Origin of the sequence: Acinetobacter sp. WCHAc060025 (assembly GCF_004209355.1) — a bacterium.
In the GTDB taxonomy this organism is placed as follows: Bacteria; Pseudomonadota; Gammaproteobacteria; order Pseudomonadales; family Moraxellaceae; genus Acinetobacter; species Acinetobacter wuhouensis.
In genome coordinates this window covers 1-91389 of the sequence record NZ_SGSX01000016.1, presented here as the reverse complement: position 1 = coordinate 91389, position 91389 = coordinate 1, and the positions used below count along the sequence as shown (strand labels likewise).

The window sequence follows — 91389 nt, the reverse complement described above, 5'->3', positions numbered from 1 at the left end:
TTTCCAGAACATAAAAAACCTCCATATTGGTATATGGAGGTTTTTCTTTACCAACGATGATTAGTTGTTGAGATCAAACCAAATGAATTGGCTATTTTCTTTAGCAACAATGGTAGCATCCTCATCAAATAGATAAGCATCACCTGGTTTTACGATTTGACCTGCGATATCAATTTCACCTTCAATCACATGTACATAGTTGAACTTTTGAGTTGCTTTGACTTCAAGTGAATGACCATTTTCCAAATACGCTGCTTTGATTTCAGCATTTTGGCGTATATGCATAGGTGCATTATCATTCGGTCCTGCAATCAATTGCCATTCATTCGGTGATTTTTTAGGATCACGTTCAATTTGTTGATAATCCGGTTCAGCATCACGTACATTTGGAATCACCCAGATTTGAAGCATATGTACAGCTTCATCTCCCTGATTCATTTCACTATGTTGTACACCTGTACCTGCGCTCATCAACTGCCATTCACCCGCATTGATATGGCGCTCATTACCCATGGTGTCTTTATGAGAAATTGTACCTTTGAGTACACAGGTCAAGATTTCCATATTGTCATGTGGATGAGTACCAAAGCCATTATGTGCAGCGATAGTGTCATCATTAATCACGCGTAATGAACCAACACCCATGTATTTAGGATCGTACCAACTCCCAAATGAAAAGCTATGTTTGCTGTCTAACCAACCAATTTGGGCATGACCACGATTTTCACTGTGATGTAAAAATGTATTCATTTCAAATCTCCAATTCTTTATTTTTTAACTTGAGCTCAGTTTATGCTTTATATAATTGGGATAAAACCTTAAAAATACAACGTATCGTTCTGATTCTGAAATGATCAAAGATTGAGTTGAATCATTTTTTTTAGTTAAGGGTTTTGATAGATTTTATTTTGACTTATTTTAATAAAAATTATGAACTTGCGATCAATTCGGGCATCTCAATAAAAAACCAGTGCCTTAACACTGGTTTTTGATATGTACTGTAAATCAAAAATTATTCTAAGAATTTAACAGTAACACCAGACTTAACTTTTCGACCTAAATCATTGGCGTCCCAGTTGGTTAAACGAATACAACCATGAGAAGCAGTTTTTGAAATTGCTGAAGGGTTCGGTGTACCGTGAATACCAAATGACTTTTTGCTTAAACCAATCCAGATATTACCGACAGGACCATTTGGACCAGGTGGTAATGACAATGGTTTACGGTTATTGCCTTGTAAGAAGTTACTTGGTGAATATCCATACCATGGATTTGGAGCTACACCTGTAACTTTATATGTACCTGTCGGAGAAGGTGTGTCTGAGCTACCAATTGTTGCTGGGAATGATCCAACCATCTGATTTTGTGCATTAAACAAATAAAGTTGTTTAGCACCTTTATGGGCAACAATTAAATGAATATTTTCAGGTAAGTCATTACGGATATTGGTGACAATGATTTTTTCACCCGCTTTTTTGAAAGTTGCTTTAGGATTTAATTTCTTTAAGAAATCCTCATCCATATGGAACTTTTCACCCAACATTTCTGTGACACGAGTGTAATACAACCCTTTCATTTTGGCTTGTAATGCGTAATCACGTGGGATTGAAGCTGCATATGGACCTTTTAGGTCAGCATCTGTCAATGTGTATTCAACAAAAGCAGGTTTATTACCTTGTTTAGCGATTAAAGCATCCCAAGTTTCTTTGGTGAGTTCACCAGTCGGTTTAATTCCGTTCATTTGTTGGAATGAAGCAATTGCCTTTAAAGTATTCATACCGCTAGAGCCATCAATTGCACCTGGCGAAGCATGTGAGTTATTTAACATTACATGCGCGCGCGCATAGACAGGGAACTGTCCTTTACCGATATTTTCATACCATGACGCGTTATTCATACCATCTAAAGTCCAAGAGGCTTTAGGTGCATTTGGATTGCTAGCAACTTTTGTCGGTGCAGTTGTTGTCGTAGTAGTAGCCGTTGGTGCTTGAGCTGTTTCTGAGTTTTTAGACTCTGTTTGTTCTAAATTTTGCAGTGTATCTGCTGCTTTATTTAAATCTTGTTGCTCTTGCGGGCTAATCTCGGTTTCTACATTTGATGCAGAGCTTTCAACAGCCAGTGGGTCAATAGGGTCTTCTACAGGAGCAGCAACTTTTTTAGGTGTGAGAGGTTGCTCTGCTGTAGATGCAGCAAGAGCTGTACCTGTTAATAAACAGCTTAAACTCAAAGCAAGAATTGAGCGAACGAACATGTAAATCAACCTTAAGAATTATTCATAATGTATAACAAAAAATCCAAGCAAGTATTACAGAAAATATAAGGTGTTGCAGTATTTGTTTTGTGTTGATTATATTTTTCGATAGAAAATTTTTGAGAAAAGTGATTTTGTTTTAATTTGAATATGAATCCACAATTTAAATCAATAAAAAACGCTGAAATTGAATGAATAAAAAAGTGAGAGAAATGATTAAATCACAAGCCTTTTTGCTATGATGGGGAGAATTTAATTTTTAGATTGGGAAAGTAAATGACGACCTTAAAAAATGATCGCTTTCTACGTGCCTTATTGCGTGAGCCCGTAGATACAACACCAGTATGGATGATGCGACAAGCGGGACGTTATTTACCAGAATATCGTGCAACACGTGCGACAGCAGGTGACTTTCTTTCCCTTTGTAAAAATAATGATTTTGCCTGTGAAGTGACTTTGCAACCTTTGCGCCGTTATGATCTCGATGCTGCAATTCTATTTTCTGACATTTTAACAGTTCCAGATGCATTGGGTTTAGGGCTTTATTTTGAAACAGGTGAAGGTCCTAAATTTCACAAAACAGTGCGTACTGAGCAAGATGTGGCGAATTTACCGAAATTCAATGCCAAGTCTGATCTTGATTATGTGATGAATGCGGTAACGACGATTCGTTCAGCGTTGGGTGGTCAAGTTCCTTTGATTGGTTTTTCAGGCAGTCCTTGGACATTGGCGACTTATATGATTGAGGGCGGTTCAAGTAAAGATTTCCGCTTTACCAAACAAATGATGTATGCCCAGCCAGAAGTTCTCCATGCCTTGTTAGATCGTTTAGCAGATGCTGTCATTGAATATTTAAATGCTCAAATTGATGCAGGTGCACAAGCAGTACAAATTTTTGATAGTTGGGGTGGTGCATTAGCACATCGTGAATATTTAGAATTTTCTTTGAAATACATGCAGAAAATCGTTGCAGGCTTAAAACGTGAAAATGAAGGGCGTAAAGTGCCTGTGATTTTATTCACCAAAGGTGGTGGTCAATGGTTAGAACCAATGGTTGCAACAGGTGCAGATGCTTTTGGTCTGGATTGGACGACACCATTGAATGTTGCGCGTCAAATAGTCAATGGTCGTGCGGCGCTACAAGGGAACTTAGACCCAGCAACATTATATGGATCGGCTGCAACAATTGAAAAAGCCACCAAAGCGATGCTAGACGATGCGTATGCCAATGGTGAAAAAACAGGTTATGTGGCGAACTTAGGTCATGGGATTACGCAATGGGTTGACCCTGAACGTCCGAAAGCATTTATTAATACTGTACATGAGTACAGTGCGAAGTATTTAGGTTAATTCTTTAGATTAGCAATTCACCTAAAGTTTGCATGTTGATATTTTCATGATCTATTTCAAATCATTATTTGAATTCCTTTATAAGGCAGCATCGGCTGCCTTATTTGGTATTTTATTGCTCATTGCCTTTGTGTTGACAGCGCATATGGGAAGCCACGAGTTTTATGGTTTTTTTCGCTATGACTATTTACTATTTTATGCCCTGATCATTCAAGTGTGTTTGCTTTATTTAAAACTTGAATCATGGTCAGAAGCCAAAGTGATTGCTTTATTTCATATCATGGCAATGGGGATGGAGATCTTTCTTACGCACCCACAAATTGCATCTTGGCAATATCCTCAACCTGCAGTTTTCAAATTATTAACAGTCCCTTTATTTGCTGGATTTATGTATTCAGCCGTGGGTAGTTTTTTTGCACGATCCTTACGACTTTATCAAGTTTCATTTTCAAAACTACCTAGTTTTGCCAATATGCTCAGTTTGGCAGTGTTGTCCTATATCAATTTTATGAGCAAGTTTTTTATTCCAGATTTTCGAAATTTACTTTTTTTATGGAGCATTGTAATTTTTTGGAAAACCAAAATTCGCTTTGAATTACAACAACATCAATTTCAATTACCGATGCTTCCCGTTCTATTGGTTTTGGCATTTTTGATTTGGATTGCAGAGAATATTAGTACCTTTTATAAAATTTGGTTATACCCAAGTCAAGTCGATGCTTGGCACATGGTCGGGTGGGGAAAACTAGGTTCTTGGTACTTATTGCTACTGTTAAGTCTTGTTTTAGTGCTCAAGATTCTTGGTATACGTACGAAAGGTGGTGATTGGTCACTAAATAAGTACAATAAATAGTCTTTGAATTGTCATATTTTGATTTGCTTATCTAAATTTATGTGATAAATCTAAACAGGTGTAATAGTGTTTACACAAAATTGAAAATAACAATTTACATATGTTGAGTTTAAAAATAATACATATGAAAATTCTGGAGAATTATATGTTAAAAAAAATCGCTTTAGCTGCTGTATTGGCTGCTGGTTCTAGTGTTGCAATGGCTGATCCAGATGTGGGTTGTGGTGTGGGTTCACAAGTGTGGGCAGGTCAATCTGGTAAAATTCCTAAAATTTTAGCTGCGACGACCAATGGTATTTTTACTAACCAATTATTAGGTATTACATTTGGTACTTTGGGTTGTAATGGCAATGGTAAAGTGACTGCACAAGCTGTAACGTTTACCAATGAAAACTCTGAAGCACTTGCTCGTGATATGGCTGTAGGTCAGGGTGAAAGCTTGAATGTTCTTGCTTCTTTATTAAACATCAAAGATGCAGATAAAGCGCATTTCAATGCTGTTGCTAAATCAAACTTCTCTAGTATTTATTCAGCTCAAAATCAAAATTCTCAACAAGTTCTTGCAGCACTTCAACAAGTAATGGCTCAAGATCAAGTATTAAAAGCTTACGTTTAATATAGAATCAACCCTGCCTTGTTGCAGGGTTTTTCTTGCCCAAATTTTATGAAACAAACGGTATTGGATACTAAATCTTTCAATATAAACATGAGAATTATATTTAAAATGGATTTATATTCATCCAATATCAACATGATATAACAACGAAAAATTGACGATTGAATGAAATATTTAGCATTGAGTTTAGCTGTAATCAGTACGTTTTCTACCATTCATGCTTATGCGGAATCTGTGGCTGTAGCTCCACAGACCATTGAGAATTATTTAAATATTGCTAAAGAAAAAAAATTAGATCAGCAAATTACATGGAAGCGTTTACTTTATGCAGAAGATTCATCACAGAGTGAAGTGAGTTATTCAGGCTATTTTTTCGCACAAGATGGGCGACAAAATATTCAACATGAGCTGAATGCTGACATCGCGGCTTTATTTCAAAATGCAGAACCGAACCAATCGATTCGTTGTCGATTACCCGCACGTAGCCAGTGGCTGATGCAACAACTCAATATTTCCGAGTCGCAATTACCTAAAGTTGAATGCCCTGAATTTGATCAATGGTATGGTCAAATCAAACCCCATAAAGCCTCATTGATTTATGCCACGGATTTTATGGGTAATCCAAGCTCTATGTTTGGTCATACATTATTACGTATAGATCCCAAAGACCAAAAAGAACTGAATTTGGTTTCTTATGCGGTCAATTATGCTGCAACAGTGAATAGCGAAGACAATTGGTCTTACGCATGGAAAGGGTTGATTGGTAAATATCCTGGAGAATATTCGTTGATGCCATATTATCGTAAAGTCAAAGAATATGGTGATTTTGAAAGTCGTGATCTCTGGGAATATGAACTCAATTTAAATCCTGAAGAAACAGCATTTTTGGTTAAACATATGTGGGAAATGCAAAAGGTCAGTTTTCCATACTATTTTGTCAGTGATAATTGTGCCTATCGTTTATTGGGTTTAATTGATTTGGTTCGTCCAAGCTCAAATATACGTAAACAATTTACTTATGCCGCAATCCCAATCCAAACCATTAAAGCCATTGATCAAGAGGGGTTGATTAAAGAAACGGTATATCGTCCTGCTTTAGAAACGCAACTCAATTCTCAAGCAAAGCAACATGGTCATGCCTTAGCAAAAAAAGCCCATCAAGTTGCGATGTTAGAACCGAGTGCAATGCAATCTGCAATTGCCAGTTATACGGAAGCAGATCGTGCCAAAATTTTAGAAATGGCGTATGACGATTTGTACTTACAATTTGTTGCTCGTCAAGTGGATAGCACATTTACGCAGCCGCGTTTTAGGCAGTTATTGGGTTTGCGTAGCCAAATTCAAATTGAAAAACAACGCCAAGAACCTCAGCGTCCTCAAGTTGATCCAGTGGATAGTCATGATTCACGTAAGTGGTCAGTTGAAGTGGGGGAGGTGCAGGGTGAAAAGTATATCGAGATTGGTCATCGCCAGGCGTATCACGAACTCAAAGACCCTCAAGGTGGCTTACGTACAGGGACACAGTTGTTATTTTTAGATGGCACTGCACAGTGGCGTGATGATCAATTCAAACTTGAAGAATTGAATTTACTTACGGTTAATTCATACAATCCAATTACGCCGTTTAAAACTCCGATTACGTGGGGCTTTACATTAGGTTGGCAACAAGAAGCGCTTCAAAATGGTCAATTTAGTGAACATCAGCAACATGGTGTCGTGAACAGCAAAGTGCAATCAGGTTATACCATTGCAGATGATGATCGAAAACACTTGTGCTATGCAGAATTGCAGACACAGTTGCAAGCAGGAAGCTCTCTAGATAAAGGATGGAGAGTAGGCGTGGGTCCGACAGTGGGTTGTCAAAATCTTTGGACAGATCGTTTGAATAGTATTGTGCAAGTTGAACTGCCCTATTGGCAGGATTCAAGTCAATGGAATTTAAGACTCAATAGCACTTTGCAATATTCATTAAATAAGCAAAATTCTTTAAATATCAATTGGGAATATCAGCAACAAAACCATTTGGATTGGCAAAAAATTGGTTTAGGTTTTGTGCATTATTTTTAAAGAATCTAAGAGTTAAATATGTATCACATCGATTTTCAGCAGACTTTAGAACAATTACATCAACAGCTTAAACAAATCGAAATTGCAGACCCTAGCACGTGGAATATTTCCACAAATGGTTCTATGCAACATTGGCAAGATATTATTAGCCAGATCGAAGATACATTAGAATCAGAACTATTTTGGTTCGATACAGAATGTGATTTTGGTGAATATGATATTTATAGTTTTATTGAGCAGGCAATGCTACTTAAAGACTTTTGCCTTGAAATGACTTATCTATTACGTCTGAGTTATGATTTAGGTGTAGATCGTGAGTTTAGAGCTGAACTCTACCATACGATTTTAGATCTTTGGTTTGCCTATGCAGATTTATTGCGATTTATCCAGTCCGAAGATGAAACCTATAGCACGATAGCATTAAATTTAGACGTTGATTATAGCTTTGCATTATTACTGCTCAATTGCGCTATTGTGTTAGATCAAGGCGAGAGTGTTGTAAAAATCGTTGATGGATTATTGCATTATCAAAATGATCGTTTATTGGATATTCTGAGTTATCCATATTTTGAAAATCCTTCAATCAGTGAGGATTATCAGATCACTTATCCTTATCAACAGTTAGATTCAATTTTAAATACCACTGTTGATGAAAAGACAATTTCGACCTATTTAACCAAAATTGCTCAAGATCAAGAAAGTGGTCGATATTTTGAAAAGAAACGATTTCATCAATTAAGCGTACTGGGTCAATGGAGTTTTGAAGTGCTTGGCTTATGTGCTGTCTACCAAATTGCCCCTACTTTATTTAAAGACTTTAAGTCGATGCCTTATACATTTTGAAATTTGCAATCATGTCTATTGAGTCTGCATGATTTTTACATATTGAAATAATTGATGATGTTTTGCCTATTGTTGATCAGGTTTAGCCAATGATTGGCATAATGCACCAGCGATAAAAATAAGATCAATGCTTCTGACAATTGACCAAAAAGCTTACAAAATTTAAAACATAAGTTAGCTACAGCACAATGTATGATCAAAAAAGTTGTGGTGTGTGAATAAAAATAAAACCAATTCAAAGGAAATGTAATGTCCGCTTTAAATATTCCACAACTTGTCGCACCAATGATTCCTCGCACTTTATTCAGTGCTGAACATGAACAATTCCGTCAAACTGCACGGCGTTTCTTTGAAACTGAAATTGCACCACACAATGAAAAATGGGCAGTGCAGCAGCATTTAGACCGTAATTTATGGAATCGGGCAGGTGAATTAGGCTTGCTATGTTGCACGATGCCTGAAGAATATGGTGGCTCAGGTGTAGATCGTTTGTATTCAATGATTTTGATGGAAGAACAGGCACGCGTCGGAGATTCTGCATCAGGCTTTTCGTTACATTCGGATATTGTGGCAAATTACATTAACAACTTTGGAAATGAGCAACAAAAGCAAGATTGGTTGCCGAAAATGGCAACAGGTGAGGTGGTTGGTGCGATTGCGATGACTGAGCCGGGGACCGGTTCTGATTTACAGGCTTTGCGTACGACAGCCGTTGAAGATGGTGATGATTATATTATCAATGGTTCTAAGATTTTCATTACCAATGGTTATCTGTGCGATATGGCTGTGGTTGCGGTCAAAACAGGTAAGGGCGAGAGCGAAGCACAGAATGTATCTTTGGTGGTGATTGAAGCTTCTCGTGCAGGATTTACCAAAGGGAAACCATTGAAGAAAGTGGGTTTGCATGGTCAGGATACGTGCGAATTGTTCTTTGATAATGTGCGTATTCCAAAAAGTAATTTATTGGGTATGGAAGGCATGGGTTTTATCATGTTGATGAAAGAGTTGGCATGGGAACGGATGATGATTGGTATCATTTGTGCAGCAGGTGCAGAGTTTGCTTTGGCAAGTACAGTGGAGTATGTCAAACAGCGTAAAGCGTTTGGAAAGCCTGTTTCTGCATTCCAAAATACTCGTTTTAAATTGGCGGAAATGCGTTCTGAAGTTCAAATTGCACGAACGTTTGTTGATCAGTGTATGCAGCTTGTTTTAAAAAATGAATTGTCAATTGAAGCCGCATGTACAGCGAAATATTGGGTATCAGATCTTGCCTGTAAAGTGGTTGATGAGTGTCTGCAATTGCATGGTGGTTATGGTTATATGATGGAATATCCAATTGCCCGTGCGTATTTGGATATGCGTCCAAATCGTATTTATGGTGGTACCAATGAAATCATGAAAGAGTTGATTTCACGGACGATTTAAATAGTGATAGGCATTAATGAATACCCAAAATCTCCCCCTCTTACGAAGCAAGCTTCTCATCTTTAAAAAGAGGGGAACTTCCATTGATTAAAATTTATTTTTGGTTATGGATAGATGTAAGTTAAACAATAAAATAATCAAATCAGGGATATAAAAATGTCAGAATTACGTTTTGATGGACGTGTAGCCATTGTCACAGGTGCAGGTGGTGGCTTAGGACGACAACATGCACTGACCCTTGCAGCACGAGGCTGTAAAGTGGTGGTGAATGACTTGGGCGGTGGCGCACATGGATCAGGTCAGTCTTCTTCAGCTGCCGACAAAGTTGTGGAAGAAATTCGTGCAGCAGGCGGTGAAGCAATTGCCAATTATGACTCGGTGGAAAATGGTGAAGCTATTGTCCAAACAGCTTTAGATCATTTTGGTACTGTAGATATTGTCATTAATAATGCAGGGATTTTACGGGATGTCAGTTTTGCCAAAATGACTGAGCAGGATTGGGATCTGATCATGCGTGTGCATTTGAATGGCTCGAAAAGTGTCTCACATGCAGCGTGGCCAATCATGCGTGAAAAAGGCTATGGTCGAATTATCATGACCACATCAGCCGCAGGGATTTACGGAAACTTCGGTCAAGCCAATTATTGTGCGGCAAAATTGGGTATTCTTGGTTTAGCCAACTGTTTAGCGGAAGAAGGTCGCAGTAAAAACATTTTCGTCAATACCATTGCACCATTAGCAGCGTCCCGTTTGACTGAAACTGTGATGCCACCTGACTTATTGGCTTTGCTGAAACCTGAAGCGGTGAGTCCTTTGGTGGCTTGGCTTGCACATGAAGATTGTAAGGAAAATAAAGGTTTATTTGAAGTCGGGGCAGGCTTCGTTGCTAAACTGCGTTGGGAGCGTACAGAGGGTTATATTTTCCCAAACAAACGCCCATTCAATGTTGATGATGTGGCACGGCATTGGGACAAAATTATCGATTTCACAGAATCAACTCATCCTACATCAACCACAGAATCATTCACGCCGATTCTTGAAGGTATCAACCATCCAAACTTAGGCGGTAATGAATTCATCGACTTGGATGTTGCATCCAAAGCCAAACTTGAGATCGAATCGTCTTATGATGAACGTGATTTATCACTTTATGCATTGGGCATTGGTGCAGCGCAAAATCCATTGGACAGTTCAGAACTTGCCTATGTCTATGAGTTGGGTAGTGAATTCCAAGCCTTTCCAACTTATGGCGTGATGCCACAAATGAATGCCATGTTGCAAATGGCAAAGCAAGGCGTTTCACTTCCAGGTATGAATTATGGCTTTGATCGTGTGCTACATGGTGAGCAATATACTGAAATTAAACGACCTTTACCGCCACATGCCAAGTTACAGCATACATTTACCCTAAAAAGTGCCTATGACAAAGATCCGAATGCAGTGGTGACTTTTGCAATTTCGTCTAAAGATGAGAATGGTGAAGAACTCATTTACAACGAAATGACAGCATTTGTTCGCGGTGCAGGCGGTTGGGGCGGTGATCGTGGTGATTCAACAGAAATTAATGTCGCACCTGAGCGCGAACCTGATGCCGTGATTGAAGAAAAAACCGATGTGAATCAAACGCTGTTGTATCGTTTATCAGGCGATTGGAATCCTTTGCATGCCGATCCTGCATTTGCCAAAGCTTTTGGTTTTGATCGTCCAATTTTACATGGCTTATGTACTTTTGGTTTTAGTGGTCGCCTTGTGATTAAAGCATTTAGCAATAATGATGGACGTTATTTCAAAAGTATCAAAGTACGTTTTGCCAAGAGTGTCTATCCGGGCGATACCCTTGTCACCAAAATGTGGAAAGAATCGGATACCAAAATCATTTTTGAAACGTGGGTGAAAGAACGTAATGAAGTGGTAATCAAGAATGCTGCCATTGAATTATATACGGAAATTCCTAAGGCAAAAGCCAAAGCAAAAACTGAGCAAGCATCTGTTCAGGCAGTACAGACTTCTAATGAACCTGATCGTTTAATTGCCAAAGATGTGTTTAAAGTCATTGCAGAGTATGTCGCACAACATCCTGAATTGGTGGATAAAACCAAGACGTCATTCTTATTCAAACTCAAAAATCCTGATTCAATGTGGACGCTTGATCTGAAAAATGGTGCGGGTTCGTGTACGCAAGGTGAAATTGCCAATGCCGATGTGACACTTGAAATGGATGAAGAACATCTTGAAACCGTAGTGACAAGTTCATTGGCAGATGTGCAAAAGTTGTTCTTTGGTGGTCAGTTGAAAATTGGTGGCAATGTTATGGCATCCAATAAGCTGATTGTGTTGCAAGAAATTGATTCTAAATTATTTGCTGAGGCGAAAAATCAACGTATTACCAATGCAAGCAGCGCAGGATCATCAGAAAGTGCAACAAACTCAGCTTCTACAGTAAATACTGAAATCACGCTTGCCGATGTCTTTACTGCGGTAAATCAATATATTGCAAATACAGCAGGGATTGTTGATAAAACCAAAACCTCATTCCAATTTAAACTGAAAAATCCTGAGTCTTTGTGGTTTATTGACCTGAAAAATGGTGCAGGTAGTGCAGGCGCAGGCGAGGTTGCCAATCCTGATGTGACCCTTGAAATGGATGAGGAGCATGTGCCAACCGTGTTTAATGGTTCATTAGCCGATGTACAAAAGTTGTTCTTTGGTGGTCAGCTAAAAATTGGCGGTAATGTGATGGCATCCAATAAATTGATCGTTCTGCAAGATATGGACAAAAAGTTGATTGATCAGGCTCGTGATGCACGTGTGGCTTCGGGTGATACAACACAGGTTGCGGCAGCACCGACAAGTACAGCCAAAGTGGCAAAAGCACCTGAGATTTTCACGGCTCTGCAAAATCGTTTGCAAGGTGAAAGTAATGCAAGCCACACTTATCAATTCAATATTACCGAGCCGAATGAGTCATGGACAGTGAATTTAGCCAATGGCAGTGTGCAACAGGGCAATGATACCAATGCTGATGTGACATTGACATTATCCGATCATCATTTGGCAGAGTTGGTTTCAAGTCAGCGTGAGATTCGTGACTTGTATCAGCATGGTGATGTAGTGGTGGATGGTGATATTCGTTTGGTGCATCAGATGCAGTTTTTGCAGAATTTGGCTTGATGATGATTGAGTTGAAAATACTGCCACGATGAAGTATCGGACTTAGTGTGAGTTAATGATATTAAATCCACCCTTGCGGAGCATGCTCCTCACCTTTATTAAAGGAGGGGGCTTTCATTACTAAAATTATTTTTAGTTACAGGTAGTTCTCTTCATTTTCAAAGATGAGTAGTAAGGCTGTACAAAGCGAGGGAGATTTTCAAATATTTAACTTACAAGTTTGCTTAATTGAAAGTGTTACTTATCGAATGGACATTCCATTATCAAAGTTAAATAAATATTAATTGATAATGGAATAAAAAATAAATCAAATCAGGATATTAAAATGAAAAGACGTGTCAATGTAATTGGTGTCGGCATGACCAAATTCGCCAAACCGGGTGCAAGTGCTGAATATTATGAAATGGCAAAGGAAGCAGGACAGAAAGCCTTACAGGATGCCAATATCCAATACAATGAAATCGAACAAGTTTTTGCAGGCTATGTTTATGGTGACTCGACTTGCGGGCAACGAGCAGCTTATGAACTTGGTTTAACAGGTGTGCCGATTGTCAATGTCAATAATAACTGCTCTACAGGTTCAAGTGCTCTATTCCTTGCCCGTCAAGCCATTGAAGGTGGATTGGCTGAATGCGTGCTCGCACTCGGTTTTGAGAAGATGGAAAAGGGTGCATTGGGTGCAAAATTCAATGACCGTGAACCACCGATGGGGCAACATGCGCAAGTCATGTTAAATGTACAAGGTTTCAATTCTGCACCACCTGCGGCACAAATGTTTGGTGGCGCAGGGCGTGAGTACCGTTGGAAATACGGTACGAAAAAAGAAACCTTTGGGCAGATTGCGGCCAAAGCCCGTAAACATGCGAGCAACAATCCTTATGCCTTATTTGGTCAGGTCTTATCTTTAGATGAAATCATGGCATCGGACAATGTCTTCGATCCATTGACCCGTTTTCAATGTTGTCCGCCAACTTGTGGCGCAGGTGCAGTCATTTTATGTTCTGACGAATTTGCCAAAAAGCATGGTATTTCCAATCCTGTTTATATCGCAGCGCAGTCAATGACAACCGATTATGCCTCAAGTTTTGAAGAACAAAGCATGATAAAAATGGTTGGCTATGACATGACCAAACAAGCCGCAAATCAAGTCTATGAAGCCGCAGGCATCGGTGCGGAAGATGTGGATGTGATTGAATTACATGACTGTTTTACGGCTAATGAATTGCTCACCTACGAGGCTTTGGGGCTTTGTCCTGAGGGTGAAGCTGAAAAATTCATTTGGGATGCGGACAATACCTATGGTGGTAAATACGTCACCAATCCATCAGGGGGCTTATTGTCTAAAGGGCATCCTTTGGGTGCAACAGGCTTGGCGCAATGTACTGAATTGGTGTGGCAATTACGTGGTACAGCAGATCAGCGTCAAGTTCAAAATGCCCGAATCGCTTTACAACATAACCTCGGTTTGGGTGGAGCGTGTGTCATTACCATGTATCGCCGTGATTAAAACTGCATCAAATTCAGGAAAATGGATTTTGATGACATGGAAATGAGTTGAAATGACATAGCGAATTGTATCCATCGGGGTACAATTTTGTTAAGGACATCACGTCAATTCAAATAAATATAGACAGGATTCAGCTATGGGTATTCTACAGAAATTTATTAAATCAGCTGTTTATCACGAGCCATTACCGATTCGCCGTGATATTCGTTTTGATTTACCTGCAGATCGTATTGCAGATTGGCATACGGAAGCGGGCCCGATTTTCACCGCATTATTGAATACATTCTCCATAGTTTTACCGATTGGTGAGCGATTCTTTATTGATGCAGTTCGTGCCCATCGTGACTTAGTTGAAGACCCTGAGCTCAAAAAAGCCGTGACTGCATTTATTGGTCAGGAAGCCATGCACGGTCGTGAGCATGAAGACTATAACAGTGCTTTGTTTGCACGAAATCCGATTGCACCGAAGTTTGAAAGCTTTGTACTTGATGTTTTTGGTTTGATGAAGAAGTATTTACCTGCATCATATTCGCTTAGTGCAACCATTGCACTTGAACATTTCACAGCGTTGCTTGCAGATTCTGTGTTGCAAATTCCTGAATTATTTGATGGTGCAGAAGAACATTATGCCAACATTTGGCGTTGGCATGCTTTTGAGAAAACTGAACATAAAGCTGTAGCTTATGATGTTTGGAATACAGCAATGGGGCAGGGGATCTATGCTTATTTATTGCGTAGCTTTGGTTTAGTCGCTGCAACTATCGTGTTTTGGGGTTTTGTACTGCCTGTATTTACCAAAATCGTAATCGATGAGAAAAAATTGACTGATCTTCCTAGTTGGAAAAAAGCGTATAAATATACCTTTGGTGAAGTGGGTGCATTGCGTAGGCAATTGGGCAATTATATTGATTATTTCCGCCCGAGTTATCATCCTTGGGATCACGATAACCGTGAAAAAATGATGGCTTTACAAGATTTGATTTATCAATTGGCTGATGCAACAGCGGCTAAACAGAAAAAAGTATCTTAATCTCCAATGATTGAAAAATGATTGAAAAATGATTGAAAAATGATTGAAAAATGATTGAAAAACACAGGTCTAAATAGCCTGTGTTTTTTTGGAAAATGTTGAGTTATTTAAATAATGTCCCTGCTTGTGATAACACCGTTTTGCCGTTTTTACTGACTTCTAATGTGACATCGGGTGTTTCATTTGTCCCCAAAATATTTCTATAGACGATGTATTGATAAGCACCACTTTTAAACATAAAGTTGTGATTACCACCCGAGCCATCCATAACAATTTGTCCATTATTTAAAATCAAGTCAGGCTTTTGAATTTGAGCTTGGTTACGTCCCCATGACGCATAACGATATTTTCCATTGTTCATTTGATCAATTCGAACTTGGAATTTTGAAGTTTTAAATTGTAATTCAGGTGCTTTAAATGTTTTGAGTGATGGATGTAAATTATTTTTTTGTTTGGCAATAATTTGATTTTTATAACGTTGTTCAGCATCGCTACTATAATTTACTGCAGTGATTTGTTTGTCACTGATCCAAACAGTACCGCTATCTAGCATGATGCCACGCCAACCGACACTTTGCCATTGTGAGAGTTTTGAATTAGCAATATTTTTCATCAACTTCTGATCAAAGACTTGGTTAAAGCGTTGTTTCATTTGTGCTTTATTATCAATACTTGGAATCGGTTCTTCACGAATTAAGGGATAACGAATACTGTTTGCAATTGCATTTTGATCATTTTTCTTAAACAGATTGATAATACCTTGAATTTCTTTTTGCTCAGTCGCGTTAAGATTATCTGCAAAAGTAGCATGACTACTGAGAAGGAGAAGGCTTAAAATGATTTTTTTCATAGAAAAATATACTGTCTGATAGGCTAAGTTAATTATATGATTTACGAAAAAGAGTGCATGAAAAAATGAATGATAAATGTATCAATATTGAAATAAAATAAAGGTAATGAAAGCTTAGGATTGGCAATTCTTATTGTAAATAGACTTCTTACGAAAGTTATTTTTGGCGAGATTTTAATCATTATTGAATATTCCCTTTCCTTTTAGGATGAGAAATATCATTTCGCAAGAGGGAGAGGTTTTTTATTTACCCCCCCTCATCCTCTTGCGGAGTTACCTCCTCATCCCTGAGCCATATATGGCGTAAGAGAAGGAGCTCCCTATATGCTTTTGAATATGTTTTGAGTCTAAAATAAAAAAAATTCTGACTTATGCAAGAGATCTTAGGCTTAGACTTCTACTACAACAAAATATTTTTTCACCGCTTCAACTACTTCAAAAGTGCCTTTAAATGAGGGTGGTATTACGCCTGCTTCACCTGCTTTGACCTCAATAAACGTATTATTTTCTGCATCGTGAATACGGACAATACCTTCAATAATATTAAAAAATTCCTGCTTATTGTCTGCAAATACAATATTCCAAGCACCAACTTCACATTGCCAAATTCCACAATTCATATTGGGGTGTTCATATAAACTTTGGGTTAAGCGTTTTGGATTGCCATTTACCAAACGATCAGGGCGTGGGTAATCTACAGTCGTTTCACTGTGTGCTAAACCTTGACCTGCTAAATATAAATTTGTCATTACATGATCCTGATTGCTATATTTTTTTATTGCACTGATAAAACAAAGCCCCAATAAAATTGAGGCTTCGAACAGTATTGCTAAATCTTAGTGTGCTTCAGGTACAGCCGATAAAAATTCACGACGTGCTTCTTTATCCGTTTTAAAATCACCAACAAAAGACACAGTACGGGTTGTGGATTCTTGTTTACTTACACCGCGCATCATCATACACATGTGTGCAGAATCAATCACTACGGCAACACCGCGAGCATTAGTCACTTCTGCAACTGCATCGGCAATTTGCTTGGTGAGTTGTTCTTGAATTTGCAAACGACGAGCAAACATTTCAGTGATACGGGCAAATTTAGACAGACCTAAAACATTACCTGATGGTAAATAGGCAATATGCACACGACCATGAAATGGCAATAAATGGTGCTCACATAACGAATAAAATTCGATATTTTTTACCAAGACCATTTCGTCATTGTCAGAAGGGAAGACCGCATTATTGGTCACTTCTTCAAGTGTTTTGCTATAGCCAGACGTCAAGTACGAAAAAGCTTTAGCCGCACGCATAGGCGTATCTTTTAGACCTGGACGATCGAGGTCTTCACCAACGGCAGTTAAAATATTTGCGTAGGATTGCTGCATAGACATAAAACGTGTTCACTTATAACGGTTCGAACAAGGACGGCATTGTAGCAGAAAAAACCATATTTTTTGCTATCTATAAGATAAACCGTCACTTAGGAGAGTGATTAGCTTTGAAAATAAATGGTTAAGGTGTTGAATTAAATTTTGGATTTTTTTCAGCACGTTTTAGAAGCACTAAAACCGCACCTGTACCACCTTGTTTTTCAGGCGCACTGACAAATGCCAATACATCACGATGCTGACGTAACCAACCATTGACATAGGTTTTGAGAATCGCATCAGGTCCTTTGCCATGTACGATTTTAATTACGTTTTGGTTCTCTTCTTTCGCGATCTGAATGATTTGTAAGACCGCAGAACGTGCTTCTTCAACCGTACAACCATGCAAGTCCACCGCTTCGAACCAACGGAGATTACCCGCTTTTAGATCTTCAAAAACTTTGTGTTGTAGAGTCGCAATGTGATAGCTCAATGTTGCCTGACTTGCGACAGGGTTTAAAACTGCTTGAGTATCAGAAAGTTCTGCATCGTCAGTTTCAAAAGCACCTTCAGCCGCAGCACGTTTAGCTAGGGTTTTTGCATCAGGTTTTTTACGAATATTTGTGCGTTCAATTTTGGCAATATTACTATTGTCGATTTTTTTCACGCCACCGAGTGCTGTTTTAAATAAATCAGCATCACTGATTTCTTCAGGTGCAACTTCCTGTACTTTCTTCGGTTCAGGCTGTGATGCCACTTTGGAAGAATGTGGATGAGTGATTTGTTTTTTGAATTGTTTTAATAAATCGAGCTGTGATTTTGAGAAAGGTGAATCTGAATTACTCATATTTGCAAAAACAGTAAATGACCAAATTTACTGTGAATTATAGTCTGATTTCAGTGAAATTTGAATGGTGATCTATTCATTCAGTCATTTGAGTATTACTAATTGTGGTAGAGAACCATAATTAAAATAAAAAAGCCCAACACTTTACAGTTGGGCTAATTTATCGACTAACTAAATCACTAAAACTGAAATTAAACCTTCTCAGGCACACCAAACAGCTCAGTAAATGCATGATCAGGGCGAGGTTGTTTCATAAAACTTTCCCCAACCAAGAATGCATGAATATCATGTTCCTGCATTTTGCGTACATCATCAGGTGTGGCAATACCACTTTCCGTGATCAATAAACGAGATGGATCAAGTAATTTTTTCAAACGGAATGAATTGTTTAAATCCACATCAAAGGTTTTTAAATTACGATTATTCACACCCAATAAACAACGATCAGACAATTTCAATGCACGTTCAAGTTCATCTTCATCATGTACTTCCACAAGTACATCTAGATTTTGCTCAAAAGCAGTTTTAGACATTTCTTCAAGTTGTTGATCAGACAAACTCGCAACAATCAATAAAACACAATCTGCATGCAAAGCACGTGCTTCGATTACCCCATAAGGGTTAATCAAAAAGTCTTTACGTAGGGCAGGTAGTGAACAATGACTGCGTGCAATTTGAATATTTTCATCTGCGCCTTGGAAGAAATCGACATCCGTCAATACAGACAAGCAAGCAGCTCCTGCATTTTCATATTGCTGCGCAATTTCCGCAGGATTAAAGTTTTCACGAATAATCCCTTTAGATGGCGATGCTTTCTTAATTTCAGCAATCACCGCAGGGCGTTTACTGTACAAAGACTGCGCAAAACCACGTACAGGTGTTGCCGCCTGAGCAAGTTCTTCAATATCTTTCAAACTACGTTGCTTTAAACGTGAAGCAAACTCTTCATATTTACGATCAACGATTTTACCAAGCATGGTATTGGCAATATCCACCATAATAATTTCCTTAATTCAGCTTCGAAGTGCTTAAGCTTCGTATTCTTTTAATGTTTTGGTAAATTCAGACAACACGCCCATTTTCTCTAAAGCTTGACCGCCATAGATAATGTCATGTGCCAAAGCTACACCTTGTTTGTAGGTATTGGTTAAACCTGAAACATAGATGCCTGCGCCCGCATTGAGTGCGATCATACTTGCTGCTTTTTCGCCTTTCGGTGATTTTTTCTTACCCAAAGCATCTTTAATTAATGCCAAGCTTTCAGCAGCGCTATCTACGGCTAAACCTGTTAATGTTTGCGATTCAATATCGACATCTTCAGGCTGAATCATCCATTCAGTGACTTCGCCATCTTTCAGTTCAGCCACATAAGTCGCAGATGCAAGACTAATTTCATCCAAACCATCACGTGAATGAACCACCATCACATGTTCAGCACCGAGTTGTTTTAACACTTCAGCCATAGGACGGCAAAGTTCAGTTGAAAACACACCAATCACAAAACGTTTTACCCCAGCCGGATTCGTAAGCGGGCCAAGTAAATTGAAAATACTGCGGAAACCCAATTCCTTACGTGGGCCCGCAGCATATTTCATGGCTTTATGATGATTGGGTGCAAATAGGAAACCCACGCCCATTTCACGGATACAACGTTCGGTTTGTTGCATATTTAGATCAAGATTAATACCCGCTTGTTCTAATAGATCAGAAGAGCCTGATTTAGAAGACACACCACGATTACCATGTTTGGCAATGGTTGCACCTGCGGCAGCAATCACGAAAGAAGATGCAGTAGAAACGTTAAACAGGTTTTGACCATCACCACCTGTACCGACAATATCAATTAAATAAGGAATATCACTGACATCAATTTTGATGGCAAACTCACGCATCACACGTGCGGCAGCTGTAATCTCATCAATACTTTCACCTTTTAAACGCAGACCCATCATCAATGCACCGATTTGGGCATCTGTTGCTTCGCCACTCATGATGGTACGCATCACTTCTTCCATCTGCGGTTGAGTGAGTTCAATATTTTTAGTGACGTTATTTAAAGCTTGTTGAATATTCATTTTTTAACTACGCATAAATTTCTAAAAAGTTTTTAAAGATTTGGTGACCGTGTTGGCTCAAGATTGATTCAGGATGAAACTGCACGCCCTCGATTGGCAATGTCTTATGTTTAACACCCATGATTTCTTCCATTGAGCCATCGGCTTGATTGGTCCAGCAAGTCACCTCCAAACATTCAGGTACAGTCGCTTGATCAATCACCAATGAATGATAGCGTGTTGCTGAAAATGGAGAAGGTAAGTTACTGAAAATGCCTGTGTTACTATGATACATATCAGACAAACGCCCATGCATCACAGTTTTGGCACGAATAATATCGCCACCAAAAGCTTGTCCAATTGCCTGATGTCCTAAACAGACACCTAGCGTTGGAATCTTTCCAGCAAAATGCTGAATTGCAGGAATCGAAATACCCGCTTCAGACGGTGAGCAAGGACCAGGACCAATCACTAAATACTTTGGTTGCCATCGCTCAATATCCTCTAAAGTCACGGCATCATTGCGAACAACTTTCACTTCTTGATTTAACTCGCCAAAATATTGGACGATGTTATAAGTAAAGCTATCGTAATTGTCGATCATCAGAAGCATGAGCTCATTAACCTATAGAAATGTACGCACTAAATTGTGCTTAATTGTCAGATAATAATTGACTATTCCACGCGGGTTTTCTCAGATTTTACGATCATGAGCCGGATGAAATAGTAAATACCGCATTATCATAGCAAAACTAAGTCCTGCTGTGTGCGTATTTCAATACGGTTAAGGGGAAACTTTGGTTCAAAAACTATACGCAAGTGAAGTTAGATAGATGAGGTTGGAATAGCAAAAATTCAAAGACTAAGATTTTACACAGCATCTGATTCAGATTAGTGTTTTTATCGCAAAGCAGGGAATAGTGACACAGATTTAATTTTGATTACTTTTTAATTAATTTTGTTTAATAAGTTAAATGTGTTTATTTAATTTAAATAATAAGTGTGTTTATAAAGAATAAGTAAATTTATTATAGTTTTATTTTTAATTTCGATTTAATAATTAAAATTAATGATTTGTTTAATGCAGGATATTATTTTTTAATTTAATATATTTTATTGAAGTTATTAATCTATTTTTTTAATATATATTATTATATTATCGTATTTTATAGAGTTAAAAGTGTTTTTTAGCTTGTATATTTTTTTTGATTTTATTTGTAGTGATGTATATTATATTTCTTATATAAAAGTGATACCATAGTCACAATATTTGCAAGGCGTGGGACTAAATGAGAGAAGAAATAAAAATTGCCATATTTGGTTTGAGTTTAAATGTACTCGATACAATTAAGCAAAAAGTTCGTTTAATGTATGATGACTCATTGGATGTGAGTTGGGCAAATATAGCTGACCCTCATTTAGATATTTTACTTGTTAATGATATGTTTTTTAGTTCTCCAACCATACAGAATTTAGTTGGTGCTAAAAAAGTACCCTATTTACGACTGGTGAATAAAAATGAAAAATCAGGGCAAATTGAAGGGGATAAACTGTATTTACCTTTTATTGCCACAGATGAGATCCGTAACTGGTTTAAAGACCGTTATCTTGATGTGCCTGTCAGCGTTAAAGCTGTAAATATTGTTAACCAGATTTCAAAAAATGTGGATATTACGAAAGTGATTCCAGAGCTGTTTAATGAAAGAAATGGCAATGTACAGATTTTTGATGGTAAAGGTAATATTGCTTTGGCAAGTATTCGTACTCAGCAAGTGTGGCCAGATGTATCAAGAAAAATACAAGGTACAGATGCTTCTTTAAATTATACCTATGCAACGATGCAAATGGCACAGGCTGTAAGTGTTCAGCAGGGTGTAGATTTAACGTCGTGGCTTTGGGATCTATTGTGGTATTCAGATGTAGTCAATGAGAAACACAATTCATCAAATTGTTATAAATTGCTAGATTGGCCGCAACCTATTCATCAGAATGAAAGACAAATGATTTTTAAGATCGCAGCATGCTTTGAACGTGGTGCGAGTATTCAGCAAGTTGCTCAAAAAACTGATTATAGTGAAGCGGAAATTAATAGATTTGTTTCAGTTGGTTTATTGAGCCAAGTATTGAAAAAAATTTCAGCAGATGAAACAAAATTGGTTGAAAAAGTAGAGCAATCATCAGGTGTCTTGCGTGGTTTCTTTGGTAAATTACGGAAAAAATTGGGACTTTAGCTTTTTAGATAGATAGGTACAAGTGCTAATTAATCATATGAGTACTTGATCTAAAAGTTAAAGAAAAACTGATGAAATTTAATAGATTTAAATGTAAAAATTGAAGGATGAATACGTGATCTTACATAAATATAAAATTGTTTTTGGCGGTAAAATGGGGGCGGGGAAAACCCAAGCGATAAAATCATTATCAGAAATTTCAGTATTATCTACAGAAGCACAAAATACCGATGAAGATGCACATAGCAAAGCATTAACAACCGTTGGAATCGATTATGGTGAAATTCGATTGGATGATGGTGTAGTTATTGGCTTATACGGTACGCCAGGACAGGATCGTTTTGATTTCGTATGGTCGGTGATTTGTAAAGGCGCGATCGGAGCTGTAGTCTTGATTGATCATTCTCAAAAAGATGCACTTGAAGATCTAAAATTTTATTTTCAGACATTTAAAGAATATTTAAACAACATTGTTGTTGGTGTAACACATGTGGATGAAGATCCACAAAATCTTTTGAAGCAATACAAAGATTGGATGCATTTAAATGAATACACCATGCCAATTTTTGCTGTTGATGCACGAAAAAAAGATGATGTATTGTTAATGGTTGAATCTTTGATTGCTCGAGCGGAAGTTGAATTTAGTTGATCACACAATAAAAGTGATTATTATCGACGATTTAAAATTTTTTCATCATGAATAATAGTAATACTTTTTAAGCGTAAATTTTATATTTACGCTTTTTTTATCTTAGGAACGCAGATTGGCTTTTTGTGAGGTCAGTCTTTTTAGCAAAAAATAAGCACCAATTTAATCCAGTTTAGAATAATTGCACAAAAATAGTGCATCAAAGTTGTGCTTTATAATTTAAAAATGAGAAGTGTGTGTGAATATGGTGCAATTCTAAATTCTCTAAGTATAATAGATGAAATTTAATAGTTGCTAAGCTTATTTTCTAATATGAAATTCAACATATTAGCAATTATTTTAAAAGTTGGTACGCAAATTGCTATATAAATACCAACTACTAACACGCACTTCACAAGTGCAACAAAAATTCATTGGAGCAAATGAGCATGGCGAACAAGGTCCTTCAACTCATACAAGAAAGTGGCGCAAAATGGGTCGATTTTCGCTTTACTGATACTAAGGGTAAAGAGCAACACGTAAGTTACCCATCTGATACGATCGACGAAGATACTTTCGAAGATGGTAAAATGTTTGATGGTTCTTCAATCGCGGGTTGGAAAGGCATTGAAGCATCTGACATGATCTTACGTCCAGATCCAGAAACGGCTTTCCTTGATCCGTTCTTTGCTGAAGCGACTGTCGTGATCACTTGTGACGTTATTGAACCTTCAACTGGTCAAGGTTATGACCGTGATCCACGTTCGATTGCTCGCCGTGCAGAAGAATACCTAAAATCTACAGGTATTGGTGATACTGCATTTTTTGGTCCTGAACCAGAATTCTTTGTATTTGACGAAGTGAAATGGGACATTGACATGTCTGGCGCGCGTCATACATTGATCGCTGAAGAAGCTGCTTGGTCTACAGGTAATTCTTATGAATCAGGTAACTCTGGTCACCGTCCTCGTGTAAAAGGCGGTTATTTCCCAGTTCCTCCTGTAGATTCTTCACAAGACATGCGTGCTGAAATGTGTGCTCGTATTGAAGATATCATGGGCCCAGGTCGTGTAGAAGTTCATCACCATGAAGTTGCATCTTGCCAATTAGAAATTGGTGTAAGTTTCAACACGATGGTTCGTAAAGCTGATGAAGTTCAACAGTTTAAATATGCAGTTTGGAACGTTGCTCACCAATATGCTAAAACTGCGACTTTCATGCCTAAACCAATGGTTGGTGATAATGGTTCTGGTATGCACGTTCATATGTCTATCTCTAAAGATGGCAAGAACTTGTTTGCTGGTGATGAATACGCTGGTCTTTCTGAAATGGCGTTGTATTTCATTGGTGGTATCATCAAGCATGCTCGTGCGTTGAATGCAATCACAAACCCTTCAACAAACTCATATAAGCGTCTTGTTCCGCATTATGAAGCACCAATCATGTTGGCTTATTCTGCGCGTAACCGTTCTGCTTCTATCCGTATTCCTTACGTTTCAAGCCCTAAAGGTAAACGTATCGAAGCGCGTTTCCCTGATCCAATGATGAACCCGTACTTAGGTTTTGCTGCATTGTTAATGGCTGGTCTTGACGGTATTCAAAACAAGATTCACCCAGGTGAAGCAGCTGATAAAAACTTATATGATCTTCCTCCAGAAGAAGAAGCTAAAATCCCTACAGTTGCACATAGCTTAGATATGGCAATTGAGGCGTTGAAAGCTGATCATGACTTCTTGTTAAAAGGTGGCGTGTTCACTAAAGATATGCTTGATGCTTATATTGAGCTTAAAACTGAAGATGTACGTCGTCTTAACACGACTACTCACCCAGTTGAATTTGATATGTACTACAGCTTGTAATTCGTTCACGAATTTAAGCAATAAAAAAACCTGCACTCGATGCAGGTTTTTTATTGAATGCGTTAAAATATAAAAATATCAATGAATGATTTAAATTGTTATGGCAAAACCACGAAAAAAACACACTGGATTTTTTCCTTGGATTGATCCACAAGATCATGAAAAAGGATTTAAATTAAATTTTTCTGAAGTGACATATCTTGAAATTGGACGAACAATTGAAGGATATAAGCAAGCTGAATTTGTTGAGTTGAGAAATCCAGAATTGGCTTTGGCTTTTGATTACCCAAAGAGTTTTTACATTAGTAGTGAAGGACTTGTGTTGATTAAAACACCTCAAGGCAAGTTTGAAGTGATAGCTAAGACGGATAATGCCTAACATAGCAATGTGATGATGGACTAAATCTGTGATTGATAAGAATTGCAGGGCAAGTGATTGAATCAAAAAAAGCCAGTGAGGACATTCACTGGCTGTAATTTCTAAAAAAATTTAATGAGTGGCAACTGTGTTTAATTGATATTTTTGCATATATTCTTCGCGAATATCATTGCGTTGTTCAGCTGTTGTTGCTTTTTGCATTTTTTGACGCATTTCATTGCGTTCACTACTGCTCATTTGTTGCCAGACTTCACGCATTTTTTGCTTTTCTTGTTCAGGCAGCTGGGTGAACCAGTCCATGCGCTGTTGTAAAGCTACGCTTTGATTGGTTGGGATCTCTTTTAGATTTTGATAGCGCTTAATTAGTGCTTTCTGTTCTTCTTCAGAAAGCCCATCCCATGTTTCGTTGACTTGAGTATTTGCATCTTTAGAAAAAATCCAAAAACGCTCAAATCCAGCAAAACTTGTTTGTAGAAAACCAATAGCACAAAATGCCAAAACTAATTTTCTAGCTGCCATGGGAATTTTTATCCTCGCCAAATACAGAAAGCATGTCTAAATCTTCCATCATTTGAGGTGAGAGTTTAGGGCTAACCACCACTTGTTGCGGTGTTTGAGCATCTTTTGATAAGTCAAAAGCATTTGGAATAACCACAAAACCAGTGATTGCAGCTGCAAGTGCAAATCCTGTCATTTTCCAATGTGCAAAACGTGATGTTTGCTTATGCTCAATATGGTCAAGTACGTTATTGATCACAACTGCCTTATTACGGTGATTGCGAGCAATTCCATCCAATTTGGTGGTAACTTGTTTGGTAAAATCATCATTATTCATGTGATGAACCTCCATACGGATTTAGATGTGATAGCGTGGCTCTCAATCCTTGAATCGCCCTGTGATAATGGGTTTTCACGCTACCTTCAGTACAGTTCATAATTGAAGCTGTTGTTTGTGTATCAAAACCTTCCCAAGCACGTAACATAAATGCTTGTTGTTGACGTACAGGAAGTCGACTGATGGCTTCTTGAATCTCTTCTACAGTGACATCTTGATCTAAGAATTGAAGTGGGTTTGGTGTAGATTCATCTACAATTTCCATCACTTCTTCTTCGTCAGAATCTAGATCAATTTTACGAAATAAAGAGAATGGGGAAGCACGTCGCGCTTCTTTGCGACGCCAGTCTTGTAACTTATTATTTAAAATTGTGTAGAACAGGGGATACCATTCTTCTGTGGACTTGTCAGCATAGGATTTATACAGGGAAATAAACGCTTCCTGTACCAAATCCATTGCAATCCCATTATGACCTTGGGTCGCATTTTCCATCATCACTAAGGCACGACCTGTCACATCCTGCATAAAAAAACGCAGACGCTGTTCAGCTGTACTCGCTTGAGTACTGGCTAATTCAGACTGTGACTTCTTCGGTGCTAAGTCCATAGAGATGGAAAATCCCGTCATTGGGTACCCACCATACATATTTTAAATTCGTATCCATATAACGTTTAAAATCAGTGATGGGTTGACATGAAATCAATTATTTTTTTAGTTTAAATGATTTTTGACAATAACGGGCATAATTTAAAATAAATTAACGATTATAGGCGCTGTCTGACCATTTCAAAGAAGCAAATTGACCCAGCAACAGCAACGTTGAGAGACTCTTGACCACCTGGTTGTGGAATGCTTACGGCTTCTGCATGTTGTAATGCAAAGTCTGATACGCCTTGACCCTCATTACCTAAGATCCAGACACACTGTTTTCGCAATTGTTTTGAATAAAGGCTTTCTGCGTTATGTGAGCTAGTGACATAAACTGGAATTTTAAATTGTTTGAGTATGTCTTCGAGTACAACATTTTCATAAGTTTGTAGTGAAAAATGTGCGCCCATACCTGCGCGAAGGACTCGTGGTGACCAAAGTGATGCAGAGCCTTTGGTACAGACGATTTGTTCAATTCCTGCAGCTGCTGCTGAACGTAGTAGTGTACCTACATTTCCAGGATCTTGAATATTTTCAAGAATTAAGGTGTCTTCTGTAAAATTCAAAGCTTCACGTGATGAGGGTAGGTCTACAATTGCTAGGCAGGCGATAGATGTGCCTAAAGTGCTGAGATCTTTATATAACGCTTCACTTAAGACAAAAACGATACCTGTGTATTGAGAAAAAATTTCATCAAAATCAGGGTGTTCAAGTGCATGTTCGGTGGTAAAGATCGACTTGATTTGGCGGTTTTTTTCAAGCCAAGCGAGTGTTAGATGTGTTCCTTCAAGAACGGTTTGTCCTTGTTTTTTACGATAGGTATTTTGTTCAATTAAACCACGTAAGTGTTTAATTTTGGGGTTATCACGTGATTCTAAAAATATGGTAGGCATGGGAGTGCATCCAAAAAATGTAAATCGGGGTTGTGCATCTGCAATAACCCCTGAATGGACTTACTCCCTGAAGCAGAGAGTAAAAAATTTTAAAAACTTAGTTGTGGTAGCTTGTTACAAGCTCAACTTCATTTTTAGAACCAATCACCACAGGAACACGTTGGTGTAATTCTGTCGGTTGAATATCTAAAATGCGGACACGACCAGTGGTTGATGCACCACCTGCTTGTTCCATGAGCATACTCATTGGGTTTGCTTCATACATTAAACGTAAGCGACCTGCTTTTTTCGGATCTTTGGTATCGTATGGGTAAAGGAAAATACCACTACGGCATAGGATACGGTGAATGTCACCTACCATACATGCCACCCAACGCATGTTGAAGTCTTTGTCACGTACTGAAGTTTTACCCGCTTGTAACTCATCAATATAACGTTTTACAGGTGCTTCCCAATGGCGTCGGTTTGATGCATTAATTGCATATTCTTTGGTATCTGCAGCCACTTGAATGCTTTCAGAAGTCAGTAAAAATTCTTTAGATTTAGGATCAAAAGTGAAGAATACTGTGCCAGCGCCGACAGTCAACGCCATCATAGTTGATGGACCATAAAGTACATAACCCGCAGCAGCTTGGTCTTTACCCGCTTGCATAAAGTCTTCAGCTTGAGTGACTGCATTTTTTGCATTTAAAATAGAGAAAATTGTACCAACACACATATTAATGTCGATGTTACTTGAACCATCAAGTGGATCAAATAAAACCAAGTATTTACCATTTTCTTGTGCAGGGGTGAATTCATCTAATTCTTCAGATGCTAAACCACCGACATTTTTATTGATTTTTAATGCATCAATTAAGTAGTCATTTGAAATAACGTCGAGTTTCTTTTGTTCTTCACCTTGTACGTTTTCATGTTGCGCACTACCCAAAACACCTGCCAAAGCACCTTTTTGAAGAAGTTGATCAATTGCTTTACACGTCGTGGCAATTGTTTCAATAACATTTGCGAGTTCAGGTGTCAGGTTCCCTTGTTGTTGTTCTAAATATTGGGATAGGGTGCGATATGACATATCAGGGGTGCTCCAAAAGCAAAATAGTCGATCAAATTAAACAATCTGCCTATTTTAGATGAGTTCAGACAAAAATAGAAATGATCCTGTGTTATTTGTCGTGAAATTGCCCTTGCAAGTATTTTATAAAGTGTTATGTTGAACTTATAACGATATGGAAAGAGGGAGCACTGAGATGACAACAGCCAAGTTTGAAGCGACTCCAACACAAGGTGAAGGTATTGATTTAAAAGAAATCAGTACTGAAAGTGTGAAAGATGCATGGAAGGATTATGAAGCGAAACCTGAGTTTAAAAAATTCAATAAACATGACATGATTGAATCCATGCAAAGCCCCAAGCCAGAGCAATCCAAGGCTTAATTTATAAAAGAGCGTTCATTTTTAAATGGACGCTTTTTATTGGACTGGATAATAACTAGGTAAAGTGAGAAATAGAAAAATGCCCAATTTATTGAGCATTCTCTATAACGATTTAAGAACTTAAAATCTATTCATGATTTAGAAATTATTTCAAAAGCGGTGGAACAGCTTCGTAGTTAATTTCTACGCGGCGGTTTTCTTTCCACGAAGTTTCATCATGTCCTGTTTTGATCGGCATTTCTTTACCATAACTGACTGCTTCAAGCTGATTTGCTTTGACACCATTGGTAATTAAATAGCTTTCAACTGCTTTTGCACGGCGTTCACCCAAAGCCATGTTGTATTCACGTGTACCACGTTCATCTGTATGACCAGTTAAAGCCACTTTAGAGTTTGCATTGGCAATCAAGAATTGTGCATGTGCTTGAAGTGTTTGATAATCTTCATTCGACAAATCGCTGCTGTCATAATCAAAATGTACAACACGTTTTGCTAAGAATGCTTTATTCGCTTCAGTTACACCTTTAGACGATGCACCAATTAAGTTTTGAGCATTTAAAGCAGCATCTTCACTTAGACCTTCGGTATTTACAGTCGTTGAGCCACTTGGATTTGTGCCTGATTCAATTGTTGCAGCAGGTTTACGGCTTGCACAACCTGTCATCACGAGGCTAACTGCTAATAAGGGTAAAGCTAGATATTGAATTGATTTCATCTTGATCTCCAGTACTTCAATTTTGAACTGATTGAATATTAAATTAACGAAACATTTACAAATTTTAAAACAAACGATTATTTGGGTGCCCAAGCAGGTTCACGGACTTCACCTTGCTCACTTGGTAAATTCATACGGAAGCGACCATCGGTTGACATGATTGCCAATAAGCCACGATTACCTTCACGTGTTGCATAAACCACCATTTGTCCATTTGGAGAGAAACTTGGTGATTCATCTAAACTGGTTGGGGTGAGAATATTGGTGATTCCTGTCGAAATTTCTTGAATCGCAACTTTATAGTTACTACCCGATGGACGATGTACCAATGCAACATATTTACCATCCGCACTTAAAGTACCACGTGCGTTGAATGCACCACGGAAAGTTAAACGTTTAGTCGTACCATCAGCAAAGTTATAACGATAAATCTGTGCAGAGCCACCACGGTCAGAAGTGAAAATAAATGATTTTCCATCTGGTGAATAACGTGCTTCTGTATCGATTGCGCTATCGTTGGTAATGCGTTTGACTTGGCGTGAGTCTAAATCCATTTGATAAACTTCAGGGTTACCATGCATTGAAGCGGTAAATAGCATTGATTTACCGTCTGGTGAGAAGCTTGGCGCGCCATTTAAACCACGGAATCCTGCAAGCTTTTCACGTGTACCTGTTGCCAAGTCTTGAACATAAATTGCTGGGCGTTTTGTTTCAAAAGAAACGTATGCAATTTTTTTCGCATCAGGTGTCCAAGCAGGGGAAAGGATTGGGTCGCGTGAGCTTAAAATGGTTTTCGGTTGTTCGCCATCTGTATCTGCAATTTGCAAGGTGTAGCGCTGTTCAGGTGTTGCTGGGTTACGTAATACATAAGCAATACGTCCAGTGAAGTCACCTTGAATACCTGTAAGTGCTTGGTAAATTGCATCACTGATCATGTGTGCAGCTGAACGCACTCGTGATTTTGGGACAGTGAGTAATTCATTCAATAAGAATTTTTGTTTTTCAACGTCATACAGTTGGTAATGAATCGCCAATGAGCCATCTGCATTGGTTTTTGATTCACCTAATACTACATAAGGGACACCAGCTGCTTTCCATGCTTCAGCATTGACATTATTTAAACTTGCTGTTGCAGGTAGGTTTTTCGAAGCACTGGTAAAGCGACCAGAGCGATTTAAATCTTGCTCCACAATCGGATAGATCGCTTGGTCATTGCTAAAAGGGATGATTGCAATTTTCGGTGCAGATTCAGGTGCTTTGGCAATTTCGAGTTGGAGCTGTGCATAGCTTGTCGTAATCAGTGCAGGACTAAATGCAGCAAAAATTGCTAATCCTAAGAGATGTTTAGGGATGATTTTCATGGGGCGTCATTAACTCAAATATTGGTTTTTTTAACTGTGTTAGCTTTGTAGCATAAAGACATGATTTTAATCTATATAAAGCATGTAATTATGAACAAAAGATTACTTAAGGGGAAAGTTATATTCTTACTATAAATAGTTGTGTTTAAAATTTTGCATTGATGTGATGATTATTGAGTTAGTTGTATCCACTTATATCGTTTTAGTTGAGTGATTCTGTTGAGTTATTCTGAAGTAAGAATACATAGACTATTCAACCTTAAAAGAAGCACTAAAGCTTCGAGCTTGGCGTCGTGCATCAGGATCGGATGGCATTGGATAAGGTGCAGCATCTCGAACAGCGCGTTCTACACTTGCTTTTACTTCAGGATCAGAAGCATTTACACTGACAAAAGCTACTGAACCGTCTTCATTCAAACTAACTCGTGCTGTTGCTTGTTGTCCTGATGAGTTTACTGGCACGCGCCAATAATTTTTAACTTTCTTTTGGAAGTCTCGTTTAGTCGATGATGCAATTTTTAATGCTTCAGTATTTTTATTCAGTGGAGCATCAGCTCGCCTTTTGGCTTCTACAGTTGTAATAGTCTTTTCAACAGAAGGAATGTTGATTGTATTTGGGTTGAGTTCGGTATTTGCAAATACACTTGAACAAAATAATGATAAAACGAGACATGGTAATAGCTTCATAAGTAAACCATATTGATAATTGATCATGTAAAAATTCACCCTACCGAAGTAGGGTGAATCAACATTTTATTTAACTGTGAAATTAGCACTAAAACTACGCGCCTCACGACGTGCATCTGGATCAGATGGCATCGGATAAGGTGCAGCAGCGCGTACAGCTTGTTCTACACTGGCTTTTACATCAGGATCGCTTGAATTAACGATCACAGAAGCGACTGAGCCACTGTCTGTCAAAGTTACCCGTGCAGTTGCTTTCTGCCCAGAAGAACCTGCAGGCATACGCCAAGCATTTCGAACTTTATTTTCAAAATCACGCTTCGCAGAAGAGGCAACTTTACGTGCTTCAGCCTTTTTATTAGCAGCCGCGTTTTTGGCTTGCTCTGCAGCAGACTCTTTTTCATTGTCTAATTCACGTGCAAGATCAGCTTTACGTTTGGCATCTGCTTTGGCTTTTGCATCGGCATCTGCTTTACGTTTAGCTTCTGCATCAGCTTTTATCTTAGCATCAGCCTTAGCTTTGGCATCCGCATCGGCTTTTGCCTTCGCATTAGCCTTCGCTCTGGCGTCCGCATCCGCCTTGGCTTTAGCATCAGCTTTTGCTTGTTGCGCTTTCTCCGCAGCATCTTTACGTGCTTTTTCAGCAGCTTCCGCTTTGGCTTTTGCTACTGCATCTGCTTTTGCTTGTTGGGCTTTATTTGCTGCTTCTTTACGTGCTTTTTCAGCAGCTTCTGCTTTAGCTTTTGCTGCAGCATCAGCTTTCGCTTGCTGTGCTTTATCAGCGGCATCTTTTCTAACTTTCTCAGCCGCTTCCGCTTTACGTTTAGCATCTGCGGCTAATTTGGCTTGACGAGCTCTTTCATTCGCTTCAGCTCTTGCAAGTTGCTTCGCTTTTTCTGCTGCCTCAGCTTTGGCTTGAGCTTCTGCGACAGCTTTAGCCTTGTCGGCAGCATTCTTGGCTTGCTTCACTTTTTCAGCCGCTTCTTGTTTCGCCTTTTCAGCTGCATCTGCTTTAGCCTGAGCCAGTTTCGCTGCTTTATCTTGCGCTATTTTTGCAGCTGCAAGCGCGGCTTGTTGTTCTAAAGCGGCAGCTTTGGCTTCATCAGCAGCCTTTTGCTGATCGATGGCTGTAGTATCAGGTTTTTGCTCAGTCGGAATATTGGGTGCATCTTGAACAGGTTCAGCAGTTTGTTGAACCTTTTCTGCAACTTGAGTATCCGCAGTTTCTACTGAATCAGAATCCACTACAGGTTTTGGCTCTGGAGGAGGTAAGTCTTCAGGTTTGATTAATACTGTTTTAATCTGTTTAGGTGGTTCAGGTGGTTTACTTAAGCCGAGAAAAAGTAAGCCAGTCAGTGCCACCACATGGATTCCAATCGTAAATCCAAGTGCAATCGCTGTTTCTTTAGATTGTGGCTTTTGATTATTTTTCATAACTTACTTTTTAACAGACTCGGTCAATAAACCTACTTGGTTTAAACCTGCATCTTGAAGAGCAGACATGAGTTGCATGACTTCACCATAAGGACGCGATTGGCTACCATTGATCAAAACAGACAATTGTTTTTGATTCGCATGTGCTTGTTTTTGATTTTCTGTCAGTATGGTTTTTAATTCATCGAGTGTTAATACATCATTATTATGTGTTTTATCTTCGAGTTTGATTGAACCATCCGCTTCAAGCGTGACAATCGCAGGACGATCTTCCGATTGAATTGGCGGATTATTATTCGCCTGTGGTAGGTCTACTTTTACCCCAGTGGTGATCATCGGTGCAGTGACCATAAAAATCACCAATAAAACCAACATGACGTCGATATACGGTACGACATTCATATCACTTTTTAACGGTTTTTTGATACGGTCAAAACTGCCAGAGCGTCGGATTGCCATTATTCAACTTCCTGTGTAGTACCCACAGATTGACGTTGTAATAGCGCCACCATTTCTTCCGAGAATAAAGCTCGATCAGAATAAATTTCTTCGCCTTTCGCCGTGTAATGGTTAAATGCCAATACCGCAGGGATCGCAGCAAATAAACCAATTGCTGTTGCAATAAGCGCTTCTGCAATACCCGGTGCAACAGTGGCTAAAGTCACTTGTTCAACTTGAGCTAAACCAATGAAAGCACTCATGATGCCCCAAACTGTACCAAATAAACCAATATAAGGTGCAACAGAACCGATACTTGCAAGTGAGCTTAGACCTTGTTCTAAACGACCTTGGTCACGACTTAAACCGACGCGTAAAATACGCTCAGTGCCTTCGATCATCGGTGCAGTATCTGCATGACGCTTTTTAAGCTTTAGAAATTCACTTAAACCTTGATAGAAAATATCTTCTAAACCATCGCGTTTAGAGTTGAGTTGAGCATTGTTATATAAGGTATTGAGCTCAGCACCAGACCAAAAGATTTTTTGAAAGTGTTCATCGCCTTGGCGGGCTTTTTTATAGCCCATATGTAACTTGGCAATCAGAAACCAACTAAAAATTGAAGCTAATACAAGGATTAGCATGACCAATTGAACCACGGGGCTCGCTTGTAAAATTAAATCAGAGATATGTAGAGAAGATTCTAGTTGTGTTGCCATAGTTACATGTGCCAAAAATATTTTTATTCGTGCGCTAATTCTCGAAGAATTAAGTCACGGATTTCATCAGGAATTCGACGAGGTTTCATGTCTGTACTTAAACATGCCAATTCAACCTCGCCTGAAGCTAGCATGATTTCACCACGATATATATTCTGTTGCAACACAAATGACGAAGCTTTACATGAAACTACACGTGCAGTAACAGTAATAAGATCGTCCATAAGTATAGGACGAGAATATTTCAAAGCAATTTTATGTACAACAAAATTATAATCTTTTTGATGCCAATAATGATCTATGCCAGATGCGCGAAGCCATTCTGTACGTGCTCGCTCCATAAAGCGAATATGATTGGCATGATAAACGATACCACCTGCATCGGTATCTTCAATATATACACGGATTTGAAACTCGAATTTATTCGCCATAATCATTTACCAGTTTGCACATTTACAAGGTGTTATATTTTTTGAGCATGGAAGGGAGTTGTGAGCTGTAAAATTGCTCAAATCTATGCTCTTTAACGGTTTGCAGTTTAGCATTCTGATTTAATTGTCCAATGGCACAAGGTTTCAAATCTTATCATTGATATAATTTATGACTCATGGAGTCTGGAGATTTAATCATTGATAATCAAATCTCAAATGTCTAACTTTAAGATGTTGACTGCTGTTTGTTCGAGATGTAAGCCTAAATATTCAGCAATTAAATACTGATGCTCTTTTTCTCTTAATTTTTTTCGTTTTGGTAATAGAGATTTGAAAGTTTCATAAATATATGCGATTGCAAGGAATCCGACTGAAAATACAATAAATTCAAAAATTTTCCCATATTGATCATTGATATTAAAGATGAGGTAAATGCTGAAGATCATTGTTATCACGGCAATACATATATACAACGTATTAATTTTTGCAGGGGATGCTTTGTCTTTAGCTAAATGTTCTATATCTTCTTGATAATACACTCCGATAAATATAATGGCTGAGGCAAGGTTAAATTTAATATTTTCAATGATATAGTTTGAGGCAGATCGCGTTATTTTCTCAAAATCCTGTATTTCAATTTCAAATATTTCTTTTGTATTGATATTTTTCACAAAAATATCAAGGTGGACGTTATTTTCAATATTGAGCAATTCTTCTAGATAATTCATTTGCGCATGATTGAGTTGATTTAAAGGAATATGACGCGGGATCGTGAGATTAATAAGATCAGCAGAAAATTGTGCCAAATAATCTAATTCAATTTTTTTAATGATTTGTGCTTCATTCATCTTATTATCTTTGAGTTTTTTAAATCGTGAATTTGAATGTCGAGATAGATCAGGGAGAATAATCTCCCTTTGATACTAATTTTTCGGTTCAGGTGGTGTCATTCCAAATTGTAAATAAGCCTGATTGGTGGCAATACGACCACGTGCGGTACGCATGGCGTAACCTTGCTGAATCAAATACGGTTCAATCACATCTTCCAAAGTGCCTGAATCTTCCGCCATTGCCGCAGCGAGAGCTTCTACGCCCGCAGGACCGCCATCGAAGCGTTCCAACAGCATGGATAAATAACGACGATCCAGCGTGTCCAGACCATCTTTATCAACATTCAACATATCTAAAGCACGTTGTGCCATTTCTTGGGTGACTTCACCAGTCCCTTTGACTTGAGCATAGTCACGGACACGTCGTAACAGGCGGTTGGCAATACGCGGTGTACCACGTGAGCGTCGTGCAACTTCAACTGAACCTTCATGGGTAATTGGTACATCCATAAGATTGGCTGAACGAGTCACAATATGGGTTAAATCTTCTACAGAATAAAATTCAAGACGTTGCACGATCCCAAAACGATCACGCAAAGGTGAGGTGAGTAGACCCGCACGTGTGGTTGCGGCAACCAGTGTAAATGGCGGTAAATCCAACTTGATCGAACGAGCAGCAGGGCCTTCACCAATCATAATATCGAGTTGATAATCTTCCATTGCAGGGTAGAGAATCTCTTCAATCACAGGAGAAAGACGATGAATTTCATCAATAAAGAGTACATCACCTTCTTCAAGATTGGTCAGCATTGCCGCCAAATCACCTGCACGTTCCAGTACAGGACCAGACGTGGATTTGAGATTGCCACCCATTTCACGTGCGATGATATTCGCAAGCGTCGTTTTACCTAAGCCTGGTGGACCAAAGATTAAAGTGTGGTCGAGTGCTTCACCACGTCCTCGTGCCGCACCAATAAAGATTTCCATTTGCTCACGTACCACAGGCTGACCAATGTAGTCATCCAGTGAAGTTGGGCGAATGGCACGATCAAAATGATCTTCGGGTTTTTCAGAACCACTGATTAAACGGTCTTGCATGTTTGATCTATCTTATTTATTCATCGATTTAAGTGCTGCACGGATAATATCACTTGCTTCAGTGAAATCACCTTTGGCTGCATTGACCAATTTCTGTGCTTCTTGTGGTTTATAACCTAATGATTGCAATGCGGCTTCTGCTTCTGCAATCGCAGAATTTCCAGTAAATTGAATTTGTGTTGTGGTTGATGTTGAAGATGTTCCACCCACTGTGAAGGCTTTAAAACGATCACGTAATTCAATCATCAAGCGTTCAGCAGTTTTTGTACCAACACCAGGAACTTTAACCAGTGTTTTTACATCACCATTTTCAACAGTATGTACCAACATTTCCACACTTAAGGTTGAAAGAATGCCTAAAGCCATTTTAGGACCAACACCATTCACTTTAAGCAAAGTGCGGAAAATGATTTTTTCTTGTTGATTTAAAAAACCATAAAGAAGTTGAGCATCTTCACGAACGGCTAAATGCGTCCAAAGTGTAACTTTTTGACCTTTTTGCAGTTGGCAAAAGGTAGAAAGCGGGGTGTCAATTTCATAGCCCACGCCATTTACATTTAAAAGTACAGTCGGTGCTTCTAAAGCTAAGACTTCACCAATTAGACATCCGATCATTGCATTTATTCACTTTTAGCTAGTTAAATCAACATGCTTTACATTTAAGTGGCATGATGTTGATATTTTAAATTGTTCCGAGAGTATAACGAAGCTTGAAAAATTACCAATCTTTCATTCTTCAAATGCTTTAAAAGAAACCAACCTTATTACCCTGTAATTCTTGGGCTAAGTTATATGCCTGATGATCTGAAAATTTACTGACAATATCCAAAACTTGCATAATATTGTCATAATGATCATCACTAAAACGTGCGCCAAAACGTTCTAGAATCGACATTAATCGGCCATCTTTAAAACTCAAGGTTTTATTCGGTGTGGTGAGTGGAATAAAGGCATCTAAAATATGTTGTAAACTTTGATGGGCGATAATTTCCAAACCTGACTTTTGCGGATGCTCAAAGATTTTTTCACGTGCTAGGTTTTTCGCACGATCGATACCAATCTCAATATCTTCTGAGCAATATTGCAGTAACGAACCTTTGAGTTGACCTGATAAAATTTGAAAATGCTGTTTGGCAAATGCGGTGGTGACCTCATCTACAAGGCGTTTCATTACACGCCCACGCAAAGCCGCAATTTTTTGTTGCCACGTGGTATAAGGCATATTCAGTTCAGCAGGAATACCAAAATCACCTAGTAAATCTAGGAAAATCGGTTCAACTTCTTCATAAGTCAGCATATTTAAAATAATGCCATCTTCAAGATCGATTAGCGCATAACAAATATCATCTGCTGCTTCGAGTAAATAAGTCAAAGGGTGACGACACCAATGATCTTCGCCTAACTGAATTAACCCTAATTGAGTGGCAATTTGTCGAAGAATATCTTTTTCCGCTTGATAGCAACCAAACTTGGCACGTTTACTTGCTGGCGTATCACCTTGGGATTCGATGGTTTTTGATAACCATGGGTACTTTAAGTAAGCCCCTAACGTTGCGTAAGTAAGGCGCATTCCGCCATCATTGGGATGATAATCAATTTTGGTGAGTAGTCTTAGACCTTGCGCATTGCCTTCAAATTGGCGGACATCGGCTTGTTGTTCTGAACTGAGATCTTTTAAAAAGTCTGTATGTGAGGCATCGTCAAACCATTCTCGAATCGCATATTCACCTGCATGTCCAAAGGGTGGATTGCCAATATCATGCGCCAAACAAGCGGCTTGAATAATTGCCCCAACATCGGCAGGGGAAATCCACATCGGGAGTTCATCTTTGATTTTTTCGGCTGCAAGCATCCCGAGCGAACGCCCAATACAAGATACTTCGAGTGAATGGGTTAAACGGGTGTGAATACCATCATGTTGTGTGAGCGGATGAACTTGCGTTTTGCGATTCAGTTGACGAAAACTTTGTGAAAATATAATACGGTCATAATCTTTATGAAATGGGCTACGTGCCTGTTCTGTACTTTGCTTTTTACTACCTAAGCGAACTGTGGAGAGTAGTTCTAACCAACGCATTTGTATCATTTATCGTTATTCACCTATTACTTATTTGCATCATGCCAAATTAATTGAGAATGTACTAGAGTAGGGCGACATAAGTTGACGAATTAAATCATGTGTTTGGAATGATGGTTCAATTTTGAAAATGAAGATTTGAAAATAAATAATAAGCAAAATTTAAATCAATCGGTGTTTAAATCTTGCTTATTGACAATAAAACAGTCGCTTATGATTCATTTATTGATGTTTGGACTGTTTTAGATTCGAGCATACATTTCAAAGTACAATAGCTTTGGTCTGAATATGTGGCTAAAGGTCCATCATAATTTGGGTCAAGTTCGTTTGCATTTACAAGTTCTTTGCAAGTCGTACAACGCTCAAGCGTTAATGTTGAAGTTTCGTCCAAAGTGGATGATGTATGGTCTGACATAAACAAAGCTCTAAAGGTTAATTAAAACACATAAATATTTTAAGGGTTTATTGTATGTCGAAATGTTAGGAAAAAGTCATCATAATGATTGTATTTGAAAATTTATGATTATTAATTAATCAATTAGTTTTAATATGCAGTTTAAAAATAAGGTTAAACGATGATTTAAAAAGTCTAAAGACGTAGGCGTTAACAAAATCAAAAGTAAATTAAAGCCATGTAAAAGTAAACTTGGAGAAAAATTTGCAGGAAAATAACAATCAAGATCAAGAAGAAAAATTTGATTACAAGTTAGAAATAAAAGCACATTTCTTCGCTTATGGAATTTGGATTGTTGTCGGTTTATTTCTCTATGGTTTTATTCAGTTTTTATCACTGTTTGAACCTAAAACTCGTTTGAAATATGCAGATGTGACTGTGGAGGAACGACTTCGCAATTCACCGAAAATTTTTAGTTATTTCAATGATCAAGCACGACTCATTTTTGCTGAAAAGTTAGCACCGTTTAAATATGATGATATCTCATGGGTACCTCAGAAAATGCCTTATAAACTGTTTCAATTTGAAATATCTGACATTGAGTTAAAACAGCAACAATTTGAAGAAATTTATATTTCAAAGTTAAAGGAAAATGGTTGGGAACGAATCCCAGATACTCAGGAGTCAATGTACTACTTAGGCTCAGCAGATTATAGCTTTATGGATCAATATGGTCATCGAATTTTTATTTATCAACCGATTCATAACTTAGAAAATCCACATTATTGGAAAATTTCAATGGTTGAAAATTCAGGAATATATGAATATAACAAGACTTTGGTAAAACACTGAAAATTCAAAAGGTAATATGACTAAAAAATTAGTATTGATGAGCGCACTTCTTTTATCCGCTTGTAGTCAATCTGAGCAAAAACAGCTTAATTCAAAGTCAGAAGCTGAAACACAGAACAAGGCTGAAAAAGAGCATTCTCAAATTGAAGAAAGTATTCCTGCAAAACCTGAAACATTAGATTTGCCTATAGCGACTTTTGCATTTCAAACCGATGGTGATCAGATTATCCCTAAAAATTGTGTTTGGACGGATGATGCTCATGCAGAAGGGAAAAGTTATTGGGCAATTTCAGCAAGTAGTGAACTCAATGGTAAATCTGAGTTTAGTATAGAAGACCTTCAAGTCGAAAAAGTGAAACTTGGGCAAGTAGTTAAAAATTGTCAAAGTGGTTTCGCTACTGAAACTCAAAAATACGCTTATGCCATCAGTCGCGAGGGAGATTTAGTTAACTTTATTGCACTCAAGCCTGATCGTTTGATGCAAAATAAAGATCATCGATACAGTATTGACCTGAATAAAAATGGCAAAGCTGAAAAAGTGTATGTCTGTTACAACACGGAAAGTTTAGATGCATTTTTTATAGATTCATCAACTAAGCATCCTGATCTACATCATGTCAATGTTCAGCTTTCATTTAGTATTGACGGTGGAATAGAAGAAGATATTTCCTGTGGTGATGTGTTTTATAAAAAGAGTGGCATCATTGCTAAAGAAAACGCACAGACAGGTGAATTCAGCTATTCAGTCAAGTAAATCAATTGTTACGAATCATGTTTGAATTTGAAAGTCAAAGTAAATAGAGCATTTTAAACGAAGAAAACTTAATTTTTTAAGTCAGAGATGACTAGCTCAAAACTTGCTTTCACAGTAGAATATGCGCTCTCTTCAAGTCACATTGCGGTAGGTTGTCTAGACCTGCCCGTGGAGCCAAAAACAGCATGTTTATCGTTGCCGGTGCACCTGCACACTCTTCTTTTAAGCAAACACAACTATTAGCACGCCTGGCGTCAATAAGTTCTGTTCAATCAATAGAAAGCCAATGGGTTTACCTTTTCGACCAAGCGCTCAACGAGCAACAACAGCAATCTGCTTTACAGCTTTTAAACGATGGCGCATCGTTTGAAGTTCGCAAAACTGCAAGTGACGAAGTCCAGATTTTAGTGACACCTCGTGTCGGTACAATTTCGCCGTGGTCATCTAAGGCAACTGATATTTTTGCCAACTGTAATACGCCTGTACACCGCTTAGAACGCGGTGTTTTGTTTACTTTAAAGGGTATTTCTGACGTATCTGATGCAGTTAAACAGGTTTTACATGACCGTATGACGGAAAGCGTTTTCAATCAGATTGATGAAGCTGCGGCATTATTTTCTGAAACTGCACCAAAGCCTTTAAATTCAATTGATATTTTAGGTCAGGGCAAAGATGCACTTGTGAAAGCAAACTCTGAGTTTGGTTTTGCACTGTCTGATGAAGAAATTGACTATTTAGTTGCGGCATTCAATAAACTGGGTCGTAACCCACACGACATCGAACTGATGATGTTTGCCCAGGCAAACTCTGAACATTGCCGTCATAAAATCTTTGGTTCTGAATGGACTATTGATGGCGAAGTTCAGCCATTGTCATTGTTCCAGATGATTAAAAATACCTATAAAGAATCTCCAACAGACGTATTGTCAGCATATAAAGACAACGCTTCTGTGATCGTGGGCTTTGATACTCAACGTTTCTATCCGAAAAAAGACGAAGCGACAGGTCACCACGTTTATAAATACAAGAGCCAGGCCGCTCACATCCTGATGAAAGTGGAAACCCACAACCATCCAACAGCGATTGCACCATTTGCAGGGGCTGCAACAGGTTCAGGCGGTGAAATCCGTGATGAAGGCGCAACAGGTCGTGGTGGTAAACCAAAAGCAGGTTTAACAGGTTTTACCGTTTCTAACTTGAACATTCCGGGCTTTGAACAGCCTTGGGAAGATAACTACGGCAAACCATCACGTATGGCTTCACCTTTACAGATCATGATTGATGGTCCTTTAGGTGGTGCAGCGTTTAATAACGAATTTGGTCGCCCTGCGTTGAATGGTTATTTCCGTACATTTGAACAGAATGTCAATGGTGATGTGAAAGGTTTCCATAAACCGATCATGATTGCAGGTGGTTACGGTAACATCCGTCCTGACCATGTCGAAAAAGATGCGATTCAACCGGGCGATTTACTGATCGTTTTGGGCGGTCCTGCAATGCTCATCGGTTTAGGTGGTGGCGCAGCGTCTTCTGTAGACAGTGGTAAACTCGGTGAAAACCTTGATTTTGCTTCAGTTCAACGTGAAAACCCAGAAATGGAGCGTCGTTGCCAGGAAGTGATTGATGCTTGCTGGAGAATGGAAGATTTCAACCCAATCGTATCTGTACATGATGTCGGCGCGGGCGGTATTTCCAATGCAATGCCTGAACTTGTCAATGATCACGAGTTAGGCGCAATCCTTGATCTTCGTAAGATTCCATCTTTAGAGCCTGGTATGTCTCCAATGGAGATCTGGTCAAACGAAGCACAGGAACGTTATGTACTTGCGATCAAACCAGAATCTTTAGAATTATTTGAATCCATCTGTGCGCGTGAACGTTGCCCATTTGCTGTTCTTGGTGAAGCAACTGAAGCACGTCAGTTGACTGTAAACGATCCATTGTTTGATAACAAAGCTGTGGATATGCCAATGCAGGTGATGCTTGGCGGTACTCCACGTATGAGCCGTTCATATGAAACAATTGAACGTAAAGGCGATGATTTTACTGCTGCTCAAGTGACTGATTTAAAAGATGCGATTTTCCGTGTCTTGAAAAATCCAACTGTTGCATCTAAATCATTCCTGATCACCATCGGTGACCGTTCAATCACAGGTATGGTTGCACGTGATCAGATGGTGGGGCGCTGGCAGGTTCCAGTGGCAGATGCTGCTGTAACAACCACAAGCTTACAAGGCTATACAGGCGAAGCAATGGCAATGGGTGAACGTCCACCTGTTGCATTGTTGAATCCTGCTGCTTCAGCTCGTTTATCAGTTGCTGAATCCATTTCTAACATCATGTGTGCCAACATCGAACAGATCAGCGACATTAAACTGTCTGCAAACTGGATGGCGGCTGCGGGTCAGAAAGGTGAAGACCAAGCATTATTCGAGGGTGTAAAAGCCATCGGTATGGAAATGTGTCCTGCACTCGGTATCGCAATTCCAGTCGGTAAAGACTCATTGTCAATGCGTACGACATGGAATGACGAAGGCGAAGACAAATCTGTGACTTCACCAATGTCTGGCGTGATTACTGCATTTGCACCGGTTTTAGATGTGCGTAAAACATTGACACCTGAACTGAAAAATGAAGATTCAGTACTGGTTCGCATTGATTTGTCTAAAGGTCAGTTCCGTTTAGGTGGTTCGATCCTTGCCCAGGTTTATAAAGCAATCGGTTCTGTGACACCTGACGTCGACAGCTTTGACGATTTCAAAGCATTCTTTGCACTGGTTCAGGACTGGAACAACCGTGGCTTGATCAAAGCGTACCATGACATTGGTGATGGTGGTTTACTCGCAACTGTTGTAGAAATGATGTTTGCTTCACGCTTAGGTGTAGCACTTGAAAATCAATCGACTGAAAGCTTATTTGCAGAAGAAATTGGTGCAGTATTGCAGATTTCGAAAGCAGACTGGGCAACATTGGCGGATGAAGTTGCTGCTTCTAGCTTGAAAGATGCGATTGCCGTTGTTGGTACAGTGAATGATTCAGACACGTTATCTGTGAATGGTTTAGTGCTTGAACGTGCTGAATTACAACAGGCTTGGACTGAAGTTTCTCATCAGATCCAGCGCTTACGTGATAACGTTGAAACAGCTGATTCTGAATATTCATTGATTGCTGATAAAAACCATAAAGGTATTATTGCATTACCAACATTCGATTTGAATGAACCTGTAGAAGCGCCATACATCAATGAGCGTCGTCCTAACATGATGATTTTACGTGAACAAGGCGTAAACGGTCATGTGGAAATGGCTGCGGCATTTGATAAAGTTGGCTTCAACACTGTCGATGTTCACATGAGTGATTTACTTTCAGGTCGTATTGATTTAGACGACTTTGAAGGTTTAGTGGCGTGTGGTGGTTTCTCTTACGGTGACGTATTGGGCGCAGGCGGAGGTTGGGCTAAATCAGTCTTGTTCAATCCAAAACTGCGTGATCAGTTTGAAAAATTCTTCAACCGTGACAATACTTTCTCTGTCGGTATCTGTAATGGTTGTCAGATGCTTGCACAGCTTGCTCCACTGATTCCAGGTGCAGACAACTGGCCTCGTTTCCGTCGCAATACCTCTGAAATGTTTGAAGCGCGTGTTGTGAACGTTAAAGTTGAAAAATCTCCATCTATTCTTTTAGAAGGTATGGAAGGTTCAATTTTACCAATCGCTGTGGCACATGGTGAAGGTCGTGCAGATACGACTGCTGAAAACTTTGCATCGTTGAATGCAGGTAATCAGGTGATCTTACGTTATGTAGACAGTCAGGGTAATGCAACTCAACAGTATCCGATGAACCCGAATGGTTCGCCTGAAGCGATTTCTGGTGTGACGTCGAAAGATGGTCGTGCAACGATTATGATGCCGCATCCTGAGCGTAACTTCCGTGCGATTCAGCATTCGTGGAAACCTGAAGAATGGACTGAAGATGGTGCATGGTTACGTATGTTCCGTAATGCACGTAAGTTTATTGGTTGATTGATTTAGTTATCAATTGATTTGAAGAAGCCCCGAAAGGGGCTTTTTTGTATGTGATTAGCTTAAACTATTTAATATGAAATATGGTTTTAAAAATATGAGTGAATTAATTGAAAAAGTATTGTCAATACAAGAACTTCTTATTGCTCGTGCTATGGATGAACATCATCAGGGAGCGAATGACACATTTTTAGAACTGCGTAATGAGATAATTGCAATTAAAAGCTTAAGTCAATATATACCTAGCATACTAAAAAATTCACGTTCATTAGATCAATTTTCTGAGTATTTAAAATATAATTTTAATAGTTATCAAGATTGTAAAAATCTAATTTATAACGAATTTAATGAACTATTTGATGTGCTTGAAAACTTAGATACTACTCCTCTGGATCAACTGGTAATAAGTACTTTAGATAAACTTAGTTCAGATTATATTCATCAGATATGGCAAAAAGCACTAGAGCGTAGGAACTCTGATCCTGAGGGGGCAATTACTATAGCTCGTTCACTATTAGAATCTACATGTAAACATATCCTTGATGATATGCAAATTGATTATGGTAATGCACCTGAAATAAATCATCTTTACCGTTTAGTTAGTAATGAATTAAATCTTGCTCCATCGCAGCATACAGAAAAAGTTTTTAAACAAATTCTAGGTGGTTGTAATTCTGTTGTGGAAGGTTTAGGTGCTTTAAGAAATAAAGTAGGGGATGCACATGGTCAAGGAAAGAAAAATTTTAAACCATCTGCAAGACATGCAGAATTAGCTGTGAACTTGGCAGGCACTATGGCAGTTTTTCTTTTTTCATCGTGGAATTTAAAAAATGAATAAATATTGTTACATTTGAAACCTTGGTTTATTTTTTGCTTCATTTAAATTGTTTAGATAAGGATAGATTTTTTGCTCCATATCTATGCAATTCAGTGAAGAATGAATGAGGGTGCTAAAATGATAAAAACAGTCAATTATCAAAGTATAGATCGAGTCGCGTTACGCCAAAAAGGTTGGTTGTGGTTTGGAACAGTGATGAGCTTGCAAGTCTTTATTATTTTAATCGCTTATCTTATTGCATGACATTAGACTGTATATAGAATCTCAACAAAATTGAGTAAAACCACTTTCATGTGGTTTTTACTTTATGGGCAATGCTATTTTTAATTGATAAGAATAAGGTCATATTTTCTATGCTTAAAATTATTTTAACTTTATTTTCATTAACAAGTATCCAACTTCTACATGCCAAAGACATTCAAATAAGCAGTCTTATTAATCGTCAAGCGATCAATTGTGAAATGCCCAATCCAATGATTGCTTTAGTGAATGATGTTCATGATCAATATGAAAAAGGCATCAAAGTGAATAAAGCAGGACATACTGTTCAATTGGGTAAAAACAAATATTTAGGTATTCAAGGCTATCAATATTACAAAACAAAACACATTGAGCAACATGATTTTGCAGTCAATTTTAATGCATTAGGAAGTAAGGTCATAAAAATTGCATTACAAGGCTTCAAATCGGAAGAAGGGGAATCGGGGATTTATTATCTGGTTTTTCAAGGAAAACCTGCTACTGTGACTTATCATCTAAGGAAAGTCATGGGGAATGACTGGAATATTGAAAGTATTTTAGAGGAAACGCCACAAGGAAACTCTAAATTAGTATGTGTTTACGCAGGGTAGAAATGTATAAAACAACAATAAGCTTGGTTGCTGTATTATTTTTAAGTGGTTGTTATCCTATTTATAAAACTCAAAAGCCAGAACTTGAAGTGACAGTGGTTGATGAGCACAATCAGCCAATTGAAAAGGCTAAAGTTATATTAATGACAGAGGTGCATCCTGCAAAAATAGATGCGCAGTTTGACAAAAAACTTACCAATTCTTTGGGGAAGATAAACTTTGCTAAACAAGCAGAGTGGAAGGTCGAATTTTTAATGCTTCATGGTATGCAACATTATAATTGGAATATTTGTGTCGCTAAAGCAGGCTATGCGACGCAAGGTATGATTGATGTAGATCATGATAAAATAAAGGTGATTTTATTGCCCAAGAAAGCAAGCATAGCTTTGAATGAGACTGAAAAAGTTTTACAAGATACGATCGAAATGTTCTGTTCTGAAAAATAAAAACCACCCGAAGGTGGTTTTTATTTCAAATCTTAAAATTAATGGGTTGCATCAAAGTTATAAGATTTTTGTTTTTCAGTATCGAATTTGCCTTCCCATTTACTAATCACAAGAACAGCAAGTGCATTACCAATCACATTCAACACAGTACGCGCCATATCTAAGATACGGTCAATACCTGCAATAAATGCAAGCCCTTCAAGCGGAATACCCACACTGCCTAAAGTTGCCAATAACACCACAAAAGACACACCAGGTACACCTGCGATTCCTTTAGAGGTAATCATCAAAGTTAATACAAGTACGACTTGTTGAGTCAAAGAAAGGTCAATACCATAAAGCTGTGCAATGAAGATCGCAGCAATACTTTGATAGAGTGTAGAACCATCTAAGTTAAACGAATAACCAATCGGTACCACAAAACTAGTAATTGACTTCGGTGCACCATAAGCTTCCATTTTTTCCATCATACGGGGTAAAACGGTTTCAGAGCTTGCAGTTGAGTAGGCGAGGATTAATTCATCTTTTAAGATTTTGATCAGCGTGAAAATACTGAATCCACAGAATTTAGCCACAAAACCTAATACGATAAAGATAAAGAATAAGATTGCGCCATAAACCAGTGCAGCGAGTTTAACGAGTGGAATCAGAGAGCTGAAACCAAAGTTAGCAACAGTCGCAGCGATCAAACCGAATACACCAAAAGGCGCAAACATCATGATCATGTGAGTGACTTTGAACATGGTTTCAGAAACAGCTTTTAACACGTCAATTAAAGGCTGTTTGGTTTCTTTGGCAAGAGAACCTAAACCGATCCCGAAAATCACAGCAAAGAAAATAATTGGCAACATGTGCCCATCATTCATGGCGGCAAAAATATTCGATGGAATTAGTGAAAGAACAGTATTCACCAAACCATGGGATTGCTGGCTAACTTCTTGTGTGGTTTGCTGATACTGTGAAATATCAGAAGTAGTCAGTGTAGACATATCAATACCAGCACCAGGCTGGAACACATTCGCAGCGACTAAGCCGACAATAATTGCAACAGTGGTAATGACTTCAAAATAAACAATGGTTTTAAAACCCAGTTTACCGACACTTTTACTATCTCCAGCATTGGCAATCCCTAAAATCAGCATGGAAAGCACAAGCGGAACGACAATCATCTTAATAAGATTGATGAAAATCTTACCTAATGGTTGTAAGAAATTCGCAACAATATCACTGCGAAGTTCGGGAGTGTTGTGCAGGAATGCACCAACAAGAATACCTAAGAAGAGCGCAATAACAATTTGCCAAGCGAGGCTAATTTTCATTTTCTTCATACTGAGCCCTTAAAATTCAGATTTTGGCGAAAAGGAAAACTCTATGACAAACACGCAAAAAATCCCCCGACAAGTACTGTGGGAGTTGTATTTGGGAGATTCTGAATGTTCAGAGTATTTCGAAAATGGTCTATTTTGACGCTATTTTTGTGCGTATTACTAACATTTTTGTCGAAAATGTGTTTGATTGTTTAAAAATAATTCAGTTTAATTTAATGATTCAATAGAATTGCTTAGTTTAATTAATTATATAAATAATAGTTGGAATATTGATGCTTATTTTTTATAAGTATTAATCAATCTGTAATATGCCCAAATCATTAAAACAAATGTTAAGCAAACCAGATAAATCAATTTAGGTACTATGGTAGAGCTTGGTACACCCATTTGATTAAGTTGAATAAATAAATTAATGCCTTGTGTGGAAGGTAAAATACTAGAAAAATGTTGCATCCACATCGGCATGGCTTGTAAGGGCCAAGCTGCACCAGACAGCAAAAACAGCGGAATAGAGGTAAACACGATCAAATGACCTGCACGTTCAGAAATATCAAGATAACTAGCTAAAAGCATTGCCATAGCAATCACGCAACTGATAAAGATAGGTACAGCAAAGAGCATGCCCCAAAAGTTCCCACCACGTGGATAATCATTCAGCCAAAAGGTAAAACCAAATAGATAGAAACAGCCCATACAACCTATGCTCAGTGCTGCTAAATATATACCAAAAAACTCAGGGGCTTTTACACTCCATTTTTGCTCACGATAACCTGCAATCAGCATACAGAGTCCCAAAACAATGGTTTGGTGAATGATGAGTGGGGCAATCGCAGGGAAAATATAGCTTCCATAACCTGATAATGTGTTAAACAATGGGATTTGATGAATCGGAATCGCTGGATGGAAATGACTCACTTTGCCAAATTTTTGAATCTGTTCTGCAATGGTATTTTCGATAGCAGTACCAAGTCCAACTCCAATTTCTTTGGTTTTTAGAAAATATGCACTACTGAGATATAAACCAATACCACCAGTTTCACCACGCATAACACTATTGCTTAAATTTTCAGGTAGTAACAGAATTCCATCTGCTTTTTGCTGCTGAATCATTTGTTTGGCATGTTCAAAATTTCCAGTAACTTCTGCAATTTTGACATTAGGACTTTTGGCAACTTGGGAGATAATCGTGTTGCTTAGAAAACTTTGCTCTTCATCGACAATAATTATCGGCAGATTTTCAGCTGTTTCTGCTTTATAAGCGGTTGGATAAAAAAAACTATAGAGCACAATGGATAAAACCATCGTGGTAAAAATAGATGAGTTTTTAAATATATTTTTAAAGGTTTGCAGATAACCTCTTAAAAGTGCTTTAAAGAAAGGCTCTTGATGATTATGCGCCATGTTCTGCTCCTTTTAGATTCTTCTTAAGAAGCACACTTGCAATGAAGTAATAGAAAACACAATAAGCGACTAATATAGCTAGAGGGATCATTGAAATCATGATCGGACTGCCAACCACCCATTGTTCAGTTTGTAATTTTGCATAGGGGGTGTAAGGGATAATATTTGCCCAAAACTTTGTAAAAATAGGTGCATTATTTAGGGGAAGTGTAACACCTGCAAAACTTAAAGATGACCCCCCATAGACCGCAATAAAGCCAAAGGTTTTAGACAGATTTTGTGTTGCTAGTACTGCTGTACTGCTGATGAATGCATAAGCCGAATACAGTAAAAATTGTCCTAGCAGAATCATCCAGAGGTTTCCTGCAACAAACCATCCACGTATTTCAACCAACCAAAACATCCATAGCCAAGTCCAAAAGCAGAAGATCAGCACATAGACTAAATTTTTAGCCAATAATGCGCTAAAAACAGATTGTTGATTGACCCATTGATGAGTGGTTTTATATTTCAGTTCTTGACCCACTGAGAACGCTACACAACAGCATAAGAGTAGATGCAAAATTGCCGGAATTAAAAACGGTTCTAAATAAAGTTCATAACTGAGGTTTGGATTGAATAAGGGAGAAATTTTTACATTGGCTGTAGGAAACTCCACATAAGGTATTTTATTTGCTAAATATGTATTTTTACTAAAGTCACTGATGGCCTCTATGGAAGACATTAACATGGCAGATGAGATTGTATTACCAATACTGAAATAAGATTGGTTAAATGCAATACTGATCTGTGCATCCTGCGCTTGAACTAGACGCTGTTCTGCACCGTTGGGAATGTGTACGTAGCCCCAAACCTGAGTTTGATTAATGAGTCGTTCAACTTCATTCGGATTATCTGTAATTGTATGGATTGAAATTGCACTGTTATGACTTAAATATTCCTCGATTTTATGGCTAAGTTCGCTGTGATCTTGATCAATAATTGCAATAGGTAAATGTTCAGCCTTACCCTCATAAAACATGCAAGCAAATAATACGATGACAAAAAGTGGGGCAAGTGTGACTAAGCATAAGTCCCACTTATGCTGAATTAGGTAACGAAGTTCTCTAAACATGCCTGCCCACATGTTTATTGGCTCTCTTTTAATTTAAAAATAACACTCATACCGACTTTTAAATCAGCAAGTGGTTGGTTTGGTGTAAGTTTGACTTTAAAACTTCGGATGTCATAGCCACCTGTTTGGCGTGTGGTTTTAATCGTGGCAAACTCACCTTCGGCATCAATATTTTTAATATTAAATGCGACTGTCTTATTCAGTGCAGGAATATAGCCATCAATCGTCTTGCTTTGATAGACCTGAGCATATTGGTCTTCACGAACATTTAAGTTCACCCATTTTTCTTCATCTTGAATAATACTGACAATCGGCACACCCATAGCAACTAATTCAGAAGGTTTGCCATAGGTTTTAGAGACTGTGCCTGTAACAGGAGAAAAGAGTTTGGTTTCGGCATCTAAGGCATTGGCTTCAGCGACAGCTGCTTTGGCAATTTCAACCTGCGCATCCGCAGTCGATTTTTGTTCATTTGTGCTACCGCGTTTAGCACGTGCATATTGTTGATAAGCCGCTTCTGTCATTTGAGTTGCAGATTGAGCGGCTGCATGCATTTCGTCACGGCGTTGGCGGGAAATGACCCCTTGGGCATACAAATTAGCGCCACGCTGATAGGTGGTATTTGCAAGATTTTGTTGAGCTTTTAAACTTTGCCAATTGGCGTATAAGCTATCAATGTTTTCTTGTTGTGAACCACGATCTGCGGTGGATTGTAAGGCAAGGGCAGATTGAAGGCTAGCAAGTGCCTGTTGTTTCTTTGCATCTATTTCTGGACTACTTAATGTGACGAGAAGCTGACCTTTTTCAATTTTTTGTCCATCACTGACAAAAATACCCTCGATGCGACTCGGGACTTTGGTGCTGACATGTAAAGTTTCAGCTTCAACACGACCTTGTACATCGACAGTTTTAGGTTGATAACTTTTCCATAAACCATAAGCAATGAAGCCGAGTAGGGCAATCAGTACAATTGCAGCCACAACAATGATTAGTTTCTTTTTTGTGGGTTGTTGCGCTGTTTGTTCCGCAGTTTGAACATGATCGCTTTTTGTAGAATGAAGTTGTTCTGATAAAGAAGATTCAGGTGAAGGTTGCTCTGATGATGGATTGGACTGCTCAGTATTGTCGCTACTTTGCTGTGCATCTTTCTGCGTTGCAGTGGTTTGATCTGTATCGGGAGTCGATTGATCTTGATTTTCGTTGTTTTGATCAACTTCATTTTGATTCATGTCGTGCTCCACTTAACGAATATAATCAGTATTCGACTGATTTACATAATTTTTAAATTGATCTATTGAGCCATGACTTTGTAATAAGCTTGCAAGTGATATCACATATTTATAAGCATTGATGGCTTTTTCCGTTTTGAGCAAACTTAATTGGTTTTGTGCATCAATGACTTGTGTCGCAGTGCCCATGTCTTCTTTAAATGACAATTTTTGAATGCGTAAGTTTTCTAATGCTGCTTGTTCATTTTGTTGTAAGAGTTGATTCGATTGTTGTGCCGTGCTGAGTTCACTATAAGATTTATAAATAATATTCTCAATTTCCTGTTGTGTTCGAGCAGTCATAAGTTCAGTCGCATAACGTTGTAATTTGGCAGCTTGTACATTTTTATTCTTATCAATGCCTGAAAATAAATTATAACGCGCGGCAACGCCCACGATCCAATTTTGATCTTGATCTAAACTATATTCACCAAAAGCAAACAGCGTCGGTTTTTTTGCTGCATTTTGCATTTTGACATTTTGCTGAGCAAGTTGGGTGTCCATGTGCATTTTGCGTACAAGATTTGAGGTTTCTGGATAAGATGCCAGCAATTGATTTAACGATTGGCTTTGCTGTTTATTGACAAAAAGTGGCGTGGTCAATTGTTCAATATTTTGTTTATTGAGTAAATTTTTGAGTTGAAATTGTGCACTATGTAAATTACCTAAATGACTTTGTTGTGTGCGTTCGGCATTATTTCGTGCAACTTCAAACTGCATGCGTTGCCCCTTGCTAATAAAACCTTGCTTCTCAATTTTAAGTGCATTGTCGTAATGGTGTTGCATGGCTAAAAGGTTTGTTTGACTTGCTTGTAAAAGTTGTTGTTGTAATTGCACATTGAAATATGCCTGAATGATTTCGAAGCGTTGCATATCTTGTTGTTGTTTGGCATCAACTTGACTGCGTTCCGCTTTTAAATTGGCAATGTGTTTTGTTGTTGTCGTTAATCCACCAGTATAAAGAGGCATCATCACTGAAACAGTGGGGCGAATCACTTCATCTTCTAATACCACATTCGCCGTATCTGGAATGAGTCCAATACCGCTATGAATGCCTTGAGTTAAACCTTGCTTTAATGGATCAGTAATGTCTGAAGGAATATTTTGCTCAGTTTGCCATTGATCAACACGATCATTGACGCCTTGAGAAAGGGTATGTTCTAAGTTGTTTTTTACACTGTTTAATGGAATATCTGTCTCAGTATGAAATTTATAAGCACGCACATTCAGGTCAACGCGGGGTAATCCAATATTTTTAACGGCTTCAGCTTGCAGTTTGGAAGCTTGGTTTAGCGCATTATTGGTCTGAGTTGTATATGAGTTTTCAAGCAAAAATTGCTCGGCTTGTGCATAGCTAATATTTTCAGCATGGCTGAGTGGTGCTGCTAAACAAAGAAGTATGAGGCCACATGAATAGTGTGACTTTTGCAGTGCAGAAAAGAATACTTTTTGTTTTTTTAAATGGTGTGATTTGATCAGCATCATCATTTTCATCTGACTAAATTTAAAACTAGTTTACATGGAAAGATGTAGAGTAAATAACTTAAATGTAAAAAATGAACTGTATTATTTTGTTGTTTGAATTGGTTAAATACATAAAAATAATCTTCATTTTAACTACTATAATCGAATGCCTTAGTAAATGAGGGCTAAGTTAAAAATGAAGTTTTAGGCTAAAAGATAAGGAGAATAAAAATGGCTCGAATCGAAGTACAATCATGGGTTTATGCACCAATCGATGTAGTTTGGAATGCGTATAACAATCCTCAAGATATTCAACAATGGAATACCGCTTCACCTGATTGGCATACGGTTAATTCTCAGAATGATTTGCGTGTCGGTGGTCAATTTTCAAATCGAATGGAAGCCAAAGATGGCAGTATGGGTTTTGATTTTGCAGGAGTCTATACAGAGGTTATTCCACATGAAAAAATTGCCTATTCCTTTGGTGATCGGGCTGCTGAAATTTTATTCCAACAACAAAATAAAGGTGTGTTGATGGCGATTACATTTGATCCTGAAAATCAATATCCACTTGAACAACAGCAGGCAGGATGGCAGGCGATTTTGGGTAATTTTAAACGTTATGTGGAAAGTAAGTCCTAAAGCTTATTTTTCACGTTAAGCAGGGATATGTGAATGATTGATTTTGAAACAGCAAAACGCTTAGTCGATAAAAAATTGAGTGAAATATCACAATATAATGGTACAGACTGCATGATTTACGGTATTGAAGGTGATATTGAGACTGGATGGTTGTTTTTTTACAATACTGTAGAGTTTCTTAAAAATAATCAATCCATTTATGCACTTGCAGGAAATTTACCATTATTTGTCTCGAAAGATGGTGAGTTAAGCTATTTGCAAATAAGTTCAAACGAATAGATAAAATGATATTTGGACAATAATTGTTTATTTTGCAAATCATCACAAGTCGAATAAATCAAAGTAGAATTAAACATGGATCATGAAAAAATAGTCATTCAATCATCTCGAATCACATTAAAACCTTTTACTGCACATGACGCTGATGAAAGTTATGTTTGTATTACTCCAACATTGACACGTTTTATGTCATGGGAACCACCTGAAAATCGCCAAGTATATGATGGAATTTGGCAAGGATGGATTCAGCACATTGCGGAAGGAAGTGAGTATGTATTTGTCATTCGCCATACTGAAAGCGAGGAGTTTTTAGGGTTGGGTGGTTTTCATGATGTTCATTCCCGAACACCTGAGCTAGGGATTTGGATTCGAGAAGATCGACATGGTGCAGGCTATGGCAAAGAAGCAGTGACAGCAATTGCAAATTGGGCATCTGCGAATTTTGATTTTGAACATTTTATTTATCCAGTTGCGATTGAAAATCATGTGAGCTGTCGTATTGCAGAATCACTAAATGGTATAGCAATGTATTGCACACAAAAACCAAAATACAAAGCAGTCACCTATTTCATTGCAAAAAATAAGCAGGATTAAAAATTTCTTATTGAAATATCAATTCTAAATCTTTAAAGACATTGAAAGATTGACTGACAAAGCTACTGCAAGAACAGGCAAATTGTGGTTAAATGCGCCTATTTCATTCGTTTCACTTTAAAAAGGGAAAACTCATGCGCGCGTACAATTTCTGTGCTGGTCCTGCTGCATTACCTACTGCCGTTTTAGAAAAAGCTCAAGCTGAGTTGTTGGATTGGCGTGGTAAAGGCTTATCCATCATGGAAATGAGCCATCGTAGCAAAGACTATGTGGCTGTCGCTGAAAAAGCAGAAGCAGACTTACGTAAACTGATGAACATTCCTGAGAACTACAAAGTGTTGTTCTTACAAGGCGGTGCTTCACTACAGTTTTCTGCGATCCCATTAAACTTATTGGGTAAAAACCCGAAAGCGGATTATATCCATACAGGGATTTGGTCAGAAAAAGCGACTAAAGAAGCGCAACGCTATGGTGATATTAATATCATCGAAGCAGGTACAAAAATTGATGGTAAATTAGCCATTACCGAGCAAAGCCAATGGAATTTATCGAATGATGCAGCTTATGTGCATTATGCAGATAATGAAACGATTGGCGGTATTCAATTTGCCAATATCCCTGAAACAGATAAACCATTGGTTTCTGATTTTTCATCAAGCATTTTATCTGCACCATTAGACGTGTCTAAATTCGGTTTGATTTATGCAGGTGCGCAAAAGAATATTGGTCCTGCGGGCTTAACTTTAGTGATTGTCCGTGATGACTTATTAGATCAAGCAAAACCTGAAATTCCAAGCTTATTGAAATATGGTTCACAAGCCAAAAATGATTCTATGGTCAATACGCCTGCAACTTATGCATGGTATTTATCTGGTTTAGTGTTTGAATGGTTACTTGAGCATGGTGGTGTTGAAGCGATGCACAAAACCAACCTAGAAAAATCTAAGTTGCTTTATGGTTATATTGATTCTAGCGATTTTTATAATAACCCGATCGCAGTGCAAAACCGTTCAATCATGAATGTACCATTTACTTTGGCTGATGAAGCTTTAGATAAATTATTCTTGCAAGAAGCAGAAGAAAATCATTTGTTGAATCTTGCAGGTCACCGTTCAGTAGGTGGTATGCGTGCAAGTATTTACAATGCTGTACCACTAGAAGGTGTACAAGCACTGGTTAACTTCATGGATGACTTTGCAAAACGTCATGGTTAATTGATTTTTATTTCCTCTTCCTTTTTTGAATATTTAAAAATATTGATAAAAGGGGAGGGGAAATATAATTCATGAATAAAAAAATCCCTCATATATTGAGGGATTTTTTTATTCAAATGAGTAGATTAAGCAGTCGGAAATATGCCTAAAAGATGAATAATCACTGCAGCTAAAAACATACCCAGAACAAAAAAGCAACAAGCTCCTTTATCCAAGCGTAAGCGAAAACCGCTATTTTCATGAATCAGACTAATTGATTGTTCAGGTATAATTTTCATCACTGAGCCCAGATTTTTAAATTATTGTTAAATCCTATTGGTTCGTCGTATTTTTAACATAGATGGTCGGTTAAATAAAGCGCTAAATATTATTATTGTCCGATCAAAACTTATAATAGAGTCGAATAATTAAATTGATTATGAATTTAAAAATGTGATTTTATGGGCGGATTGTGGATAAGTTGGTTTTATTTTAGACAATATTGAGAAAAATGATCTTATCTATGAATTTTGGTGAGTAAAAAGACAGTCAAGCACATGATATTTATTGGTTTAAAAATAACCAATAACGAGCTGTTTTTAAATTCATTTTTGAATTTATATTATGATGGATTTTAAATCTGGGGGTGGTTCTCTATATACTGAATTAATTACTTTAAATCCTATAGTTAAAAATTATTTAAATAAACTGATTATCTATTTTTAAATTTAAATTGTGGATAACTTGCTATTTTGAATTCAAAACACAATAAATAAGTTAAAAAAATTGAATATCAAAAAAATGTTACAAGGTATGTAATAAAGCACTGGGCATAAAAAAGCATGCTGATTTGAGCATGCTTTAATTGTTGGGATAAATAATTTATACGATGGAATAGATATTTGCCTGAATCCAAATATTGCCACGGATATATTGTCCAATTTCAAAGTTTTTATAGGCATCATCTTTGGTGGCAATACGAACCAGAATTGCAGGTTGGTTTTCTTCAAGAATTAAAGTGACATCGTAAAGGGCGTAGTCTTGTTGCATAAACTGCATTTGAGTTTTGCCGACCACTTTGCCTTGGAACCACGCTTCATCTTCTTGTCCAAGGGTTTCGCCGTAGAGGTAAGCCACCATTTTCGAAAAATCAACAGTGACAGGAGCCTTGTCATCTTCAGACTTTGGCTCCCAAGCATCTAATAGTTCTTGAAGATTCTCTGGTGCAACACCGTTATTTTGAGAAAGAATATCGTTGAGCGCACGGTGGTGTTTGATTGATGCAGGGTCATCGACAATGATTTGCTCGTGATCAGAAACTTTTTCAAGTTCGTATGCCCAAGCATTGAGTTGTACTTTATATTGCTGATTTTTATCATAGCGATGGCCATTGACACTATATAAGCTATCAAAAGCATACACGACACTGTTGCTACCCACTTTTAAACTGAGCACAGCTTGAGTATTGGTTTTACAAGTGATAATACGGTCAATAGAAGCATTCAGTTGATAAGGACTTTCAAAACTTGGAAATGCAGTTTTAACTGCTTTGGGCTTATTATTTTCAACATCAATCACTTGGCAAAGCTGAATTGCAGAACCATTTGGACCTTGAATCAACCAAGTTGATTCATCCATATCACATTCTTTTGAACATAAACCCATGGGCATCACAGGTTCATTCAGCGCCAAACCTAACCACTTTGGAACTTCCAAGGTCGGGTCTTCCGTTAACAGATTCCAATGTTCAACGTGGCTGCCAAAATTTTGATCTTCTATGATAATTGTTTCAGGGCTGTTTTGATTGTTCATATTCGCAATATTCAATGCTTCGCTTATGTTATTAAATCGAGGGTGATTGTCATATTTCAAGTCTGGAAATGTAAAATCATAAGAAAAACTTGCGATTAAATATAAATATGACTCAAACTTGTATAATTTGAGCAAAGTTAGAAATGATTATTTAGAATTAATGCTATTCCTCTACAACCCATTGATATTAATTCAGTCGATTTCCGAAAAATTATCCGAGATAGAAAAGACAGTCTTAGGTGGTTTTGTTAGAATCAATTTATGGATTTATGTCGAGAGCTGTAGTGCTACCATTTAAACTTTGGGTCGATGCAGATGCATTACCTAAAATTCTACGTGATGTGATTATTCGAGCATCGGATCGTTATCAACTTGAAGTCACTTTTGTTGCCAATCAATCTGTCGGAATTACGCCTTCAGTACGAATCAATTCGATTCAAGTGATGCATGGCGCAGATCAAGCGGATAAAGAAATCATCGACCGTATGAAGGAAAATGATATTGTCATGACACAAGACATTCCTTTGGCAGCGCAAGTAATTGAAAAGGGTGGTGTGGCGATTCATCCGCGGGGTGAGGTGTATACAACTGCTAATGTCAAAGCACGCTTACATTTACGTGATTTTATGGATACGCTACGTGGTGCTGGTGTACAAACAGGGGGACCACCTCCCATTTCTGAACGTGATAAGCGTGAGTTTTCAAGTAGCTTAGATCAAACGATTCAAAAGCAAAAGCGTAAAACTGCTGTTTAATCCGCATCAATTTCAGTGTTGTTTCGACCGACCTTATTCACAAGTGAATATTTTTTGCATTAATCCCAATTAAAGCGGCATTGAATCTTAGAAAAATTTTCAATGTGTTTTTCAATTTAATTTCATATCCAATATTTATTATAGAAAACAAAGCTTGTGAATATCTCACAAACTTTGAGTTGTCAGTGATTCACCGACAATCTATCTATTCGACAGACTGATTAGGAAACATTATGCCCACCAAATCTAACCTTGTGATGACCTATATTTTATTGGTCTTCATCTGGGCGAGTACACCTTTAGCGATTGTCTGGAGTGTGTCTGATTTACATATGATGTGGGCATTGGTTTTACGATTCTTTATTGCCTTACCGCTTGCAGGTTTACTTTTACTGATTCTTCAAGTAAAGCTTCCCCTCAATAAAATTGCGCTACACAGTTATTTAGCAGGTTCTTTTAGTTTTATTGGTTCGCAAATATTTACTTATGCAGCAACCAGTTATTTGAGTTCAGGCATGATCGCATTGATGTTTGGACTCGCACCAATCATGGCGGGTTTGATTGGTCGTTTTGGTTTTGGTCAACGATTATTGGGCATTCAATGGTTGGGAATGCTCGTTGCAGTATGTGGTTTAGCGATTATTTGTACCAGTAGTGGTGCAAGTCAGCATGTACATCCGATTGGGATTGCACTGATGTTGATGAGTGTGTTTACTTATGCACTGTCGATCTTTTGGGTGAAAAAAGTTAATGCAGACGTTGTCCCAATGGCTCAGGCAACGGGTTCTATTCTCATTTCAACACTGTTTGCAATTTGTATTATCCCTTTTATTTGGCAACATGTTCCTACCCATATTCCCAATACAAAATCATTGTTGGCATTGATGTATACGGTGTTTATGGCATCTTTATTGGCAATGTTCTGCTATTTCAAATTGGTACAAAATATTAAAGCAACGACACTATCACTGACCACAGTGATGACTCCGATAATTGCGATGTTTTTAGGAGCAATGTTAAATAATGAAAAACCGACTGTATCGGTATTTTTCGGTGCTGCGGTTTTAATCTTTGGTTTAATTTTATATTTCTATAAAGACTTTAAAGCTTCTAGAACGCTTGAGCATAAAATGAAAAGTTAATGATTCAATCAAAATAAAAGAATTGATCGACTGACTGATTATTAACAGATGTTACGCATTTAAACTACGTCTAAAACTGAGAGTGCTCAAAATTTTTACTATTTAACAATATTCTTGAGTTAGCACAGCCTCATTTGCCTTGCAAAGTTTGAATTACTTTGTGCAGGCGTTTGTCACTTTGAAGGATCAAAGTAACCAAAATCCTTTGTTGGATATGAGAAGTGAGGCTTCGCAAGATCTCCTGTCTTCGGAGTATACTCCTCATGTCCAACGGCGACATCCCTGTCGCCTAACGCGATAGCACCACTGATTTGAAATCACAGCCCCTAGTAATTTTGTAATAATCATTGATGGTAATCAGCCCTCATACATTAAAAATGTAGAAGCGTCCCATAATGTACTCTCTGAGTAACATCAGTTATTTAGTTATGAAGCTGTTTCAGGGTATTCAACTTCTTCGCCTTTGTTATAGCTTGCAAAGCGAGGTTGATCTCTTTTAAACACTGGTGCAGTCGATTCCCAAGGCCATTTTCCAAAATGTGTTTGGCGATAGCGGGCAAATGCTGTGTTGAGCTCTTCATCAGAATTCAGTACGAATGGTCCACGCATTGCGACAGGTGCGTCAATCGGTTCACCTTCCAGCCACATGATTCGTCCAATTTCTGCGCCATTTTTTAGATGAATATCCACATCTGATTTCAACTCAACCAAGTGTTTAAATGGAATCGTTTCACATTCAATCTCTAAAGTCGGTCCATTATAAAAATAGCAAAAGCGGTTGGATGTCGCTGTGGTCGCAGGAATCGTCAGTTCAGCATGTGGATCAAGCTGAATCATGAAAATATTCACTTTATTCTCTTTGGCATGTGCCCAAGAGTTTTTAGGTCGTTCTAAAGCTTGTTGAGATTTAAACTCACCAGATACCACACGAATATCTGCCTTTACACCTTGTGCATCTGTTTCGATGACATGCGGAATATGTTCACGCCACATCATTTTATACGCTGGATCTTCGGTTTTCTCTTGCGGAGATGAGTTGAACCAAATTTGAAATAATTCAAAAGGATTTTCTTTATCTGTATGTAAAAGTGGGAACATTTCACAGTGTTCAATACCATTTCCTGTACTCAGCCATTGCACATCGCCTGCACCATAACGACCACTATTGCCTAAAGAATCAAAATGATCAACATAGCCACTTTCAACAAAGGTAATGGTTTCAAAACCTGTATGTGGGTGTTCTGGAAAACCTGGCACTCCTGTTTCGCTATAGTACATACGATAAGGTTTATCATCGGTTGGTGGCGTGACAGGTTGCATTTGCTCATTGCCTATAGGGAAATGGTCAATATGATGCGCTGTAAAAAGGAAAGGATCTTTTAAATCTAGTCGAAATTCGATGGGTTGAATTGCATAAATGATTTCGTGATTGCTTATTTTTTCTTGTTCTGACATGGATGTTATTCCTTCATTTATCGTGGATCATGTCAATCAAGTATAACGATGATTAGGTTAAATAGTTGATGAAATCATGTATCGAATTGAGAACAATCTGTTCTAAAAATGCATTTAATCAGCATATCATTCAAATCAAATACTGGTTTTAATTGAAACTTCATTGAATATTAAAATCATATTCATGTATTGAGTCATATATTAATTCTAGATAATAAATTTAAAATTTATTATAAATAAAATACTCATAATGTTTAAATAATTTTGAATAAAGAAACATCATTAAATAGCTTAGGATGAAGATAATATTATTTATCGCGTGAAAAGAGATGACTAAAAAGATTAGCTTTAATGCCTTTGAAATGAATTGTATTGCTCATCAATCTCCTGGTTTATGGCGACATCCTGCCGATCGTTCAACAGAATACAAAGATATTGAATATTGGACAGATCTTGCCAAGATTTTAGAAAAAGGGTTGTTTGATGGTATTTTTATTGCGGATGTACTTGGAATTTATGATGTCTATCATCATAGTGCTGAACATGCGCTAACAGGTGCTGTACAAGTACCTGTCAATGATCCTTTGCAAATTGTCCCTGCGATGGCAGCCGTGACTAAGCATCTAGGTTTCGGGGTGACGACATCGATTTCTTTTGAACATCCTTATCCTTTTGCTCGTCGAATTAGTACTTTGGATCATTTGACTAAAGGACGAGTCGGTTGGAATATTGTCACGTCTTATTTGGAAAGTGGTTCAAAGAATCTGGGTCTAAAGACGCAACTCAATCATGATGACCGTTATGATATTGCTGATGAATACTTAGAAGTTTTATATAAATTATGGGAAGGTTCATGGGAAAATGATGCAGTTTTAAGAGATAAACAAGCAGGTATATTTGCAGATCATAGTAAGGTTCATCCTATTGAACATGAAGGGAAATATTTTAAGGTTCCTGGAATTCATATCTGTGAGCCTTCACCTCAACGGACTCCAGTATTGTATCAAGCTGGAGCTTCATCTCGTGGGCAGCAGTTCGCCAGTCAAAATGCAGAATGTATTTTTATTGCACCACCTTCAAAAGTCGCTGCGAAGAAAGTGGTTCAGAGTATTCGACAAAAATTGCGTGAAGAAGGACGTGATCCATATTCTGTTAAAATTTATACCTTATTATCTATTGTGACGGATGACACAGATCAAAAAGCAAAAGAAAAGTTCAAAGAATATCAATCTTATGGGAGTTATGATGGCGCATTGACTTTGGTTTCGGGATGGTCAGGTGTGGATTTTTCACAGTATCAACCGCATGATCAAGTTGAATATATTAAAACCAATGCGATTCAATCGATGTTAGATGCTTATGTCAATGCAGACCCTAATCGGGTGTGGACGATTGAAGAAATTGCACATTGGAACAGTGTTGGAGGTAATGGTCCAGTACTGGTTGGTTCAGCCTCGACGGTTGCAGATGAATTGCAACATTGGGTGGATGATACCGATGTCGATGGTTTTAATCTAGCTTATATACTTGCACATCAAAGTTTTATCGATGTGGTTGAGCATATCGTACCTGAGCTACAACGCCGTGGTGTTTATCAAACTGCGTATCGTGAGGGAACTTTGCGAGAGAAGTTGTTTGGTGCAGGGGCGCATTTACCTGAATATCACCGTGGTGCACAGTTCCGTCACCCTCATGATAAGGAGAACTCAGGAAAATTTTCTGAAGCCAGTTAGTTATGTAGCGTTTTATATAGAATTTTCTGTTTAATAGACCTCTTGCGAAAGTGATTTCCAAAGTGAATGAGCCAAAAATGGAGGTTCCCTCTCCTGGCAGGAGAGGGTTAGGGAGAGGTTCTCTTTAAAAAATCCCCTCATCCTCTTGCGGAGTTACCTCCTCATCCCAAAGGGAGAAGGAACTCCTGATACTTTTTAGATTAATATTTGGATTTAATGTTTGCTTATTTTTTGATTTACGCAAGAGGTCTAATATATAAAGTTATTTAAGATTTAACCATTTTAATGATTATTTAAATCGTCTTATTCAGAATGATTGTATCTAAAATATATTAAAAGCCTAAATAAACATTGTTTTATTTAGGCTTTATTTGTTTTTTATGAATTATCATTTTTTGTGATAAATTTATAAATTCAACCTGAATAATAAAAGCATTTATTTGTATAAATATAATCAAAAAATAGTGCTAGTTTAAATTCATACCTATTTAAAAAAGAGTATTTGTAATGACTGATTTAAATCAAAATAATTTTTCTTCTCAGACGGCTGTACCTTTACAATTTTTCGAATTGAATCATGATGCGCATGTGATTCAATCTGATGAAGAAGCCATTCAAGTGGCACAGAATTTAGCCAAAGAATTTGCCAAAGAAGCTTCTCAACGTGACCATGAACGTCGTTTACCACTTGAAGAAATTCAACAATATTCACAAAGTGGCTTGTGGGGCATTAACATTCCTAAAGCATTTGGTGGCGCAGGGGTAAAATATCGTACTTTGGCAGAAGTGGTTAAAACCATTTCAAGTGTAGATCCTTCATTGGGGCAAATTGCACAAAACCATTGGGCGTTCATTGAACATTTGCGTTTAGATGCAAGCCCAGAACAACAACAGTTTTTCTTCTCAGAAATTCTAAAAGGTCGCCGTCTAGGGAATGCATTCTCAGAAAAAGGCAGTAAAACCGTTGGGGATTTAGAAACCAAGATCCATAAAACGGCACAAGGTTATGAAATCAATGGTCAAAAATTCTTTGCAACAGGTGCATTGTTGGCGCATTGGGTTCCTGTTGTTGCAGTGAATGAGCAAGGTTTACCTGTAGTTGCACTAACACCACGTACAACCAATGGGCTTGAAATTGTCAATGATTGGTCTGGTTTCGGTCAGCGTACTACAGCAAGTGGTACCGTGTTGTTAAAACAAGTTCAAGTTGATGAAAAATATATTGTTCCAATTCATCAAGCTTTTGAGCGACCAACTGCGGCAGGTGCAATTTCACAATTTATTCAAGCCGCTGTGGATGCGGGGATTGCACGTGGTGCGATTGAAGAAACCATTCAGTATGTCCGTTTGCACTCACGTCCTTGGATTGATTCAGGTTTAGAGAAAGCAACAGATGATCCTTACACCATTGCCAATATTGGTGAGTTAAAAATTAAATTACGTGCAGCAGAGGCTGTGCTTGATTTAGCAGGTGATGCAATTGACCGTGCAATTCAAGATCCAACCGAAGAAACGGCGAATGAAGCGGCATTACTGACTGCTGAAGCAAAAGTTTTGACCACTGAAATTGCATTACTTGCATCAAATAAACTGTTTGAATTATCAGGGACACGTTCAACTTTATCCGAGCTGAATTTAGACCGTCATTGGCGTAATGCGCGCACCCATACTTTACATGATCCTGTGCGTTGGAAATTCAACTTGGTGGGTAATTATTATTTAAATAACGTTCATTTGCCACGTCATGCGTGGAGCTAAGAAGAATAATAAATAATTAAAAAGAGGAGTTTTAAAATGGGTAATTTAGATATTCAGAATCGTTTTTTAGAAGATTTATCAGTCTCTGCGGATTATGAAAAAGTTGCTGCGAAGTATCGTCCAATCTTTGAAAAAATTGCAGAGGGTGTCGTAGAGCGTGAAAAAAATCGAATCTTACCTTATGAGCAAATCAATTTGCTTAAGCAAGCAGGATTTGGCGCGTTACGTGTACCTGTGAAGTTTGGAGGTGATGGTGTTTCAATCCCTCAATTATTTCAATTACTGATTGAGCTTGCTAAGGCAGATTCAAATATTGTTCAGGCTTTGCGTGGGCATTTTGCATTCGTTGAAGATCGTTTAAATGCGCATAAATTTGAAAGCCAAGAACTCTGGTTTAAGCGCTTTGTTCAAGGTGACTTAGCAGGCAATGCGTGGACTGAAATTGGTCAGGTGAAAATCGGTGATGTTATTACTCGTGTGACGCAAAAGAATAATCAACTCTTGGTGAATGGTAAAAAATATTATTCAACAGGGACAATCTTTGCCGATTGGGTGGATTTATTCGCCTATGATGAAACGACTGATCAGCATGTGATTGCTGCGATTTCACGTCATGCTTCAGGCGTGGAAGTTCTAGATGATTGGGATGGTTTTGGTCAAAGAACCACGGGTAGTGGCACATTAACATTGAACGATGTTGCTATCGAACGTGATCATATTTTACCTTTTGATCAGCGTTTTAAATATCAAACTGCATTTTACCAAGTGTTTCATTTAGCAACTTTGGCGGGTATTGCACATGCAGCCGTTGCAACATTTGTGCATGAAGTGCAAAAGCGTGATCGTATTTTCAGTCATGGTAATGCTGATTTGGTACGTAATGATCCACAAATTTTACAAGTGATTGGTAAAGCATCTTCACGGGCTTATGCAAGTGAAAGTATTACTATTCGTACAGCTGAAGCGTTACAACGTGCTTATATTAGCCATTTTGGTGAGTCTGAAGTTAAAAATATTCAAGCCAATAATGATGCAGAGCTTGAGTCTTCTCAAGGGCAGGTGGTTATTTCTGAATTGGTATTGGATTTGACTAGTCAATTGTTTAATTCATTGGGTGCTTCGGCAAGTACAACAGCAAAACAGCTTGATCGCTTTTGGCGTAATGCACGAGTTGTTTCTTCGCATAATCCACTTATTTATAAAGAGAAAGTTATTGGTGATTGGGAAGTCAATCGTGAACCTTTACCTTTTGTTTGGCAAATTGGGGCAAGCCCTAAAGTCGGTGCAGCTTGATTTTGGATTGAGATAGGTTTTTAAGAAAATTGATGGCTATTAAATGAAAGTAACTGTGTTCATCCATACATTATTTCACTGAAAGTTACAAAAACTTGCTTCGGCAAGTTTTTGTTTTCTATGCAAATGAATTTTATTTTTAATTAATGTACTCATGAGTATATAAATTGGCACATTTTGTACTATGAGCTTAAAACAAAGTTAGAGTAGATTAGGACGGTGAAAACAAAAAATTAAAGAGGACAGTATGTCATTAAAGGGAAAAACACTATTTATCACGGGTGCAAGTCGTGGTATCGGACGTGAAATTGCATTAAAAGCAGCTAAAGATGGTGCAAATATTGTCATTGCGGCAAAGTCAGCTGAAGAACATCCCAAGCTTGGTGGTTCAATTTATACCGTTGCCAAAGAGGTCGAAGAGGCGGGCGGACAAGCTTTAGCGATTCAACTGGATGTACGTGACCAAGACGCTGTTGCAATCGCCATGAAGCAAGCCGCAGAGCATTTCGGTGGCATAGATATTCTCATTAATAACGCAGGCGCAATTAAACTGTCGGGTGTGGAATTGCTTGATCCTAATCGTTTTGATTTGATGTATCAGATCAATACTCGTGCGGTGTTGGTGTGTAGCCAAGCGGCTTTACCATATTTAAAGAATAGTGAAAATCCTCATATTCTCAGCCTTTCTCCTCCTTTGAATTTAGATGAAAAGTGGTTTGCGAGTTATGCACCATACACCATTACCAAATATGGCATGAGTATGTTGACGATCGGAATGAATCAAGAATTTTCGAATTATGGTGTGAGTGTTAATTCTTTGTGGCCAAGAACGATTATTGCGACAGCAGCGATTGAGTTTTCATTGGGTGGAAAACAATTGTTTAATCAGGCACGTAAGCCGAATATCATGGCAGATGCGGCTTATGAAATTTTAACAAGTCAGAAACGTGCGATTACAGGACGTCTAATCATTGATGAAGAGATTTTACGTGAGTCAGGTGTAACCGATTTCTCAGAATATCGTTATGCAGAATCCGAAGAGCAGTTAATGGTGGATCTGTTTGTTAAAGAATAGTTCGGAATGAAATAAATTATAGTCCCTCTTTTCTTTGCGATTCTCTAGCGATGAGGAAAGAGGGAATTTGAATTGAAAAAAATTACATCTGATATTGGTTTATTTGTTTAAAATCGGTGCATTTAGGCATTGGAAAAAATTCAAAAAAAGTGGAAGATAATCACTTGAATACAAAAAATGTGTGAGATGTTATTTCGTGTTTGAGTTGGATTGTAAGTTACTCAGTATTTTTTACTATATCTATAAATTTAAAAGCGTTTCCGTCGCCGCAGATCATTTGGCGATGAGTCAGCCTACTGTCAGTAATATTCTCAATAAAATTCGTTCACACTATAACGATCCGTTATTTTTACGTATTGGCAATGAAATGGTGCCAACCGAATTATCCAAACAGCTTTATCCGCTGGTCAGTGAAGCTTTAAGCAAAGTCGAAATTATCAATAATTTCAGTGTGGATTTTGATCAAACCGCATCACAACAACAATTTACTGTGGCAATGACGGATGTTTCGCATCTGGTCTTACTACCGAAAATTTCTCAATATTTAAAAGAACATGCACCGCATGTAAAACTCAATGTCCGTGCGATCACTTCTGAAACCAGTTATCAAATGGCAAATGGTGAAATTGATCTGGCGATTGGTTTTTTACCGCAGTTGGAAAATGGTTTTTATCAACAAAAATTGTTTGAACAGTTTTATGTGGTGATCGCTTCTAAAGATCATCCACGTTTAAATAATCACAGTATTTCGGTTGAGCAATATTTAAATGAATCTCACATTGATATTGATGCAGGCGTAGGGCATTACCATATTGCCAATGAGTTGTTAAATTTAGATTTAAAACGTAATGTTTTGATGCGCATCCCGAGTTATTTGGGTGTTGGATTGGTGGTTCAAGACACTGATTCGATTGCAACAGTGCCGTACTATTTGAGTGAAGTGTTACTTTCACGTGGCAATCTACAGATTCTTCCTGCACCGATTTCATTCCCAACTTATTCAATCAAACAGTATTGGCACATGTCTTGCCATCATAAGACCAGTCATCAATGGTTAAGACATATGTGTTATGAAATTTTCAGTCAGGTCAATTCAATGCCTTTACCGAGTCAGCTATTGAATACACATGAAGCAGAATAATCACTGATGGTTAATTCGGATGAATGATGTTTAATGTTCAAAAAATTAGACAAGATCTTGATTCAGAAATAAATGTAGATGGCAAAGTCTGTAAGCAATATGCCCATGAAATTGAAGAATATGTATTGGAACTAAAAAAATTCCCAAACGAAATTTTTCAGATTTATTTACATCTTCTAGAGTCACCAAATTTTTTTCAATTTCATGGAATTTATCATTTTTTCAAACAGTTATACTTTGATTTTGAAAAGCTATCACCATTACAAAAGCAACAGCTCAAAATTAAAATTATCGAGTGTTTACAACATCCTGTTGAAAATAATCTAGAACTTTGGTTGTCTGAAATTATTCAAAACAAATATTAAATCATTGTTGATCTGAACTTATTCCGCTTGTAATTCAGCTTCAGTCAACTTGTCTGGTGTCATGAGTGCTTGATTAACATAAAGTTTAATTAAGCGTTCACGTGAACCGATGGACTTTTGATAATGAGTTGAATTGAGTAGTAATGATGCGCCGTAAGTGATCGTCCAAATATAAGATAAATAATCACGAATCGACATAATACTATTCAGCGATTTCAGATGTGCACCAAATAAGTCTTTAAGTTCCAAAATACGTTGTTCACGGATAGTATATAGTTCTTCGAATAAGTCTTTGAGTTTACGCTCATTATTGGTTAAACGTTCTTCTATGACATGCAATAAAATAGTTCGATTCGAATTGAGCATGTTGTAGAGCATGTATTGTGATACATAAATTTTGATGTCGTGATGATAAGCTTTTGAAATATCTAAAAGTCTTTTTTCATTCAAAATAATCAATTCAAGATAAAGCTGATTTTTGCTTTTAAAATGTTTATAGATTGTCCCTTTGGCAATATCAAGTTCAGCGGCAAGCTCACTTAACGTAATATCCTGATTATTATCTAGTAATAATGTCTCTGCCATGGCTAAAATTTTCTCTTTACGTAGTAGAAAATTTTGTTGGCGAACTGAACTCATCCTATTGTTCCAAACCATTGAAAGCACTGGCTTAGAGTATATCAGCTATTTATTTGTTTCAATCAAACTATAGTCAATGACCCATAAGAAAATGTTTCAAAATAAAAATACTTATCCAATAATTTAACGTTTTACAAAAAATGAATCTGTTGATTTTTTATTGTCAATGAAAATGAACCTGTGAGATCATTTTATGTAAATATGTTTCCATTTTATTTGAATTTGATTTATTGTTTTTCGCATATTTTAAAAATTTGAAAATCTTACATTAACCTTATAATTATTGGGTTATGTGTATATTTTTTGAATAAATAAATTCTAAGTTAAAGTTGTGTTTAATCTTGGTTTGGATGTATTTGTTCAAATTATTGATATAAATAGTGTTGATGAATATGTAATGCTTTTCAGTATTATTTTTTGAATAAAGAGCAAAAAAGCCAATAGATACATTGATTTTGATTTAAAAATAAATGACTTTTCACATAGTTTCTTGTGAGAAGCGATTGAAATAGATAATTTTTATATGTGTTTATTTCAATAATGAGTGATTTATACAGCACTTTTCGTTGATCTAGAAAAGAAAAGTTGAGTAACAAGGAAAGCCGAAATGCCGATTTACAATGCGCCACTTAAAGACATGGAATTTATTCTTAATAATGTATTTAAGGCTGATGAGTTTTGGCAAAATACTGAGAATTTAGCTCATCTGGATATGGCGACAGCCAATGCAATTTTAGAAGAAATGGCGAAGTTTTCGAAGAATGTCATTCTAGATTTAAACCGTTCAGCGGATGAAGAAGGCGGTGCGCAGTTCAATCAAGGTGTGGTGACTACACCGAAAGGTTTCAAAGAAGCATTTCAACAGTTTGCTGATGGTGGTTGGATTGGTTTAGGGGCAAATGAGAATTTTGGCGGTCAGGGCATGCCAAAAATGCTGACTGTATTGGCAGATGAAATGATCTGGAGTACCAATCCATCATTTATGCTGTATCCACTTTTGACTGTGGGTGCAGGTATGGCAATTGATCAGGCAGCATCAGAGGAACAAAAGGCAACCTATTTACCAAAATTCTATACAGGTGAATGGTCAGGAACAATGTGTCTGACTGAGCCGCACTCAGGTACAGATTTGGGCATTATCAAAACTAAAGCTGAACCAAATGCAGATGGTTCTTATAACATCACGGGAACGAAGATTTTCATTACCAGTGGTGAGCATGATCTGTGTGAAAACATTATTCACCTCGTTTTAGCGAAAACCCCTGATGCCCCTGCAGGTTCACGTGGTATTTCTCTATTTATTGTGCCGAAGTTTTTAGTCAATGACGACGGTTCTTTGGGTGAGCGTAATACATTAGGCGCAGGTTCGATTGAACATAAGATGGGGATTAAAGGTTCAGCGACGTGTGTGATGAATTTTGATGCAGCCAAAGGTTTCCTTGTTGGTAAGGAAAATCAAGGTCTGGCTGCGATGTTTATCATGATGAACTATGAACGTTTGTCGATGGGTATTCAGGGCATTGGCGCATCTGAATATGCGTACCAGAATGCAGCACAATATGCGACGGATCGCCTGCAAGGTCGTTCAGCTACTGGTGTGAAATCTCCTGAAAAGCCTGCGGACTCAATCCTAGTACATGGTGATGTGCGCCGTATGTTGTTGAATGTCCGTGCCAATAATGAAGCTTCTCGAGCATTTGCCGTCTATGTCGGTCAGCAATTGGATATTACTAAGTTCTCGAATGATGCTGAAGCGGTGCGTAAGGCTAATGATCGTGTCGCGTTATTAACACCGATTGCCAAAGCTTATTTAACGGATAAAGCGTTGGATTCAGCTTTAGAAGCACAAATGTGTTTCGGTGGGCACGGTTATATTCGTGAATGGGGCATGGAGCAGTGTATTCGTGACTTGCGTATTTCACAGATTTACGAAGGTACCAATGGCGTTCAAGCGATTGATCTGATTGGTCGTAAAACCATTAAATCGAATGGTGCTTTTATTGCGGAATATATTGCGGAGATCCGTGAGTTTGCAGCGTCTATGGATGATGCTTTAAGTATTAAAGCGGCAACTCTAGATGTGTGTCATCAGGTTGAAGTATTGACGCAGTTTATTATTGAACAAGCGAAATCTAATCCTGATTTCTCGAATGCTGTGGCAGTAGATTATTTACATGCTGTTGGCTCGTTGAGCTTCACGTATATGTTTGCACGTATTGCGCAGGCAGCGCAGGCGAAACCTGAAAGTTTTTATCAGAATAAGTTAGTTTTGGCGCAGTATTATGTGGCGAAAGTGCTTCCTGATCTTGCTGCGCGTGTGCAACGTATTCAGGCGGGTGCGGAGTTGGTAATGCAATTGTCTGAGGATTATTTTACAGCGCAGGCTTGATGAGTTTTTAGCTGAAGTATGTGCTGGGTGGATTATAAAATTTGTAATGAGAGTTCCTTCTCTTGCGCCATATATGGTTCAGGGAGAAGGTTAGGATGAGGGGGATTTTACATAAATATACCTCTCCCTCTTGCGAAACGATGTTTCTCATCCTGAAAGGAGAGGGAACATCATTACCAATGTAATGCATTCATCAGTGTTTACAGAAATTTATTCAAACATGATTCAAGATGAATTATGGAAAATTCTAAGTCAGTCCGCTGACTCAAAATTCACAACAAAATTGAAAATAGATGGAACAGGTAGATAACAATGATTGTAATCGTAGACGCAGTTCGTACCGCAATGGGCGGTTTTCAGGGTGCATTATCGACATGTACAGCACCTGATCTGGGTGCAGTGGCAATTAAACAAGCAGTTGCCCGTGCAGGTTTACAGCCGACAGATATTGATGAAGTAATTTTTGGTTGTGTACTTCCTGCGGGTTTAAAGCAAGGTCCTGCGCGTCAGGCAATGCGTCAGGCGGGTTTGCCTGATACCACAGGTGCAACTACGATCAATAAAATCTGTGGTTCGGGTATGAAAGCAGTGATGCAGGCAGCCGATGCAATCAAAGCAGGCTCTGCAAATATCGTGGTAGCAGGTGGTATGGAGTCAATGTCCAATGCACCGTATTTACTCGATAAAGCACGTGCAGGTTACCGCATGGGACATGGCAAAGTAACAGATCACATGTTTCAGGAAGGTCTGGAAGATGCTGAAACAGGTTTGTCGATGGGAATCCTTGCACAGGAAATGGCCGATAAAAAAGGCTATACCCGTGAGCAGCAGGATGCTTATGCAATCAGTTCTTTAAACAAAGCTGTTGAAGCAGTCAATAATGGTTATTTCAAAGCAGAAATCGTGCCTGTCACCGTATCATCGCGTAAAGGTGATGTGGTTGTTGAACAGGATGAACAACCTTTAAATGCCAAAGCAGACAAGATTCCAACTCTACGTCCTGCATTTAAAAAAGACGGCACAATCACAGCTGCCAATGCCAGTTCTATTTCAGATGGTGCATCAGCACTTGTTGTGACTTCAGAAGAAATTGCCAATCAACGTGGCTTAAAACCATTAGCCAAAGTTGTGGCATACGCAACCAATTCACAGCATCCATCTGAGTTTACCATTGCCCCTTTAGGTGCAATTGATAAAGTGTTGAAGCAAACAGGCTGGAAAGCTGAAGATGTTGATCTTTGGGAAGTGAATGAAGCCTTTGCAATGGTCGCAATGTTGGCGATTGATGGTTTTAATTTAGACCGTGAAAAAGTCAATATCAATGGTGGTGCATGTGCGCTCGGTCATCCACTCGGTTCATCAGGCTCTCGTATTATCGTGACGTTGATTCATGCTTTAAAACGCACAGGCGGTAAAAAAGGCATAGCTGCATTGTGTATCGGTGGTGGTGAAGCGACTGCAATAGCGATTGAACTGATTTAATTTTTCAATCCCTTAAATTTTAAAATTTAATTACTCAAGATTGACCAACATCCTTGTACGCAAGGGTGTTGGATGGTTGCATGCTGTATTTTTATTTTTTAGCTATTTTAAGCTGTATTTTTGAGATTTTTGAAATGATTAACGGTTTAGAGCGTATTCGCTGTGCGGCTTTGCACGACAAAGTTATGTCTGTAGAAAAGGCAATTGAACTCATTCAAGACGGTGATGTCGTGGGGATGAGTGGTTTTGGTGGTGCAGGGGAAGCGAAAACTGTTCCTTTGGCTTTGGCGGATTATGCACAGAATCATCCGATGAAAATTACTTTGGCAACAGGTGCGAGTTTGGGCAATCGCATTGATGGTCGTTTGAGTGATGCGCATGCTTTGGAGCGTCGTTATCCTTATCAAGCTGATCCGACTTTACGTAAAGCCATTAACAATGGTGAGGTAATGTATATCGATCAGCATTTGTCAGAACTTGCCGATAATATTCGCCATAAAAACCTTCCTAAAATTAATGTCGCGGTGATCGCTGCGACTGCAATTACCGAAGATGGGCAAATCATCCCGACAGGTTCATGTGGCAACTCTGCAAACTTTGTTGAGATGGCAGATCACGTCATTGTTGAAATTGACAATACCATCAGCCCTGTTCTTGAAGGTGTGCATGATATTTATGTGCCCAAGGCACGTCCAAACCGTGATCCGATTCCATTAACCGCGGTCGGTGATCGTATTGGTACGACTGGTATTCAGGTAGACCCAAGCAAAATTTCTGCGATTGTGATTAATGATTTGCCTGATACTTCATTTAAAATGGATGAGGCAGATGATGAAACCCTTGCGATTGCAAAACATTTAGTTCGCTTCTTTGAAAATGAAGTCGCTGTAGGGCGTTTACCTGAGAATTTAGGACCACTACAGTCAGGCGTGGGTTCAATTGCCAATGCTGTTTTTGCAGGTTTTGAGCATTCTGATTTTCATGATCTAGAAATGTATTCTGAGGTTTTACAGGATTGTACTTTCCAATTGATTGATTCAGGCAAAATGAAGTTTGCTTCGGGCAGTTCAATGACCTTGTCAGATGATTGCGCCAAACGTGTAATGAATAATTTTGAACAATATAAAGACAAAATTGTCATGCGTCCGCAGGAGCTTTCAAATAATCCTGAAATTATTCGTCGTTTAGGCATCATTGCTATTAACACGGCACTTGAGTTCGACATTTATGGCAATGTTAATTCCACCCATGTGACGGGTACGAAAATGATGAATGGCATTGGTGGTTCAGGTGACTTTACTCGTCATGCACACTTAGCAATTTTTGTGACCAAATCCATTGCCAAAGGTGGCGCAATTTCGTCTGTAGTACCAATGGTGAGCCATTGTGATCATGCTGAACATGATATTGATGTTTTAGTCACAGAGCAGGGCTTGGCGGATTTACGTGGTCTTGCGCCACGTGAGCGTGCTTTAAAAATTATCGAGAAATGTGCGCATCCAAGTTATAAAGCTGATTTGTTGAGCTATTTTAATCGTGCATGTGCATTGGGTGGTCAAACGCCACATGTATTGCGTGAAGCATTGGCTTGGCATGCACAGTTCGAAGAAACGGGTAGTATGAAAAAAGTTGGTTAATCGACAGTTTTTCAAAGCTTTATACACAGATTGTCAATGGTGTATTTGGGCATGAATATTTCAACCGAGTTATTTTGATAGCTCGGTTTTTTGTTTAAAGCGATAACTTCAACGAGCAAGTGAGTCAGTTAAAAAATCAACAATATGTTGCTCATGCGATGTCGAAAAATAAACAATATGTATTAGTTGAAATATAAGAAATTGAATTTAAAAGTTATTTTTTCTTGGCACGATAATTGAAATCTATCTGAATATTTTATTTGAAATTGATCATGTATCAGTTTTAAAAATTCAGGTAATTTTTTATGGCACAACATTCAACAACGCATTTAATTGAACATTTGCTTCATCATGCGAAGTTAAATCCACAGGCGATTGCTATTCGACATAAATCATTGGGTTTGTGGCGAGAATATTCGTGGTCAACTTTACTGAATAAAAGTCAGCATTATGCAGCATTTTTACACGCACAACATTTTTCAAGGGTTGATCGTCTGCTGATTTTGAGTAGCCCTCATCCTGAGCAAGCGGCATTGTCTTTTGCAGTACAGGCGTTGGGAGCTTCGATACAATTTTTTCATCAAGATTGGTCGGATGACTTGGTAGAAAATTTTCATGAAAAAGACAGTTTTTTTGCTGCAAGATTTATTGTTGTTGATCGCTTGGAACATGCTGAAAAATTAGCACCGCACTTTACTCAAGACACACAGATTTATTATATAGAGCCTGCACTAAAACAGCAGAATGATGATAAAAATCAAAAAAATGCCAGAATTATTGCGCTCGCTGATGTGCCACACGAAGCTCCGATTATTTTTGAACATTTAAGTTTTGATGATAGTTACGCTGCCTTTATTTTTGAAAAAAAAGAGCATGGCGTAAAACTGATTTCAGATTTGAGTCATCGTTATCTGATTCAAGAAGCACAAAATATTATCAATGTAAATCATATAGATCACACAGAAGAAGCTTTTATCTCTCGTAGTTTTAGCAGTGTTGGGCATATTCGTTATCTATGGTCAACGTGGCTTGTGGCAGGTTTTACCTTAAATATTCCTGAAAGTTTAGCAACACGTGACCAAGATCGTCAGATGATTGCACCGACTTTGGTGCTAGGAACAAAATTGAGCTATGAGCGTTTGTATGATCATATTCTGCTGAAATTACCTGAAAAAAATACCGTCTTTAGACAAGCTTTAGAGCGTTATATCGAACAACGACAAAAGGGTAATCTGCCTACTTTTAGTCAGAAAGCTATTTTTAAACTTTTCAAACACAGCATTTTGGCTGAATTGGGATTAAGTCAATTAAAAACTGCTTTGATCGTGGGTGAGGCATTGTCAGAGAAAAGCCAAGCTTTTTTTCAAATATTGGGTATTGAATTGCAATTTTGGGATGAGCGGACACGTTGGACTCTTCTAGCCGAAGACAACTTAGCTGCACAACACTATGTTTTTCAATGATGGGGTGGAGCATGGGACAACAACACACATCGAATATTATCTTAGAACTTAAACATATCAATTTGTCATTTGCGCAAAGTCACGTATTAAAAGATTTAAATTTTCAAGTCCGTAAAGGCGAAATTTTTTCTTTAATTGGTCCAAATGGTGCAGGTAAAAGTACAGCAATAAATATTATTAATGGTATTTATCAAGCTCAAAGCGGTGAAATTTTTTATCAAGGTCAATTGCTTGAGCATTATCGTGCGAATCAGTCAGCACCCTTAGGGATTGCCCGAACTTTTCAAAATCTCGCCTTATTTAAGCAGATGTCTGTACTGGATAATATTTTAACAGGGCGAATTTTACATCAGCACAGTGCATGGTGGAGTACTTTTTTAAATTTACCGTCTTATCGTAAAGATGATGATTTTCAACGTTTAAAAGTAGAAGAAATCATCAAGCTGTTAAATTTACAAGCCTATCGTGAAACACAAGTCAGTACCTTGTCATATGGTATCCAAAAGCGGGTGGAGTTGGCACGAGCTTTGGCAGCAGAACCAAAGCTCTTGTTGTTAGACGAACCTATGGCAGGAATGAATTCACAAGAAAAACAACAAATTGCTCACTTTATCCAAAAAATTAATCAAAATTTAGGCATCACCATCATCATGATCGAACATGACATTGGCATTGTTTTAGAGATTTCTGATCATGTGGCAGTTTTGGATTATGGGAAAAAAATTGCTGATGGCACACCAGAAGGCATTAAAGCACATCCTGAAGTTTTAGATGCTTATCTGGGCACTTCAGTTCGAGCATTGGTTGAATAAAAAGTAAAAATAGAGAGGAATTTATGTCATTTTTTTTAGAAGTTTTGTTGGGTGGAACGCTGTCAGGTGTGATGTATTCCTTAGTCGCCATCGGCTTTGTATTGATCTACCGTGCTTCAGGTGTTTTTAACTTTGCACAAGGTGCGATGGTTCTATTTTCAGCTTTGACCTTTGTAAATTTAGTTGAACGTGGTGTGCCGTTTATTGTTGCATTTGCAGTTACTTTATTCATTATTTTTATCATGGTGTTATTGATTGATGCTTTGGTATTAAGGCATTTGGTGAATCGTTCCGTCATGACTTTGTTTATGGCGACGTTGGGTTTGAGTTATATCATTGAGGGTTTGGCACAAACTTTGTGGGGAACACAGGTTCATGGTTTGGATTTGGGAATCAGCGATAGCCCAATCAATTTTTATGGGATTTTGATCAGTAAGTTTGATTTATTTGCCACTTTGGTTGCAGGTAGTTTGGTGATCATCTTATCACTGCTATTTAGTAAAACTCGCTTTGGTTTGTCGTTAAGAGCAGTTGCAGATGATCCACTTGCAGCTCAGTCAGTTGGGATTAAATTAAATACGATTTGGATTATGGTTTGGGCGGTGGCAGGTTTTGTGGCACTCGTGGCAGGTTTGTTGTGGGGCGCACGTTTAGGTGTGCAGTTCTCTTTATCTTTGGTGGTATTGAAAGCTTTGCCTGTATTGATTATCGGTGGATTTAGTTCGATTTCGGGTGCGATACTGGGTGGGTTGATCATTGGTGCTTCAGAAAAATTAGCAGAAATTTATTTAGGAGGCATTATTGGATCAGGGATCGAAAATTGGTTTCCCTATGTACTTGCAATTTTATTTTTGTTGTTCCGTCCACATGGTTTATTTGGACAGCAACAGGTTGCGAGGGTTTAGCCAATGTTTATTTTTGATCAAGCAAGACAATTTCCACAGCGTTATCAAGATGAAAAGCGTTTATTTAAAATAAAAGAGCATCGAATTATTTTTGCATTTTTATTGGCAATCCTATTTTTATTTGTGCCTTTTGTAGGTTCTGATTATGTTTTTAATGCCATTTTAGTGCCTTTTTTAGTTCTGGCTTTGGCAGGCTTAGGTTTAAATATTTTAACAGGTTATGCAGGGCAGTTGTCTTTAGGCTCAGCCGCATTTATGGCTGTAGGTGCTTTTGCAACCTACAACTTAGAGTTAAGAATCCCGCAGTTACCTTTATTACTGAGTATCTTTTTAGGTGGATTTATTTCTGCCATATTTGGAGTCATTGTTGGTTTACCTAGTCTTAGAATTAAAGGTTTTTACTTAATTGTTTCAACTTTGGCAGCACAGTTTTTTGTGCCGTGGTTATTTACCCAATATGGTTGGTTTACCAACCACAATGCCTCAGGTGTGATTACAGCACCACCTTTGCATATTTTTGGAATCTCTTTAGACAGTGCAGTCGGGCATTATTTACTGACTTTAAGTATCGTGGTGGTTTTAACTGTACTGGCACGCAATTTTTTAAATAGCCAATTTGGTCGTGAGTTTCGTGCAGTAAGAGATATGGAAACCGCTGCGGTGAGTTTAGGGATCAATGTCGGTAAAACCAAGTTATTGGCATTTGCGATTAGTTCCTTTTATTTGGGGGTGGCAGGTGCGCTGTGGGCATTTGCATATTTGGGTACCATTGAAGCCAATGGTTTAGACCTGACACGATCATTTCAAATTCTTTTCATCATCATTATTGGTGGCTTAGGCAGTCTTGCTGGTAGCTTTATCGGGGCTGCATTTATTGTGCTGTTACCTATTTTACTCAGTTTGTCAGCGAGTCTTATTTTTGGTCAGGCAATTGATCAAGCATTATTACAAAATTTGCAAAAAATCATCTTTGGCATGTTGATTATTTTCTTCCTCATTAAAGAACCTGAAGGTTTAATCCGCTTATTCAGCAATTTTGCGCAACGTTTGCGTAAGTGGCCGTTGCGCTATTAAGACTAAGACATTAAAAATTTATTTAAAACGAGAGCAATACATGAAATTAATAAAAAACTTGTGGTTTTGGCTGGTGTTGATCGCAATTGCACTTGCAGCAATTGTATTTTTTACCATTCAAAAAAAGCCAAATGTGAATACAGCAATATCTACGACAAATCAGACTTCTTCATCTGAAGCTAGTACATCTACAGTGCAGCTCTCAGACAGTAAGGCACAATATTTCCCACTACAAAGTTATCGTGTGGGTGCATATGCTGCCGCTGGAACAGGCTTTTTTGGTGGTTTTATTGATTATTTAAAGTTGATCAATGCCAAAGGCGGTGTCAATGGGGTGAAATTGGTCTGGTCAGAATGTGAAACAGAATATGTAGTTGAAAAAGGTGTTGAATGTTATGAGCGTATGAAAAATGGCTTAAATGGTGCGCCTGCTGCAGCAACCAATCCACTTTCTGTGGGGATTGCCTATGCAACTTTAGAGCGTTCAACTAAGGATAAATTACCATTGATCACCATTAATCATGGTCGTACAGACTCAACTGATGGACGTGTTTTTCCCTATGCTTTTCCATTACAACTCAATCCATATAGTGAAGTATCCGCGATTATTAACTATCTCGGACAGCAAAGTGGCGGCTTAGATCATCTGAAAGGTAAAAAAATCGCCGTGCTTTATCATGGATCGCCTTATGGCAAAGAAACTATTCCTGTTTTAGATATATTAGCCAAAAAATACAATTTTGAAGTGACGCATATCGAAGTACCTCATCCAGGCAACGAACAACAATCACAATGGTTAAATATCCGTAGATTACAACCTGATTGGGTGATTTTACGTGGCTTTGGTGTGATGAATCCTGTGGCGTTAAAAACCGCACAAAAAGTGGGTTATCCAGTGAATAAAATCATTGGGAATATTTGGAGTAATTCTGAAGAAGATGCGGCACCTGCGGGTGATGCAGCCAAAGGTTATACCGCAATTACGACACACCCATCAGGTACGAATTTCCCAGTATTACAAGATATTAAAACCTATGTTGTTGATAAAGGTCAGTCAGATCTAAAAGATATTAATCGTTTTGGTACAGTGAATTATAACTTGGGTGTGGTGAATGGGATTTTAAATGTTGAGGCAGTTCGTGTGGCTCAAGCTAAATTTGGTCAAAGACCTTTAACAGGAGAAGAGGTACGTTGGGGCTTTGAAAATTTAAATATTGATGATGTGCGTTTAAAAGCGTTAGGTGCAGTCGGTTTAGTGCAACCTTTAAAACTGTCTTGTTCAGATCATGAGGGTGGTGGTGCAGTACGTTTTCAGCAATGGGATGGACAAAAGTGGAATCTCATTAGTGATTGGGTACAAGCAGATCGTGCATTGCTGCGTCCAATTATTGAAGAGTCTTCACAAAAATATGCCAAAGAACAAAATATCAAAATCCGTGATTGTTCAACAGAAAGCTAGGAGTAGAGTCATGACAAATTTGCTTGATGTGCAAAATATTGAAGTGATTTATGATCAGAGCATTTTAGCACTCAAGCAAGTGAGTTTGGCTGTACCTCAAGGTGCAATCGTGGCTTTGCTTGGGGCGAATGGTGCAGGAAAAAGTACAACCTTAAAGGCGATTTCTCAGTTATTGGCGAGTGAGAATGGGGCTATTTTACAAGGAGATATTTTCTATCAAGGGCAATCTATTTTACAGTCGAATCCAAGCCAATTGGTGCAGGATGGTTTAGTTCAAGTGCTTGAAGGAAGGCATTGTTTTGCTAACCTTACAGTGGAGGAAAATCTAAAAACGGGCGCTTTTGTACGGCATCTTTCTAACGCCAAATTAAAAACTGCATTGGAAAAAATCTATCATTATTTTCCAAGATTGGCGGATAAAAAAGCCACATTTGCAGGCTATACCTCTGGTGGTGAACAGCAAATGTTGGCAATAGGGCGGGCTTTGATGACACAGCCTAAACTGGTGTTGTTGGATGAGCCATCGATGGGTTTAGCACCCAAGATTAGTTCTGAAATTTTTACGTTAATTCAGCATTTAAAACAACATGAAGGGATGAGTTTTTTAGTGGCAGAGCAAAATATTCGTTTGGCACAGGACTTCACCGATTTTGCATACTTGATCGAAAATGGTCATGTGCAGACTTCAGGTCATACCAAACAACTTTATGAAAGTGGTGTAATTCAACAAGTATATTTTGGACAAAAAGCTTCTTAAATCACTAAAGTCTAGATTTATTTAGAAACTCGCATTCTGATGCGAGTTTTTTTATTGCTCATCAAAATGATGGGAAACTTAACTGTTTGAAAAGCAACAAATCGTTGGAAATATGCAAAGCTAGCATGTTTGAAAATAATCACATATAAATAAAAATATTAAAAATCAATAATTTAATATTTGGCATGAAGATTGCGTTACTACAGAGGTGAATTTTATACACGCTTTATTGATACGATTATTTTCGAGGAATCTTTTGATGAACAATCAAATAAAAATATTAACAACGGCACTTTTAACATTACTTGCTGTGCAGGCAAAAGCTGTAGATGTGGATGCAGGGGATTATGATGTTGCGCCTGCAGGAACGAGTTTGGCACTGTTATATTTACAACATGCCACACGTGACTCTAGTTATGTTGGCAGCGATAAACAGGCTGGTCATCTCAAATTAGAATCCAATATTGGCATCGCACGATTTGTACACTATACCGATATTGCAGGTTTTCGTGTTGCCCCCCAAGTGCTGATTCCTTTTGGAAAACTAGAAGGAAAGGGGGATATTTCAAGCTTAGGTGATGCAAGTGGCTTAGGCGATATCATTGTTGCTGCACCTGTATGGTTACTCAATGATGCTGAAAGTAAAAGTTATTTTGGAATCACGCCTTATTTATATTTACCAACAGGGGATTATTCAAAAAATGATGCATTAAATATTGGTGAAAATCGTTATAAATTAGATGTTCAAGCCGAATACAGTACACGAATTACTCCCAAAATCGCATGGGATGTCGCTGCTGATGTTATTTTTTATGGTGCAAATGATGATATTGCAGGTGGTGGTAAATTAAAACAAGATGTGGGTTATCAGTTACAAACTAACACTCGCTATTTTTTAAATGATCAATGGGATTTACGAGCAGGATTATCTTATCTTGATGCAGGGGATACCAAACTGAGAGGTCAAACGACGGACAGCTATAAACAAAGCAAATTTTGGGTAGGTACAGCATATTCTCCAACCAGTACGACCAATGTGATTTTAAATTATGGTCGTGATTTTGATGTAGAAAATGGGTTTAAAGAGGATAATCGAATTAATCTTCGTTTGTTAAAAGTATTCTAATGAAGTGATGTCAATGCGAGTTGATCGCAAGGGTATTTTATAAAATAGATAGATAAGCAAAAGGATTTTGCTTTATCTTTTAAAAGTATTTTTGATTTGAATGGATGAAAAATGTTGAGATTAGCGATAAATGAAATTCAACATCTTGTTTTTTAAATTTTAAAATAATTTATATAATAAATTCTCATTTTATGTATAAGAAAATAATGAATATTGAAGCATGATATTTATATAAAGTAGTGAATAAAGCTGTACTATGCTTAAACCAACGAAAAAATTCAAAAAATAGGTTGGTTTCAATGAATATAAAATCTTCAGAGCGTGTATTTACATTTGAGCGTGAGCACCCTCAAGTGTCGAGTGTACGTGCCAAAGCATTTGTATTTCATGATCCGATCTCTAAACATTTATTAAAAATAATTGAACGACTTGCACCAAGTGAAGCGCCGATTTTGATTTACGGTGAAACAGGCACAGGTAAAGAATTGGTTGCACGACATATTCATACTTTGAGTGGTCGTAAAGGGGCTTTTGTATCTGTCAATTGTGGTGCGATCAATGAGCAATTGGCAGAAAGTGAATTGTTTGGGCATGAAGCAGGTTCATTTACTGGTGCAGTTGGACAGCGTAAAGGTTGGTTTGAGGTTGCAGATGGTGGAACTTTATTTTTAGATGAAATTGGGGATTTACCTTTAAATTTACAAGTAAAATTACTAAGAGTTTTGCAAGAAAAAGAAGTGACACGTGTTGGTGCGCGTCATCCGATTCCAATTAATGTTAGAATTATTTCAGCCACCAATATTGATTTAAACCAGGCTGTGCAAGTTTCGAGTTTTAGACAAGATTTATTATTTAGAATAAATATCGCTACAGTTGATTTAAAACCCTTGAGAGAACGAAAAGGTGATATTTTACCTTTGGTAAAGCACTTTATTGCAGTGTATCAACATAAATATAAGATCGAACATCATTTTGATATTGAACCCATCGCACTTGCTGCATTATTGGAATATAAGTGGCATGGCAATATTCGAGAATTAGAAAATGTGATACATTATGCTGTGTTAATGTCCGATGAAGGTGTTATTCAAGTAGAACATCTAAAATTGAAGATGGAACAGGTTGCCCATGTTTCTCAGATAAAGCTTTCTCAAAGTACATTTTCTCAAGTTGCTCAGAAGTCTCATTCACCTAATGATCATCAACAATTTAATCAAAATGAATTAAGTGAAGTACCTTCCTCCTTAGAAGTGATCGCTTTGGCATTGTCTAAAATTTTTAAAGATGAGCAAGTACAGCAAGATGTTTGGGATCATATTGAGCGTTTAACGATTACTTCGGCTTATGCTGCGACATATTATAATCAAGTAAAAACGGCAGAGAAACTCGGTATTACTCGTAATATGGTGCGTACATTATTAAAACGCCATCATTTAATTATGGATGGAAAGTAAAATTAGAGTTTATTTATAAAACTGAATGTATAAGTGATTGTTAAGTCATATTTAGCATAAAAAAACCTGCAAAATTAGCAGGTTTTTTATCATTCTATAAAAATTGATAACCAAGATTAGTCACGACGCCAAATCGTACCTTGACGGGTATCTTCCAAAACCACACCTTGATCAAGCAAAGACTGACGAATTTCATCGGCTTTGGCGAAGTCTTTGCCTTTTTTCGCATCAACACGTTGTTGGATCAAATCCGCAATTTGTTCTTCAGATAAGCCTAAAGCTTCTTGTCCAATATCAGATTTTAAGAAGTCTTCAACATCATGTTGTACTAAACCTAAAATATTGGTCATGTGGCGCAAAGTAGAATAATAAATTGCAGATTGCTCAGCATTTTCTTCTTTAACCGCACGATTGAGTTCTTTATTCACTTCAAATAACACAGCAATGGCTTCAGGTGTATTGAAATCATCACACATTGCATTGTTAAAACGTTCAATCAAATCGCTATCTAAAGTTTCAACGGTTTTTTCACCATAGGCTTGTTGATAGGTTTTAAAAGAATTATAAAAACGAGAAAGGGTATTCTTCGCTTCTTTTAATGCAACATCCGAGTAATTCACTGGGCTACGATAGTGTGAAGAAACAATAAAATAGCGCACTACTTCAGGATGGAATTTCTCAATTACATCGCGAATAGTAAAGAAATTGCCTAAAGATTTAGACATTTTCTCACCATCGACATTGATGAAACCAGCATGCATCCAATAATTTACATATTGTTCGCCAGTCGAAGCTTCCGATTGTGCAATTTCATTTTCATGATGTGGAAATGTTAAGTCTGCACCACCACCGTGAATATCAAAATGATTACCTAAGCAGCATGTCGACATCGCAGAACATTCAATATGCCAACCTGGACGACCATTGCCCCAAGGTGAAGCCCATGCAGGTTCATTTTCTTTGGCATGTTTCCACAGTACGAAGTCAAATGGATGTTTTTTCTCAACTTCTACATCGACACGTTCCGATGCACCCGCTTGCATATCTTCAAGTTTACGACCTGAAAGACGACCATATTTTGCAAATTTTTCAACTTCAAAATAGACATCACCATTTTCAGATGGATACGCCGTGCCTTTATTCACCAAATCGCCAATCATGCTTTGCATTTGATCAATATAATCAGTTGCGCGAGGTGCTTCATCAGGTGGGATACAACCTAATTTGGCAAAATCTTCATTCATTGCGTCGATGAAGCGCTCAGTCAGCTGAGAAATCGTTTCACCATTTTCATTGGCACGTTTAATGATTTTGTCGTCTATATCTGTGATATTGCGAACGTATTTAACTTTCCAACCTTGACTACGAAGGAAACGGTTGATGTAGTCAAATGCAACCACAGTACGTGCATGCCCAATATGACAGTAGTCATAGACCGTCATACCACACACATACATGTCGATATGTCCTTCTTTACGTGGAACAAATTCAACTTTTTTACGTTGTTCTGAATTATAAAGAACGAATGGTTGCATAGGTCTTCTAAGTGCTTCTATATAAGGGGGGTTTATCTTAACCTAAGCATTTTTATTCATAAAGTTAAAATCAAAATAAAGATGGGTTTTCGAATGTTTTATATTTCAAACGTATTTGATTTCTGTAACAAAGGTATTTATCGCTTTTAATTTTTGAAGCCAAGCAGGTATTGTTTTTGAAATTCACAGGACTAGATCTAATTTGTAATTTCTCCATCAAGATAGAAATTCTGTACAATTCATGAAAACTTAAACATTTAACAAAGCAGTCTATTGTATTGCTATGCTAAAATATGAAGAATATTCCATTCGATATTCAAAACTCTGCTTAGAGTTAAGGTTAGTCCATTTTGAATCCTGAAAATCTGCCGAATCATGTTGATTTCCAAAAAGTAGCTTTGGAAACGTTGCGCATTGAAGAACAAGCTTTAGAAATTCTCGCAACCCAGATTGACGAGCGTTTTGATCGTGCATGCCAAATCATTTTGCAGTGCAAAGGTCGCCTTGTAATTACAGGTATGGGCAAGTCGGGACATATCGGACGCAAAATGGCAGCAACTTTTGCATCAACAGGTACACCATCATTCTTTATGCACCCTGGCGAAGCAGGGCATGGTGACTTGGGAATGTTAGTCAAAGGTGATGTGCTGATCGCAATTTCAAACTCTGGAAAGAGTGATGAAATTATGATGCTGATGCCACTGATTAAACATTTAGAAGTGCCTTTGATCACGATTAGTGGTGATGACAAAGGCCCAATGCCACAAAATGCAGATGTTGCATTGACACTCGGAAATATCAAAGAAGCGTGTCCTTTGGGATTAGCCCCAACGTCGAGTACAACGGCGACTTTAGCGTTGGGTGATGCTTTGGCGGTGGCATTATTAGATGCACGTGGTTTTACTGCTGACGATTTTGCAATGTCACATCCTGCGGGTGCTTTGGGTAAACGATTGTTGTTGCATGTAAAACATTTGATGCATACAGGAAATGATTTGCCAAAAGTACATCCTGATACACCGATGAATAAAGTATTGTACGAAATTTCAAACAAACGCTTAGGTTTGACCACGATTGTGGATGAAAATGAAACATTATTGGGCATTTTCACCGACGGTGATTTACGTCGTTTGATTGATAAACAACAATGTTTTGATGTCAATCAAGCTGTGTCGGAAGTGATGGTAAAAAATCCTTCAACTATTTCTAAAGAAGCACGTGCAGTTGAGGCTTTAGAGAAAATGAATGACAAAAAAATTAACCAATTTATAGTTGTAGATGATGCCAATAAAGTGATTGGTGTCATTAGTATGCATGACCTGATTCAAGCTGGAGTAAATTAATCAATGGCTTCTTATGTTTTACTGGAACAAGCGCGTCATATTGAAGCATTGGTTTTAGATGTAGATGGTATTTTAAGTGATGGTTTTGTAACTTTGACCAATACCGGTGATGAAATTAAATCATTCGATATTCGTGATGGTTTAGGCATGAAGTTGGTGCAAAAATCTGGCATCAAAGTCATCATCATCACAGGTCGTAAAAGCAATATTGTTGAAAAACGTATGGCTGACTTAGGTGTCGATTTAGTTTTTCAAGGTCGTGAAGATAAAGGTGTTGCGCTACGTGAAGCATGTGCGCAATTTGGTTTAGACCCAGAAGATTGTTTGTATATGGGTGATGACTGGCCTGATCTTTCTGCATTTGCAATTGCTGGAATGAAAGTAACAGTGCCGAATGGACATGTGGAAGTACGTAAACGTGCGGATTTAGTCACTCAAGCAATGGGTGGGCGTGGTGCAGTACGTGAAGTTTGCGATATGTTACTGATGGCAAAAGGCACTTACCAAGAACTACTTGAAAAATATACAGCTATACCGCATTAATAGCTTATTCAAATGATCAAATGTTGAATGTAATTTATGGATACTAAGGTTTTATATGTCACAGCTGTTGCCATTGCGGCAATCGGTGGTGGCTATTACTATTACAGCGGAAGCGGCAAAAAGTTGGATGTAGATTCATCTCAAAGCATGAAATATTCTGCTGAAGGTATCCAATTGGTTCAAACTGATGAAAAAGGTAACTTGCATGTGCGAGCGCATGTTGATCATTTGGAACAGGATTTACAAAGAAAAACTTCGCAACTCAGTAATTTAAATGCATCTATGTTTCAAAACAATCAAGTTGATTCAACTTTTTTTGCAAAAGAAGCAAGAGGCTTTAATGATAATGAAAAGGTTATTTTAACAGGTGATGTTAAAGCGACTAAAATTGGTGATGGCGGAACGATGGTATTTCTCACAGATGAGTTGACGGGTTATCCTAAGCAACGTTTGTTTGAAACAAATCACCAAGTGACTGTTAATGCACCAGATGCAGAGTTTATCAGCCAAGGTTTAAAAGCGGATTTAAATCAAGGTCAATATGAGTTTGCACATATTCGAGGAAAGTATGTACCTAATTAAGCCATTTTCGATTCAAAACTCTTTCCTAAAAAAAGCAATTTGTAGTGTTGGTTTGATGTGTTTTTCAGTGGCGTCATTTGCGCTACCATCAGACCGTAACCAACCGATTTCATTGGTTGCAGATAAAGCAACGTATAATGAACGTACTGGTGTAACGACTTATTCAGGTAATGTGATTATTGAACAAGGGACAATGAAGTTACAAGCGGCTTCAATTGTTGCTCAGCTCAATAAAAATAAACAGATTAGTACGATTACGGCAACGGGTTCACCTGCGAAATTTCAGCAACAAGTGGATACTGCGAAAGGTATTGCCCGTGGTGAAGCGCAGAAAATTATTTACAATGCTGAAACAGGTATTTTGAACTTGGTGGGTAATGCTTATCTTTATCAAAATGGCGCGAGTATTCGTAGTAATACTTTACGCTATAGTATGAATAAAGGTGATATTGAGGCTTCTGGTAGTTCAAATGAAACAGGATCACCAAAAGGTCGTGTGCAAATCATTATTCCGCCAAACAGTACCAAGTCATTCCCTGGGGTGCGTGATTAATGCAAGCTGAGAATCAAGTACAGACATTGTGTATCAAACACCTAGCTAAAGTGTATAGTAAGCGCTGGGTAGTGAAAGATGTTTCTTTTACAATGCAAAGTGGACAGATTGTAGGACTACTTGGGCCAAATGGTGCGGGTAAAACCACCAGCTTTTATATGGTGGTTGGTTTGGTTCGCATGGATAAGGGTGAAATTCATTTAGATGATGAAGATATTTCAGACTTGGCGATGCATCAGCGTGCGCGGAAAGGGATTGGTTATTTACCACAAGAAGCCTCAATTTTTAGAAAGTTGACCATTGCTGAAAATATCATGGCAATTCTTGAAACACGTAAAGACTTAGATAAACAACAGCGTCAACAACGCCTTAAAGAGCTTTTGGAAGATTTTAAAATCTCGCATATTAAAGACTCTTTAGGCATGAGTGTTTCTGGTGGTGAGCGACGTCGTGCTGAAATTGCACGAGCTTTGGCAGCTGATCCGAAATTTATGCTTTTGGATGAACCCTTTGCAGGGGTTGATCCGATCTCTGTCGGAGATATTAAGGATATTATTCGTCAGCTCAAAGGGCGTGGTATCGGTGTTCTCATTACAGACCATAATGTACGTGAAACTCTTGCAATTTGTGAGCACGCATATATTGTCAGTGAAGGCGCTGTGATTGCTGAAGGTACACCTGAAGAAGTCTTAGCCAATGAAACAGTACGAGAAGTGTATTTGGGTGATGATTTCACTGTATAAGTGGATTTGGTTGAATAGAAAAAGGTGAGGCAAATGCTTCGCCTTTTTTTTTGGTTTTTTGTTTATAGAGAAGAATTAAGGCATGAGCATAACTGATGATGTCTTATTCATGGGGTTTATTATTTAGATACACATTTGCTTTAAAAATAAACAATTGTGATTTTTTAGTTTAAATAATACCCATAAGTTCTAGATGGTTTTTTATGCAGATTAAAAATTAGACAGAATGGAGGTTCGGCTTAATCTGTCATTGCCTAAAGACTTAGTTTGTTTAGATAATATTTATAAATTCAAAATATTAATAATAATCATATTTTATTATTTAAATAAAAAAATAATTTAATTTACCTAAATTTTATGATTTAAAACACATGGGTAAAGTGGATTTTAATTATTTAAAATTTAATATAGTGTGATGTTAAGCACATTTAATTTATTTGAGTTGTTTTAAATATATTAGTGGTTTTTATGAAATATCTGATTTTATAAATATGTGAATTTTTTATTTTAAAATTAACTACTTGTGAAATTTGTCGCATTTAATTATCTTTTTGTAGATGGGTGAAGTATAAAATAAGGAATTATTATGACAAATATCACAATTTACGAAAAAGGAACGGCAAAAGTATTAACTCAAGATGTAGTTAATAGCCATCACTCAGTTTATAAAGTAAATATTGAGAAAAATAATATTGCTAAGGCAATAAAAGTTAATAATAATTTGGAAGTATATTTACTAAATGGTGAAAAAGTTGTCATTGAGGACTTCTTTGTTGGTGAAAAACCGAAAGAATTTACGATTGAAACGGCTGATGGACAACATTATTTATTAAACTTTTTAGCATTTGATACAGAAGGTGTTGCTACAAAAATTGATTATTTGAGTATTTCAGATTTTCATGAATATTTAGTTGGTGATGATTCTGCGGTCGTGCCAATTTGGGCTTGGGTTGCAGGAGCGGCAGGGTTGATTGGTATAGCCGCAGCGGCAGGTGGCAGTGGTGGCTCTAGTCATTCAGATAATGGTGCGAATAGTGGCGATCATACTGGCCCTAAATTAACTATTGATGTTATTGATAATAATAAAATAAATATTAAAGCTGATGAAGCCAGCAAAATTGAGATTAAAGATGCCAATGGAAATACCATAGGTTCTGGGCAATTAAATCAAGCGGGAGAAATTGACATTACTTTGTCCCGTCCACTTCAAGATAATGAAACAATTACGATTATCGCGACAGACACATCAGGGAATAAAACACCGGAAACAATTAATGTTGGTGATGTTACTAAACCAGAAGTTAGTGTGGATATTATTGATGAAAATACTATTCAAATTGATTCAAATGAACCTGGTAGCAAAGTCGAAATTACGGATAGTGCAGGCAATAAAATTGCAGAAGGTATAATTGATGAGAATGGACAGCTTATTGTTGATGTTGATAAGCCATTAAATCCTGGTGATAAAATTATTGTCAATGTAACAGATGAAGCAGGCAATAAAACTACAGAAGAAGTCCCCGTTGGTGAATTTACTGGTGGTGGAAATAGCGGTAGTGCAGATAAACAACCGCCTGTATTTGAAAGTGCGGACGTTAATACTTTAGGACAAATTGAGCTTCATTATTCGGAAGAATTAGATGCAGATAATTTGCCAGCTGCTAATCAATTTGTTGTTAAGGTTGATGGCAAAACTATTCCAGCTGAAAACATTACAGTGAGTGTTATTGATCAGCAAGTGATTTTAACTTTAAATCCGCCTATCTACACTGGTCAAACCGTAACGGTAAGTTATCAAGATGCTACTGTAGGTGATGATCTCAATGCAATCCAAGATCTTCGTGGAAATGATGCGGCTGATCTTCCTGAAACGGCATTAACAAATAAATCAACCGTTGTTGATCCAACTGATAAAACTCCTCCAATCATTGACGATTACAGATGCAGCAGGGAACAGTGGTTCACTGTCAACGACAGCAACTGGATTTACAGTTGATAG

85 protein-coding genes are annotated in these 91389 nt (G+C 37.9%); 50 read left to right on the top strand and 35 right to left on the bottom strand.

Annotation, left to right across the window (positions count from 1 at the left end):
* Positions 1–60: 60 nt before the first annotated feature.
* Both EXE09_RS13990 and EXE09_RS13985 read right to left on the bottom strand, forming a co-directional pair.
* A complete protein-coding gene (locus EXE09_RS13990) occupies positions 61–750 on the bottom strand; it encodes a pirin family protein (protein ID WP_068976118.1) in 690 nt (229 codons plus the stop codon).
* Positions 751–1012: 262 nt separating this feature from the next.
* Positions 1013–2251 carry a L,D-transpeptidase family protein gene (locus EXE09_RS13985; RefSeq protein ID WP_130117683.1) on the bottom strand — a complete coding sequence of 413 codons (1239 nt, stop codon included), beginning with the start codon at positions 2249–2251 and terminating at the stop codon, positions 1013–1015.
* 276 nt (positions 2252–2527) lie between these two features.
* Between EXE09_RS13985 and hemE the strand changes: the two genes are divergently transcribed.
* The 9 genes from hemE (at position 2528) to EXE09_RS13940 (ending at position 15113) form a co-directional block, all read left to right on the top strand.
* On the top strand, positions 2528–3601 hold the full coding sequence (gene hemE, locus EXE09_RS13980) for a uroporphyrinogen decarboxylase (RefSeq protein ID WP_130117682.1): 1074 nt from the start codon (positions 2528–2530) through the stop codon (positions 3599–3601).
* Between the two features lie 46 nt (positions 3602–3647).
* The gene (locus EXE09_RS13975) at positions 3648–4454 is read left to right on the top strand and encodes a DUF817 family protein (RefSeq protein WP_087553980.1); all 807 of its coding nucleotides are present in this window, start codon (positions 3648–3650) and stop codon (positions 4452–4454) included.
* A gap of 145 nt (positions 4455–4599) precedes the next feature.
* Positions 4600–5070 (top strand): DUF3015 family protein, encoded by a 471-nt coding sequence (locus tag EXE09_RS13970; protein WP_068976114.1) that lies wholly within the window; start codon positions 4600–4602, stop codon positions 5068–5070.
* A gap of 165 nt (positions 5071–5235) precedes the next feature.
* Entirely contained in the window at positions 5236–7137 is a 1902-nt protein-coding gene (locus EXE09_RS13965; RefSeq protein ID WP_130117681.1) for a DUF4105 domain-containing protein, read from the top strand.
* 18 nt (positions 7138–7155) lie between these two features.
* Positions 7156–7980 carry a PoNe immunity protein domain-containing protein gene (locus EXE09_RS13960; protein WP_130117680.1) on the top strand — a complete coding sequence of 275 codons (825 nt, stop codon included), beginning with the start codon at positions 7156–7158 and terminating at the stop codon, positions 7978–7980.
* A 249-nt stretch (positions 7981–8229) separates the two neighbouring features.
* A complete protein-coding gene (locus tag EXE09_RS13955) occupies positions 8230–9405 on the top strand; it encodes an acyl-CoA dehydrogenase family protein (protein ID WP_130117679.1) in 1176 nt (391 codons plus the stop codon).
* 156 nt (positions 9406–9561) lie between these two features.
* Positions 9562–12576, top strand: coding sequence for a peroxisomal multifunctional enzyme type 2 (locus EXE09_RS13950; RefSeq protein ID WP_130117678.1), 3015 nt, complete (start codon positions 9562–9564; stop codon positions 12574–12576).
* 325 nt (positions 12577–12901) lie between these two features.
* Positions 12902–14083: a lipid-transfer protein gene (locus tag EXE09_RS13945; RefSeq protein WP_130117677.1), complete on the top strand. Its 1182-nt coding sequence runs from the start codon at positions 12902–12904 to the stop codon at positions 14081–14083.
* Between the two features lie 136 nt (positions 14084–14219).
* Positions 14220–15113, top strand: a complete 894-nt coding sequence (locus EXE09_RS13940) for a metal-dependent hydrolase (protein WP_130117676.1) — start codon at positions 14220–14222, stop codon at positions 15111–15113.
* Between the two features lie 103 nt (positions 15114–15216).
* Here EXE09_RS13940 and EXE09_RS13935 read toward each other — a convergent pair whose 3' ends face one another.
* From EXE09_RS13935 to EXE09_RS13905, 7 genes are all read right to left on the bottom strand, one after another.
* Positions 15217–15963 carry a hypothetical protein gene (locus tag EXE09_RS13935; RefSeq protein WP_130117675.1) on the bottom strand — a complete coding sequence of 249 codons (747 nt, stop codon included), beginning with the start codon at positions 15961–15963 and terminating at the stop codon, positions 15217–15219.
* A 389-nt stretch (positions 15964–16352) separates the two neighbouring features.
* Positions 16353–16712, bottom strand: a complete 360-nt coding sequence (locus tag EXE09_RS13930) for a cupin domain-containing protein (protein ID WP_130117674.1) — start codon at positions 16710–16712, stop codon at positions 16353–16355.
* 87 nt (positions 16713–16799) lie between these two features.
* Entirely contained in the window at positions 16800–17348 is a 549-nt protein-coding gene (gene folE / locus EXE09_RS13925; protein WP_171405017.1) for a GTP cyclohydrolase I FolE, read from the bottom strand.
* Positions 17349–17475: 127 nt separating this feature from the next.
* Positions 17476–18177, bottom strand: a complete 702-nt coding sequence (locus EXE09_RS13920) for a Smr/MutS family protein (protein ID WP_130117673.1) — start codon at positions 18175–18177, stop codon at positions 17476–17478.
* Between the two features lie 191 nt (positions 18178–18368).
* The gene (gene trpC, locus EXE09_RS13915; protein WP_130117672.1) at positions 18369–19175 is read right to left on the bottom strand and encodes an indole-3-glycerol phosphate synthase TrpC; all 807 of its coding nucleotides are present in this window, start codon (positions 19173–19175) and stop codon (positions 18369–18371) included.
* Between the two features lie 30 nt (positions 19176–19205).
* A complete protein-coding gene (gene trpD / locus EXE09_RS13910) occupies positions 19206–20252 on the bottom strand; it encodes an anthranilate phosphoribosyltransferase (protein WP_068976101.1) in 1047 nt (348 codons plus the stop codon).
* A gap of 7 nt (positions 20253–20259) precedes the next feature.
* The gene (locus EXE09_RS13905; RefSeq protein ID WP_130113834.1) at positions 20260–20844 is read right to left on the bottom strand and encodes an anthranilate synthase component II; all 585 of its coding nucleotides are present in this window, start codon (positions 20842–20844) and stop codon (positions 20260–20262) included.
* A gap of 676 nt (positions 20845–21520) precedes the next feature.
* Between EXE09_RS13905 and EXE09_RS13900 the strand changes: the two genes are divergently transcribed.
* From EXE09_RS13900 to EXE09_RS13885, 4 genes are all read left to right on the top strand, one after another.
* Positions 21521–22462 (top strand): hypothetical protein, encoded by a 942-nt coding sequence (locus EXE09_RS13900; protein WP_130117671.1) that lies wholly within the window; start codon positions 21521–21523, stop codon positions 22460–22462.
* A 115-nt stretch (positions 22463–22577) separates the two neighbouring features.
* A complete protein-coding gene (locus EXE09_RS13895) occupies positions 22578–23111 on the top strand; it encodes a GTP-binding protein (RefSeq protein ID WP_068976098.1) in 534 nt (177 codons plus the stop codon).
* Positions 23112–23533: 422 nt separating this feature from the next.
* Positions 23534–24949 carry a type I glutamate--ammonia ligase gene (glnA, locus tag EXE09_RS13890; protein WP_171404991.1) on the top strand — a complete coding sequence of 472 codons (1416 nt, stop codon included), beginning with the start codon at positions 23534–23536 and terminating at the stop codon, positions 24947–24949.
* A gap of 100 nt (positions 24950–25049) precedes the next feature.
* Entirely contained in the window at positions 25050–25328 is a 279-nt protein-coding gene (locus EXE09_RS13885; RefSeq protein ID WP_130117670.1) for a hypothetical protein, read from the top strand.
* Positions 25329–25439: 111 nt separating this feature from the next.
* Here EXE09_RS13885 and EXE09_RS13880 read toward each other — a convergent pair whose 3' ends face one another.
* The 5 genes from EXE09_RS13880 to EXE09_RS13860 form a co-directional block, all read right to left on the bottom strand.
* On the bottom strand, positions 25440–25847 hold the full coding sequence (locus EXE09_RS13880; protein WP_068976095.1) for a DUF3106 domain-containing protein: 408 nt from the start codon (positions 25845–25847) through the stop codon (positions 25440–25442).
* On the bottom strand, positions 25837–26163 hold the full coding sequence (locus tag EXE09_RS13875) for a hypothetical protein (protein ID WP_068976094.1): 327 nt from the start codon (positions 26161–26163) through the stop codon (positions 25837–25839). The genes EXE09_RS13880 and EXE09_RS13875 overlap by 11 nt, the downstream gene beginning before the upstream one ends.
* The gene (locus tag EXE09_RS13870; protein ID WP_068976093.1) at positions 26156–26770 is read right to left on the bottom strand and encodes an RNA polymerase sigma factor; all 615 of its coding nucleotides are present in this window, start codon (positions 26768–26770) and stop codon (positions 26156–26158) included. The genes EXE09_RS13875 and EXE09_RS13870 overlap by 8 nt, the downstream gene beginning before the upstream one ends.
* A 158-nt stretch (positions 26771–26928) precedes the next feature.
* Positions 26929–27705: a TrmH family RNA methyltransferase gene (locus EXE09_RS13865; RefSeq protein WP_130113831.1), complete on the bottom strand. Its 777-nt coding sequence runs from the start codon at positions 27703–27705 to the stop codon at positions 26929–26931.
* 97 nt (positions 27706–27802) lie between these two features.
* Positions 27803–28777, bottom strand: coding sequence for a class 1 fructose-bisphosphatase (locus EXE09_RS13860; RefSeq protein WP_130117669.1), 975 nt, complete (start codon positions 28775–28777; stop codon positions 27803–27805).
* Between the two features lie 175 nt (positions 28778–28952).
* Here EXE09_RS13860 and EXE09_RS13855 point away from each other — a divergent pair, with 175 nt between their 5' ends.
* The gene (locus EXE09_RS13855; protein ID WP_068976090.1) at positions 28953–29138 is read left to right on the top strand and encodes an NF038105 family protein; all 186 of its coding nucleotides are present in this window, start codon (positions 28953–28955) and stop codon (positions 29136–29138) included.
* A gap of 145 nt (positions 29139–29283) precedes the next feature.
* Here EXE09_RS13855 and pal read toward each other — a convergent pair whose 3' ends face one another.
* The 12 genes from pal to EXE09_RS13795 form a co-directional block, all read right to left on the bottom strand.
* Complete coding sequence (pal, locus tag EXE09_RS13850) at positions 29284–29853, bottom strand: peptidoglycan-associated lipoprotein Pal (RefSeq protein WP_068976089.1); 570 nt, start codon at positions 29851–29853, stop codon at positions 29284–29286.
* 77 nt (positions 29854–29930) lie between these two features.
* The gene (tolB, locus tag EXE09_RS13845) at positions 29931–31214 is read right to left on the bottom strand and encodes a Tol-Pal system beta propeller repeat protein TolB (protein WP_068976088.1); all 1284 of its coding nucleotides are present in this window, start codon (positions 31212–31214) and stop codon (positions 29931–29933) included.
* 249 nt (positions 31215–31463) lie between these two features.
* Positions 31464–31928, bottom strand: a complete 465-nt coding sequence (locus EXE09_RS13840; protein ID WP_130117668.1) for a cell envelope integrity protein TolA — start codon at positions 31926–31928, stop codon at positions 31464–31466.
* A 39-nt stretch (positions 31929–31967) separates the two neighbouring features.
* Positions 31968–33332 (bottom strand): cell envelope integrity protein TolA, encoded by a 1365-nt coding sequence (gene tolA, locus EXE09_RS13835; protein WP_130117667.1) that lies wholly within the window; start codon positions 33330–33332, stop codon positions 31968–31970.
* Positions 33333–33335: 3 nt separating this feature from the next.
* Complete coding sequence (gene tolR, locus EXE09_RS13830; protein ID WP_068976085.1) at positions 33336–33791, bottom strand: protein TolR; 456 nt, start codon at positions 33789–33791, stop codon at positions 33336–33338.
* Positions 33791–34489, bottom strand: coding sequence for a protein TolQ (gene tolQ, locus EXE09_RS13825; RefSeq protein ID WP_068976084.1), 699 nt, complete (start codon positions 34487–34489; stop codon positions 33791–33793). Before tolQ ends, tolR begins: the two co-directional genes overlap by 1 nt.
* Positions 34490–34512: 23 nt before the next feature.
* A complete protein-coding gene (gene ybgC / locus EXE09_RS13820; RefSeq protein ID WP_068976122.1) occupies positions 34513–34920 on the bottom strand; it encodes a tol-pal system-associated acyl-CoA thioesterase in 408 nt (135 codons plus the stop codon).
* A gap of 212 nt (positions 34921–35132) precedes the next feature.
* Entirely contained in the window at positions 35133–35768 is a 636-nt protein-coding gene (locus EXE09_RS13815) for a hypothetical protein (RefSeq protein ID WP_130117666.1), read from the bottom strand.
* Positions 35769–35843: 75 nt separating this feature from the next.
* Positions 35844–36848 carry a Holliday junction branch migration DNA helicase RuvB gene (gene ruvB / locus EXE09_RS13810; RefSeq protein WP_068976082.1) on the bottom strand — a complete coding sequence of 335 codons (1005 nt, stop codon included), beginning with the start codon at positions 36846–36848 and terminating at the stop codon, positions 35844–35846.
* A gap of 12 nt (positions 36849–36860) precedes the next feature.
* Positions 36861–37463 carry a Holliday junction branch migration protein RuvA gene (gene ruvA, locus EXE09_RS13805; RefSeq protein ID WP_130117665.1) on the bottom strand — a complete coding sequence of 201 codons (603 nt, stop codon included), beginning with the start codon at positions 37461–37463 and terminating at the stop codon, positions 36861–36863.
* A 130-nt stretch (positions 37464–37593) separates the two neighbouring features.
* Entirely contained in the window at positions 37594–38934 is a 1341-nt protein-coding gene (locus EXE09_RS13800) for a deoxyguanosinetriphosphate triphosphohydrolase (RefSeq protein ID WP_130117664.1), read from the bottom strand.
* A gap of 202 nt (positions 38935–39136) precedes the next feature.
* The gene (locus EXE09_RS13795; protein WP_130117663.1) at positions 39137–39340 is read right to left on the bottom strand and encodes a hypothetical protein; all 204 of its coding nucleotides are present in this window, start codon (positions 39338–39340) and stop codon (positions 39137–39139) included.
* Between the two features lie 243 nt (positions 39341–39583).
* Between EXE09_RS13795 and EXE09_RS13790 the strand changes: the two genes are divergently transcribed.
* From EXE09_RS13790 to EXE09_RS13765, 7 genes are all read left to right on the top strand, one after another.
* The gene (locus tag EXE09_RS13790) at positions 39584–40171 is read left to right on the top strand and encodes a hypothetical protein (RefSeq protein WP_130117662.1); all 588 of its coding nucleotides are present in this window, start codon (positions 39584–39586) and stop codon (positions 40169–40171) included.
* A gap of 16 nt (positions 40172–40187) precedes the next feature.
* A complete protein-coding gene (locus EXE09_RS13785) occupies positions 40188–40925 on the top strand; it encodes a hypothetical protein (RefSeq protein ID WP_130117661.1) in 738 nt (245 codons plus the stop codon).
* Positions 40926–41110: 185 nt separating this feature from the next.
* Positions 41111–44947 (top strand): phosphoribosylformylglycinamidine synthase, encoded by a 3837-nt coding sequence (gene purL, locus EXE09_RS13780; RefSeq protein ID WP_130117660.1) that lies wholly within the window; start codon positions 41111–41113, stop codon positions 44945–44947.
* A 97-nt stretch (positions 44948–45044) separates the two neighbouring features.
* Positions 45045–45785, top strand: a complete 741-nt coding sequence (locus EXE09_RS13775) for an abortive infection family protein (protein WP_130117659.1) — start codon at positions 45045–45047, stop codon at positions 45783–45785.
* 117 nt (positions 45786–45902) lie between these two features.
* Complete coding sequence (locus EXE09_RS19145) at positions 45903–46028, top strand: KGW motif small protein (RefSeq protein ID WP_265937153.1); 126 nt, start codon at positions 45903–45905, stop codon at positions 46026–46028.
* A 110-nt stretch (positions 46029–46138) separates the two neighbouring features.
* A complete protein-coding gene (locus tag EXE09_RS13770) occupies positions 46139–46636 on the top strand; it encodes a hypothetical protein (protein WP_130117658.1) in 498 nt (165 codons plus the stop codon).
* Between the two features lie 2 nt (positions 46637–46638).
* On the top strand, positions 46639–47082 hold the full coding sequence (locus EXE09_RS13765; protein WP_228257215.1) for a hypothetical protein: 444 nt from the start codon (positions 46639–46641) through the stop codon (positions 47080–47082).
* Between the two features lie 38 nt (positions 47083–47120).
* Here the strand turns inward: EXE09_RS13765 and gltP are convergent, their stop codons facing one another.
* The 5 genes from gltP to EXE09_RS13740 all read right to left on the bottom strand — a co-directional run bounded on the left by gltP (position 47121) and on the right by EXE09_RS13740 (position 53687).
* A complete protein-coding gene (gene gltP / locus EXE09_RS13760) occupies positions 47121–48410 on the bottom strand; it encodes a glutamate/aspartate:proton symporter GltP (protein WP_130117657.1) in 1290 nt (429 codons plus the stop codon).
* Between the two features lie 276 nt (positions 48411–48686).
* Positions 48687–49811 carry an ABC transporter permease gene (locus tag EXE09_RS13755; protein WP_130117656.1) on the bottom strand — a complete coding sequence of 375 codons (1125 nt, stop codon included), beginning with the start codon at positions 49809–49811 and terminating at the stop codon, positions 48687–48689.
* On the bottom strand, positions 49801–50937 hold the full coding sequence (locus EXE09_RS13750) for an ABC transporter permease (protein ID WP_130117655.1): 1137 nt from the start codon (positions 50935–50937) through the stop codon (positions 49801–49803). Before EXE09_RS13750 ends, EXE09_RS13755 begins: the two co-directional genes overlap by 11 nt.
* Before the next feature lie 2 nt (positions 50938–50939).
* Positions 50940–52154 (bottom strand): HlyD family secretion protein, encoded by a 1215-nt coding sequence (locus EXE09_RS13745; RefSeq protein WP_130117654.1) that lies wholly within the window; start codon positions 52152–52154, stop codon positions 50940–50942.
* 12 nt (positions 52155–52166) lie between these two features.
* Positions 52167–53687 (bottom strand): TolC family protein, encoded by a 1521-nt coding sequence (locus EXE09_RS13740; RefSeq protein ID WP_416332367.1) that lies wholly within the window; start codon positions 53685–53687, stop codon positions 52167–52169.
* A 201-nt stretch (positions 53688–53888) separates the two neighbouring features.
* Here EXE09_RS13740 and EXE09_RS13735 point away from each other — a divergent pair, with 201 nt between their 5' ends.
* The 4 genes from EXE09_RS13735 to serC all read left to right on the top strand — a co-directional run bounded on the left by EXE09_RS13735 (position 53889) and on the right by serC (position 56386).
* Positions 53889–54299: an SRPBCC domain-containing protein gene (locus EXE09_RS13735; RefSeq protein ID WP_130117652.1), complete on the top strand. Its 411-nt coding sequence runs from the start codon at positions 53889–53891 to the stop codon at positions 54297–54299.
* A 33-nt stretch (positions 54300–54332) separates the two neighbouring features.
* Complete coding sequence (locus EXE09_RS13730; RefSeq protein WP_130117651.1) at positions 54333–54578, top strand: YrhB domain-containing protein; 246 nt, start codon at positions 54333–54335, stop codon at positions 54576–54578.
* Positions 54579–54653: 75 nt separating this feature from the next.
* On the top strand, positions 54654–55172 hold the full coding sequence (locus EXE09_RS13725) for a GNAT family N-acetyltransferase (RefSeq protein ID WP_130117650.1): 519 nt from the start codon (positions 54654–54656) through the stop codon (positions 55170–55172).
* Positions 55173–55306: 134 nt separating this feature from the next.
* Positions 55307–56386: a 3-phosphoserine/phosphohydroxythreonine transaminase gene (gene serC, locus EXE09_RS13720; protein WP_130117649.1), complete on the top strand. Its 1080-nt coding sequence runs from the start codon at positions 55307–55309 to the stop codon at positions 56384–56386.
* Between the two features lie 861 nt (positions 56387–57247).
* On the opposite strand, the gene EXE09_RS13715 is transcribed toward serC, so the two are convergent.
* Positions 57248–58177 carry a hypothetical protein gene (locus tag EXE09_RS13715; RefSeq protein WP_130117648.1) on the bottom strand — a complete coding sequence of 310 codons (930 nt, stop codon included), beginning with the start codon at positions 58175–58177 and terminating at the stop codon, positions 57248–57250.
* A 269-nt stretch (positions 58178–58446) separates the two neighbouring features.
* Between EXE09_RS13715 and EXE09_RS13710 the strand changes: the two genes are divergently transcribed.
* On the top strand, positions 58447–58932 hold the full coding sequence (locus tag EXE09_RS13710; RefSeq protein WP_086322720.1) for a YaiI/YqxD family protein: 486 nt from the start codon (positions 58447–58449) through the stop codon (positions 58930–58932).
* Between the two features lie 233 nt (positions 58933–59165).
* Entirely contained in the window at positions 59166–60074 is a 909-nt protein-coding gene (locus tag EXE09_RS13705) for a DMT family transporter (protein WP_130117647.1), read from the top strand.
* A 426-nt stretch (positions 60075–60500) separates the two neighbouring features.
* Here the strand turns inward: EXE09_RS13705 and EXE09_RS13700 are convergent, their stop codons facing one another.
* A complete protein-coding gene (locus EXE09_RS13700) occupies positions 60501–61529 on the bottom strand; it encodes a pirin family protein (RefSeq protein WP_130117646.1) in 1029 nt (342 codons plus the stop codon).
* Positions 61530–61858: 329 nt separating this feature from the next.
* On the opposite strand from EXE09_RS13700, the gene EXE09_RS13695 reads away from it, so the two are divergent.
* The 6 genes from EXE09_RS13695 (at position 61859) to EXE09_RS13670 (ending at position 68894) form a co-directional block, all read left to right on the top strand.
* Positions 61859–63262: an LLM class flavin-dependent oxidoreductase gene (locus EXE09_RS13695; protein ID WP_130117645.1), complete on the top strand. Its 1404-nt coding sequence runs from the start codon at positions 61859–61861 to the stop codon at positions 63260–63262.
* Between the two features lie 507 nt (positions 63263–63769).
* A complete protein-coding gene (locus tag EXE09_RS13690; RefSeq protein WP_130117644.1) occupies positions 63770–65020 on the top strand; it encodes an SfnB family sulfur acquisition oxidoreductase in 1251 nt (416 codons plus the stop codon).
* Between the two features lie 36 nt (positions 65021–65056).
* Positions 65057–66313 (top strand): acyl-CoA dehydrogenase family protein, encoded by a 1257-nt coding sequence (locus EXE09_RS13685; RefSeq protein ID WP_130117643.1) that lies wholly within the window; start codon positions 65057–65059, stop codon positions 66311–66313.
* A 247-nt stretch (positions 66314–66560) separates the two neighbouring features.
* Positions 66561–67388, top strand: coding sequence for an SDR family oxidoreductase (locus tag EXE09_RS13680; protein WP_068976060.1), 828 nt, complete (start codon positions 66561–66563; stop codon positions 67386–67388).
* Positions 67389–67584: 196 nt separating this feature from the next.
* Positions 67585–68529 (top strand): LysR substrate-binding domain-containing protein, encoded by a 945-nt coding sequence (locus EXE09_RS13675; protein WP_068976059.1) that lies wholly within the window; start codon positions 67585–67587, stop codon positions 68527–68529.
* A 26-nt stretch (positions 68530–68555) separates the two neighbouring features.
* Positions 68556–68894 (top strand): hypothetical protein, encoded by a 339-nt coding sequence (locus tag EXE09_RS13670; protein WP_130117642.1) that lies wholly within the window; start codon positions 68556–68558, stop codon positions 68892–68894.
* A gap of 18 nt (positions 68895–68912) precedes the next feature.
* Here the strand turns inward: EXE09_RS13670 and EXE09_RS13665 are convergent, their stop codons facing one another.
* The gene (locus tag EXE09_RS13665) at positions 68913–69533 is read right to left on the bottom strand and encodes a TetR/AcrR family transcriptional regulator (protein WP_068976057.1); all 621 of its coding nucleotides are present in this window, start codon (positions 69531–69533) and stop codon (positions 68913–68915) included.
* Between the two features lie 607 nt (positions 69534–70140).
* Between EXE09_RS13665 and EXE09_RS13660 the strand changes: the two genes are divergently transcribed.
* The 11 genes from EXE09_RS13660 to EXE09_RS13610 all read left to right on the top strand — a co-directional run bounded on the left by EXE09_RS13660 (position 70141) and on the right by EXE09_RS13610 (position 84091).
* On the top strand, positions 70141–71922 hold the full coding sequence (locus EXE09_RS13660) for an acyl-CoA dehydrogenase C-terminal domain-containing protein (RefSeq protein WP_130117641.1): 1782 nt from the start codon (positions 70141–70143) through the stop codon (positions 71920–71922).
* A gap of 306 nt (positions 71923–72228) precedes the next feature.
* Positions 72229–73404, top strand: a complete 1176-nt coding sequence (locus tag EXE09_RS13655; protein ID WP_171478634.1) for a thiolase family protein — start codon at positions 72229–72231, stop codon at positions 73402–73404.
* Between the two features lie 134 nt (positions 73405–73538).
* A complete protein-coding gene (locus tag EXE09_RS13650; RefSeq protein WP_130117685.1) occupies positions 73539–75041 on the top strand; it encodes a succinate CoA transferase in 1503 nt (500 codons plus the stop codon).
* A gap of 305 nt (positions 75042–75346) precedes the next feature.
* Positions 75347–76504, top strand: coding sequence for an AMP-binding protein (locus tag EXE09_RS13645; protein WP_130117639.1), 1158 nt, complete (start codon positions 75347–75349; stop codon positions 76502–76504).
* An 11-nt stretch (positions 76505–76515) separates the two neighbouring features.
* Positions 76516–77316: an ABC transporter ATP-binding protein gene (locus EXE09_RS13640; RefSeq protein ID WP_130117638.1), complete on the top strand. Its 801-nt coding sequence runs from the start codon at positions 76516–76518 to the stop codon at positions 77314–77316.
* 23 nt (positions 77317–77339) lie between these two features.
* Positions 77340–78221 carry a branched-chain amino acid ABC transporter permease gene (locus tag EXE09_RS13635; RefSeq protein WP_111858636.1) on the top strand — a complete coding sequence of 294 codons (882 nt, stop codon included), beginning with the start codon at positions 77340–77342 and terminating at the stop codon, positions 78219–78221.
* 3 nt (positions 78222–78224) lie between these two features.
* On the top strand, positions 78225–79295 hold the full coding sequence (locus EXE09_RS13630; RefSeq protein WP_130117637.1) for a branched-chain amino acid ABC transporter permease: 1071 nt from the start codon (positions 78225–78227) through the stop codon (positions 79293–79295).
* Between the two features lie 40 nt (positions 79296–79335).
* Positions 79336–80754: an ABC transporter substrate-binding protein gene (locus EXE09_RS13625; RefSeq protein WP_130117636.1), complete on the top strand. Its 1419-nt coding sequence runs from the start codon at positions 79336–79338 to the stop codon at positions 80752–80754.
* 10 nt (positions 80755–80764) lie between these two features.
* The gene (locus EXE09_RS13620; protein ID WP_087551979.1) at positions 80765–81511 is read left to right on the top strand and encodes an ABC transporter ATP-binding protein; all 747 of its coding nucleotides are present in this window, start codon (positions 80765–80767) and stop codon (positions 81509–81511) included.
* A gap of 259 nt (positions 81512–81770) precedes the next feature.
* The gene (locus EXE09_RS13615) at positions 81771–82637 is read left to right on the top strand and encodes a transporter (RefSeq protein WP_130117635.1); all 867 of its coding nucleotides are present in this window, start codon (positions 81771–81773) and stop codon (positions 82635–82637) included.
* A 299-nt stretch (positions 82638–82936) separates the two neighbouring features.
* Complete coding sequence (locus EXE09_RS13610; RefSeq protein WP_130117634.1) at positions 82937–84091, top strand: sigma-54 interaction domain-containing protein; 1155 nt, start codon at positions 82937–82939, stop codon at positions 84089–84091.
* A gap of 116 nt (positions 84092–84207) precedes the next feature.
* Here EXE09_RS13610 and cysS read toward each other — a convergent pair whose 3' ends face one another.
* Positions 84208–85626 carry a cysteine--tRNA ligase gene (gene cysS / locus EXE09_RS13605; RefSeq protein WP_130117633.1) on the bottom strand — a complete coding sequence of 473 codons (1419 nt, stop codon included), beginning with the start codon at positions 85624–85626 and terminating at the stop codon, positions 84208–84210.
* Positions 85627–85991: 365 nt separating this feature from the next.
* On the opposite strand from cysS, the gene EXE09_RS13600 reads away from it, so the two are divergent.
* From EXE09_RS13600 to EXE09_RS13575, 6 genes are all read left to right on the top strand, one after another.
* The gene (locus tag EXE09_RS13600; RefSeq protein ID WP_130117684.1) at positions 85992–86969 is read left to right on the top strand and encodes a KpsF/GutQ family sugar-phosphate isomerase; all 978 of its coding nucleotides are present in this window, start codon (positions 85992–85994) and stop codon (positions 86967–86969) included.
* Between the two features lie 3 nt (positions 86970–86972).
* Positions 86973–87512 (top strand): KdsC family phosphatase, encoded by a 540-nt coding sequence (locus EXE09_RS13595; protein ID WP_130114423.1) that lies wholly within the window; start codon positions 86973–86975, stop codon positions 87510–87512.
* A 36-nt stretch (positions 87513–87548) separates the two neighbouring features.
* On the top strand, positions 87549–88094 hold the full coding sequence (gene lptC, locus EXE09_RS13590; RefSeq protein ID WP_087551983.1) for an LPS export ABC transporter periplasmic protein LptC: 546 nt from the start codon (positions 87549–87551) through the stop codon (positions 88092–88094).
* Complete coding sequence (lptA, locus tag EXE09_RS13585; protein WP_068976050.1) at positions 88081–88647, top strand: lipopolysaccharide transport periplasmic protein LptA; 567 nt, start codon at positions 88081–88083, stop codon at positions 88645–88647. The genes lptC and lptA overlap by 14 nt, the downstream gene beginning before the upstream one ends.
* Positions 88647–89390, top strand: coding sequence for an LPS export ABC transporter ATP-binding protein (lptB, locus tag EXE09_RS13580; protein ID WP_087551984.1), 744 nt, complete (start codon positions 88647–88649; stop codon positions 89388–89390). Before lptA ends, lptB begins: the two co-directional genes overlap by 1 nt.
* A gap of 586 nt (positions 89391–89976) precedes the next feature.
* On the top strand, positions 89977–91386 hold the full coding sequence (locus tag EXE09_RS13575) for an Ig-like domain-containing protein (protein ID WP_130117632.1): 1410 nt from the start codon (positions 89977–89979) through the stop codon (positions 91384–91386).
* The last annotated feature ends 3 nt before the right edge of the window (positions 91387–91389 follow it).

Excerpts from the sequence above, each read along its gene's own strand:
- EXE09_RS13970 (WP_068976114.1), top strand. The coding sequence starts at position 4,600 with ATGTTAAAAAAAATCGCTTTAGCTGCTGTATTGGCTGCTGGTTCTAGT.
- folE (WP_171405017.1), bottom strand. The coding sequence starts at position 17,348 with ATGCAGCAATCCTACGCAAATATTTTAACTGCCGTTGGTGAAGACCTC.
- EXE09_RS13685 (WP_130117643.1), top strand. The coding sequence starts at position 65,057 with ATGGGTAATTTAGATATTCAGAATCGTTTTTTAGAAGATTTATCAGTC.
- EXE09_RS13785 (WP_130117661.1), top strand. The coding sequence starts at position 40,188 with ATGACTAAAAAATTAGTATTGATGAGCGCACTTCTTTTATCCGCTTGT.
- EXE09_RS13750 (WP_130117655.1), bottom strand. The coding sequence starts at position 50,937 with ATGTGGGCAGGCATGTTTAGAGAACTTCGTTACCTAATTCAGCATAAG.
- EXE09_RS13730 (WP_130117651.1), top strand. The coding sequence starts at position 54,333 with ATGATTGATTTTGAAACAGCAAAACGCTTAGTCGATAAAAAATTGAGT.
- EXE09_RS13795 (WP_130117663.1), bottom strand. The coding sequence starts at position 39,340 with ATGTCAGACCATACATCATCCACTTTGGACGAAACTTCAACATTAACG.
- EXE09_RS13710 (WP_086322720.1), top strand. The coding sequence starts at position 58,447 with ATGTCGAGAGCTGTAGTGCTACCATTTAAACTTTGGGTCGATGCAGAT.
- trpD (WP_068976101.1), bottom strand. The coding sequence starts at position 20,252 with ATGAATATTCAACAAGCTTTAAATAACGTCACTAAAAATATTGAACTC.
- lptC (WP_087551983.1), top strand. The coding sequence starts at position 87,549 with ATGGATACTAAGGTTTTATATGTCACAGCTGTTGCCATTGCGGCAATC.
- EXE09_RS13945 (WP_130117677.1), top strand. The coding sequence starts at position 12,902 with ATGAAAAGACGTGTCAATGTAATTGGTGTCGGCATGACCAAATTCGCC.
- EXE09_RS13695 (WP_130117645.1), top strand. The coding sequence starts at position 61,859 with ATGACTAAAAAGATTAGCTTTAATGCCTTTGAAATGAATTGTATTGCT.
- EXE09_RS13715 (WP_130117648.1), bottom strand. The coding sequence starts at position 58,177 with ATGAACAATCAAAACAGCCCTGAAACAATTATCATAGAAGATCAAAAT.
- EXE09_RS13700 (WP_130117646.1), bottom strand. The coding sequence starts at position 61,529 with ATGTCAGAACAAGAAAAAATAAGCAATCACGAAATCATTTATGCAATT.
- EXE09_RS13735 (WP_130117652.1), top strand. The coding sequence starts at position 53,889 with ATGGCTCGAATCGAAGTACAATCATGGGTTTATGCACCAATCGATGTA.
- EXE09_RS13640 (WP_130117638.1), top strand. The coding sequence starts at position 76,516 with ATGGGACAACAACACACATCGAATATTATCTTAGAACTTAAACATATC.
- EXE09_RS13975 (WP_087553980.1), top strand. The coding sequence starts at position 3,648 with ATGATCTATTTCAAATCATTATTTGAATTCCTTTATAAGGCAGCATCG.
- hemE (WP_130117682.1), top strand. The coding sequence starts at position 2,528 with ATGACGACCTTAAAAAATGATCGCTTTCTACGTGCCTTATTGCGTGAG.
- EXE09_RS13745 (WP_130117654.1), bottom strand. The coding sequence starts at position 52,154 with ATGAATCAAAATGAAGTTGATCAAAACAACGAAAATCAAGATCAATCG.
- EXE09_RS13930 (WP_130117674.1), bottom strand. The coding sequence starts at position 16,712 with ATGACAAATTTATATTTAGCAGGTCAAGGTTTAGCACACAGTGAAACG.
- EXE09_RS13630 (WP_130117637.1), top strand. The coding sequence starts at position 78,225 with ATGTTTATTTTTGATCAAGCAAGACAATTTCCACAGCGTTATCAAGAT.
- serC (WP_130117649.1), top strand. The coding sequence starts at position 55,307 with ATGCGCGCGTACAATTTCTGTGCTGGTCCTGCTGCATTACCTACTGCC.
- EXE09_RS13965 (WP_130117681.1), top strand. The coding sequence starts at position 5,236 with ATGAAATATTTAGCATTGAGTTTAGCTGTAATCAGTACGTTTTCTACC.
- EXE09_RS13875 (WP_068976094.1), bottom strand. The coding sequence starts at position 26,163 with ATGAATAATGATGATTTTACCAAACAAGTTACCACCAAATTGGATGGA.
- EXE09_RS13725 (WP_130117650.1), top strand. The coding sequence starts at position 54,654 with ATGGATCATGAAAAAATAGTCATTCAATCATCTCGAATCACATTAAAA.
- EXE09_RS13865 (WP_130113831.1), bottom strand. The coding sequence starts at position 27,705 with ATGCCTACCATATTTTTAGAATCACGTGATAACCCCAAAATTAAACAC.
- trpC (WP_130117672.1), bottom strand. The coding sequence starts at position 19,175 with ATGGTGGATATTGCCAATACCATGCTTGGTAAAATCGTTGATCGTAAA.
- EXE09_RS13635 (WP_111858636.1), top strand. The coding sequence starts at position 77,340 with ATGTCATTTTTTTTAGAAGTTTTGTTGGGTGGAACGCTGTCAGGTGTG.
- EXE09_RS13610 (WP_130117634.1), top strand. The coding sequence starts at position 82,937 with ATGAATATAAAATCTTCAGAGCGTGTATTTACATTTGAGCGTGAGCAC.
- EXE09_RS13690 (WP_130117644.1), top strand. The coding sequence starts at position 63,770 with ATGACTGATTTAAATCAAAATAATTTTTCTTCTCAGACGGCTGTACCT.
- EXE09_RS13815 (WP_130117666.1), bottom strand. The coding sequence starts at position 35,768 with ATGAATGAAGCACAAATCATTAAAAAAATTGAATTAGATTATTTGGCA.
- EXE09_RS13740 (WP_416332367.1), bottom strand. The coding sequence starts at position 53,687 with ATGAAAATGATGATGCTGATCAAATCACACCATTTAAAAAAACAAAAA.
- EXE09_RS13935 (WP_130117675.1), bottom strand. The coding sequence starts at position 15,963 with ATGAAAAAAATCATTTTAAGCCTTCTCCTTCTCAGTAGTCATGCTACT.
- EXE09_RS13855 (WP_068976090.1), top strand. The coding sequence starts at position 28,953 with ATGACAACAGCCAAGTTTGAAGCGACTCCAACACAAGGTGAAGGTATT.
- EXE09_RS13840 (WP_130117668.1), bottom strand. The coding sequence starts at position 31,928 with ATGATCAATTATCAATATGGTTTACTTATGAAGCTATTACCATGTCTC.
- EXE09_RS13765 (WP_228257215.1), top strand. The coding sequence starts at position 46,639 with ATGTATAAAACAACAATAAGCTTGGTTGCTGTATTATTTTTAAGTGGT.
- EXE09_RS13665 (WP_068976057.1), bottom strand. The coding sequence starts at position 69,533 with ATGAGTTCAGTTCGCCAACAAAATTTTCTACTACGTAAAGAGAAAATT.
- cysS (WP_130117633.1), bottom strand. The coding sequence starts at position 85,626 with ATGCAACCATTCGTTCTTTATAATTCAGAACAACGTAAAAAAGTTGAA.
- tolQ (WP_068976084.1), bottom strand. The coding sequence starts at position 34,489 with ATGGCAACACAACTAGAATCTTCTCTACATATCTCTGATTTAATTTTA.
- EXE09_RS13615 (WP_130117635.1), top strand. The coding sequence starts at position 81,771 with ATGAACAATCAAATAAAAATATTAACAACGGCACTTTTAACATTACTT.
- EXE09_RS13870 (WP_068976093.1), bottom strand. The coding sequence starts at position 26,770 with ATGGACTTAGCACCGAAGAAGTCACAGTCTGAATTAGCCAGTACTCAA.
- tolA (WP_130117667.1), bottom strand. The coding sequence starts at position 33,332 with ATGAAAAATAATCAAAAGCCACAATCTAAAGAAACAGCGATTGCACTT.
- glnA (WP_171404991.1), top strand. The coding sequence starts at position 23,534 with ATGAGCATGGCGAACAAGGTCCTTCAACTCATACAAGAAAGTGGCGCA.
- EXE09_RS13860 (WP_130117669.1), bottom strand. The coding sequence starts at position 28,777 with ATGTCATATCGCACCCTATCCCAATATTTAGAACAACAACAAGGGAAC.
- EXE09_RS13960 (WP_130117680.1), top strand. The coding sequence starts at position 7,156 with ATGTATCACATCGATTTTCAGCAGACTTTAGAACAATTACATCAACAG.
- EXE09_RS13955 (WP_130117679.1), top strand. The coding sequence starts at position 8,230 with ATGTCCGCTTTAAATATTCCACAACTTGTCGCACCAATGATTCCTCGC.
- EXE09_RS13670 (WP_130117642.1), top strand. The coding sequence starts at position 68,556 with ATGTTTAATGTTCAAAAAATTAGACAAGATCTTGATTCAGAAATAAAT.
- EXE09_RS13940 (WP_130117676.1), top strand. The coding sequence starts at position 14,220 with ATGGGTATTCTACAGAAATTTATTAAATCAGCTGTTTATCACGAGCCA.
- ruvA (WP_130117665.1), bottom strand. The coding sequence starts at position 37,463 with ATGATCGGATGTCTAATTGGTGAAGTCTTAGCTTTAGAAGCACCGACT.
- EXE09_RS13645 (WP_130117639.1), top strand. The coding sequence starts at position 75,347 with ATGGCACAACATTCAACAACGCATTTAATTGAACATTTGCTTCATCAT.
- EXE09_RS19145 (WP_265937153.1), top strand. The coding sequence starts at position 45,903 with ATGATAAAAACAGTCAATTATCAAAGTATAGATCGAGTCGCGTTACGC.
- EXE09_RS13770 (WP_130117658.1), top strand. The coding sequence starts at position 46,139 with ATGCTTAAAATTATTTTAACTTTATTTTCATTAACAAGTATCCAACTT.
- EXE09_RS13985 (WP_130117683.1), bottom strand. The coding sequence starts at position 2,251 with ATGTTCGTTCGCTCAATTCTTGCTTTGAGTTTAAGCTGTTTATTAACA.
- lptA (WP_068976050.1), top strand. The coding sequence starts at position 88,081 with ATGTACCTAATTAAGCCATTTTCGATTCAAAACTCTTTCCTAAAAAAA.
- gltP (WP_130117657.1), bottom strand. The coding sequence starts at position 48,410 with ATGAAGAAAATGAAAATTAGCCTCGCTTGGCAAATTGTTATTGCGCTC.
- EXE09_RS13755 (WP_130117656.1), bottom strand. The coding sequence starts at position 49,811 with ATGGCGCATAATCATCAAGAGCCTTTCTTTAAAGCACTTTTAAGAGGT.
- EXE09_RS13660 (WP_130117641.1), top strand. The coding sequence starts at position 70,141 with ATGCCGATTTACAATGCGCCACTTAAAGACATGGAATTTATTCTTAAT.
- EXE09_RS13920 (WP_130117673.1), bottom strand. The coding sequence starts at position 18,177 with ATGAGTAATTCAGATTCACCTTTCTCAAAATCACAGCTCGATTTATTA.
- EXE09_RS13650 (WP_130117685.1), top strand. The coding sequence starts at position 73,539 with ATGATTAACGGTTTAGAGCGTATTCGCTGTGCGGCTTTGCACGACAAA.
- purL (WP_130117660.1), top strand. The coding sequence starts at position 41,111 with ATGTTTATCGTTGCCGGTGCACCTGCACACTCTTCTTTTAAGCAAACA.
- EXE09_RS13595 (WP_130114423.1), top strand. The coding sequence starts at position 86,973 with ATGGCTTCTTATGTTTTACTGGAACAAGCGCGTCATATTGAAGCATTG.
- lptB (WP_087551984.1), top strand. The coding sequence starts at position 88,647 with ATGCAAGCTGAGAATCAAGTACAGACATTGTGTATCAAACACCTAGCT.
- EXE09_RS13620 (WP_087551979.1), top strand. The coding sequence starts at position 80,765 with ATGACAAATTTGCTTGATGTGCAAAATATTGAAGTGATTTATGATCAG.
- EXE09_RS13775 (WP_130117659.1), top strand. The coding sequence starts at position 45,045 with ATGAGTGAATTAATTGAAAAAGTATTGTCAATACAAGAACTTCTTATT.
- ybgC (WP_068976122.1), bottom strand. The coding sequence starts at position 34,920 with ATGGCGAATAAATTCGAGTTTCAAATCCGTGTATATATTGAAGATACC.
- EXE09_RS13905 (WP_130113834.1), bottom strand. The coding sequence starts at position 20,844 with ATGCTTCTGATGATCGACAATTACGATAGCTTTACTTATAACATCGTC.
- EXE09_RS13885 (WP_130117670.1), top strand. The coding sequence starts at position 25,050 with ATGGCAAAACCACGAAAAAAACACACTGGATTTTTTCCTTGGATTGAT.
- EXE09_RS13990 (WP_068976118.1), bottom strand. The coding sequence starts at position 750 with ATGAATACATTTTTACATCACAGTGAAAATCGTGGTCATGCCCAAATT.
- EXE09_RS13950 (WP_130117678.1), top strand. The coding sequence starts at position 9,562 with ATGTCAGAATTACGTTTTGATGGACGTGTAGCCATTGTCACAGGTGCA.
- pal (WP_068976089.1), bottom strand. The coding sequence starts at position 29,853 with ATGAAATCAATTCAATATCTAGCTTTACCCTTATTAGCAGTTAGCCTC.
- EXE09_RS13625 (WP_130117636.1), top strand. The coding sequence starts at position 79,336 with ATGAAATTAATAAAAAACTTGTGGTTTTGGCTGGTGTTGATCGCAATT.
- ruvB (WP_068976082.1), bottom strand. The coding sequence starts at position 36,848 with ATGCAAGACCGTTTAATCAGTGGTTCTGAAAAACCCGAAGATCATTTT.
- tolB (WP_068976088.1), bottom strand. The coding sequence starts at position 31,214 with ATGAAAATCATCCCTAAACATCTCTTAGGATTAGCAATTTTTGCTGCA.
- EXE09_RS13800 (WP_130117664.1), bottom strand. The coding sequence starts at position 38,934 with ATGATACAAATGCGTTGGTTAGAACTACTCTCCACAGTTCGCTTAGGT.
- EXE09_RS13680 (WP_068976060.1), top strand. The coding sequence starts at position 66,561 with ATGTCATTAAAGGGAAAAACACTATTTATCACGGGTGCAAGTCGTGGT.
- tolR (WP_068976085.1), bottom strand. The coding sequence starts at position 33,791 with ATGGCAATCCGACGCTCTGGCAGTTTTGACCGTATCAAAAAACCGTTA.
- EXE09_RS13575 (WP_130117632.1), top strand. The coding sequence starts at position 89,977 with ATGACAAATATCACAATTTACGAAAAAGGAACGGCAAAAGTATTAACT.
- EXE09_RS13880 (WP_068976095.1), bottom strand. The coding sequence starts at position 25,847 with ATGGCAGCTAGAAAATTAGTTTTGGCATTTTGTGCTATTGGTTTTCTA.
- EXE09_RS13705 (WP_130117647.1), top strand. The coding sequence starts at position 59,166 with ATGCCCACCAAATCTAACCTTGTGATGACCTATATTTTATTGGTCTTC.
- EXE09_RS13900 (WP_130117671.1), top strand. The coding sequence starts at position 21,521 with ATGAGAGAAGAAATAAAAATTGCCATATTTGGTTTGAGTTTAAATGTA.